The sequence below is a fragment of the Terasakiella sp. genome (genome assembly GCF_048267425.1).
Classification (GTDB): Bacteria; Pseudomonadota; Alphaproteobacteria; order Rhodospirillales; family Terasakiellaceae; genus Terasakiella.
Genome location: NZ_JBLWXN010000003.1, coordinates 115,343 through 229,109, shown reverse-complemented (window position 1 = coordinate 229,109; position 113,767 = coordinate 115,343). Strand labels below are relative to the sequence as shown.

118 protein-coding genes, 4 tRNA genes and 1 other RNA gene (2 of these 123 cut by a window edge) are annotated in these 113,767 nt (G+C 46.5%); 61 read left to right on the top strand and 62 right to left on the bottom strand.

The features are described 5' to 3' along the window. Nucleotides 1-946 carry the 5' portion of an ABC transporter substrate-binding protein gene (locus tag ACN0VA_RS07270; RefSeq protein ID WP_417820511.1) on the bottom strand. The gene continues 188 nt to the left of window position 1, outside the view, so the window shows 946 of its 1,134 coding nt (coding positions 1-946); its start codon is at nt 944-946; the stop codon falls past the left edge of the window. A 134-nt stretch (nt 947-1,080) separates the two neighbouring features. After that, a complete protein-coding gene (locus ACN0VA_RS07265) occupies nt 1,081-2,865 on the bottom strand; it encodes an acyl-CoA dehydrogenase (protein WP_417820510.1) in 1,785 nt (594 codons plus the stop codon). 188 nt (nt 2,866-3,053) lie between these two features. On the opposite strand from ACN0VA_RS07265, the gene ACN0VA_RS07260 reads away from it, so the two are divergent. Beyond that, on the top strand, nt 3,054-3,476 hold the full coding sequence (locus ACN0VA_RS07260) for an HIT family protein (protein ID WP_417820509.1): 423 nt from the start codon (nt 3,054-3,056) through the stop codon (nt 3,474-3,476). A gap of 13 nt (nt 3,477-3,489) precedes the next feature. Further along, nucleotides 3,490-4,287: a hypothetical protein gene (locus ACN0VA_RS07255; protein ID WP_417820508.1), complete on the top strand. Its 798-nt coding sequence runs from the start codon at nt 3,490-3,492 to the stop codon at nt 4,285-4,287. A gap of 156 nt (nt 4,288-4,443) precedes the next feature. Here the strand turns inward: ACN0VA_RS07255 and hemN are convergent, their stop codons facing one another. After that, nucleotides 4,444-5,802 carry an oxygen-independent coproporphyrinogen III oxidase gene (gene hemN, locus ACN0VA_RS07250; RefSeq protein WP_417820507.1) on the bottom strand — a complete coding sequence of 453 codons (1,359 nt, stop codon included), beginning with the start codon at nt 5,800-5,802 and terminating at the stop codon, nt 4,444-4,446. Nucleotides 5,803-5,937: 135 nt separating this feature from the next. On the opposite strand from hemN, the gene ACN0VA_RS07245 reads away from it, so the two are divergent. Then, nucleotides 5,938-6,741, top strand: coding sequence for a substrate-binding periplasmic protein (locus ACN0VA_RS07245; RefSeq protein ID WP_417820506.1), 804 nt, complete (start codon nt 5,938-5,940; stop codon nt 6,739-6,741). 44 nt (nt 6,742-6,785) lie between these two features. Here ACN0VA_RS07245 and ACN0VA_RS07240 read toward each other — a convergent pair whose 3' ends face one another. From ACN0VA_RS07240 to ACN0VA_RS07215, 6 genes are all read right to left on the bottom strand, one after another. After that, entirely contained in the window at nt 6,786-7,337 is a 552-nt protein-coding gene (locus ACN0VA_RS07240; RefSeq protein WP_417820505.1) for a peptidylprolyl isomerase, read from the bottom strand. A gap of 17 nt (nt 7,338-7,354) precedes the next feature. Beyond that, nucleotides 7,355-7,843: a peptidylprolyl isomerase gene (locus tag ACN0VA_RS07235; RefSeq protein WP_417820504.1), complete on the bottom strand. Its 489-nt coding sequence runs from the start codon at nt 7,841-7,843 to the stop codon at nt 7,355-7,357. Nucleotides 7,844-7,923: 80 nt separating this feature from the next. Then, a complete protein-coding gene (locus ACN0VA_RS07230) occupies nt 7,924-8,379 on the bottom strand; it encodes a 2TM domain-containing protein (protein ID WP_417820503.1) in 456 nt (151 codons plus the stop codon). Between the two features lie 106 nt (nt 8,380-8,485). Beyond that, entirely contained in the window at nt 8,486-9,001 is a 516-nt protein-coding gene (locus ACN0VA_RS07225) for an HPP family protein (protein WP_417820502.1), read from the bottom strand. Nucleotides 9,002-9,142: 141 nt separating this feature from the next. Next, nucleotides 9,143-9,709 (bottom strand): hypothetical protein, encoded by a 567-nt coding sequence (locus ACN0VA_RS07220; protein WP_417820501.1) that lies wholly within the window; start codon nt 9,707-9,709, stop codon nt 9,143-9,145. A 42-nt stretch (nt 9,710-9,751) separates the two neighbouring features. After that, nucleotides 9,752-10,444 carry a GGDEF domain-containing protein gene (locus ACN0VA_RS07215; protein ID WP_417820500.1) on the bottom strand — a complete coding sequence of 231 codons (693 nt, stop codon included), beginning with the start codon at nt 10,442-10,444 and terminating at the stop codon, nt 9,752-9,754. A gap of 243 nt (nt 10,445-10,687) precedes the next feature. Here ACN0VA_RS07215 and ACN0VA_RS07210 point away from each other — a divergent pair, with 243 nt between their 5' ends. Next, nucleotides 10,688-11,491: an EipB family protein gene (locus ACN0VA_RS07210; RefSeq protein ID WP_417820499.1), complete on the top strand. Its 804-nt coding sequence runs from the start codon at nt 10,688-10,690 to the stop codon at nt 11,489-11,491. Nucleotides 11,492-11,500: 9 nt separating this feature from the next. On the opposite strand, the gene ACN0VA_RS07205 is transcribed toward ACN0VA_RS07210, so the two are convergent. Together ACN0VA_RS07205 and ACN0VA_RS07200 are read right to left on the bottom strand one after the other, a co-directional pair. Then, complete coding sequence (locus tag ACN0VA_RS07205) at nt 11,501-12,529, bottom strand: MBL fold metallo-hydrolase (protein WP_417820498.1); 1,029 nt, start codon at nt 12,527-12,529, stop codon at nt 11,501-11,503. Between the two features lie 79 nt (nt 12,530-12,608). Beyond that, a complete protein-coding gene (locus ACN0VA_RS07200) occupies nt 12,609-13,373 on the bottom strand; it encodes a hypothetical protein (RefSeq protein ID WP_417820497.1) in 765 nt (254 codons plus the stop codon). A 189-nt stretch (nt 13,374-13,562) separates the two neighbouring features. On the opposite strand from ACN0VA_RS07200, the gene ACN0VA_RS07195 reads away from it, so the two are divergent. The 3 genes from ACN0VA_RS07195 (at nt 13,563) to ACN0VA_RS07185 (ending at nt 16,286) form a co-directional block, all read left to right on the top strand. After that, on the top strand, nt 13,563-14,462 hold the full coding sequence (locus ACN0VA_RS07195) for an ROK family protein (RefSeq protein ID WP_417820496.1): 900 nt from the start codon (nt 13,563-13,565) through the stop codon (nt 14,460-14,462). A 61-nt stretch (nt 14,463-14,523) separates the two neighbouring features. Continuing rightward, the gene (locus ACN0VA_RS07190; protein WP_417820495.1) at nt 14,524-14,949 is read left to right on the top strand and encodes a rhodanese-like domain-containing protein; all 426 of its coding nucleotides are present in this window, start codon (nt 14,524-14,526) and stop codon (nt 14,947-14,949) included. A 59-nt stretch (nt 14,950-15,008) separates the two neighbouring features. Then, a complete protein-coding gene (locus tag ACN0VA_RS07185; protein ID WP_417820494.1) occupies nt 15,009-16,286 on the top strand; it encodes a DNA polymerase IV in 1,278 nt (425 codons plus the stop codon). A gap of 4 nt (nt 16,287-16,290) precedes the next feature. Here the strand turns inward: ACN0VA_RS07185 and ACN0VA_RS07180 are convergent, their stop codons facing one another. Together ACN0VA_RS07180 and ACN0VA_RS07175 are read right to left on the bottom strand one after the other, a co-directional pair. Next, a complete protein-coding gene (locus ACN0VA_RS07180; RefSeq protein WP_417820493.1) occupies nt 16,291-17,157 on the bottom strand; it encodes an SAM-dependent methyltransferase in 867 nt (288 codons plus the stop codon). Nucleotides 17,158-17,241: 84 nt separating this feature from the next. Beyond that, a complete protein-coding gene (locus ACN0VA_RS07175; protein WP_417820492.1) occupies nt 17,242-17,565 on the bottom strand; it encodes an ArsR/SmtB family transcription factor in 324 nt (107 codons plus the stop codon). Nucleotides 17,566-17,770: 205 nt separating this feature from the next. Here ACN0VA_RS07175 and ACN0VA_RS07170 point away from each other — a divergent pair, with 205 nt between their 5' ends. The 6 genes from ACN0VA_RS07170 (at nt 17,771) to ACN0VA_RS07145 (ending at nt 22,977) form a co-directional block, all read left to right on the top strand. Then, nucleotides 17,771-18,028: a sulfurtransferase TusA family protein gene (locus tag ACN0VA_RS07170; RefSeq protein WP_417820491.1), complete on the top strand. Its 258-nt coding sequence runs from the start codon at nt 17,771-17,773 to the stop codon at nt 18,026-18,028. Between the two features lie 86 nt (nt 18,029-18,114). Continuing rightward, complete coding sequence (locus ACN0VA_RS07165) at nt 18,115-19,053, top strand: histone deacetylase family protein (protein ID WP_417820490.1); 939 nt, start codon at nt 18,115-18,117, stop codon at nt 19,051-19,053. Between the two features lie 77 nt (nt 19,054-19,130). Then, complete coding sequence (locus ACN0VA_RS07160; RefSeq protein ID WP_188662913.1) at nt 19,131-19,370, top strand: exodeoxyribonuclease VII small subunit; 240 nt, start codon at nt 19,131-19,133, stop codon at nt 19,368-19,370. Nucleotides 19,371-19,382: 12 nt separating this feature from the next. Beyond that, nucleotides 19,383-20,273 carry a polyprenyl synthetase family protein gene (locus ACN0VA_RS07155; RefSeq protein ID WP_417820602.1) on the top strand — a complete coding sequence of 297 codons (891 nt, stop codon included), beginning with the start codon at nt 19,383-19,385 and terminating at the stop codon, nt 20,271-20,273. Nucleotides 20,274-20,291: 18 nt separating this feature from the next. Beyond that, nucleotides 20,292-22,214, top strand: coding sequence for a 1-deoxy-D-xylulose-5-phosphate synthase (gene dxs / locus ACN0VA_RS07150; protein WP_417820489.1), 1,923 nt, complete (start codon nt 20,292-20,294; stop codon nt 22,212-22,214). Further along, on the top strand, nt 22,207-22,977 hold the full coding sequence (locus ACN0VA_RS07145) for a TlyA family RNA methyltransferase (RefSeq protein WP_417820488.1): 771 nt from the start codon (nt 22,207-22,209) through the stop codon (nt 22,975-22,977). Before dxs ends, ACN0VA_RS07145 begins: the two co-directional genes overlap by 8 nt. Here the strand turns inward: ACN0VA_RS07145 and ACN0VA_RS07140 are convergent. Then, nucleotides 22,974-23,846: a LysR family transcriptional regulator gene (locus ACN0VA_RS07140; protein ID WP_417820487.1), complete on the bottom strand. Its 873-nt coding sequence runs from the start codon at nt 23,844-23,846 to the stop codon at nt 22,974-22,976. The two genes, ACN0VA_RS07145 and ACN0VA_RS07140, sit on opposite strands and share 4 nt — an antisense overlap. A gap of 95 nt (nt 23,847-23,941) precedes the next feature. Between ACN0VA_RS07140 and ACN0VA_RS07135 the strand changes: the two genes are divergently transcribed. Both ACN0VA_RS07135 and ACN0VA_RS07130 read left to right on the top strand, forming a co-directional pair. After that, a complete protein-coding gene (locus tag ACN0VA_RS07135; RefSeq protein WP_417820486.1) occupies nt 23,942-24,529 on the top strand; it encodes a LysE family translocator in 588 nt (195 codons plus the stop codon). 111 nt (nt 24,530-24,640) lie between these two features. Beyond that, entirely contained in the window at nt 24,641-25,660 is a 1,020-nt protein-coding gene (locus tag ACN0VA_RS07130) for a hypothetical protein (RefSeq protein ID WP_417820485.1), read from the top strand. On the opposite strand, the gene ACN0VA_RS07125 is transcribed toward ACN0VA_RS07130, so the two are convergent. From ACN0VA_RS07125 to fabI, 6 genes are all read right to left on the bottom strand, one after another. Next, nucleotides 25,657-26,595 (bottom strand): nucleoside recognition domain-containing protein, encoded by a 939-nt coding sequence (locus tag ACN0VA_RS07125; RefSeq protein ID WP_417820484.1) that lies wholly within the window; start codon nt 26,593-26,595, stop codon nt 25,657-25,659. The two genes, ACN0VA_RS07130 and ACN0VA_RS07125, sit on opposite strands and share 4 nt — an antisense overlap. A gap of 259 nt (nt 26,596-26,854) precedes the next feature. Beyond that, the gene (locus tag ACN0VA_RS07120) at nt 26,855-27,427 is read right to left on the bottom strand and encodes a peroxidase-related enzyme (RefSeq protein WP_417820483.1); all 573 of its coding nucleotides are present in this window, start codon (nt 27,425-27,427) and stop codon (nt 26,855-26,857) included. Between the two features lie 127 nt (nt 27,428-27,554). Continuing rightward, nucleotides 27,555-29,297 carry a hypothetical protein gene (locus ACN0VA_RS07115; RefSeq protein WP_417820482.1) on the bottom strand — a complete coding sequence of 581 codons (1,743 nt, stop codon included), beginning with the start codon at nt 29,295-29,297 and terminating at the stop codon, nt 27,555-27,557. Nucleotides 29,298-29,344: 47 nt separating this feature from the next. Further along, a complete protein-coding gene (locus ACN0VA_RS07110; RefSeq protein WP_417820481.1) occupies nt 29,345-30,469 on the bottom strand; it encodes an NnrS family protein in 1,125 nt (374 codons plus the stop codon). Between the two features lie 5 nt (nt 30,470-30,474). Beyond that, on the bottom strand, nt 30,475-31,548 hold the full coding sequence (gene aroC, locus ACN0VA_RS07105) for a chorismate synthase (RefSeq protein ID WP_417820480.1): 1,074 nt from the start codon (nt 31,546-31,548) through the stop codon (nt 30,475-30,477). A 20-nt stretch (nt 31,549-31,568) separates the two neighbouring features. Then, nucleotides 31,569-32,378: an enoyl-ACP reductase FabI gene (gene fabI / locus ACN0VA_RS07100; RefSeq protein ID WP_417820479.1), complete on the bottom strand. Its 810-nt coding sequence runs from the start codon at nt 32,376-32,378 to the stop codon at nt 31,569-31,571. Nucleotides 32,379-32,546: 168 nt separating this feature from the next. On the opposite strand from fabI, the gene ACN0VA_RS07095 reads away from it, so the two are divergent. Together ACN0VA_RS07095 and ACN0VA_RS07090 are read left to right on the top strand one after the other, a co-directional pair. After that, nucleotides 32,547-33,764: a YihY family inner membrane protein gene (locus tag ACN0VA_RS07095; protein ID WP_417820478.1), complete on the top strand. Its 1,218-nt coding sequence runs from the start codon at nt 32,547-32,549 to the stop codon at nt 33,762-33,764. A gap of 85 nt (nt 33,765-33,849) precedes the next feature. Then, the gene (locus ACN0VA_RS07090) at nt 33,850-34,800 is read left to right on the top strand and encodes an ABC transporter substrate-binding protein (RefSeq protein ID WP_417820477.1); all 951 of its coding nucleotides are present in this window, start codon (nt 33,850-33,852) and stop codon (nt 34,798-34,800) included. A 7-nt stretch (nt 34,801-34,807) separates the two neighbouring features. On the opposite strand, the gene ACN0VA_RS07085 is transcribed toward ACN0VA_RS07090, so the two are convergent. From ACN0VA_RS07085 to ACN0VA_RS07070, 4 genes are all read right to left on the bottom strand, one after another. Beyond that, a complete protein-coding gene (locus tag ACN0VA_RS07085) occupies nt 34,808-35,254 on the bottom strand; it encodes a YaiI/YqxD family protein (RefSeq protein ID WP_417820476.1) in 447 nt (148 codons plus the stop codon). Then, the gene (locus tag ACN0VA_RS07080) at nt 35,254-36,072 is read right to left on the bottom strand and encodes a PDZ domain-containing protein (RefSeq protein ID WP_417820475.1); all 819 of its coding nucleotides are present in this window, start codon (nt 36,070-36,072) and stop codon (nt 35,254-35,256) included. Before ACN0VA_RS07080 ends, ACN0VA_RS07085 begins: the two co-directional genes overlap by 1 nt. A 71-nt stretch (nt 36,073-36,143) precedes the next feature. Beyond that, on the bottom strand, nt 36,144-37,109 hold the full coding sequence (locus ACN0VA_RS07075) for a DnaJ C-terminal domain-containing protein (protein WP_417820474.1): 966 nt from the start codon (nt 37,107-37,109) through the stop codon (nt 36,144-36,146). Between the two features lie 61 nt (nt 37,110-37,170). After that, nucleotides 37,171-37,653 carry an RT0821/Lpp0805 family surface protein gene (locus tag ACN0VA_RS07070; protein WP_417820473.1) on the bottom strand — a complete coding sequence of 161 codons (483 nt, stop codon included), beginning with the start codon at nt 37,651-37,653 and terminating at the stop codon, nt 37,171-37,173. A 98-nt stretch (nt 37,654-37,751) separates the two neighbouring features. Here ACN0VA_RS07070 and pdxH point away from each other — a divergent pair, with 98 nt between their 5' ends. Together pdxH and ACN0VA_RS07060 are read left to right on the top strand one after the other, a co-directional pair. Further along, complete coding sequence (pdxH, locus tag ACN0VA_RS07065; RefSeq protein WP_417820472.1) at nt 37,752-38,336, top strand: pyridoxamine 5'-phosphate oxidase; 585 nt, start codon at nt 37,752-37,754, stop codon at nt 38,334-38,336. Nucleotides 38,337-38,362: 26 nt separating this feature from the next. After that, nucleotides 38,363-39,277 (top strand): cation diffusion facilitator family transporter, encoded by a 915-nt coding sequence (locus ACN0VA_RS07060; protein WP_417820471.1) that lies wholly within the window; start codon nt 38,363-38,365, stop codon nt 39,275-39,277. 11 nt (nt 39,278-39,288) lie between these two features. On the opposite strand, the gene ACN0VA_RS07055 is transcribed toward ACN0VA_RS07060, so the two are convergent. Both ACN0VA_RS07055 and ACN0VA_RS07050 read right to left on the bottom strand, forming a co-directional pair. Next, nucleotides 39,289-39,492, bottom strand: a complete 204-nt coding sequence (locus ACN0VA_RS07055; RefSeq protein ID WP_188662952.1) for a YgaP family membrane protein — start codon at nt 39,490-39,492, stop codon at nt 39,289-39,291. Next, nucleotides 39,482-39,808, bottom strand: coding sequence for an ArsR/SmtB family transcription factor (locus ACN0VA_RS07050; protein WP_417820470.1), 327 nt, complete (start codon nt 39,806-39,808; stop codon nt 39,482-39,484). Before ACN0VA_RS07050 ends, ACN0VA_RS07055 begins: the two co-directional genes overlap by 11 nt. Nucleotides 39,809-39,870: 62 nt before the next feature. Here ACN0VA_RS07050 and ACN0VA_RS07045 point away from each other — a divergent pair, with 62 nt between their 5' ends. Then, the gene (locus ACN0VA_RS07045) at nt 39,871-40,836 is read left to right on the top strand and encodes an efflux RND transporter periplasmic adaptor subunit (protein WP_417820469.1); all 966 of its coding nucleotides are present in this window, start codon (nt 39,871-39,873) and stop codon (nt 40,834-40,836) included. Continuing rightward, nucleotides 40,833-44,027, top strand: coding sequence for an efflux RND transporter permease subunit (locus ACN0VA_RS07040; protein ID WP_417820468.1), 3,195 nt, complete (start codon nt 40,833-40,835; stop codon nt 44,025-44,027). The genes ACN0VA_RS07045 and ACN0VA_RS07040 overlap by 4 nt, the downstream gene beginning before the upstream one ends. Here ACN0VA_RS07040 and ACN0VA_RS07035 read toward each other — a convergent pair. Both ACN0VA_RS07035 and ACN0VA_RS07030 read right to left on the bottom strand, forming a co-directional pair. Beyond that, nucleotides 44,024-45,877 (bottom strand): putative bifunctional diguanylate cyclase/phosphodiesterase, encoded by a 1,854-nt coding sequence (locus ACN0VA_RS07035; protein WP_417820467.1) that lies wholly within the window; start codon nt 45,875-45,877, stop codon nt 44,024-44,026. The two genes, ACN0VA_RS07040 and ACN0VA_RS07035, sit on opposite strands and share 4 nt — an antisense overlap. A 138-nt stretch (nt 45,878-46,015) precedes the next feature. Beyond that, a complete protein-coding gene (locus ACN0VA_RS07030) occupies nt 46,016-47,752 on the bottom strand; it encodes a PHA/PHB synthase family protein (RefSeq protein ID WP_417820466.1) in 1,737 nt (578 codons plus the stop codon). A 100-nt stretch (nt 47,753-47,852) separates the two neighbouring features. Between ACN0VA_RS07030 and ACN0VA_RS07025 the strand changes: the two genes are divergently transcribed. After that, nucleotides 47,853-49,013 carry a M20 aminoacylase family protein gene (locus ACN0VA_RS07025; protein WP_417820465.1) on the top strand — a complete coding sequence of 387 codons (1,161 nt, stop codon included), beginning with the start codon at nt 47,853-47,855 and terminating at the stop codon, nt 49,011-49,013. A gap of 3 nt (nt 49,014-49,016) precedes the next feature. On the opposite strand, the gene ACN0VA_RS07020 is transcribed toward ACN0VA_RS07025, so the two are convergent. The 6 genes from ACN0VA_RS07020 to ACN0VA_RS06995 form a co-directional block, all read right to left on the bottom strand. After that, entirely contained in the window at nt 49,017-49,418 is a 402-nt protein-coding gene (locus tag ACN0VA_RS07020) for a DUF1465 family protein (RefSeq protein ID WP_417820464.1), read from the bottom strand. A 47-nt stretch (nt 49,419-49,465) separates the two neighbouring features. Further along, nucleotides 49,466-49,831, bottom strand: coding sequence for a hypothetical protein (locus ACN0VA_RS07015; RefSeq protein WP_417820463.1), 366 nt, complete (start codon nt 49,829-49,831; stop codon nt 49,466-49,468). A gap of 176 nt (nt 49,832-50,007) precedes the next feature. Continuing rightward, nucleotides 50,008-50,628, bottom strand: coding sequence for a hypothetical protein (locus ACN0VA_RS07010; RefSeq protein WP_417820462.1), 621 nt, complete (start codon nt 50,626-50,628; stop codon nt 50,008-50,010). Between the two features lie 130 nt (nt 50,629-50,758). Further along, nucleotides 50,759-53,905 carry an efflux RND transporter permease subunit gene (locus tag ACN0VA_RS07005; protein ID WP_417820461.1) on the bottom strand — a complete coding sequence of 1,049 codons (3,147 nt, stop codon included), beginning with the start codon at nt 53,903-53,905 and terminating at the stop codon, nt 50,759-50,761. A 3-nt stretch (nt 53,906-53,908) separates the two neighbouring features. Beyond that, on the bottom strand, nt 53,909-55,051 hold the full coding sequence (locus ACN0VA_RS07000) for an efflux RND transporter periplasmic adaptor subunit (protein ID WP_417820460.1): 1,143 nt from the start codon (nt 55,049-55,051) through the stop codon (nt 53,909-53,911). Between the two features lie 127 nt (nt 55,052-55,178). Further along, a complete protein-coding gene (locus tag ACN0VA_RS06995; RefSeq protein ID WP_417820459.1) occupies nt 55,179-56,372 on the bottom strand; it encodes an adenylate/guanylate cyclase domain-containing protein in 1,194 nt (397 codons plus the stop codon). Nucleotides 56,373-56,501: 129 nt separating this feature from the next. Here ACN0VA_RS06995 and ACN0VA_RS06990 point away from each other — a divergent pair, with 129 nt between their 5' ends. The 10 genes from ACN0VA_RS06990 (at nt 56,502) to ACN0VA_RS06945 (ending at nt 62,115) form a co-directional block, all read left to right on the top strand. Next, nucleotides 56,502-56,978 carry a GNAT family N-acetyltransferase gene (locus ACN0VA_RS06990; RefSeq protein WP_188662976.1) on the top strand — a complete coding sequence of 159 codons (477 nt, stop codon included), beginning with the start codon at nt 56,502-56,504 and terminating at the stop codon, nt 56,976-56,978. A gap of 12 nt (nt 56,979-56,990) precedes the next feature. After that, complete coding sequence (locus ACN0VA_RS06985) at nt 56,991-57,428, top strand: Rrf2 family transcriptional regulator (protein ID WP_188662979.1); 438 nt, start codon at nt 56,991-56,993, stop codon at nt 57,426-57,428. A 42-nt stretch (nt 57,429-57,470) separates the two neighbouring features. Beyond that, entirely contained in the window at nt 57,471-57,986 is a 516-nt protein-coding gene (locus ACN0VA_RS06980) for a KdsC family phosphatase (protein WP_417820458.1), read from the top strand. A gap of 165 nt (nt 57,987-58,151) precedes the next feature. Then, a complete protein-coding gene (locus ACN0VA_RS06975; protein WP_417820457.1) occupies nt 58,152-58,604 on the top strand; it encodes a hypothetical protein in 453 nt (150 codons plus the stop codon). Nucleotides 58,605-58,771: 167 nt separating this feature from the next. Continuing rightward, nucleotides 58,772-59,995, top strand: a complete 1,224-nt coding sequence (locus tag ACN0VA_RS06970) for a hypothetical protein (RefSeq protein WP_417820456.1) — start codon at nt 58,772-58,774, stop codon at nt 59,993-59,995. 87 nt (nt 59,996-60,082) lie between these two features. Continuing rightward, nucleotides 60,083-61,243 (top strand): aminotransferase, encoded by a 1,161-nt coding sequence (locus tag ACN0VA_RS06965; protein WP_417820601.1) that lies wholly within the window; start codon nt 60,083-60,085, stop codon nt 61,241-61,243. Between the two features lie 77 nt (nt 61,244-61,320). Next, nucleotides 61,321-61,397: transfer RNA gene (locus ACN0VA_RS06960), tRNA-His, on the top strand. 403 nt (nt 61,398-61,800) lie between these two features. Then, nucleotides 61,801-61,885: transfer RNA gene (locus ACN0VA_RS06955), tRNA-Tyr, on the top strand. A 31-nt stretch (nt 61,886-61,916) separates the two neighbouring features. Beyond that, nucleotides 61,917-61,993: transfer RNA gene (locus ACN0VA_RS06950), tRNA-Asp, on the top strand. 45 nt (nt 61,994-62,038) lie between these two features. Beyond that, nucleotides 62,039-62,115 (top strand) — tRNA-Asp (locus ACN0VA_RS06945). A 50-nt stretch (nt 62,116-62,165) separates the two neighbouring features. Here ACN0VA_RS06945 and ACN0VA_RS06940 read toward each other — a convergent pair. After that, the gene (locus tag ACN0VA_RS06940) at nt 62,166-63,305 is read right to left on the bottom strand and encodes a hypothetical protein (protein WP_417820455.1); all 1,140 of its coding nucleotides are present in this window, start codon (nt 63,303-63,305) and stop codon (nt 62,166-62,168) included. Between the two features lie 31 nt (nt 63,306-63,336). Between ACN0VA_RS06940 and ssrA the strand changes: the two genes are divergently transcribed. After that, nucleotides 63,337-63,705: a transfer-messenger RNA gene (gene ssrA, locus ACN0VA_RS06935) on the top strand. 25 nt (nt 63,706-63,730) lie between these two features. Here the strand turns inward: ssrA and ACN0VA_RS06930 are convergent. Then, a complete protein-coding gene (locus tag ACN0VA_RS06930; protein ID WP_417820454.1) occupies nt 63,731-64,408 on the bottom strand; it encodes a DUF2270 domain-containing protein in 678 nt (225 codons plus the stop codon). Between the two features lie 273 nt (nt 64,409-64,681). On the opposite strand from ACN0VA_RS06930, the gene ACN0VA_RS06925 reads away from it, so the two are divergent. Beyond that, nucleotides 64,682-64,867, top strand: a complete 186-nt coding sequence (locus ACN0VA_RS06925; RefSeq protein ID WP_417820453.1) for a hypothetical protein — start codon at nt 64,682-64,684, stop codon at nt 64,865-64,867. Between the two features lie 66 nt (nt 64,868-64,933). Here the strand turns inward: ACN0VA_RS06925 and ACN0VA_RS06920 are convergent, their stop codons facing one another. Continuing rightward, nucleotides 64,934-65,347: an acyl-CoA thioesterase gene (locus ACN0VA_RS06920; protein ID WP_417820452.1), complete on the bottom strand. Its 414-nt coding sequence runs from the start codon at nt 65,345-65,347 to the stop codon at nt 64,934-64,936. Between the two features lie 129 nt (nt 65,348-65,476). Here ACN0VA_RS06920 and parE point away from each other — a divergent pair, with 129 nt between their 5' ends. Continuing rightward, nucleotides 65,477-67,462 carry a DNA topoisomerase IV subunit B gene (gene parE, locus ACN0VA_RS06915; RefSeq protein WP_417820600.1) on the top strand — a complete coding sequence of 662 codons (1,986 nt, stop codon included), beginning with the start codon at nt 65,477-65,479 and terminating at the stop codon, nt 67,460-67,462. Between the two features lie 78 nt (nt 67,463-67,540). On the opposite strand, the gene argC is transcribed toward parE, so the two are convergent. Together argC and ACN0VA_RS06905 are read right to left on the bottom strand one after the other, a co-directional pair. Beyond that, entirely contained in the window at nt 67,541-68,581 is a 1,041-nt protein-coding gene (gene argC, locus ACN0VA_RS06910; protein ID WP_417820451.1) for an N-acetyl-gamma-glutamyl-phosphate reductase, read from the bottom strand. 185 nt (nt 68,582-68,766) lie between these two features. Continuing rightward, nucleotides 68,767-69,513 carry a substrate-binding periplasmic protein gene (locus ACN0VA_RS06905; protein ID WP_417820450.1) on the bottom strand — a complete coding sequence of 249 codons (747 nt, stop codon included), beginning with the start codon at nt 69,511-69,513 and terminating at the stop codon, nt 68,767-68,769. Nucleotides 69,514-69,826: 313 nt separating this feature from the next. Between ACN0VA_RS06905 and ACN0VA_RS06900 the strand changes: the two genes are divergently transcribed. After that, the gene (locus tag ACN0VA_RS06900) at nt 69,827-71,173 is read left to right on the top strand and encodes a methyl-accepting chemotaxis protein (RefSeq protein WP_417820449.1); all 1,347 of its coding nucleotides are present in this window, start codon (nt 69,827-69,829) and stop codon (nt 71,171-71,173) included. Nucleotides 71,174-71,258: 85 nt separating this feature from the next. Continuing rightward, nucleotides 71,259-71,438: a hypothetical protein gene (locus ACN0VA_RS06895; RefSeq protein ID WP_417820448.1), complete on the top strand. Its 180-nt coding sequence runs from the start codon at nt 71,259-71,261 to the stop codon at nt 71,436-71,438. A gap of 4 nt (nt 71,439-71,442) precedes the next feature. Here ACN0VA_RS06895 and ACN0VA_RS06890 read toward each other — a convergent pair whose 3' ends face one another. The 5 genes from ACN0VA_RS06890 to ACN0VA_RS06870 form a co-directional block, all read right to left on the bottom strand. Further along, the gene (locus ACN0VA_RS06890; protein ID WP_417820447.1) at nt 71,443-72,066 is read right to left on the bottom strand and encodes a LysE family translocator; all 624 of its coding nucleotides are present in this window, start codon (nt 72,064-72,066) and stop codon (nt 71,443-71,445) included. A 77-nt stretch (nt 72,067-72,143) separates the two neighbouring features. After that, nucleotides 72,144-72,686, bottom strand: a complete 543-nt coding sequence (locus ACN0VA_RS06885; RefSeq protein ID WP_417820446.1) for a YaeQ family protein — start codon at nt 72,684-72,686, stop codon at nt 72,144-72,146. A gap of 114 nt (nt 72,687-72,800) precedes the next feature. Then, nucleotides 72,801-73,421 carry a LysE family translocator gene (locus ACN0VA_RS06880; protein ID WP_417820445.1) on the bottom strand — a complete coding sequence of 207 codons (621 nt, stop codon included), beginning with the start codon at nt 73,419-73,421 and terminating at the stop codon, nt 72,801-72,803. Between the two features lie 127 nt (nt 73,422-73,548). Further along, nucleotides 73,549-74,490, bottom strand: coding sequence for an NAD-dependent epimerase/dehydratase family protein (locus ACN0VA_RS06875; RefSeq protein ID WP_417820444.1), 942 nt, complete (start codon nt 74,488-74,490; stop codon nt 73,549-73,551). 15 nt (nt 74,491-74,505) lie between these two features. Beyond that, nucleotides 74,506-75,444 (bottom strand): NAD-dependent epimerase/dehydratase family protein, encoded by a 939-nt coding sequence (locus ACN0VA_RS06870; protein ID WP_417820443.1) that lies wholly within the window; start codon nt 75,442-75,444, stop codon nt 74,506-74,508. A gap of 250 nt (nt 75,445-75,694) precedes the next feature. On the opposite strand from ACN0VA_RS06870, the gene ACN0VA_RS06865 reads away from it, so the two are divergent. From ACN0VA_RS06865 to ACN0VA_RS06855, 3 genes are read left to right on the top strand one after another with little or no spacing between them, the layout of a single operon-like run. Next, nucleotides 75,695-76,654 (top strand): Gfo/Idh/MocA family oxidoreductase, encoded by a 960-nt coding sequence (locus ACN0VA_RS06865; RefSeq protein WP_417820442.1) that lies wholly within the window; start codon nt 75,695-75,697, stop codon nt 76,652-76,654. After that, the gene (locus ACN0VA_RS06860; protein WP_417820441.1) at nt 76,654-77,235 is read left to right on the top strand and encodes an acyltransferase; all 582 of its coding nucleotides are present in this window, start codon (nt 76,654-76,656) and stop codon (nt 77,233-77,235) included. Before ACN0VA_RS06865 ends, ACN0VA_RS06860 begins: the two co-directional genes overlap by 1 nt. Before the next feature lie 2 nt (nt 77,236-77,237). Continuing rightward, on the top strand, nt 77,238-78,362 hold the full coding sequence (locus tag ACN0VA_RS06855) for a DegT/DnrJ/EryC1/StrS family aminotransferase (RefSeq protein ID WP_417820440.1): 1,125 nt from the start codon (nt 77,238-77,240) through the stop codon (nt 78,360-78,362). Between the two features lie 17 nt (nt 78,363-78,379). Here the strand turns inward: ACN0VA_RS06855 and ACN0VA_RS06850 are convergent, their stop codons facing one another. The 4 genes from ACN0VA_RS06850 to ACN0VA_RS06835 all read right to left on the bottom strand — a co-directional run bounded on the left by ACN0VA_RS06850 (nt 78,380) and on the right by ACN0VA_RS06835 (nt 82,417). Further along, nucleotides 78,380-79,594, bottom strand: a complete 1,215-nt coding sequence (locus ACN0VA_RS06850; protein ID WP_417820439.1) for a glycosyltransferase — start codon at nt 79,592-79,594, stop codon at nt 78,380-78,382. Between the two features lie 4 nt (nt 79,595-79,598). Further along, nucleotides 79,599-80,645 carry a non-hydrolyzing UDP-N-acetylglucosamine 2-epimerase gene (gene wecB / locus ACN0VA_RS06845; RefSeq protein WP_417820438.1) on the bottom strand — a complete coding sequence of 349 codons (1,047 nt, stop codon included), beginning with the start codon at nt 80,643-80,645 and terminating at the stop codon, nt 79,599-79,601. 14 nt (nt 80,646-80,659) lie between these two features. Next, nucleotides 80,660-81,742, bottom strand: coding sequence for an NAD-dependent epimerase/dehydratase family protein (locus ACN0VA_RS06840; protein WP_417820437.1), 1,083 nt, complete (start codon nt 81,740-81,742; stop codon nt 80,660-80,662). Nucleotides 81,743-81,877: 135 nt separating this feature from the next. Then, entirely contained in the window at nt 81,878-82,417 is a 540-nt protein-coding gene (locus ACN0VA_RS06835; protein ID WP_417820436.1) for a GNAT family N-acetyltransferase, read from the bottom strand. A 259-nt stretch (nt 82,418-82,676) separates the two neighbouring features. On the opposite strand from ACN0VA_RS06835, the gene ACN0VA_RS06830 reads away from it, so the two are divergent. From ACN0VA_RS06830 to ACN0VA_RS06780, 11 genes are read left to right on the top strand one after another with little or no spacing between them, the layout of a single operon-like run. Beyond that, the gene (locus ACN0VA_RS06830) at nt 82,677-83,675 is read left to right on the top strand and encodes an NAD-dependent epimerase/dehydratase family protein (RefSeq protein ID WP_417820435.1); all 999 of its coding nucleotides are present in this window, start codon (nt 82,677-82,679) and stop codon (nt 83,673-83,675) included. Continuing rightward, nucleotides 83,676-84,860 (top strand): DegT/DnrJ/EryC1/StrS family aminotransferase, encoded by a 1,185-nt coding sequence (locus ACN0VA_RS06825; protein ID WP_417820434.1) that lies wholly within the window; start codon nt 83,676-83,678, stop codon nt 84,858-84,860. Beyond that, nucleotides 84,860-86,737 carry an asparagine synthase (glutamine-hydrolyzing) gene (gene asnB, locus ACN0VA_RS06820; RefSeq protein ID WP_417820433.1) on the top strand — a complete coding sequence of 626 codons (1,878 nt, stop codon included), beginning with the start codon at nt 84,860-84,862 and terminating at the stop codon, nt 86,735-86,737. The genes ACN0VA_RS06825 and asnB (ACN0VA_RS06820) overlap by 1 nt, the downstream gene beginning before the upstream one ends. A gap of 29 nt (nt 86,738-86,766) precedes the next feature. Next, entirely contained in the window at nt 86,767-87,720 is a 954-nt protein-coding gene (locus tag ACN0VA_RS06815; protein WP_417820432.1) for a methionyl-tRNA formyltransferase, read from the top strand. Beyond that, the gene (locus ACN0VA_RS06810; RefSeq protein WP_417820431.1) at nt 87,717-88,469 is read left to right on the top strand and encodes a hypothetical protein; all 753 of its coding nucleotides are present in this window, start codon (nt 87,717-87,719) and stop codon (nt 88,467-88,469) included. Before ACN0VA_RS06815 ends, ACN0VA_RS06810 begins: the two co-directional genes overlap by 4 nt. Continuing rightward, nucleotides 88,466-89,386, top strand: coding sequence for a methionyl-tRNA formyltransferase (locus tag ACN0VA_RS06805; RefSeq protein ID WP_417820430.1), 921 nt, complete (start codon nt 88,466-88,468; stop codon nt 89,384-89,386). The genes ACN0VA_RS06810 and ACN0VA_RS06805 overlap by 4 nt, the downstream gene beginning before the upstream one ends. Nucleotides 89,387-89,397: 11 nt before the next feature. Next, on the top strand, nt 89,398-90,696 hold the full coding sequence (locus ACN0VA_RS06800; RefSeq protein WP_417820429.1) for a glycosyltransferase: 1,299 nt from the start codon (nt 89,398-89,400) through the stop codon (nt 90,694-90,696). Further along, entirely contained in the window at nt 90,696-92,135 is a 1,440-nt protein-coding gene (locus tag ACN0VA_RS06795) for a flippase (protein WP_417820428.1), read from the top strand. Before ACN0VA_RS06800 ends, ACN0VA_RS06795 begins: the two co-directional genes overlap by 1 nt. Further along, nucleotides 92,135-93,007: an NAD-dependent epimerase/dehydratase family protein gene (locus ACN0VA_RS06790; protein WP_417820427.1), complete on the top strand. Its 873-nt coding sequence runs from the start codon at nt 92,135-92,137 to the stop codon at nt 93,005-93,007. Before ACN0VA_RS06795 ends, ACN0VA_RS06790 begins: the two co-directional genes overlap by 1 nt. Next, nucleotides 92,997-93,773, top strand: coding sequence for a hypothetical protein (locus ACN0VA_RS06785; RefSeq protein WP_417820426.1), 777 nt, complete (start codon nt 92,997-92,999; stop codon nt 93,771-93,773). The genes ACN0VA_RS06790 and ACN0VA_RS06785 overlap by 11 nt, the downstream gene beginning before the upstream one ends. 11 nt (nt 93,774-93,784) lie before the next feature. Continuing rightward, a complete protein-coding gene (locus tag ACN0VA_RS06780) occupies nt 93,785-94,492 on the top strand; it encodes a WbqC family protein (RefSeq protein WP_417820425.1) in 708 nt (235 codons plus the stop codon). Here the strand turns inward: ACN0VA_RS06780 and ACN0VA_RS06775 are convergent. Genes ACN0VA_RS06775 through asnB (ACN0VA_RS06765) form a run of 3 tightly spaced genes read right to left on the bottom strand, consistent with a single transcriptional unit; the run spans nt 94,489 to nt 98,474 of the window. Continuing rightward, nucleotides 94,489-95,679: a glycosyltransferase gene (locus ACN0VA_RS06775; protein WP_417820424.1), complete on the bottom strand. Its 1,191-nt coding sequence runs from the start codon at nt 95,677-95,679 to the stop codon at nt 94,489-94,491. The two genes, ACN0VA_RS06780 and ACN0VA_RS06775, sit on opposite strands and share 4 nt — an antisense overlap. A 52-nt stretch (nt 95,680-95,731) precedes the next feature. Further along, a complete protein-coding gene (locus ACN0VA_RS06770) occupies nt 95,732-96,553 on the bottom strand; it encodes a class I SAM-dependent methyltransferase (RefSeq protein ID WP_417820423.1) in 822 nt (273 codons plus the stop codon). Nucleotides 96,554-96,557: 4 nt separating this feature from the next. Next, the gene (asnB, locus tag ACN0VA_RS06765; protein ID WP_417820422.1) at nt 96,558-98,474 is read right to left on the bottom strand and encodes an asparagine synthase (glutamine-hydrolyzing); all 1,917 of its coding nucleotides are present in this window, start codon (nt 98,472-98,474) and stop codon (nt 96,558-96,560) included. 225 nt (nt 98,475-98,699) lie between these two features. Between asnB (ACN0VA_RS06765) and ACN0VA_RS06760 the strand changes: the two genes are divergently transcribed. Both ACN0VA_RS06760 and ACN0VA_RS06755 read left to right on the top strand, forming a co-directional pair. Beyond that, on the top strand, nt 98,700-98,924 hold the full coding sequence (locus tag ACN0VA_RS06760; protein ID WP_417820421.1) for a hypothetical protein: 225 nt from the start codon (nt 98,700-98,702) through the stop codon (nt 98,922-98,924). 71 nt (nt 98,925-98,995) lie between these two features. Next, a complete protein-coding gene (locus ACN0VA_RS06755; RefSeq protein WP_417820420.1) occupies nt 98,996-99,505 on the top strand; it encodes a GDP-mannose 4,6-dehydratase in 510 nt (169 codons plus the stop codon). A 39-nt stretch (nt 99,506-99,544) separates the two neighbouring features. Here the strand turns inward: ACN0VA_RS06755 and ACN0VA_RS06750 are convergent, their stop codons facing one another. Then, on the bottom strand, nt 99,545-100,102 hold the full coding sequence (locus tag ACN0VA_RS06750; protein WP_417820419.1) for a DinB family protein: 558 nt from the start codon (nt 100,100-100,102) through the stop codon (nt 99,545-99,547). Nucleotides 100,103-100,391: 289 nt separating this feature from the next. Here ACN0VA_RS06750 and ACN0VA_RS06745 point away from each other — a divergent pair, with 289 nt between their 5' ends. Beyond that, on the top strand, nt 100,392-100,901 hold the full coding sequence (locus tag ACN0VA_RS06745; RefSeq protein ID WP_417820418.1) for an adenylate kinase: 510 nt from the start codon (nt 100,392-100,394) through the stop codon (nt 100,899-100,901). Here the strand turns inward: ACN0VA_RS06745 and ACN0VA_RS06740 are convergent. The 6 genes from ACN0VA_RS06740 to ACN0VA_RS06715 form a co-directional block, all read right to left on the bottom strand. Next, nucleotides 100,896-101,096 (bottom strand): hypothetical protein, encoded by a 201-nt coding sequence (locus ACN0VA_RS06740; RefSeq protein ID WP_188664700.1) that lies wholly within the window; start codon nt 101,094-101,096, stop codon nt 100,896-100,898. The two genes, ACN0VA_RS06745 and ACN0VA_RS06740, sit on opposite strands and share 6 nt — an antisense overlap. Nucleotides 101,097-101,414: 318 nt before the next feature. Further along, nucleotides 101,415-102,680 (bottom strand): tetratricopeptide repeat-containing protein, encoded by a 1,266-nt coding sequence (locus ACN0VA_RS06735; protein WP_417820417.1) that lies wholly within the window; start codon nt 102,678-102,680, stop codon nt 101,415-101,417. A 14-nt stretch (nt 102,681-102,694) separates the two neighbouring features. Beyond that, nucleotides 102,695-103,129 (bottom strand): TIR domain-containing protein, encoded by a 435-nt coding sequence (locus tag ACN0VA_RS06730; RefSeq protein WP_417820416.1) that lies wholly within the window; start codon nt 103,127-103,129, stop codon nt 102,695-102,697. A 216-nt stretch (nt 103,130-103,345) separates the two neighbouring features. Further along, entirely contained in the window at nt 103,346-103,837 is a 492-nt protein-coding gene (rpsI, locus tag ACN0VA_RS06725; RefSeq protein ID WP_417820415.1) for a 30S ribosomal protein S9, read from the bottom strand. Between the two features lie 2 nt (nt 103,838-103,839). Beyond that, the gene (gene rplM, locus ACN0VA_RS06720) at nt 103,840-104,304 is read right to left on the bottom strand and encodes a 50S ribosomal protein L13 (protein WP_417820414.1); all 465 of its coding nucleotides are present in this window, start codon (nt 104,302-104,304) and stop codon (nt 103,840-103,842) included. A 253-nt stretch (nt 104,305-104,557) separates the two neighbouring features. Further along, complete coding sequence (locus ACN0VA_RS06715; protein ID WP_417820413.1) at nt 104,558-105,493, bottom strand: AEC family transporter; 936 nt, start codon at nt 105,491-105,493, stop codon at nt 104,558-104,560. Nucleotides 105,494-105,609: 116 nt separating this feature from the next. Here ACN0VA_RS06715 and upp point away from each other — a divergent pair, with 116 nt between their 5' ends. From upp to ACN0VA_RS06700, 3 genes are all read left to right on the top strand, one after another. Next, nucleotides 105,610-106,263, top strand: coding sequence for a uracil phosphoribosyltransferase (gene upp, locus ACN0VA_RS06710; protein WP_188664764.1), 654 nt, complete (start codon nt 105,610-105,612; stop codon nt 106,261-106,263). Between the two features lie 106 nt (nt 106,264-106,369). Further along, nucleotides 106,370-106,705 (top strand): c-type cytochrome, encoded by a 336-nt coding sequence (locus tag ACN0VA_RS06705; RefSeq protein ID WP_417820412.1) that lies wholly within the window; start codon nt 106,370-106,372, stop codon nt 106,703-106,705. A 110-nt stretch (nt 106,706-106,815) separates the two neighbouring features. Continuing rightward, nucleotides 106,816-107,553, top strand: coding sequence for a substrate-binding periplasmic protein (locus ACN0VA_RS06700; protein WP_417820411.1), 738 nt, complete (start codon nt 106,816-106,818; stop codon nt 107,551-107,553). A gap of 69 nt (nt 107,554-107,622) precedes the next feature. On the opposite strand, the gene ACN0VA_RS06695 is transcribed toward ACN0VA_RS06700, so the two are convergent. The 3 genes from ACN0VA_RS06695 to ACN0VA_RS06685 form a co-directional block, all read right to left on the bottom strand. Beyond that, a complete protein-coding gene (locus tag ACN0VA_RS06695; protein ID WP_188664772.1) occupies nt 107,623-107,781 on the bottom strand; it encodes a hypothetical protein in 159 nt (52 codons plus the stop codon). 181 nt (nt 107,782-107,962) lie between these two features. Beyond that, a complete protein-coding gene (locus ACN0VA_RS06690; RefSeq protein ID WP_417820410.1) occupies nt 107,963-109,294 on the bottom strand; it encodes a solute carrier family 23 protein in 1,332 nt (443 codons plus the stop codon). A 124-nt stretch (nt 109,295-109,418) separates the two neighbouring features. Continuing rightward, nucleotides 109,419-109,841 (bottom strand): PaaI family thioesterase, encoded by a 423-nt coding sequence (locus tag ACN0VA_RS06685; protein WP_417820409.1) that lies wholly within the window; start codon nt 109,839-109,841, stop codon nt 109,419-109,421. A gap of 118 nt (nt 109,842-109,959) precedes the next feature. Between ACN0VA_RS06685 and ACN0VA_RS06680 the strand changes: the two genes are divergently transcribed. Further along, nucleotides 109,960-110,763: an enoyl-CoA hydratase gene (locus ACN0VA_RS06680; protein ID WP_417820408.1), complete on the top strand. Its 804-nt coding sequence runs from the start codon at nt 109,960-109,962 to the stop codon at nt 110,761-110,763. Nucleotides 110,764-110,837: 74 nt separating this feature from the next. Here ACN0VA_RS06680 and ACN0VA_RS06675 read toward each other — a convergent pair whose 3' ends face one another. Further along, nucleotides 110,838-111,038, bottom strand: coding sequence for a hypothetical protein (locus tag ACN0VA_RS06675; protein WP_417820407.1), 201 nt, complete (start codon nt 111,036-111,038; stop codon nt 110,838-110,840). Between the two features lie 112 nt (nt 111,039-111,150). Between ACN0VA_RS06675 and ACN0VA_RS06670 the strand changes: the two genes are divergently transcribed. The 3 genes in view from ACN0VA_RS06670 to ACN0VA_RS06660 are tightly spaced (at most 13 nt apart) and all read left to right on the top strand, a layout consistent with a single transcriptional unit that may run on beyond the window. Continuing rightward, nucleotides 111,151-111,639: a CoA-binding protein gene (locus ACN0VA_RS06670; protein ID WP_417820406.1), complete on the top strand. Its 489-nt coding sequence runs from the start codon at nt 111,151-111,153 to the stop codon at nt 111,637-111,639. Beyond that, a complete protein-coding gene (locus tag ACN0VA_RS06665; RefSeq protein WP_417820405.1) occupies nt 111,636-112,925 on the top strand; it encodes an O-acetylhomoserine aminocarboxypropyltransferase in 1,290 nt (429 codons plus the stop codon). The genes ACN0VA_RS06670 and ACN0VA_RS06665 overlap by 4 nt, the downstream gene beginning before the upstream one ends. Nucleotides 112,926-112,938: 13 nt before the next feature. Further along, nucleotides 112,939-113,767 carry the 5' portion of a hypothetical protein gene (locus ACN0VA_RS06660; RefSeq protein WP_417820404.1) on the top strand. It continues 155 nt past the right edge of the window, so only the first 829 of its 984 coding nucleotides appear in the window; its start codon is at nt 112,939-112,941; the stop codon falls past the right edge of the window.

The window sequence follows — 113,767 nt, the reverse complement described above, 5'->3', positions numbered from 1 at the left end:
GTTGATTGTTGTGATGGTCGAACAGGGCAACAATGGCCCATGCCCCGGCGAAAAAATGACCGCCATGTGTCATGGTGAATTGTTTGTTACGCACAGCATTCAGGCCGTCTTTGGACCAGTTTAATCCGGCAATGGCGTAATCCTGGCCTGCCTTCAGTTTATGGTTGGTCATTGCCGCGATGGCACCCAGGGCAATGTTGTCGTTGGCTGCCCAAATCAGTTTTGGGGCTGGCGCGTGGGCAAGGTATTTGTTTGTTTCGTCAAAGGCTTGATCTTTCGACCAATTGGTGTAAGCGCGATGGATTTCTCGTAAGCCGGTCTTTTCACTCAAAAGCCGTCCAAGGCCATCGTTGCGTTCCAATGAGGCGGGTGTGCGGTTGTCCCCGCCTAAAGTCAGGACGTTATAAGGTGCTTGCCAGTTGCGCGCGTGGGCAAAATCCAGCAGCGAGGCCGCCATTTCATATCCGGCTTTGTCGTTATCCGGTGTGATGCTGCCTAGCCAATATTTAAAAATCTGACCGGGGCGACCGATAAATTGCCGTTGCTGATCTGTGACGGAATTCAGCAAAAACAGAGTGGGAATACGCCGTTGTTCGGCTTTGCGCAGAAAACCGGAAAGTTGCTGATACTCGTTGACGATAATAATGTAATCAAAATCAATGGCGGAATCGAAAATTTCAGCAGCGTTTTCGCGGATCTTGCCGGGGGTTCGATCCCCGTACCAGATATGCAGGTCGGCCCCGAAATGATGGGCGGCGGCTTGCATGGTATCGCTGACATCTTTCCAGAACCCACGATCCGCAAAACCGGGGTTGTTAAAGGCGATTTTCAGTTGTTTGGAGGCACGCGCAGGCAGCTCGCCATATGCAGGGATGACAAGTATAACGCAGAATAAAAAAGATAGCGCCCAACGCATATAGGCTTCCCCGTTTCGTTTATAAAACATACCGCAATCAAAAGAGGTGTTCTATATGAAAACGGTAATTACTACATTTGTAGTATAAGGGCAAAGGTTAAAAATAAAAGAACAGCCCCTTTTTCAAGAGACTGTTCTTTTTCGTCAAGGCATTGGGCTGGATTTTACAGCCAATCGTCTTCGCATTCCAATACCGCGTTGTAGCCTTTGGTAAAGATGGCTTTTAACGCGCTGGAGGTCGGCATGATCTGTTCGGCAAAGAAACGGGCCGTGTTGATCTTAGCTTTCATAAAGGCCGGGTTACCTTCGTTTGCATCCAGTTTCGCCTGTGCGATCAAGGCGGATTTGGTCAGCAACCAACCGCCGCACAAGTTACCGAGCAAACGCAGGTAATGTACAGAACCTGTTGCGGCTTGTTTCGGGTCTTCCTTAAAGCTTTCCAACAACCATGCGGTTGCTTTTTCCGTATTGTTTAAACCCACTTCGATGGCCTCGGCCATTTCAGTAAAGACACCGCCTTTGGCGTTGGCGGCGGCTAGATCTTCTTTGATCATCGGCAGCAGAATATCCAGATAAGCGCCGCCGTTCATGCCGACTTTACGACCGATGAGGTCGTTGGCCTGAATGCCGTTGGTGCCTTCATAGATAGCGGTGATACGCACATCACGCAGCCATTGCGGGGCACCGCTTTCTTCGATAAAGCCCATGCCGCCATGAACCTGAATGCCGTCATTGGCAACTTCGATACCGATATCGGTGCTGTAGGCTTTAACCACCGGGGTCAGCAGTTGGATCAAGGCGTCCGCAGTTGCGCGCGCATCATTGTCGTCGGTTTTGGCAACGATATCCTGCTGGCGTGCGGTGAAATAGGAAATAGCACGTGCGGCTTCGGTTTTTGCCTTCATGGTCAGCAACATACGACGCACATCGGGGTGTTTGTCGATGGTGACGGATGTTTTGTCCTTGGACCCGATAACCGGGCTTTGAACGCGTTCGCGTGCGTAGTTCAACGCACATTGATAAGCACGCTCGGCTGCTGCAAAACCTTCGTTACCCACGTTCAGGCGGGCGTTGTTCATCATGGTGAACATGCAGGCGAGGCCTTTGTTTTCTTCTTTAACAAGATAACCTGTCGCGCCTTCAAACGACATGGTCGCGGTCGGGGAGCCATGAATGCCGAGCTTATGTTCAATTGAAATACAATAAGCCGGATTGCGTTCCCCAAGGCTGCCGTCCTCATTGACCAGATATTTCGGAACGATAAACAGGGAAATACCGCGTGATCCTGCCGGTGCGTCCGGTGTGCGCGCAAGAACAAGGTGAATGATGTTCTCGGTCATATCATGTTCACCAAAGGTGATGAAGATCTTTTGACCGGTGATTTTGTAAGTCCCATCGTCTTGTGGAACAGCCTTGGCGCTGACGGCGGCGAGGTCGGAACCAGCAGACGGTTCGGTCAGGTTCATGGTGCCTGTCCATTCGCCCGTGACCATTTTTTCTAGGAAAATTGCTTTTTGTTCATCAGATGCGTGATGGTGCATGGCTTCGATTGCGCCACCTGTCAACATCGGGCACAAACCAAACGCGATGGAAGAGGAATTCCAGATTTCGCTGACGGCGTTGGACAGGACGAAAGGCAGGCCCATGCCGCCATATTCCGGGTCAAAACCGATCCCGTTCCAGCCGCCTTCGACAAATTGGGCGTAGGCTTCTTTAAATCCCGGGGACGTGGTGACTTCGTTGTCTTTCCACGTTGCGCCTTGTTCGTCAGAAGCTTGAGCAAGCGGGGCAATGACATCACGGCCCAGTTTGCCGGCTTCTTCGAGAATTGCGTCAACCATGTCCGGTGTTGCTTCTTCGTAGCCGGGCAATGCGGTAATGGAGTTGAGATCAAAGACGTCTTTAATCAAAAATTCCATTTCGGTAATGGGGGCATTGTATTCAGTCATGGTGTTTCGCTCACTTCATCGTTGGTCTATGACAAGAGACTTAATTGTAATTCGGTAAGATTATACCGATTAATAGTTTCTATGCCATAAAAATGTTCGGTAAGCGAATTATTTTTTTATGACAAATGTAATGAAAAGAGCCATGATACACTGCTAAAATCGCATAGGTATAAGAAGGAGATACCCCCATGTCACTTGCAGACGATTGTATTTTTTGCAAAATCTTACGTAATGAAGTCCCGAGCCTGAAGGTTTATGAAGACGAACAAACCTATGCCTTTATGGATATCAATCCGGCAAACCCCGGTCATGTGCTGGTGATTCCCAAATATCACGCCCCGAATATTTTTGAAATTCCGCCGGAATGGTTAAGCGCTTGTATGGTGACAGTACAAAAAATTGCACTAGCCGTGGAAAAAACCGTTTCACCGGACGGGATCAATATTTTGCAAGCCAATGGGGAAGGGGCCGCGCAATCGGTCTTTCATTTGCATATTCACGTCATGCCACGGGCAAATGGCGATGATTTAAAAATGAACTGGGGGCATAATCCGGGGGATATGGAAGCGATTGCCGCCTTGGCAGAAGAAATTAAAGCTGAGTTGGCTTAGGTTTGCGCTTGGAATGCGTATTCGTCTCCCCTTAAGCATTGATCATCAGAAGAAAAAGGCAATGTCACTCTATTTGCCTTTTTCGCTTTATCTGCATTTTGTGAGCTGGGATTCTTTTGAAGCTATTTTGCCGGATGGTCTGCGGGAAAAAGCCGCAAGTTTGAAAGAGGTCTTTAACGACCAAAATCGTTTTTTCAGTGAAGACTATAAGAAAGAATATGAACGTTCCCCTTATATCCGGTTTTTGACAGGGCCAGACGTTCATAAATTTTTTGCGAAAATGTTATCGCTTAATTATCAAACCTATCAACATATCCTACAGGCACCTGTCGGTTCATTTCAGGAATATTTTGCGGATTTGAATTTATTCTGGAATGCAAAATATACCGACGACCTTGTCGGGGAGAACCTCGAAGATTTACGGACGGTTTTGTTTTGCCAAGCCTGTATTCAGTCACAATATCAACGGGTTATGGATAAGAAAAGCTTGCATGAACGACTTGATGAATTTGCGAAAGATCAACTGCGTGAAAAAGATCGGCAAATCAAGGCGCAAAAGCGTGAAATTCAAAAATTGAAGATGCAATATAACGATATAAAGGCCGAACTGTCGCAAATGCAGGAAAAGAATGTCGTTCTTGTCCCGTCCGATCCACATTATATGCTGGGTTTGCACCCCGATCAGTCGAACAGAGCGCCAGAGCGGGCGAAAGTATTGCTTAAGGTTTTGCATCCCGATAAAAGTGGCACAAATGAAAGCGGCTATTTATTCGATATGATCGTCAAGGCACGGGATATGATTATTAAGTAAGGGCAAAAAGGGGAGAGTACTCTTCCATCTTAGATCCCTTCTGTGCGGTGGAAATTGACAGATTATTGGACCACCGCTTCAGAAAAGAGACACGAGACATAAAATTCTTTGCATCGTCTCGTGCCCAGTCTTTCAACTGGGCACGGCATGTTAAATCTAGACGGCGCGGGAGTGTTTTTTCTGTCCCTGTTGTAAATAGGTATCGAAGGTTGCCGCGATTAACCGCATGAGGGGACGGCCTTCTTCCGGCAAGGTCAAAACACCGTTTTCCAATGTACAGATTTCGTCTTTGACCAAGGTTTGCAGCCTTTCTTCTTCAGCGGCAAAGAAATCTTCGGACACACCGTGTGCGCGACACAGGGCAGGCAGGTCAACTTTCATATTACACATGATTTGTTCGATGACGGCACGGCGCAGGATATCTTCGCTGGTTAAGGCGCGTGTACGTCCGATGGGGAGCATACCAGCATCAATCATGCGGCGATAATCGCGCAACGGCTGAACGTTTGCCATATAACCATCCGGTGTCTGTCCAATACTGGAGGCCCCAAGCGGTAACATCACCGGATTGTTATCAATCGTATAACCTTGGAAGTTACGGTGCAAACGGGTTTCGTTCATGGCGATTGTCATTTCGTCATCCGGTTTGGCGTAATGGTCCAGACCGATTTTGACAAAGCCGTGTTCTTCCAACCGTTTGGCGGCGGCTTCCATTTGTTCCCAGCGTTCACTGGCATTGGGCAGCGCTTCTTCGGGGATGAGCTTCATATGAGATTTCATCCACGGTACATGGGCATAACCAAAAACAGCAAATCGTTTGGGTTCGAGACTGACAGCCTTGTCCACCATATCAATGACGCGTTCGGTCGTCTGGAAGGGCAGGCCGTACAGCAGGTCGAAGTTAATCGAGGTAATGCCATATTTTTTCAGCCACTCCACAACCCGTTTGGTCACATCGAACGGCTGGACACGGTTGATGGCGATTTGCACTTCTTCATGGAAATCCTGAACACCAATGGAGGCACGGTTGATCCCGGCCTCGGCAATGGCTTGAACGTAGTCTTCCGTTGCGGTGCGCGGGTCCAGTTCGACGGCGAGTTCAGAATTTTCATCAATATCGAACAGGTCTTTCAACTTGTCGATGATGGATCGCCAGTCGTCGGCTTTTAACATGGTGGGGGAACCACCGCCCCAGTGGACGTGCTTGGCCGTCATGCGCGCAGGCAGGGCTGCCGCCAGCAGGTCGATTTCCTTATGGACATATTCCAGATAGTCGGAAACGGGGTCATAGCGTTTGACGATTTTTGTATAGCATCCGCAGAAGTTACACATGGACTCGCAAAACGGAACGTGGATGTATAATGATACGCCTGTTTTGGGATCCAGATTGGACAGCCATTGACGATATTCTTTATCGTTATCGGTTTCCAGAAAATGCGGGGATGTAGGGTAGCTGGTATAGCGCGGAACCCGAAGGTCGTATTTTTCAGCTTTTTCTGCGATGGTAACGCTCATGGCAAATCCGTATCAATGTGATTATTTGTTAAGGTGCTATATCGCGCTTAAATGTGGTCATTGTTAGGCAAATCCAATAGACCCATTGGGGAAAGTTCGTTAACATATGCGCTTAGAAGTTACGGAGTGTATGAAATGTTTTGCAAAAATCGGGCTGTTTTGTGCCTTTTGGCCCTGATTTTGATGACCTCACAGGCCTTTGCAAGCAGTTTGGCAGGTAAGACAATCCGTTTTTGCGGGGACGGGTCCGGTTGGCCGCCTTATACATACACTTTAGCGGACAATCCCGATCAAATTTTAGGCTATGATGTGGATGTTGTGCGCGCAATATTGGCGCCGCACGATATAAAAGCTGAATTTTTTATGCCGTCATGGAAACAATGTCTGGAACATAGCGAGGCAGGAAACGTCTTTCATGTGGCGTTAAGTGCGTCCTTCCATCCGGAACGCGAAAAGAAATTTCTCTACACCGATTCTTATTATGAAACCGAAATTCATTATTTTTATGCAAAATCACGTTTTCCCAAACCACCGAATGTTTTGATTGCAGCCGATTTATTCGGCTATGGACGTGTCTGCGGGCGTTATTCTTATAATTATGAAGGAACGGGCGTTCTTAAAAACGATAAACTTGCGTTGATCGGGAAATCATTTTCTGCCTTGGTATCACGTACATTGAGCGGTTATTGCACGTTTTTTATAGCGCGCCCCAGTGCGATTGTGGGATTTGGTTTGTTAGGGAAAAAGCTGTTTACAGAAGATGAAATTGAATATTTTCCCGTGCCGGGTGCGGATAAAGATCATTTTTATATGATGGTGTCACGGCAATTTCCACAAGCAGAGGAATTGCGACAAATCCTGAATGACGGTATTGCACGCCTTAAGAAGTCGGGCCGCTTACAGGCGATTTTGGATGGGTATTATAAACAGATAGAATAAAGAAAAACCCGGTTGTTTGAACCGGGTTTTTCTTATTGGTCAGCTTATTCCTTAACGTCTGCAGCGACTTGCATTCGAATGATTTTGTCAGGATTGGTGACTTTACCGTTTTCGTAGCTGCTGCCTTTTTTAATCTTGTTGACATATTCCATACCGTCAACCACTTGTCCGAAGACCGTATATTGACCATCAAGATGGGCGGCTTTCTTAAAGACGATGAAGAACTGGCTGTTGGCACTGTGCGGGCTACGTGAACGTGCCATTGAAAGTGTGCCGGTTTCATGCGGTGTGTTGGTAAATTCCGCAGGCAAATCCGGGTATTGGCTGCCGCCCATGCCGGTACCGGTCGGGTCCCCGGTTTGCGCCATAAAACCACGGATGACGCGGTGGAAGACCACACCATCATAGAAGCCTTCGCGCGTTAGTTTTTTGATGCGTTCAACATGTTTCGGGGCCAAATCAGGACGTAGTTTAATGACCACACGACCATCTTTCAGGTCCATGTAAATGGTGTTTTCCTTATCGAAATCGGCAGCATGTGCGCTGAAGCTCAGGCCGAGGACGACCAAAAGTGAAAGAACCAAACGTTTCAACATAATTGTATTTCCTTATTTTACTCTGCGTCGGCAGCAACTTGCATTTTGATGATGGCATCGGGGTCTTCGACGCTGCCATTATCAAACGGGCTGCCTTTTTTGATGGCGTGAACATGTTCCATACCGTCAATAATTTGACCCCAAAAAGTATATTGATTGTCCAAATGAGGGGCGCGGTCAAAACAAAGGAAGAATTGACTATCTGCACTATTGGGGTCCATAGAACGGGCCATGGAACAAGACCCTTCGATATGGGGTTCATCCGAAAATTCAGCATCAATATTCGTACCTGACCCACCGTATCCTGTGCCAGTTGGATCACCTGTTTGGGCCATGAAGCCGTCAATCACGCGGTGAAAAACGATGCCGTCGTAAAAGCCATCACGGGCAAGTTCTTTAATGCGGGCGCAATGCTTGGGGGCCAAATCGGGGCGCAGTTCAATTGTGACGCGCCCGTCTTTGAGGTCCAGATACAGTGTGTTTTCGGGATCTTTAATGTCGACCATTTCGAAGTGCCTTGCTTAATCAAATCCTAGAATGAGGCAGGCAGACTAACATAAAAATCGACAAACGGAAGGGGGCTTCGTTAATCCTTTTTGCGCAGGCGGGCTTCCAGTCGCTGTTCCCAGTCCGGCAGGAATGTTTTTATTGCGTGGAAAATCAAGCCGATACCCCAACCGAATAAGGGGTAATGAAACCAGATTGTTTCAGCGTTAAATGTCAAATTGATAAGGACCAAGCCCATATTGACGATCAGGTAAGTGATCAAATGACGATAAAATTTGAAACGACGACGTACTCGGCGTTCCCGTTCGACATCTGCTAATTTTTCAAGCTGCGACGTGCCCAGATCCGGTGCGTTGTTTAAAAAGACATCCGGTGGGGTATCAAAAACAGCGCTTAAGGCTTTGGCTGTTTCCAGTGAGGATGTACCACCGTTTTCAAGACGTTGAATGGTGCGAACACTCAGTCCTGCGATTTCAGCAAGCTGTTCTTGCGACCAGCCTTTTTCAAGGCGCAATGGTTTTACAATCTGTTCCATGATTTTTCCTTATGAGGGATTTGATGGAAAAAACATAGGAAAATTTAAAAGACAGCAACACGTCACCAAGGTGACAGCCCTGTGACAGGCAGGCGACATGGAGAGCTTACCAATATTGTGGATAACGAACACTGGGGCGTAGATTATTGAATATCAAGGCTGTTAATGCGACGACCAGTGCGCCGGGTAAAACGGGGGCAACGAGATAATCCCAAGTGGGTTGCAGGGCAAAAATAACAAGCGGTGTTGCCGCGGCCGGGGCATGGGAGGTCCGTGTTGCCAGCATTGCCATAACGGCCAGTGCGACTGCCAAGGCGATTTGCAAGGCACCGTAACCCAGAAATTGCAAAACGAACAAGGCGGCGCATGAAGAAATCATATGCCCCAAAACAATATTTCTCGGTTGGGCAAGTGGGCTATCGGGAATGGCGAAAGCTAGAAAGCAACTGGCACCAAGCGGGGCCATCAAAATGTTGAAATGCAGGGCTTCTTCCAGATAAACCCCGATTGCAATGGCAAGGCCGGCACCAACACCTGCCAATAAAATATGAAAAATAGAGGCATGCGCAGGCAGCGATGTGCCGCCGGACATTTTTTGTAGGTATATTCGAAGGGGGCGCATAATGGTCTTTCGTTTGTCGGCTCTTATTATTTATGAAAGAGGTCGGGGGGATGACAACGAAAGGGCATATATTATCTGTATTAAAAAATCAATTAACTTTTTAATATTGTAAAACCATTAAAATATTGGGGGAATATAGGGTCATGCGACAAAATCAAGTGTTTCTTCGAAGCCGTGCAGCACACCTAAAATTCGGTCGATCTGTTCCAGTTTTTTGGGGTCGCCCGACGGATAACGTTTTTCAAAATCAAAACGGTCCTGCCATTGTTGAATGTAATCACGCGGTCGGTCCGGGTCGGCCCGTTCCCCGGTTAACGCACCGATGGTATTTTCAAAACCGGGGTGCAGTTCCGGTTGAAAGGCCAGCATGGAATATTCTTCGAAAGAAAGCGAGCCCTCAATATATAGATCAAGGCTGAAATCCACCATTTCACGCGGGGTCATGGTGCGAATATCGAAAGTAACATCCTCGCCACTGTCACCCGTATTGTTGAGCTCGTCCAGTTGGTCTAGGTCAATTTCAATGCCTTGAAACTGGACAATATCTTGTGGCGCAATGCGTTTTTGTTGTTCTATTCTGGTTAAATCATCCGGTCCGGGCGGCGGGGTGATCAAGACATGGCTTGTGGGGCCCGTCGTTACCGAACGTTGCGACTGATTTTCCTGTTCGTGCAGCAGGACGTGTGACAATGTCGGGTCAATATGCATGATCCGCTCCTGTCATCACTTTTATTTGTGTCAGTTTGACACTTATTCTGCTGCGCTTAATGTGCATTTGTCCCGTTTCAGTTTTTTGGTGAGATACATGGCATTATCGGCGGCGGAAATTAAATTGGTTGTACTGCTGTTGTGGTCGTAAGTTTGAATGCCGAAGCTAGCCTTCAATGTTAATAAATGTTCTTGCCAGCGTAAGGTGGTGCTGTTGATTTCGTACGCGATTTTTTCAATACAGCGTTCGCCGTCCTGCCACGGGCTTCGAACCAGTAAAATGGCAAATTCATCGCCGCCTAGACGGGCAACGTAATCCATACCCCGTGTCATACGTTCCATGACGCGGGCGACATGACATAACACTTCATCGCCACAGGCATGTCCAAAAGTGTCGTTAATCTGTTTAAAATCGTCCAGATCGATATAAGCGAGAATACCGGTTTCCTTAAACCGTCGGGCTGAGGCGAGAACACGTTGCAATTCGGCCTGAAAGCCGCGTCGGTTCAATAAGCCTGTCAGGCTGTCGGTCATCGCAAGCCGATCCAGATATGCAATGCGTTCGTTGCGCTGGTTAAGGGTTTCTTCCAGTTTGTAAGTCAGGCGTAGCGTTTCGTGCAGCGTTTCTTCGCGCTGCGCGGTGTTGCCACGCCCTTCCATGCAACTTGCCAATCGGCAAATGCTGGCGACAAGTTCACTGACCTGAGTATCATTGTTTTTTATGTTATCAAACATGTTGCGGTACTCCGCCCTTGTTATCGTTTCATTCCCTCAAGGCTTCCCCCCGGTTGCCAATCTTTCTTTCAAAACACATATTTACCCTGCATCGTGCATGATGCCGGATTTTTGGATAACCACGCAAAACATGTGCCAGAAAAACAATCTGAAATCGGCGGAAATTGGTCCGCCGAAACTTGTCGTCGCTAGGCAAAAAATGCCGCCTAGGCAAAAATGATCTGTTCAAGGTATAGTCAAAATATGAAAATGATATTGACCATAATCGGGGCCTTCAGCATTGCAAGTGTTACAGCGGCGCAGGCTGGGCCATTTAAACTGCGTTCCCATGAAGCGACGTATGCCATGAAGCAGGTTCATCAGGCCGGACGAAACTGGTCTGCGGTCGAACAGGCACAAGGGATGTTACGCTATCGTTTTAAGAACGTGTGTGACGGGTGGACGGTTGAACATCAAAGTAATGTGATGATGAATTTTGAAAATGCCCAACAATCCCAAATGAAGTGGAATTACACCAGTTGGGAAGCCCGTGATGGCAAGCGGATCCGGTTTCACAGTCGCATGAAACAAAACGGTGTTCAGGTAGAAAATTTCAGCGGTGAAGCCCGTTTTGAAGAAGGTAAAGGTGTTGTTGTTTATACCAACCCGGATGGGCGACGCGAAGATATCCCGCAAGGGACACGTTTTCCAACAACGCATTTGATTGAATCGATTGAACGTGCGCAAAAAGGCGACCTTGTCTTTTCTTCCCCTTATTTTGATGGCAGCGGGGAAGATGCGTTTTTCAATGTGGATGTGGCTATGCCACCTTATACGGGCAAAGCATTGCATGCAGTGAAGGGAACAACATTGGACCCGTCACCGGCGTGGGATATGCAATTGTCTTTTCACCAACCGGGCAGTCAGGATAGCATTGCGTCGACCCAAATCGGCGCACGTTATCGCAAAGACGGGATTGCGACACGACTGGTGCAGGATTTTGGCGACTTGGTTTTAGTCGGTGATTTGGTTGAGCTGACTTATCTGGATGAGCCTATCTGCCAATAAGGTTGTACTTTATTTTATTTGCACAAAGCGAGAAATGCCGTCCATACCGTCGTCACGTTGCAAACGTCCTTTTGCTTCCAGATGATGCAGGTGGGCAAGGCTTTCGCCAATGGCAAAAAAGATTTGATGGCTGTCCAGTTCCCGGCTGAATAACCCCTTGAGGACCTGCAAGGCCGTTACCGGTTTTGCACAGAGGTTATAGGTTTCCTCCAACCGGTCATCATGGTGATGGGCCAGATCGGCAAGACGGGCATGCAGGCCCCGAAACGGCCAGTCATGGGAAGGTAGAACCAAGACATCGTTCGGTAGAGGGGCAAAGCGGTTTAAGCTGTTTAAAAATTGGCTGAGGGGATCCGCATCCGGTTCTTGCGGCCAAATGCTGATATTTGGGCTGATACGAGGCAGAACCTGATCACCGGAAATCAAGACATTCAAATCTTTACAGTATAAACAGGCATGTTCGGGACTGTGGCCTGTACCGACAATCACTTGCCAGTCATGCGCGCCAATGCGGATCAACTCACCGTCCTGAATACGGTGAATACCGGCGGGCGGCATACTGATGCGCGACGGATAAGAAACACTGCGTTCCGGGATCAGGGCCATGAGTTTGTCATCAAATCCTGCCCGACGATAAAATTGCGCAAGGTAGGTGCCGGATCGATCCGTTGTTTCCAGTTTTAAATTACGCGCCATTCCCCATTCGCCCAAAGTCATCCACAGGGGGAGATCATATTTTTCTTCAAACCAGCCCGCTAAGCCGACATGATCGGGATGAAAATGTGTGACGATCATGCGTTTCAGCGGTTTGGCCCCCAGTGGGCCGGAAAAAAGTTTTTCCCAACGTTCGCGTACATTGGGCAGGTCAATGCCTGTATCGACGATTGTTAATCCCTCGCCATCATCCAAGACCCATAAATTGATATGATTCAGTTTAAAGGGCAGGGGCATACGCACCCAATGAACACCGGGGGCAACTTCGACAGATGTACCGCCATCGGGAATGGCATCAAAGGGATAATGAATGGTCTCAGACATGTTTTTTTATCCTCAAATTAAAACGGCCCATCCTTTTTATATAAGGATAGGCCGTTTAAAAATCTTGTGCCCAAATACCTTAGTGATATTTGAATGATCCGCCTTTTTCGTTATTAACGATCCAGGCCAGTTCTTCTTTGATGACTTCGGTATGGTGGTTTTCCGGTGCGGTCAATACGTCGCGGATGATTGTCATACGGACGGCTTCGGGCAGGCGGTCGAAGTTTTCAAGGAAAAGAAACTTGATAGACGGGCGGATCGTTGTGGATAACAGCATGGAGGTGACCAGACGTTTCCGAATGTCGTGGCGCAGGTTGCCGTTTTCCGTCAATTGGAAGAATTCTTTTACAAACAGGCGTGGTGCCATTTCGCCATCCAGCAGGGCATGCAGATTTTGGCGCAAGGCAGACGAAAACTGTTTGCGGGTTTGCACAATGGCGCGGTTGGTCTGGCGCACGACTTCACCAATCGCCTTTGGGTGGAAATCATTTTCATGCAGCATGTTAATGGCATGCGTGACATTTTCATGTTTGGAGGCATCGGCAACAATGCGCATGACCTCACCGACAAATTTGTTCTTTCCGGCCTTGGGGCTGAGGCGGGCGGCGGCGGCCATAGACATCGGGGATTCTGGATCGCGTGTCGCCATCAGGGAAAGCGGCATCGGGTCTTCCAATGATTCCAGATCCAGATTGATGTTTAAGAGGTTTTCCGGCATGAGGATTTTTGTCTTCTCGCCGGGGACGCAAATCGGTTGATGGGTCTTGTATTTTTCTTTTAGATCCAACGCACACGAAATGCCTTTTTTAGAAATGCCCAGTTTTGATTCCAACTGATCAGCCATTCTTGGTTTCCCTGATTCAAAATTCTGTGCCCGTACATACGGACAACATGCCATTCTAACTATAAACACCTTGACCTGCAAAGGAGTTTCCGCCCCAACCGCATGGGCAAATAATGCCCATTGACAGATCCGATCTTGTGATACAATGCCGACAATTGATTAACACTTCGTAACTTATTGGAATTTCTTATGCGAATCGGAATCGACCTTGGGGGAACGAAAACGGAAATTCTATGTTTAAGTCCGTCTGGACAAGAACTCTTGAGAAAACGGATCCCCACGAAACAGGGAAATTATCAAGGTACCATTCAATCGATTCGCGATTTGGTGTGGTGTGCAGAACAGGAAATCGGTCAAACAGGCAGTGTCGGGATCGGTATTCCCGGTTCGATTTCTAAAAAAACAGGCTTGGTTAAAAATGCGAACTCGGTCTGGTTAATCGGGCAGTCGTTTCAAAAAGATTTATCCGATGCATTGGAACGCGATGTGCGTGTCTCAAATGATGCAAATTGTTTTGCCTTATCCGAAGCTGTTGATGGGGCGGGGAAAGACGCACAAACGGTCTTTGGTGTCATCCTCGGCACTGGCGCAGGCGGTGGGCTGGTTATTGACAAGCAGGTTGTTGCAGGTGTGAACGGTGTGGCGGGTGAATGGGGGCATAACCCTATGCCCTGGGCACGAGGGGACGAACAACCCGGGCCGTTGTGTTATTGTGGTCTTCGCGGATGTATTGAAACCTTTTTATGTGGTCCGGCTCTGGCGCAAATGTTTGAAACGGCAACGAGGGCGCAAATGAGCGCCAAAGAAATTGCCGGTTTGCCCTCTGATATCACGGATCCGTTTTTTACGGTTTATGAAGATCGCTTGGCGCGGGCATTGGCGAGTGTGATTAACATCTTTGATCCTGATGTAATTGTTCTGGGCGGTGGCTTGTCCAATATGGATCGATGGTATCAAACCGTACCGGAACTTTGGTCAAAGTGGGTGTTTGGCAATGAATGCGATACGGAACTGCGCAAGGCCGTTCATGGTGATTCGAGCGGTGTGCGTGGGGCAGCGTGGTTGTGGCCTTTAAAATCAAAGCTATAGACAGATAAGTCTGTTATACCTACAGTTATTAAAATAATTTCCTTCATATGGGGAGGGTAGGATGTTCAGGTTATTGCCAATATCCATCTTTGCCGTCGTTCTGCTTTGCCTTGGTAGCGCGGTTCAAGCACAAATGATTTCGCCGGAACATGTAGAAGGGGCCGAGACAATTAATGCTGCACAGGCAAAGGCTTTGTTTGATCAAGGGGCTGTATTTATCGATTTGCGACCTCAAGAAGATTTTGCCAAAGGGCATATTGCAGCGGCCATCAATATAAATATTGCCGGTGCGTTCAATCGCAACATGATTGAAAAGAAAATTCCAAAAGACCAAACCGTCATTTTTTATTGTTATGGTGTACATTGTTTGCGTTCTTATACTGCATGTGTTCGAGCTGTTAGTTGGGGATATCAGAAGGTTAAATATTTTCGCGATGGGCTTCCGGCATGGATTGCTGCTGATTATCCAGTTAGAAGCGGAATATAATTGTTCATAGGCGGAATATTCTCTTTTTGTTCTTGTCTGTTCTGCGCTAAAATAGCGCCATGACAAAACGCTTACCTACATTATGTCGCGATTGCGCCCACAGTTTTGAAGATCGGCCGGACAGCCAACGGTGTCCGAAATGCGGGTCCGTGCGTCTTTTGTCTCATCCTGAATTAAACAACCTGCATATCGCCCATATTGATTGTGATTCGTTTTTCGCAACGGTTGAAAAACGTGATAATCCGGCCTTGAAAGATAAGCCGGTCGTTGTCGGTGGGCGACATCGCGGTGTTGTGGCAGCCGCCTGTTATATCGCCCGCATTTATGGTGTGCGTTCGGCCATGCCGATGATGCGTGCCTTAAAACTTTGTCCTGATTTGGTTGTCGTGCCGCCATCCAAGGGGAAATACGGTCAAGTGGGGCGTGAAGTTCGAAACCTGATGTTTGATGTGACGCCGATGGTCGAACCTTTATCCATTGACGAAGCCTTTTTGGATTTAAGCGGGACGGAGGCTTTGCACGGTGGTAGTCCGGCACGTACTTTGGTGCGTCTTATCAAGCGTATTGAAACAGAGATCGGCATTACCGCATCGGTGGGATTAAGCTATAATAAATCGCTGGCAAAGTTGGCGTCCGACTTGGATAAGCCGCGTGGATTTGCGATTTTAGGCCACTCAGAAGCGATGGATTATCTGACAGATAAACCTGTCAAAATGATCTTTGGTGTCGGGGCGGCTATGGAAAAAAAACTGGCCTCGGACGGGATTGCAACGATTGGACAATTGCGTGCTTTTGAAAAAATTGATTTGATGCGCCAGTACGGGGCAATCGGCGCAAGGCTTTATCATTTTTGCCGCGCCGAAGATGACCGTAAGGTAACGCCGGAATCAGAGACCAAAAGTGTTTCCAACGAGGTGACGCTGGATGAAAACCTGCATAGTTTCTCCGATTTGAAGCAGGAGCTTTATCCGCTTTGTCAAAAAATATCAGAACGTATGAAAAAGGCGGAACTGGCAGGGCGCACGGTGACGTTAAAACTTAAAACAACGGGCTTTCGCAACATTACCCGTTCGCGCCAACTTCCCCATCCCACACAATCGGCAGAGGAACTGTTTAACTGTTCCGTTGACTTGCTGGAACCCTTGTGTGATGGCCGAAGTTATCGTCTGATCGGAACGGGATTTTCCATGTTACAAGACAGCAACCAAGTTGATCCGGTTGCCCCGGACCTTTTTGATATGGCAGAAAGCCAGAAAGATCAACGATCTGAAAAAGCGATAGAAGAAATCAGGCGCAAGTACGGCGGTAATTCAATTGTCAAAGGGCGCTTGTTATAAGGCTCTAATCCCGTGTCGTTGCAGCCGCAATAACGTGGATCCAGCCTAAATATCCGTCTTCTGCAGCCCGTTTCCAGACGGCCATGCCTTCACAGGCATGTTCGAAGGCTTCTTTGCCGATGCGCGGGATGATTTCGCCTTGTTTGCGCTCCATCTGCTTGAGGGTCCAGCCATAGGTCAGGGCAACATTTTCGGACCAGTCTTCCCATTTTTCAACTTGGAAACCGCAGGCGGCAAGGTTGACTTCATATTCATGTTTGGACCACATGGTTGGTGTCTTGACCCGCTTGAGGATGGCTTCGCGCAAGGCAGGCGGGGTGGAACGGCGTAAGGTGACTTCGGAAAAAGCCAGCAGGCCAAACGGTTCCAATACGCGATGGGCTTCATCGAGAACGACATTGCGGTCACCTGCATGTAGAAAGCTTTCCTGACTCCAGTAAACTTCAAAACTGTTTGCCGCATAGGGGAGGTGGTGATAATCGCACTTTTCAAATTTTACTTTATCGGACAGACCTTCTGCCTTAGTTAATTCCGCAGCATAATCCAGTTGTCTTTGTGAAATATTTGTGGCGAGGACGGAACAATCGAAACTGCGTGCCAGTTGGCGCGCCAGACTGCCGTATCCACAGCCGACTTCCAGAACTTTGCTTTCTTTATGCAGGGCAATGCCATCAATCATGGTGTCTTTGGCCCGTTGCATGGCAATCGGCAGGGCTTCTTCCTTGGATTGGAATTTCCCCAGATGAATGCTGTTACCCCAAATCGAACGATAGATGTCGTCTGCGGTGCCGTCATAATAATTTGCCGCTAATTCAGCAGCAGGGCTTAAAATGGTGGCGGATTTTGCCAAAGAAAGAGAAGTCGAAGTCATAGGAAGTCCTGTATCAGGTATCTTTAAAAGAAAAAAGCCGTCGCAAAGCACGACGGCTTTTTTCTTAACATAACCTGTTCTGCCTTAAGCGCAAGCAGTTGCGGCTTCGGGTGCACAATAGAGATTATAAAGAGTCTCTATTACCGTTGAGGCCTCTTCGCCTTTTAAGGAATAATAAATGGTTTGTGCATCACGTCGGGTCTGTACCAGACTATCGCGGCGCAAACGGGCGAGATGTTGCGACAGGGCCGATTGGCTCAGTCCGATAATCTCTTCAAGCTCGCCAACCGATTTTTCCTGATTGGAGATCTGACATAAAATCATTAAACGATGTTGGTTGCTCATCGCTTTCAGCAGGGTGCTGGCACGACGGGCGTTTTCTTCAAGTTTCTGAAGTTCTATATCCATGGCTCTGTTCGCATACTGTTAATGGTTTTGATTACATATTATTTTTCGTATATAAGAAAATCTCATAAAGTGAATATAAGCAGTTGTACAGGTATATTCCATATAAAAAAACATATATTACGAAAAAAAATAGTATATGCTGCGAATGTAATTTTCGCTAAAGCTGTATCGTGTTTTGGTTTTATATAAATAAAGTGATTATCAATTGGAAAAACAAGATAAAATTATCGCACAAATTGAAATAGACAAATATCTGGATGCGACGGGTATGCGCTGTCCGATCCCGGTTTTGCGTGCCAGCAAAGAAATAAAGGCAATGGAATCCGGTGAGATTTTGAAAATAACGGCGTCAGATTCTCAGGCGCCACGTGATTTTCGTGATTTCTGCAACGCTTCGGGCCATGAGCTTTTATTGAATGAAGAACGGGACGGAAAATACGTTATCATCCTTAAGAAAGGCTGATGAAAAGAGTAGCTTTTCCCCGAATATAACCTATGATGCATATGCAACCTGATACATAAAGATAATGCAAAGCAGGGGGGAAGGCTATGTCCACATTGTTATTGACGCATCCGGTCTGTATGAAACATGACACGGGTGAACATCATCCAGAACGCGCGGCTAGATTGCGCAAAATCCTCAGTTATTTAAACAGGGAAGAGTTTTTCCTGCTTCACCGTGACGAAGCACCGATGGCGAGCCATGCGCAGCTGGAATTGGCTCATCCGACCAACTATATCGAGGCAGTTGAACGTGCCGTGCCCAAGGTTGGCGAACATCTCAATGCGATTGACGGTGACACGATCGTTTCTGCCGATACGTGGGAAGCGGCTTTGCGCTCGGTAGGCGGGGCCTGTTATGGGGTGGATGAAGTTATGGCGAAAAAAGCGCGCAATGTTTTTTGTGCGACACGTCCACCGGGCCATCATGCAGAAACGACCAAGGCAATGGGGTTTTGTTTTTTCAATAATGCCGCCATTGCCGCCATCCATGCCGTTGCAAAATATCCCGAAGTGAAAAAAGCGGCTGTGATTGATTTCGATGTGCATCATGGCAATGGTACGCAGGATATTTTTTATAACAGTCCAAATTTATTTTATGGATCGTCCCATCAATCGCCGGGGTACCCGGAAACGGGCAAGGAAAGTGACACGGGCGTTGCCAACAATATCTGCAATGTGGAATTGGCACCGGGGTCACGACCAGAAGAATTTCGCACCGCTTATGAAGAAAAAATCCTTCCAGCCTTGCGTGCATTCAATCCAGATTTTCTGGTTATTTCTGCCGGATTCGACGCGCATGCCCGCGATCCGCTGGCCCACCTTCGCTTAACGGTTCAAGATTTTATCTGGGTGACGGAGGAACTTCTCAAAGTCGCCAATGAATGTTGTCAGGGGCGTGTGGTCTCGGTTTTAGAAGGGGGCTACGATGTTGATGCCTTGGCCGCCAGCGTTGCGGCGCATGTGAAAACCTTGATGCATGCTTAAAATCAGTCCTAAAAACTTGCCCTGAGCAGGCGGCGGGCGTACATTGGCCCGCCCGTCAATCTATAGAGTTTTTAAAGATGTCCCAGACTGAAATCGAAAATTTAAGCTTCGAAGAGGCCCTTTCCCAATTGGAAGAAATTGTACGCCAGTTGGAGAGCGGTTCCGGTAAATTGGATGATGCAATCACCGCCTATGAAAAGGGCGCGTTATTGAAACGCCATTGCGAAGCCAAGCTGGCAGAGGCCAAAGCCAAAGTCGATAAGATTTCGCTGGCGCCTGATGGCAGTGTCAGTGCACAACCGACCGAGATTTCCTGATAGAAGGCCGCAATCGTGACTGATTTAAAATTGGCTTTACAAGAACAGGCCGAAGACGTTGATAAAGTTTTAGATGACTTGTTACTTGAACCGGAAGGCCCGGAAGCACAAGTCGTGAAGGCCATGCGTTACAGTGCCTTGGGCGGTGGTAAACGGGTACGTCCGTTTCTGGTGATGGCGTCTTCTCGTTTATTCGGTGTATCTGAAACCAGTGCGCTACGTGTCGCAGCCGCTTTGGAAATGGTGCATTGTTATTCCTTGATCCATGACGATTTACCGGCAATGGATGATGACGATTTGCGCCGTGGGCGTCCCACGTGCCATATTGAATATGACGAAGCCACGGCGATTTTGGCGGGTGATGCGTTGTTAACACTGGCATTTGAAGTTTTAGCCGATGAAGAAACGCATCCATCGCCAAGTGTGCGGTGTGCGTTGGTGCGCGAACTGGCCAAGGCATCCGGGATGAACGGGATGGTTGGCGGTCAAATGATTGATTTAATGGCGGAAACCCGCGAGCTCGGTATTCCCGAAATTACCCGTTTACAGCGTTTGAAAACGGGCGCCTTGATCGTCTTTGCCTGTAAGGCCGGGGCCATTCTGGGCAAGGCGGAAGAGATTAAAATGCAAGCCTTGCGTAATTATGGACATGATCTGGGGCTGGCTTTCCAAATTGCGGATGATCTGTTGGATGTGGAAGCATCCGAAGAAGAAACCGGCAAGAAAGTCGGCAAGGATGCAGAACGCGGCAAGGCAACGTTTGTATCGCTTTTGGGGGTGGAACGCGCACGCGAACAGGCCCATATGCTTTCAGAACAGGCTAATCGCCATCTGGATGTTTTTGATCGTGATACAGAATTATTGCGCGCAATGGCGCAATATGTGGTAAACCGCCGCAACTAAAATAATTAAGACTTAAGGATGAAAGACGTGTCTGACACACCTTTACTCGATACCGTTCATTCCCCGGCCGATTTGAAAGGCATGAACCTTGACCAATTGCGCCAGTTAACGGATGAGTTGCGTAACGATGTGGTGCGCCATGTTTCGCGCACAGGTGGGCATTTGGGGGCCAGCCTGGGGGTTATGGAACTGACCGTTGGCTTGCATCATGTGTTTAACGCACCCGATGATAAAATTATCTGGGATGTCGGGCATCAATGTTACCCCCATAAAGTTCTGACCGGGCGACGCGATCAGATGGACACGCTGCGTCAGGATGGCGGTATTTCCGGTTTTACCAAACGTACGGAAAGTGATTATGACCCTTTCGGTGCGGGGCACAGTTCCACCTCTATCTCTGCCGGTTTGGGCATGGCGGTTGCGCGCGATTTGAAAGGTGGCAACAATCATGTGATTGCGGTAATCGGGGACGGGTCCATCACGGCGGGCATGGCTTATGAAGCCATGAACAACGCTGGCGCGCTGGACAGTCGCTTGATTGTTATTCTGAATGACAATGATATGTCAATTGCACCGCCTGTTGGGGCTATGAGCTATTATCTGTCAGAACTTTTGACCAGCACAACATTGAAATCTTTCCGTCACAGCGCGAAAGATCTGGTCAAAAAACTGCCGGGTAGTCTGGCGCGAACTGTGAAAGATGCAGAAAGTGCAGCGCGTAAAATGGTGACGGGCGGCAGTAATATTTTTTCCGATCTTGGCTTTTATTATGTTGGGCCAATTGATGGGCACAATCTGGATCATGTGGTCTCTGTGCTGGAAAATCTGCGTGATGATAAAGACCCGGGGCCCGTTTTACTGCATATCAAAACCAAAAAAGGACATGGCTATGCGCCTGCGGAAAATTCCGCTGATAAATATCACGGTGTTTCCAAGTTTGATGTGGTGACGGGCAAACAGCAGAAAACAAAATCCAATGCACCAAGCTATACCGGTACATTCGCCAAAGCCTTGATTAAAGAAGCTGAAACCGATGAAAAGATTGTCGGCATCACGGCTGCCATGCCGTCCGGTACCGGGTTGGACAAGTTTAGTGAACGGTTCCCGAACCGGATGTTTGATGTGGGGATTGCCGAACAACATGCGGTGACCTTTGCGGCTGGATTAGCGGCAGAAGGGTTCAAGCCGTTTTGCGCCATTTATTCGACCTTCCTGCAACGTGGGTACGACCAGTTGATCCATGATGCCGTTTTACAGCATTTGCCGGTTCGTTTTGCGATTGACCGGGCGGGCTTGGTCGGTGCAGATGGGCCGACCCATGCGGGGTCGTTTGATATTGCCTATCTCTGTACCTTGCCTGATATTGTCGTCATGGCCCCGAGTGATGAGGCCGAATTGATGCATATGGTGGCAACGTCTGCGCAAATTGATGACCGCGCCAGTGCGCTGCGTTATCCACGTGGCGAAGGTGTCGGTGTCGATCTGCCAGAAAAAGGGACGGTTCTTGAAATCGGCAAAGGCCGCATCATCAAAGAAGGGGGAAGCGTTGCCATCCTGTCTTATGGGACACGTTTGGCCGAAGCTTTATTGGCCGCTGAAAAGCTGGAGGCATTAGGTTTGGCGACAACCGTTGCTGATGCGCGTTTTGCAAAACCGATTGACCGGGATTTAGTGCGCAATCTTGCCAATAACCATGAAGTTCTGATCACGGTTGAAGAAGGCAGTGCCGGTGGGTTCGGTGCCCATGTCGTACAGTATATGTTAAGCGAAGGCCTGATGGACGGGGCGTTGAAAGTGCGTTGTTTGACAATGGAAGATAAATTTGTCGATCATGGTAATGTTCATCAACAGTATGAGGCTGCTGGCATTAATGCCTCCGGTATGGTCGGTGCAGTTTTAAAAGCTTTGGGACGATCAGCAGAAGATGCCCAACGTGCCTGAACATAAGAAACAGAAAGTCACCAAAACCCGGTTGGATCAATTGTTGGTCGATCGGGGGCTGGTGGAATCACGCACACGCGCCCAAGCCATGATTATGGCGGGCAATGTTTATTCTGAGACCAAACGTCTGGATAAGGCGGGGCAGAAAGTTGCCGAAGATATTGCGATTGAACTGAAAGGTCAGGACCATCCGTGGGTATCACGTGGTGGTTTGAAACTGGTCAAGGGACTGGATGAATTTGATATCGCGGTTGATGGGTTTATTGGCATTGATGTTGGATCATCTACAGGTGGGTTTACAGACGTTTTACTGACACGTGGTGCAACAAAAGTTTACAGTGTTGATGTCGGTCATGGTCAGCTTGCCTGGAAATTGCGATCCGATGAACGCGTTGTCGTGATGGAACGCACAAACGCTCGTCATTTGACGGCGGACGATATCCCGGATGCGGTTGATATCGTGGTGTGTGATGCCAGCTTTATCGGTTTACAAACGGTTTTGCCTGCTGCCATGGATTTGGTGCGTAGCGGTGGTTATTTGGTCGCCTTGATCAAGCCACAGTTTGAAGTGGGCAAAGGGCGTGTCGGCAAAGGTGGTGTTGTGCGTGAACCGGAATTACATCAAGAAGTCTGCGATAAAATCGAAAACTGGCTGAATGAATTGGATGACTGGTCCGTTGTCGGTTTGACACAAAGTCCGATCAAGGGGCCGGAAGGCAATATCGAATTTTTGATCTGTGGGCAGAAGGTAAAAACGACTTAAGCGGTCAATATATCCAGCATAAGACTGGTTAGACGGCGGCGCAGTCCATTTTGCGGCCAGACGACATACACCGGCATTGATGAAACGCCCCAATCCGGTAAAACTTCAATTAAATCCCCGGTTTTAAGGGTGTGGCCCAGTAAATCGACAGGCGGTGTTGAGAGGCCAAGTCCATGACAGGTGAGCTCATACATCGCCTGCACATTATCAACTTCGATTTGCGACTGTGAATAAATTTTATGAGAGGTCCCATCAGGGGCAATCAACTGCCGGTAAGGGGGCATCATTTTCATTTTGATCCAGTCCCAGTTTGATAGATCATCGGCATGGGCTGGCGTGGGATGTCTGTGGTAATAGGTTTTACTGCAAACCAGTTTGCGTTCGATCTGTCCGATTTTGCGTGACTTTAGGGTGCTATCGCCCATTTTTCCAACTCGTAAGGCCAGATCAATGCCGTGTTCGATCAAATCGACACGTTCATCTGTGAACCGGATATCCAGTGCGACCTGTGGGTAAATGCTACAAAAATGTGCAATACGTTTCATGCTCGAATTTTGAATTAATCCCGCGGGCATCGTTAAAACCAAATGCCCGGATGGGATTTCTGAACCGTCGCTTAGATGGTCCAAGGCATGATGGGCTGCTTCCACCATAATTTGTGCTTGATCAAAAACGTTTTGGCCTTCTTTTGTCAGGGACAGCTTACGGGTTGTCCGATAGAGAAGGGGAACACCGTGGCGGCGTTCAAGATCGCTGATTTGATGACTGACAACGGATGGGGAGAGATGAAAATGACGGGCGCATTCACGAAACGACCCAAGTTCAACCGTTTTGACAAAAAGCGCCAAGGCGCGAAGGTCATCAATCATTATATCATTTTCCAGAACAGTATAATTTTATAATTCTGTATAATAATATATTTATGGCGTGATTACATTCCTTTCAACAGAGAAAGGAGATTTATATGACGCTTTTTTTGGCGATGGCCAGTTTTGCAATGGCGCTTTCCATATCGCCGGGCCCTGTCAATATGGTGACGTTGGTGTCTGGGGTGAACAATGGTGTCATTCGGACGTTACCCTTCGTTACGGGCGCCTGCGTAGGGTTTACGGCATTGCTTTATATGACGGGGTTGGGGATTGGTGCCCTGTTGCAAAACTATCCGCACGTCATGGATATTTTGCATTTTGGGGGGACGGCCTTTATTTTTTATATTGGCATGCGTCTGGCCTTTGCCAAAGGAGGTCTGGAAAAATCGCAAGCAAGGTTACCAAAATTCCATGAAGGTTTTTTGCTGCAATGGCTAAATCCGAAAGCATGGATTGCGTGCTTGTCCGGTGTCGGGGCTTTTGCAAGTGGTGAAAATGAAGCAAATTTAATGATCTTTTGCTTTCTCTATTTCCTTATATGCAGCGTCGGCGTGGGATTTTGGGCTGTGCTGGGGGCTGGGGCACAACATTTTCTGGATGATGAAAAGCGATTGAAAATTTTCAATCGCACGATGGGGGCAATCTTATGCGGGGTGGCAATCTATTTACTTTTTGAAATGTAAACTCATGCGCTCAAATTGTTTTGAGTTGTTCTATTTTGATCGGGAGAAAGCTTTGTAGTAAACTACCTATCGGTGAGAGAATTCATCGAGGGCTCCAGAAAGGAGAAAATTATGAATACGGTAGCGACAAATGCGCTCTCTACATTGGCTGGGGAGGCGCGAACAAAGACTCATCTTTCTAACAAGGGAGGCGACAGTTTCGCCACGACCCTTGCGTCAATTTCCAATCATATATCCAAGCGCCAGTTCGACAAGGCATCAAGCCTGATTGCTCGTCTGGATAAAGATGAGGCAATCGTAAAAAAATTAAAACAGGCATTGGAAGATGCGAAGTTAGCGCAAAAACTTGAAGAACAACGCCGTAATGAAAGCGAAGCACTGAGGAAAATGCGCACGGCTGTTGACAGGGCCCGTGATGCCGAAAAAGATCGTGCACGGCAGAAGATCGAAGAAATCAAGCAAGAAATTGCCATGTTGATGATGATGGCACGTATCAACCCCAAAGCGGTTGCCCGACGTCTTGCCCAGTTATCAAAGGAGTTGGCGGCTGCTGTCAAAGCATATGGTGGTGCGAGTACGTCGAGTTCTGCATTGACCGGAGCCGCGGCTGCAGGCGGAGGAACTGCTGCAGCCTCAGGCGGGGATGCAGCGGGTGCAAATGCGCAAGCGGCTGCATCAACGGGCGGGCAGGCGCAAGCGGCTGCATCAACGGCAGATACAGCAACCGTATCTGGTGCAAACTCTGTTCCGACAACATCACAGGGTGAGGAAGGCAAAAACAATCCTTCACAAGATAGCGCGCAGGGACAAAAAGAGCAGACACAAACAGAAGAGAAAGAAAAACTAAAAGCCGAGTTGATGGGCATTGCTGAAAAACAGGCTGAACAACTTTCTCGCACAAAAGAGGATCGAGAGTTTATGGATGCTGTCCGGAATGTGAAACAGCAGTTAAAATCCCTTATTGAGATTGTAAAACGCCAGCTTGAATTAGAGAATAAGGGTAAAGGTCGCAATGAAGATAATGATGATATCAAATCTGCGGAAGAATCGTTGGGTGATGTCGATACGGAACTCGCAAATATACAAAGCAATGTTTTAACGGTTCAGCTTTCTGTCAATATTTCCGTTTAAAAGAGAAACCCGTGAATGAGGCTGCGCAATATAATGGCGATTGCAGCACCAAGCAAAGCGGGTTTTAAAACTTCTGCGACCCGTTGACCGGCAGAAATGAGAACAGCAATCCCGGCGACATCGTAGGGGTGAATGAGAAAGCCTGCCAATCGGTTGACTTCCTGAATGGTGATTTGGCCTTGATCTAAAAAATCTTTTACAACGCCCATCATTGCGGTTCCGCCCGCGATATATTTACTGATGGTTGCCATGATGACGCTGCCGGGTAAGTTAAGGGTATTGAGAAGCGGGGTAAGTGCCTCCTCAAGAAAGGTCATAACACCGGCTTCGCGCATGATGGATACAAAGACGAGGGCAAGGACCAGCATCGGAATCGCACCGACCGTGATTTTTAAGGCTTCGGCGCCGGCCTTATTGATGACATCAAGGACGCCTTTTGGGCCATCGGCATCTTTATGTTTGACGATCATGGGGTTGTCATCGTCGCGGTCTGGTAGATTTCGCGCAAATACGTGATAGGTCAAGGCAGCGCCGATCAGGCCACATATAGCAGAAACGCCCATTGTGATCGGTGCATTCAGACCAAGGGCCGCCATTGGAAAGACTACATTGGCCTGTGCCATTCCCAATACCATAGCGAGTGTCGCAGCAATATGACGTCGTGGCGAGCCACCCTTATCCATCATGGCGAGGGTGGCCATAGGGGCGGCAAAACTGACGAACAGAACCTGTATCATGGCAAAGACGCCAAGGCCGGGCAACCCAAAGGGACGTAATATAGGGGCAACAATGTTAACGAGACGGTCCAACAGACCTTTGGCTTCCAAAAGACGCATTATGCTAAGCATAACGATCATAACAGGCAATAAAACAAAAAGCGCGAGTTCGACACCGGCGCGTCCTGCATGAAGAATGATGGAAGCAAATTCGCTCATAGTAATATAGCCCTTATTGGTCAGGGCTTCTATGTATCAGAAAATGGGAAAAAGAAAAACCGTCCCGGGCGTGGGGGTAGGAACAGGGGGGGAAGTCGCCCGAGACGGTAGGAAACGTGGCTGTCTCAATCTTCATTCATGACGAAATCAGATATCATCAACTTAGTGAGACCATTATTAATCCGACTCTTCTACTCTGTCAATATAAATTGTAATAATTATAAGTTACGATCTTATGACAGAGACGCGTCGGGGTTTTCTAACGGGACAGGCCATGGTATTCAGGATTTGGGATCATATCTAAACCGTGTGCCATCCTATTGGTATAATTGAAAAATGCGGTAACATCCGTAATGTCGCAAATGGCATCATCTCCCCATCCGACTTGTTTAAGGGCCGCACGGTCCTCGTCACAAATATCATGGGGGGTGGCTGTCAATTTCCATGCATAGTCGAGCATTGTACGCTGTTTTTTATCAAGCTCCGCGATTCTATAATTCATCACCAGCATTTCACCCAGTTGCGGATCACCTGAGAGTTCGCGCACGGTTTGACCGTGGGCAACAAGGCAATAATAACAACGATTGCAGCTGGATACGACAACGGCAATCATCTCGCGTTCCAATTTGGTTAAAACAGAATCGCCAAGCATCAATTGGTTGTAGAATTTACTGAAGGTGCGAAATTTATCAGCGTTAAATGTAAAGGCCCGCAGGACGTTGGGCACCATTCCTAGCTTTTCTTCGCATTTTGCGAAATACGTCTGAATGTCGTCATCCAGTTTGGTTTGATCGGGCAGGGCCACTTTTACGATATGATCGGGTTGCGGCATGTTTTCCTCCTGTTACTTATGTTCGGTTTACATATTGTTTGTTATATGAACAAAGTATTATCATATTTGTCAGACAAAAGAAAAGAAAAAATAATACCCGGCATAATCAATCTATGCCGGGTAAAAATTATTTAGTTTTTACAATGAGTTGAAAAGCGGCGCTGTGGCCTTTATCGCTGACCAACACAAAGGCTAGGGTTGTTTGGTCTGGATATTGATTAAGGTTGTTGATTGTAAATGTTTGTTTATGGGTGTTGATTTCCACCTTTGATTGACCGGTTGCCAATGTTGGTGCTGGTGTTATTGTTCCTTGATAATGCAGCTTGTATTCGGTGTTTGGTTCACCGTTGATGGAGAGAGTGAAGCTATTATTGGCAGGTGTCAGGCTTTCGGGCGTTACACTCATACTAATCCCGGCAACAAGTTTCACGTTTAGGGTATCGTTCGCGCCGCGATCATCAAAGATATGCACGGGGTATGTGCCATAATCGTTTCGATTGCCCTTCCATGTAACGGCAAACTCTGTATCGCCATCACGATTGATGCTGCGTTGGAAAGTGAGCCCGCTTGGGCGTTTGGTCATGGTGGTGCGAACAGGTGATTTACCGCCAAATACGGAAACATGGCGTGTCTCACCAACCACAAGACTGATTTCTTTTTCTGACAAGGTTAAGGCCTTTGGCCCGCCAAGGTTTTCACAATCCGCAAAGTTAAAGGGGGCTGATTTCTTAAGAGCATTTGCGAGTCCGTCTTGAATATTGGCAATGCGATTTTTCAGTAAATTATGAGTTTCTACCAAGGTTGTGATGTCATGGTGAGCTTGGGCAAGCTTTTGCTTTGCTTCTTGGGCTTCGTTGTACTTCTCTCTAGTAGGAGGTTCGTCCTGATCAACGTCAGAATTAAGGGGTACAGGCGTCGAAACTTCTGTCGTATCTATCTGCTGACTGACGAAGCCATAAAGCGATGTGGCATCGCTAAGATATCGCATTGAACTTTGTTGAACTGTGTCGAAAACGGTGCTTGGGTTGGGCAAAGTCTCATCAAGCAATTCGCGTATATTGTCGTCCAATTCAATCAACTTCTGGGTAATCTCGGCAGCGGCTTTAGAGAGTTTGTCTTTATGCTGATCAATAATGTTTTTACTATTGTTTAAGACCGGTTTGAGCTTTAGCAGTTCAAGCTCAATGTTGCGTGCCGTTATAATAAGGGAGGGATAATCAGGGTTTTTCGTTTTGAAACCAGTGATCTCGTTATTTAGTTTGTCATATTCAGTAGATAGCGCATCGATTTTTATATAATAAGGTACAACAGGGTCCGTGAGTAATCCATTTGCCCGACGCATGATGCAGGCGGCAGCCTTGGCCCCCGTTCGATAAATTTTTCGGCGTTGTTCCGGGGCGAGAATGCGAGAGCCTGAATAAAGAACGGCTGAACCGATGCCAAAACGGGCGATATTGTCCGTTGATGTTTCTGTGACTGCAGCCCAAATTGTTGCGGCAGCTAAGCCCAAAACCCCGACATTCAACATAGATTGTGCATTTGTCAAATCATCAGCCGCATTGCGATAGCTTTTCCAGGCAATCAGTGTATCGGCAAAAGCGAGACAGCTATCCGTGTGGTAAAAATCATTTAAGGAGAGTTGATCGGTGGATAATGATGTGTTCGTGCAAATGAGGTGTGCAGGACTTGGTGTATTTGACAACAGGTCTAAATTTTTTGAAATAGGTGTGTCGACAGGCTCAAACAGAGCACAACCAGATAGATAAAATGCAACAGTACAAATAGCACTATTGCGAAGTAATGCTTTTCGCAACATTTTTCGCTCCCTAACCTTTATTTCCAAATGATGTTTTTTATAATTATTATACAATTATACATCATTGTTATTCTATTTATAAGTGTTTTAGTAGGGCTGGTTTACTTGGGAGAGTTTAGGGAAAATTGCCGCATGATCCAGATAAAGAATAAGATGAACCCAATGCTATAGGATGCAGCAGAGATCAAGGCCCAAGGGGCTATATCAACAATTTCCATCAGTAAGCGGGTGACAACGGAAAGATTTAAGAATGCGAGCATCCATAGCAAAGCAGGCGGAATATGGATTTTTATGCGCAGACGTTGTTGAGTGGTGCGGCACATAATGGTCAGGGTCAAGGTGCCAAGGGCAGCAATGGTAATTGTGTGGATACCAAGGATGGAATAGGGAGCATTTAAAACCTGCCCCATTGTGCGCAAGACAATTCCAATCAACAACCACGCAAATCCGATATGAAGCCAAAGACATTGCGGGTTACGACAAAGGCGGAAGACCTGCCAGTGGTAAAGACGCATGATGAGACAAAAGCTTAAGGCGAGGCCACCCGCGACAGAGAGAAAATTCAGACCGCTTAAGTCGCCAACCACAAGGATGAGGAGAACAAAAAATCCCTTTTCTTCCCAATAGGATTGCGCACCGGGTTTTAAATGATCGTCAAAAGCTTGCATCGCCCCATTGGTGACAGCGGTGACCACACGTCCGCCCATCATATAAACCATCGCACAAATCAGGTTGAGCCCAAAGATCAGGCCGCGTTCTTCGCCTAAGTCCCAGATACCTATTTGCCCGAGTTGGAAAAGTGTTTCACCGATGGTGAAGGCGGTCAAAATCGGGGCAAAAGCCAGATTGCGCCAGCTTTTCGCATTCTTGAATAACGGAACAGCGGCCAGTATAGCGAGTAAAACCGGGAAGGAAATATAAAGGGCTGCCGTGAGTAAAGCGGGGAGGTCTGGAAAAAATAAAGCGATCCGCCCCGCCATCCACAGGACAGTTAAAAAGACCAGATTAATCTTTTTGACACCGTTCAGCAAAAATCCGGTCATAACGGCAAGTGCAAAACCGAAAATCATCTCATGGGCATGATCCTGTGCACTTAGGCTCAAGTCCACAAGCCCCAGATAACTGATGATCCAGAGGGGAATGGAAAGCGCAGCGTGGAGTGCCGCCAACGGGTAGAACAGGCGATAGGCCTGTCGCGTTTTTTGAAAAAGGCCCGCCCCAGCCACAGGACTTAACCCTGCTGGGCGCGGTGCAACATCATATGATCGGCCAGAACGCAGGCCATCATGGCTTCGGCCACAGGCACACCGCGAATACCGACGCAAGGATCATGGCGCCCTTTGGTGATCAGGTTACATTCGTTACCGTGAATGTCGATGGTTTTACGTTCCACCAGAATGGAGCTGGTGGGTTTAATGGCCACACGTACAACAATGTCCTGTCCGCTGGAAATACCGCCCAAGATCCCACCTGCATGGTTGGATAGAAAAACAGGTTTGCCATCTTTCCCCATGCGGATTTCGTCGGCATTTTCTACACCATTCAGGCTAGCGGCATCAAAACCGTCACCAATTTCGACACCTTTGACCGCATTGATCGACATCATAGCCTTGGCGAGATCTGCATCCAGTTTGTCATAAACCGGTTGCCCCCAACCAACGGGAACGCCTTTGGCAACGATTTCAAGAACCGCCCCGATGGAGGAACCGTCCTTGCGGATGCCATCCAGATAGGTTTCCCAATCTTTTGCCATAACCGGGTCAGGGCAGAAGAAGGGGTTGTTGTCAATTTCTGCCCAATCAAAACGGCTGCGATCAATTTTATGCGGGCCGATTTGAACCAGATAGCCTTTAATGTCAATCGCGTCGCCTAAGACTTTGCGCGCAATGGCACCGGCAGCAACCCGCATGGCGGTTTCGCGTGCGCTGGATCGTCCACCACCACGGTAATCGCGGATACCGTATTTTTCCCAATAGGTATAATCGGCGTGACCGGGACGGAATTTATCTTTGATCTCGCCGTAGTCTTTGGATCGTTGATCCGTATTGATGATTTCCAGACCAATGGATGTGCCGGTTGTTTTCCCTTCAAACACACCGGAGAGGATGCGAACCTCGTCCGGTTCTTTGCGCTGTGTGGTAAAACGGCTGGTACCGGGTTTACGTTTTTCCAACCAGACTTGAATGTCTTCTTCCTTAAGCTCAATTTGCGAAGGCACGCCATCGACAACGCAGCCAATGGCGGGACCGTGGCTTTCGCCGAAAGTGGTGAAGCTGAAAACGTGACCGAAACGGTTACCGGACATTTATTTGGCCTTTTGATCGTTTAAGAAGTCGCAATATCGGGGGCGTCCACCGCCTTCATCCCGACGATGTGATACCCGCAATCAACGTGATGGGTTTCCCCTGTGACACCGGAAGACAGATTGGACAGCAGGTAAAGGCCGGCACCGCCGACGTCTTCCAAGGTGACGTTGCGACGAAGTGGGGAGTTTAATTCGTTCCATTTCAGGATATAACGGAAATCGCCGATCCCGCTGGCCGCCAGTGTTTTCATCGGACCTGCAGACAAGGCATTGACACGGATTTTATCTTTGCCAAGGTCTTCTGCTAGATAACGAACAGAGGCTTCCAACGCGGCCTTGGCAACGCCCATGACGTTGTAATGTGGTGTCACACGTTCGGATCCGTAATAGGTCAGAGTGACGAGGGAGCCGCCTTCGTTCATCATCGCTGCGGCACGTTTGGCAACAGCTGTGAAAGAGAAACACGAGATATCCATCGTTTGCAGGAAGTTGTCGCGGCTTGTATCCACGTAACGACCTTTGAGTTCTGATTTATCGGAATAGGCGATTCCGTGAAGAACAAAGTCCAGTTTGCCCCATTTTTCTTCAAGTGTGTCGAAAACGGCATCAATACTGTCTTGATCGGTGACATCGCACGGCAGCATAATGTTGGAACCAACAGACTCGGCCAAGGGCGCAACGCGTTTGAGTAACGCATCGCCTTGATAGGTGAAAGCCAGTTCAGCACCTTGTTCTCTCAGTGCTTTTGTAATGCCCCAAGCGATTGAACGCTCGTTGGCGACTCCCATAATCAGGCCTTTTTTACCAGCCATAAGCGCAGGCACAGTCATGACATCCTCACTTCAAACTTCTGTAACTATGATAATTGAAGCTCTTTTTGCCTTTTTTCAAAGAAAGCTTCAATAATTCTTTGAACTTTGTATAGGATATTATCAGCAAAGGGGAAAGAATTCTCTCGTCACAATTTTAAAGTTTTTAGTAACAGTCGGTAACAAAAAATGGACGCATCTCAAAAAACGTCGTTCGATATGACAAATCTCGCCCAAATCTGGTCGTTAATCCTGCGTCGCTTCGGGGAAGACCAATGTCTGCGTATTGCAGCGTCTCTCAGTTATACTTCTTTGTTATCACTGGTGCCGTTGATGGCGATCAGTTTTGCAATTTTTGCGGCATTCCCGGCTTTTGACGGGGTGCAACATCAATTACAAGCCTATGTGTTTGAAAACTTCGTCCCTGCAGCCGGCGATGCGGTTGCAAAATATCTGCAAACCTTTACTGAAAAAACCGGCGGTATGACAACGGTAGGGATCGTTGGTTTGGGGGTGACGGCGATTATGTTGCTGTCCACAATCGAAGATGCCATGAACCGAATTTTCAGGGTCCGCGAAAAACGCCCCTTTGTCTCACGTTTGCTGATGTTTTGGGCCTTGATGACATTGGGACCGCTGTTAATGGGGGCAAGCTTGTCCTTATCGACATACTTCTATGCCTTGACCAACTGGGTGGACGTCAGCGGTGTCGGCGGGATCAATGTATCGTCATTTGCCAGTGTGATCCTGCCCAACCTAATGATGATGGCGGCGTTGACGTTTTTTTATGTCTTTGTGCCCAATCGGACAATTTCTTTTCGAAACGGCATTATCGGTGGGGTGACAGCGGGTTTCTTTTTTGCGGTTTTAAAGAAATTATTTGGGCTTTACGTTTCTCATTTTCCGTCCTATCAGGCGATCTATGGCGTCTTGGCAACGATCCCCATTTTTCTCATCTGGATGTATCTCACATGGGCGGTGGTCTTGATTGGGGCGTTATTGACGGCGACGTTGGAAGACTGGGGGAGAAATGCTTTTCGTAATGGAAAGATTATTTCACCGTCGGACAAAATGGCGGCGGCGTTGCATGCGTTGCGTCTTTTAAAAGAACAGCACGTCAAAGGCGGCGCATTATCGGACAAAATTTTAAATCGGGAATTAGGGACGCATGTGGCCTCTGTTGTGATGAAAGCCTTGGAAAAGGCTGGTTTTGTGGCTTTAAGTCAGGATGATAAATGGGTGCTGGCTCGTGATTTGCAAAATGCGCAATTGAATGAGCTCTACACTGTTTTAGGATTGGATCTTCACAGCCCGTCCATTGGCGCACGGGCGTCTCAAGCCCTTCAAGAGGCAGAAATGGCTCGTACGAAAGCGATGGAAAAGGTATTGTACGATATTCTGGATTGATTTACTTATTTGCATGTGTTGATTTTTGGTTGAATATCATGCATTTTAAGGAAATAAAAATTAACATTACGTCGAAGAAAATTAAATGCGTTTTAAATGGGCCTTTTTGCTGCTGTTTGTCTGTATTTTGCAAAGTACAACAGGGCATGCATATGAAAAAGTAAGCTTGAAACTTCAGTGGTTGGATCAGTTCCAGTTTGCCGGATATTATATGGCGAAGGAAAAAGGGTTTTATCGTGAGCGTGGCCTTGATGTTTCCATACAGCCTTTTACCTTTGAAACCCATGATGTTGTCGCACAGGTTTTGACGGGAAAGGCAACCTACGGAACGGGGCGTTCGTCGCTTTTGGCAACACGTGTTCAAGGGAAGCCCGTTGTCGTGTTGGCTGCGATCTTTCAGGATACGCCTTCTATCCTTTTAACAAGGAAAGACACGGGGATCGAAAATATATCCGATTTGATCGGACGAAAGATTATGATTACCCCTGATGAATTGGGGGCAGCAGCCACAATGGGTATGTTGCAGCAAGAAGGGGTGCGTGCCTTTGATGTTATCCGGCAAAAACACAGCTATAATCTGGATGATTTAATTACCGGTAAAACGGATGCTATGGCATCCTATGTGTCAAATGAACCCTTTATTCTGAAGGAAAAGGGAGTTGCTTTTAACAGTTTTGCCCCGAAAGATTATGGGCAGGCTTATTATGGTGATTTGCTGTTTACGTCTGAGCGTGAAATTCGCGAAAACCCTAAACGTGTAAAGGCCTTTCGCGAGGCTTCATTGATGGGCTGGGCTTATGCGTTTAATCATATTGAGGAAACGGTTCAGGTCATAAAAGAAAGTTACAACGGGCAGAATAAATCGGTTGAAAGCTTAATTTTCGAAGGACACGAATTACGCAAGCTGGCGTATAAAGACGGGATTGAGCTGGGCAATGTGACGGCGGATAAATTTCGCCAAATTGCGCAGTTGTATTATGAAATCGGCATTTTCCCTGAAATCTATACATTTGATGGATTTATCTGGCAGGAATAATCCCACGTTAAAGCCGTTTTTGAACCAACGTATCCAGTGTGCTGGAAAAACGCGAGCGATCATTCTTTGAAAAGGGGCGATTGCCGCCCCCGTCAATTTCACCGATGTCGCGCAGATGGGTCATTAAATCCCGTGTGGCAAGTGCCATCCCGATACTGTCTGGTGTAAAGGTCTTGCCGTTATGTCCAAGGACATCGGCCCCTTTTTTGATGCAACGATCAGCCAGCGGGATATCCCCTGTGATGCAGATATCGTTCTCTTGAATATGTTCTGCGATCCAGTTGTCGGCTTCGTCAGGGCCTTGTGGGGCGACCACAATGTTGATCAGTGTGCTTTGTGGCAAACGAAGCCATTGGTTGGAGACGAAATGAACTTTGACATTTCGTCTCGCGACCACTTTAAGAACCTCATCCTTCACCGGACAGGCATCTGCATCGACATAAATTTCAACCATCAGGATTGAGGTTTTAAATCAGAAAAGTCGTAGTCGTCAATATCGACGTAGAGTGTGTAGATTTCCCCGTCCCGCCAAAATGTAATCGGAACTTTCTTTTGCCCGATTTCCTTTCGGGCAAGTTCGACATAATGTTGGGCATCTTTGATGGGAACGTCACGAATACCCAGCAGGATATCGTCTTGCATGATATTGGCGCGAAAGGCAGAAGAATCTTTAACAACAACCGTTACAAAAGCCCCCATATTGCTGTTGACCTGCTTACGCTGTTCTTTGGTCAGGTCGCGCACATATAACCCAAGGCCGCCGGGGCGTTTCTTGGCAAAAAACATGGCCTCTTGGTCATAGTTGGTGACAGTATAGGGGATGTAGGTTGTTTTGGACGAATATGTTGTGCTGGTCCCGGAATAATATGTGGGGGAGTAACCGCTTGAATAATCGTTAAAGCTGCCGGAATGATAAGTTGTTTGCGTGTCCGGTGTCGATAATGCGAAGGTTTTGGATTCTTTATCCGTCATGGCTGTTGCATAAACGACCAGTTCGGCCCCGACTTTCTTCGCAACTGCCTTTAATTGGGTCTCGTCACCGAGTTCTCCATTAAAACTGGAGTTTCCAATATAGCTGTATCCATTTTCCAGCATTTTATAGAGTGTCTCTTTCCCTTTTTTTTGAGAGACCGAGATAATCTTAATATCACCGGAGGGCGGGAGAGTGTTATACGGTGTTGGGGTTGTGCCGTTTGCAGAATAATATTTGTCAAAATTATTAACGCAAGCGGACAAAGCTAAAAGCAAAAACATTGAAAGAAGTGCGCGCATCAAACCGATCCATAGCTTTATAAGATAACTTATGGAAGCATATAGATTAGGATCTAAAATCTAAAGGAAAATCAGGATTTTTTTGCACGCACACTGTACGGTTTGCGTTCTGACCAGCTTTTGACGAATTCAATGAATTCCTTGTCGGATTTTTCCGGCAGCATGACACGCAATTTGACATATTGATCGCCGCGTGTGCCATCCTTTGCTTTGATACCTTTGCCACGCAGGCGCAGGGTTGTACCGGAATTGGCGTGTTCCGGGACTTTGACATGTACAGGACCATCAATAGTCGGGGCTTCAATTTTTGCGCCCATAACCGCTTCGGGGACGGTAATGGGTAAATCAAGATGAATATCGTTGCCTTTGCGCGAAAACATCGGGTCCGGCTTGATATGGATTTCGACCATCGCATCGCCACTGGGGGCGCCGTTTAAGCCCGGCATGCCTTGGCCTTTGAGACGCAAGGATTGACCGTCTTCAAAACCGGCAGGGACATTGACACTCAGTTCTTTGCCAGTGGGCAAGCGAACTGTTTTTTTACACCCGCGTGCGGCCTCTGCAAAATCCAGCTCCAGCCAGCAGTTAACCGTTGCGCCTTTTCTTTGTGGATGGGTTTCATCACCAAAGCCGTCACTAAAATCAAATCCGCCGCCGAACCCGCGTCCTAAATCAGCGAAGGGATCTCCCTTGGCTTTTTGTCCACGAGCCTGATTGGCAAAGTCCTTGAAAATATCGTGAAAGCCACCTGCGCCAAAACCACCGGCATTGCCGCCACGGCGTTGACCGCCAAAACCACCGGAACGAAAGGTCGGATTGCCTTCTGCGTCGATCTGCCCACGATCATATTGATTGCGCTTATCATCATCGGACAGCAATTGATAGGCCGCCTGAATTTCCTTGAAACGTTCTTCGGCCTTGGTGTCGCCCTGATGCAAATCAGGATGGTTCTGGCGTGCGAGTTTACGATAGGCTGCTTTGATATCTATTTTTGTTGAATCTTTGGGGATACCAAGAACTCTATATGGGTCTTTCATCGTCGGACTCTATCCTGTAATGCCGCTTATTTTTCGCGCATAAATAATCTGCTCTGCGACTTTAGTCAACGGTTCGCCATGTTCCGTCCGGTCTGCGGCAGGCTGTCCCGGTTATGGTTTCAAGCTGACCGTCAATGGTGACTGTGTTGCTGTATTCGCGGCACGGTTCTTTTGCGCCCGGTTCGTAATAGGTTTTTGTCGGGGTAATGCGACCGGAATTGCCCGTGTCGGGGTTGGACCACGTGGATGTTTGTCCAACGGATTTATGTTCCAGCGCATCCTGTGTGGCGTTTGCCATTTTCATGCGGTCCAGCTCGTCCATGGATTGACCGATGGAACTACCAAGCCATGCGCCCGCTAATGTGCCCAGTGCGACACCGACAAGACTGCCTTTTCCCTTACCAAGGTTGGACCCGATTACGGCACCGCCGACCGCACCGATGATGGTGCCGACGGTTTGTTTCGGATTGTCTTCCATTGTTGTTTGACAGGCACCAAGCATGGAAACGGCGGCAATTGCACAAGCAAATTTGGAAACAGACATGATCTTTAACCTTTCATGCGGGTTGACAAACGCCTATCTAAGACGTTCATTAGGGGCGAACCCTTTAATCGTTTCTTATAATTTAGGACAGTAAAGCCGTGACGCAAAGCCCTAATCCCATTTCTTTGTTCCATGAGTGGCTGGCAGAGGCCGAAAAAACTGAAATCAATGACCCGACTGCGATGTCTTTGGCAACGGCAACCAAGGATGCCATTCCTTCTGTCCGTATGGTTTTGTTAAAAGGGGCTGATGATAAAGGGTTTGTCTTTTATACCAACCTTGGCAGTCGTAAAGCGGGTGAATTACATGAAAACCCGAATGCAGCCTTGTGTTTGCATTGGAAATCCTTGCGCAAACAGGTCCGCGTCGAAGGTTCTATCGAACCTGTCAGTGCAGAAGAGGCCGATGCTTATTTTCAAAGCCGTGCGCGTGTCAGCCGTATCGGGGCGTGGGCGTCTAAACAATCACAAGAAATGGAAGGGCGCTGGGAACTGGAAAAACGCGTTGCTGAATATACAGCGAAATTCGGTATCGGTGAAATTCCACGCCCGGATTTTTGGTCCGGTTTCCGCCTTAAACCACGCCAAATTGAATTTTGGGCGGATCAAAAATTTCGACTCCATGACCGTATTGTTTATAAAATGAAAGATGACGGCTGGGACGTGGTGCGCTTATTCCCTTAATTAAAATCAGATAAGGCCATTGAATTGTGAATATCAGCCCGGAAGAACTGAATAAACCGCGCTTGATGCGTCTGGCGACCTATGCGTCCGTGGCTGTGGCCTCAATCCTGATTGTGGTGAAGTTTTACGCATGGCTGGCAACGGATTCTGTCAGTCTGTTGTCGACTTTGATTGATTCTGTTCTGGATGTCGGGGCGTCATTGGTCAACTTGATTGCCGTTCATTATGCCTTGCAACCTGCGGACCGCGAACATCGTTTTGGTCACGGCAAGGCAGAACCTTTGGCCGGGTTGATGCAGTCGGGCTTTATTTTTGCCTCTGCCTTGTTTTTGATTGTGGAAACCGGACGTCGATTTATCCAGCCGCGCGCCATTGAAAATAGCGATATGGGCATTGTGGTTATGGTGCTGTCGATCGTGTTGACCATCGGGCTGGTCAGTTTTCAGCGTTATGTGGTGCGCAAAACCCGTTCCGTGGCGGTTTCTGCAGACTCTTTGCACTATATGACCGATATTCTGGTGAATGCGGGTGTTATTCTGGCATTGCTCGTTTCCGCCTATACCGGATGGCTGTGGTTTGATCCGCTGATTGCCGGGGTGATTGCCGCTTACATTCTGTGGAGTGTACGCGAAATTGCAATGGATGCTTTTGATCTGTTGATGGATCGGGAATTTCCGGATGAAGAACGCAAGGAAATTGCAAAATGCGTTCGCGCCCATGCCAGGGTCAGCGGCATGCATGATTTAAGAACGCGTTCCAGCGGTCCGCAACAGTTTATTCAACTGCATCTGGAACTGGATGGGGACATGGCCTTGCGTGATTGCCATGAAATTGCCGATGAAGTGGCGGCGTCTTTACGGATATTGTACCCGGACGCGGAAATCCTGATCCATCAGGACCCCCACGATATCGAAGAAGATACGCCTAATTTTGCTCCGTAAGTGTCGACTGATTAGTTGAAAGCCGCACCGGGTTGTGCGCCGATCTTTTTCAGCATTTTTGCCAAGGGACAAAAACCTGTAAAGGCGGCTTGAAACATATTGGCCCCGACGAAGGCCGTCAGCCACCAGAAATTGGGATGGACAAAGAAAGTCAAAGCAAGCGACAGCAGAATAACGCCGCCGGCAAAGGCCATTACAAGGCGATCAATCGTCATTGGATATATCCTCATTTTGATCCGTTGGGCAATAAAGCCCGTACAAGGTCAAGATAATCTGTTCGACTTCACGAGAAGCCAACGAATAGAAAATGGTTTGAGACTCTCGTCTGGTTTTGACCAGTTTCTGTGCTCTGAGTTTTGCAAGATGTTGTGATAGGGCAGATTGTTTCAAACCAATCAGGCTTTCTAATTCCCCGACCGATTTTTCGCCTCTGCCCAATTGACACAGGATCATCAAGCGTCGTTCACTGCCCATCATTTTGAGCAGATCGGATGCGGCAATCGCTTTATCTTTAAAAACATCAATATTCATAGTTGCTAATTTAGCTGTGCGTGATATATTTGTCAATACGATTTGTATCAAGGAGTTTTTCGATGAAATGGTTTGGCGCTATCGGTTGGGTTGTTGTGGTTACCATGCAGATCTCTTCCGTTTTTGCACAAGAAAGCTATACGGTTGAGCGTGAAGAAATCGCCGATAGGAAAGCCGTGTTGGCAACGGTGCAAACGGTTGATATGACACCAGCCCGTGCGCGTATCGGCGGAACCATTGTTGAGTTGCTGGTCGATGAAGGCAGTGCAGTTCGTGCCGGTGAAGTCATTGCCCGCGTGGTAGATGAAAAAATCAATCTTGAAAAACAGGCATTGGAAGCGCGCAGGGCATCCTTGCAGGCGGAACGTAAATTGGCGGAAATTGCGCTGGATCGTGCCCAAAGATTGCGCAAAACAGGGGCCGGTTCACAAGCCAAACTGGATGAGGCACGCACCAATTTGGACGTGGTGGTGAAAAATCTGAAAGCGATGGAAAGTGATCGGGAATTGATCTTGCAGCGTGAACGCGAAGGATCCGTCTTGTCGCCGTCCAATGGGCGGGTTATCCGTGTGAATGTGACAACGGGCGTGGTTGTTATGCCGGGTGAAGCGATTGCCAATATTGCCGATGAAACCTATATTTTGCGCATTGAAGTCCCGGAACGTCATGCCCGTTTTATCCGAAAAGGCGATTTGGTTTCCATAACGCAGGCTGGCGTACTGGAAACGCAGGGTGTTGTGCGTCAAGTTTACCCGGAAATGCGCAATGGGCGTGTGGTCGCAGATGTGGAAGTCGCCGGATTGGGGGATTATTTTATCGGAGAACGCATCCGCGTTTATGTATCGACAGGGAAACGTGCAACGTATCTGGTCCCACAACGTTTTGTCTTTACCCGATATGGCTTGCATTTTGTCGTGTTGGAAGGTAATCGCGAAATTGTCGTACAGCCGGGCCGTCGCATCGGGGATAAAATCGAAATTTTATCCGGCTTGCAAGACGGTGATATGTTGATCGGGGGGCAGTTATGAAGCTCGGCATTTCCGGTTATATTACCAAGACGTTCATTACATCACCCTTGACCCCGTTGTTATTATTGGCCTCGCTGGTTGTGGGGACGGTGGCCTTGGTCATGTTACCGCGCGAAGAAGAACCGCAAATCTCTGTCCCAATGGTGGACATTCTGGTGTCCGCAAATGGATTGAAGGCAACCGATGCGGTCGAACTGGTCAGTGAACCGTTGGAAGATATTATCAAAGGGATTGATGGCGTTGAACATGTCTATTCCCAAACGCAAGATGATCAGGTTGTTGTCACCGCCCGTTTTTTAGTCGGCACCAGTGAAGATGACGCCATTTTGCGTGTTCACGAAAATATTCGGGCCAATCTGGATCGCTTGCCCTTGGGGATACCGGAACCCTTGATTGTTGGGCGTGGTATTAATGATGTGGCGATTGTCACCCTGACCCTTTCCCCGCAAGATGCAGTTGCAGAACGTTGGACCGATAATGGTTTACATGCCTTGGCGGACGAGTTGCAGCATGAACTGGTCAAGGTTGATAATGTGGGGCTTAGCTATATCGTCGGGGGACGTGCGGATCAAATCAGGGTAGAACCGGACCCGGAAGAACTGGCGCTATATGGTATTTCACTGAACCAGTTGATCGAAAAAATTCAACATGCCAACCGTTCTTTTATGATTGGTCGCCTGCGCGAAGCCAATCAGTCTGTGCCTGTCGTTGCCGGACAAACCTTGCAAGGGATGCCGGATGTCGGTTTGTTGCTGCTGACCAGTCACGATGGTCGCCCGGTCTATGTGAAAGATGTGGCGTCAGTTGTTATTGGGGCACGCGAAGAAGAAAAACGTGTCTGGCAGATGGAAAAACGCGAAGATGGCACACTGGTGCGCAAACCCGCTGTCACACTGGCACTGGCAAAACGTCAAGGGGCTAATGCGGTTTTTGTGGCAGAGGATATCCTAAAACGTCTTGAAACAGTGCAAGGGAAACTTGTTCCCGCAGATATCAATGTGGATGTCACCCGAAATTATGGTGAGACGGCAACGGAAAAAGCGGATGAATTGCTGTTCCATTTGGGGCTGGCAACCGTTTCTATTGTGATCCTGATCTTCTTTACGGTCGGCTGGCGTGAGGCGGTCGTGGTTGCGGTTGTTATCCCGACAACGATCTTGTTAACCTTATTTGCCTCTTACCTGATGGGCTATACGATTAACCGGGTCAGCCTGTTTGCCCTGATTTTTTCCATCGGGATTTTGGTCGATGATGCCATTGTCGTCGTGGAAAACATCGTACGTCACTGGAATATGAAAGATGGGCGCCCCCCGTTACAAGCCGCGATTGAAGGGGTGGCAGAAGTCGGTAACCCGACGATTATCGCAACCTTGACCATTGTTGCCGCCTTGTTGCCGATGATGTTTGTCTCCGGTCTGATGGGGCCGTATATGAGCCCCATCCCGGCCAATGCTTCAGCCGCGATGTTGTTTTCTTTCTTTGTTGCCGTGATCATAACACCGTGGTTGTTGATGTTATTGCGTGGTCGTATGCTGGAAGAAGGCAGTCACGCTCATGATCTGGATGGTGGCAAGATGGGGCGTTTTTATGAACGTTTTGCCCGTCCCATCATTCAGGATCGCAGCAAATCGAAGAAGCTGCTGACGATTGTCGGTGTGGCAACGATTGCGGCGTGCGGGTTGTTTTATACCAAAAGCGTGACGGTTAAACTGCTGCCGTTCGATAATAAATCCGAAATTCAGGTGGTGATTGACCTGCCCGAAGGGTCCAGTCTGGAAATGACCGACCGTGTCGCAAAGGATGTTGCAGACCAGTTAAAAGATATCCCGGAACTGTTGAATATGCAGGCTTATGTCGGGACATCCATGCCTTTTAACTTCAATGGGTTGGTGCGCCATTATTATCTGCGTGATAAACCCGAACTGGGTGATGTTCAGCTTAATTTACAGCCCAAACATGATCGTGATCGGGAAAGTCACGAAATTGCACTGGAAGTCCGGGAACGTCTGAAAAATGTGAACACACCGGATGGTACATCGTTGAAAGTGGTCGAAGTTCCACCGGGACCGCCCGTCATGGCGACTTTACTGACTGAGGTTTACGGACCAGACGCAGAAACCCGACGCAAGGCCGCAAACAAGCTGAAAACATTGTTTAAAGACATTGATTTTATCGTGGATGTGGATGACAGCTTCGGGGTACCCAGTGACCGCCTACGTCTGGAAATCGATCAACAACGCCTCGAGTATCATGGGGTTGAACAAGAAGCCGTTTATGACACACTCGCCGCGTTGTTAGGTGGCGTGCGTGTGGGATATTCCCATCGTGGGGAAGGCACCGATCCGATGGAAATCATGGTGCGACTGCCCAAAGAAGACCTTCATATGTCGCAACGTTTGTTATCAACGCCGATCCCGTCGGCGTCCGGCAATGTAGAACTGGGCGAAGTTGTACAGGTCGTGCGGGAAAAAGCGTCCTATCCCATCTTTCGACGCGATGGTTATGCCTTGGAAATGGTCACAGCCGAATTGGCAGGGCGGTATGAAGCCCCGATTTACGGGATGTTTGCGGTCGAAGAGGCTATTGAACAGGCAGATTGGGGGGAACTTGGTCCGGTTGCGATTAAATATCACGGGCAACCGGCCAATGAAAACGGCGTGACTTTCCTGTGGGATGGGGAATGGGAAATCACTTATGTGACGTTTCGCGATATGGGCGCGGCCTTTGGGGTGGCTATTCTGGCAATTTATTTGCTGGTTGTCGGTCAGTTTGGCAGTTTCAAGTTGCCATTGGTGATCCTTGTCCCTGTACCGTTGACCTTGATCGGGATTGTCCTGGGACATTGGTTGTTTTCTGCCCCGTTTACGGCGACATCCATGATTGGTTTTATCGCATTGGCCGGGATTATTGTGCGAAATTCCATCTTGTTGGTTGATTTTATCCGACATCGGATCAGTGATGGACGCCCGTTGCGCGATATTTTACTGGAAGCGGGTATGATCCGGTTTAAGCCGATTTTTCTGACGGCTGCAGCCGCTATGATTGGGGCGGCCTTTATTCTGGCAGACCCGATTTTTCAGGGCTTGGCGATCTCTCTGGTCTTCGGTCTGTTTTCCTCAACAGCTTTGACGTTGTTGGTTATCCCTGCGATTTATGTGGTGTTGCGTGATGATGGACGGGAGATGAGCTAAATTTCATAGACAAAAGGTGTCGGGTGTTGAGGGGAGCAATCAAGATATTGGGTATAGCGATTAATCCCCATCGGCTTGGCATAGAGGAACCCTTGGGCAAAGTCGCAATCAAGATCGCGTAACACATGGGCTTCGGCAATATCTTCGACACCTTCGGCGACCACTTTGCAGCCCATCGTATGAAAAAGCTTGATCAGCGATGTCGTGATCTCGCGGTTCTTGCGGCATTGATGGATGTTTTGAACGAAACTCCGGTCAATTTTGATTGTATCAAACTGTATTTGTTTAAGGTAAGACAGGGACGAATATCCTGTTCCAAAATCATCAAGCGCTAGCGAGAACCCCTGTTTTTGCAGGCGTTTTAAATTGTTGTGAGTGATGTAATCTTCATCCAGAAACGTGCTTTCGGTTACCTCGATTTCAAACTGATTTGGTGGGAGGCCGCAGGCTTGTGTGCAGTCCAGTAAATGATCGACATAATTGGGGTCGCGCAATTCGTGCACGCTGGCGTTAATTGCAAGGACATGGTTACAGCGATTGAAATCACGGATTAAATTCAGATCGTTGCATATATTGTCGTGAACAAGATGTCCTACGTCGTTGATCATGCCGGTTCGTTCTGCGATGGGGATAAAGTCGGCAGGGGAGACAAATTTACCATGTTTGTCACGCCAACGGATCAGGACTTCACCTGACGTAACCGCGCGTGTTGCCAGATTGATTTTCGGTTGATAGTAATTGACGAAAGTTTTGTCTTGAATGGCTGTTTTAAGACGTTTTTTGAGATGAATATGCTGAACGTAGTCATGTCCCAATTGCGTGTTATAGGCGATAAATCCGGCACGCGAGGTTTCTTTTGCCTTAAATAAGGCGATGTCGCATTTGCGGATCAGGCTTTTAATGCGGGTTGCATTATTTGGGTAAAGTGCTGTCCCAATTGAAGATTCAAGCGTTATATGTTCGTTTCGAATTTGTAAATCGCTGTGGAGTAATCTGGTAAGTTCGTGATTGGTTTGGGCAAGGACTTCAATATCATCAATATGGCGCGCGATAATGAATTCGTTGCTGGCAGTTCGACCGATCAAGGCATCGGGTAAGCGTCGTGTCAGTTCTATCGCCATTTTTTTTAGAATTTCATCACCAAAATCGTGACCATGAATGTCGTTGATGTGACGAAACCCGCGAATGTCCAGCAAGGCGAGCAGAAGGGGTGTCTCTCCACGTTGTTGAATTTTGCTTTTTAATGTCTGGATGAAATGAGAGGCATTCGCCAAACCGGTCAGGCGATCATTACACATGGCGTCAAATAATTTCATTTCTGCGCGCCGCCGGTTGTAATCACTGAGAAAGAGTGAGGTGAAATTGGCGATAGATTCCGTAAAATACATTTCATCAATGGACCATCGATGGGCGGTATGTTCAAACTCACAACAGACGATCCCTTTGGTTTGTGCATCAATTTGAATCCCGGCACAGAGTTGTGCGCAAATGGGGCGTTCGAAAAAAGGCAAGGGGGCGAGACTGCGTTTGGGGAGGGTGACAGTATTATCCACAGTATAAATAAATTCTCGATCCAATATATTGATCAGGTCTTGCAGTTCAGTACTTTTAAAAAAAGGTTGTGCAGGCTCGTTTGATGCAAGGCATTGCCAACGTTCTGTTTGTGTGTCGTCTATGGTCCAGATGCCGACCCGTGCATGGGGAAGGGCCTGTGTCAGGGTATGAACGATATCTTCCATTGCGTGATATAAATCCCCGCACAATACGGCGGGGCTACGTGATAAAGCTCGAAAGGCCTGCATATGATTGAAGAGGGTCGCTTTATCGCGTTCTTCTGGATGGTGTTGCATGGCGTTTCTTCCCCATTTTTTTATCTATTTAGTTTATATTGTCCTTTGTTTTTTTAACTTCAAGTAAATAAAAAAGCCCTTCGCGACAAGTTCGCAGAAGGGCTTTTTCTATAGAGACAGGAAGAGACGTTTACCTGTTTATTCCTCAAATACATAAGTGCCGGGGGCATCACAAATAGGGTCGTAATCACCCTCTTTTGTACCGACTTGAGGTGGGGTTACTTTACCGGATGAATGTTCTGTCAACCATGCTTCCCACGGTTCCCACCAGGACCCTTCAATGACAGGGTGTCGTTCTGCCCATTCCGCAGGCGGGACGAATTTGTCGTTATCCAGTTTGGTGCCGATCTGATAGTGGCGACGCGGGTGACCCGGTTCATTTACGATCCCGGCATTGTGTCCCCCATTGGTAAGGACGAAGGTGACATCGGTATCGACCAATTGATGGATTTTATAAACAGATTTCCACGGGGCTACATGGTCTTTCCCTGTGGCAACCGCAAACATGGGGGTGCGGATATCGGAGACGGCAACCGGTTTGCCGCCAACTTCAAAACGTCCGGCCGCCAAGTCGTTATCAAGGAACAGACGGCGCAGGTATTGCGTGTGCATCTTGTAAGGCATACGGGTTGCATCTGCGTTCCAGCTCATCAAATCGTTGACGCGCGGTTGTTCGCCGAGCAGATATTCCGATACCATTTTTGACCAGACGAGATCAAATGAACGTAACAACTGGAAAGCACCGGACATTTGCTTGGTGTCCAGATAGCCTTGATCCCACATCATGTCTTCCATGTAGGAAATCTGGCTTTCGTCGATGAACAACATCAATTCACCGGCTTCACTGAAATCGGTTTGTGTGGTGAACAGCGTAATCGTTTTGAAACGGTCATCTTCGTCACGCGCCATTGCGGCTGCCGCGATGGTTAGAAGTGTACCGCCCAAACAATATCCGACACCGTGAACTTTCTGATCCGGTACAATAGTTGTGACGGCTTTTAAAGATTCCATCACACCTTGTGTGACGTAATCTTCCATATCGAGATCACGATCTTGGGCTGTCGGGTTATGCCAGGATACCATAAAGACGGTATGGCCCTTATCGACCAGATATTTCACCAATGAATTATATTGGGACAGATCGAGAATATAATATTTCATAATCCATGCCGGTACGATCAGTACGGGTTCGGCATCCACTTTTTTGGTGGTTGGTTCGTACTGAAGCAGTTCGACCAGACGGTTGCGATAAACAACTTTACCTTTGGTTACAGCCAGATTTTTACCGACTTTATATTCGCTGTCGGCGGCATTGTGTTCTTCCACAATGTTGCGCATGACTTCATTCCAGAAGTTTTCAGCACCCTTCATAAGGTTTTGCCCGCCTTGTTCTACTGTGGTTTTTAAAACATGGGGGTTGGTCGCAAAAAAGTTTGTCGGTGAAATAATGTCCAGCCATTGACGGGCGCCAAAATGCACCATGCTTTCATGGTGTTTGGACACACCGGGAATGCCCATCGTCGCGTAATGCCACCATTGTTCTTTCAATAAGAACCCTTGGGCAATGACATTAAAGGGGAATTTTTTCCATTCTTCGGAACGAAAACGACGATCTTCCGGCAAGGGCTGAATAAAATCAGGCAGATCGGGATCCATCGTGGCACGGGCTGCCCAGATATTGAAATCAACCGTTTTGCGGGCAAAATTTTCAGACATTTCACTGACTTTACCCGGCGAATGGGCCATATGGACCAACCAGTCGAAATAAGCCACCATGATGGAGGCGGGCGACAGGCCGTTGGTCATGCGTCCCTCAACGGCATGAATGGCGCGATCGATACTGTTCTTAACGTTTGGAACGGACATGCGTGTCATGGTAAATACTCTTAAAGCTGAAAGGCCGACATATAATGTTTTGCATTGCAACATAATATAGGCTGAAACACATACAACTTCAATCCATTAGGACTGTTTAATGAAAATTTCACAAGATCATCCATTGGTTTCTAAAATGGTTCAATGGCGTCATCATTTGCATGCGCATCCCGAAACCGCTTTTGAAGAGGTACAAACGGCAAATTATGTGAAAACACAATTGGAGAGTTTGGGGTTGAAGGTTCATAGTGGACTGGCAAAAACAGGTCTTGTAGCCAGTTTGACAAATGGAGACGGCCCAGCAATTGCGTTGCGTGCAGATATGGATGCGCTGGACATGACGGAATGTTCCAATGTGCCGCATACCTCCCGCCATGAAGGGAAGATGCATGGCTGTGGGCATGATGGACATATGTCCATGTTGTTGGGAGCGGCGGCCTATTTATGTGAGAATCGTAATTTTAAAGGCACGGTCCATTTTGTTTTTCAACCTGCTGAGGAAAACGAAGGCGGCGGGCGCGTAATGGTTGAAGATGGCCTGTTTGACCTGTTTCCGGCAGAAGCCGTTTTTGGCATGCATAACTGGCCGGAAATGGAAGCCGGCACAATGGCGGTGAAAGCCGGACCATTGATGGCGGCATGCGATACAATGGATATTCGGGTGATCGGTAAAGGTTGTCATGGGGCGATGCCGCATTTGGGGTTGGACCCGGTTGTTGTTGCCAGTGAAATTGTCCTTGCGTTGCAAAACCTGACATCACGCGTGTTAAACCCGCAGGATGCAGGCGTTGTGTCCGTGACACAAATTCATGCAGGGCATACATGGAATGTGATCCCCAATGATGTGCAATTACGTGGAACCATCCGTTCCTTTACGCCCGAAGTTCGTCAAACTCTGGAAGACGGTATTCGCCGGATTGTAAAAGGGGTTTGCGAAGCACATGGGGCAACCTTTGAATTGATCTATGCCAAAGGTTATCCGGCAACGGTTAACGATGTGCAGCAAAGTGAAATTTGTGCCGGTGTTGCGGCCAAAACGGTTGGTGAAGAAAATGTTGATTTAAATCCGGTACCCAGCATGGGGGCTGAAGATTTCTCTTATATGTTGGAAGCAAAACCAGGGTGTTATGTCTGGCTGGGCACAGGCGGGGAACCGGGGGGCTGCTTACTGCATAATCCGGGGTTTGATTTTAATGACCGCATGCTGCATATCGGCGCCAGCTATTGGATTAATTTGGTTGAAGAGATCTTGAAAGCGTAAAACTTAATTACGCAGCATCTTTTCCAAACGAGAGGCCCGGATAAAAAGGGAGAGGCTGCGGTCCATCAGGCTTTGTAGGCGTTTGGGGCAGTCTTCCAAAACCTCTTCGCAGGTGCTGGTACAGATACTTTCCTCTGCCAGTGGGATATTGCCTTCCAGATATTCACGTCGGGTAATCTCGTCGTTGAGAATGGCTTTTTCATGCATTAACCACGAAATCATGTGAGAAAGTCGGGAGGTTATACGTAAAGATTCCCGTGTCAATTCCAGACGTTGACACGGGTTCAAGTGATCGACCTGCTTGGGGAAGCGGTAGGCGTGGTAATATTTCGCCTCCTCCAGCAAGCTCATGGTTTCGTCAAAAGTCTGGTCTAGCCAGAACGTAGAACTGCCAAGTTTTCCCATAGGTTTCCTTCGCGTGTCTATGACAGGCCCGCAAAGGTTGGCAATCGTTAATGAACGGAGCAACCTTCCGGCACTGTTTCGTCAAAAATATTCGCTGTAAATTCATATGTGTCTTCATGAATGCGAATTCCAGAAATTTCTGGATAATGTGACGCCATCCATAAAACATACTTGGCAATGAGGATGCCATTTTCTTCCTTCATGGCATCGCGAATAAGTTGGGCGACAATGCCAAGACGGTTTTGGTGATCGAGATAAAAGGTCGGGCCGAATTGTTCATCGGCAAATTGACGCAGTTGCAGGTCCATACTGGCGACATGGTCGCGTTGAAATTCATCCAGCACTTCTGCTTCGAATTGAACGGGATAAGGGGCGCCGTCGAGGGCAATCACAAAAGACAGGTCGGAATTCATGGAGGGGGCCTCCCTTTAACTGATATTGCATCTAAGTTCTAAGGTAGCGGTTCTTTTGAACTTATCAAATGTGCATAAGAGTTAGAGAAAACAGGCCTTTTTTATCGTTGGTATTAGAGGTGGTTTTGAATATTGACCAAGACAGCGTCAAATTTCTACTGACAGTTATTTGGCGGTTACTGTGTGGGGAGAACGGATTTTACAGCGTCAAAATACTTTGATGTCAAATACGTGTCTGTTGAAATTGCACTTAGTTCAACCTGATCATTTCTTAAGAAACGGCTGTAAAGGTCCAACGTCACATTTTTGCGGATCCACCATTTGTAATGACATTTATTTTCGGCATAGGCCGTTTTTCCGCTGCATGTACTATCGACGGGGCGGCTGTAAAGTTTGGCGAAATCCTGTGCGATTTCGGATTCACTCAGATGCGGATATGTTTTTTGCGCTTGTAAGCGGAATGCCTTGTATTCATTGATATCTTTGACAAACCAGATGGTGTATTGAGCCCCGCGCATCACGTGCTTTCCGGTTAAAACACCCCGCCTGTTGGTACGCAACAGCAAATCCGGATATTTGGCTTTTAAGGCTTCCGGGGTTTGTCCAAGGTCTTCTGCAAAAATGGGGGCATATTTGGAATTTTCCGGTATGTCGGCTTCATGCGGTTGTTCTTTTATCAGGATTGTATAGACGAACCCGCCAAGGACCAATGCAATAATAGCCAGAAAGAAAAACATACGTACGATATGTTTCAACTGGTTTCCTGAGCGGTATTTTCTGCGTTGGGAACGGCGCATTTGACTTATCTTTTCGTTTAAATTTCACCTTATAGTTAATAGTCTAAAGGAGTTAATACGAAAGAAGTATGATTGTGCGCACACTCTGTATCATTTTTAAGGATACAGAGTGTGCGAGATGTCTTGAATATTAACTGTCCGCTTGTTCGCGGGCTTGACGACGATTTTCGCGCCAGTCCTGAAAGTTGGAACGCAACATCAAGGCGCAAGGTGTAACAACCAAGGTCAGAACGGTTGCAAAGCCAAGGCCAAACACGATTGCGGTTGCCAATTGCGACCACCATTGCGTTGAAGGCGCCCCTTGTGTGATGTCTCGATTAATAAAATCGATATTGAGCTGCATGACCATAGGTAACAGCCCCAACATGGTGGTAACCGTTGTGAGCAGAACAGGCCGCATGCGTTGTGCCCCGGTCAGGACAATGGCGTCAAAAGTGCTGCCCATTTCGTGTTTGAGACGATCAAAGGTATCAATAAGTACGATATTGTTGTTCACAACAATACCAGCCAAGGCAATAACACCGATCCCCCCCATAACGATTCCAAACGGCTGACCTGTTACCAAAAGGCCGATAAAGACACCGATGGTGGACATGATAACGGCCGACAGGATTAAAAAGGCACTGTAAAAACTGTTGAACTGGGTCACTAGGATGATCGCCATGATAAACAAGGCGACACCGAAGGCGTTGCCCAAGAATTCCTGTGCTTTGCGTTGTTCTTCGTCTTCGCCTTTATAATCGATCTTAATGGCGGGATCGAAGTTCTGTTGGGCAATCCAGGCTTTGACCTCTTTTAATTTTGCATCGACGTTGACTCCTGGCAGCACATCAGCCTTGACGGCCATGACACGGAAGCCATCGACACGATTGACGTTCCCTGTGCGTTGTTCTGCGGTGCGGGTGACAAAGTTTGAAATCGGGACGGTACCTAGTGATGAATTAATCCGAATATCGTTCAGGCGGTCAATTGTGCGGTCTTCTTTGGGGAAGCGTGCACGAATTTCGACCTCGTCATCGGTATCATCAGGGCGATATTCCCCCAATTTCAGACCCGCGGTTGTCATTTGGATGAAGTTACCGACAAGTCCGATATCCGCACCGAATTTGGCGGCTTGGGATCGATCGACTTTGAGTTCCCAATCGATACCCGGCAGGGGGCGTGAATCTTCATAGTTCATCATGCCGTCCATATTTTCCAGACCATTTCGAATACGGTCAATGGCATCGGGTAATAAATCGGTTTTGCGCGATGAAAGTTGAATATTGATGGGTTTGCCTGTTGGCGGGCCTTCTTCCTGTTTACGGAAATCAATTTCGATACCGGCAATATCTTTAGTCCGTTCGGCAATTTCCGACAAAATCTCATTTGCCGGGCGGCGTTCCTGCCAGTCTTTAAATTCAAGGGAAACAGACCCGATAATATCTTCGGCTTCCTCACTGTTTTGTTGTTTGCCGATGCGTGTGTAAACGGTCTTGAATTCCGTCATGGGTAAGATACGGGCTTCGACTTTTTCCAGAATGTCTTTTTGTTCCCAAACAGACAGGTTACCGCGTGCACGCACGTTGACTTTGGCGTTTTCCGGTTCGACTTCGGGGAAAAACTCAACCCCTTTCCCAAAGGCGCCATAGACGACCTGAACCAGTACAAGAACGGCAACGGCCCCCACAAGAACTTTGATCGGATGACGCAGTGATGCTTGCAGAGTTTTGACATAAGTTCCCGTAATACCGTGGAGTTTGGTAAGATCCACGTCATGTTCGGGAGTAATCTCGCTTAGTTCCGGTACGGCCTGGGACGGTTTGCCAAACAGGGCCCCCAGTGTCGGTACGAAAATCAATGCCATCAACAGGGATGCGGCCAAGGTTGCAATCAAGGTAATGGGAAGGAATTTCATAAATTCCCCAACCACACCCGGCCAAAACAACAGCGGTAAGAAGGCGGCCAATGTCGTTGCCGTTGATGCCGTAATCGGCCAAGCCATGCGTTGTGCCGCCAAGCCATAGGCTTTACGCCGATGATAGCCTTCGATCATCTTACGATCAGCATATTCCGTGACCACAACGGCACCATCAACCAGCATGCCGACCGCCAAAATAAGGCTGAACAGGACAACGATGTTCATGGTCATATCCAACCCGCTGATAACAAGAATACCTGCAAGGAACGAGCCGGGGATTGCCATGCCGACAAGTCCGGCAGTGCGCAGACCAAGGGCTGCAACAACAACGACCATCACCAAGACAATGGCGCTGAGAACGTTATTTTGCAGGTCTGCCAACATGGTCCGAATTTGGTTGGATCGGTCTTGTGAATAAGACACATCAATATTGTCGCGCAAGGACTGTGGCCATCTGGCCTGTTCCGAGGCGACAATTTCGCGGACTTTCTCAATGGTCTCGATGATATTCTCACCGGTCCGTTTGGAGATTTCCAAGGCAATGGCGGGCTTGCCATTCACACGGGCAAAACTGCTTGGGTCTTTAAATGTGCGACGAATATCGGCAATGTCACCCAGTGTGACCACGCTATCCCCATCAACCAACAAGGGTTGTGATTGAATATCGTGGACGGTTTCATAAAGGCCGGGAACCTTAATGGAAAAACGCCCAAGACCTGTGTCCTGAGACCCGGCCGCGACCAATTGGTTTGAAGATGAAACCATATTCATGGCGGCTGATGGGGTCAGGCCGTACATTTCAACTTTTGCCGGGTCGATAATGATTTCGACCATTTCGTCACGGTCCCCTGCAATTTCAGCTTCCAAAACACTGGGGATGGATTCAATTTCATCTTGCAGGTCACGGGCCAGTTTTACCAGTGATCGTTCCGGGACCTCACCGGCAATGGTGACCACCAAAACCGGGAAAAGGCTGAAGTTGACTTCATGTACGGTCGGTTCCTCGGTTTCATCGGGCAATTCAGGTTTCGCCAGATCGACCTTGTCGCGCACGTCATCCAATGCCTTATCTGCATCGAAACCGGCTTCAAATTCCAAGGTGACGTTGCCGCCGCCTTCATAACCGGTGGATCGCATTTCCTTAACGCCTTCAATGGTGCGCAGTTCCTGTTCCAATGGGCGCAGGATTAACCGTTCAGCATCTTCCGGGGAAATACCGTCGTGCGTGGCGACAACATAGATGATCGGAATATTGATGTCCGGATCAGATTCCTTGGGAATATTGACATAGGCAATGGACCCGGTAATCAGAACAAGGGCCAGAATCATTAAAACTGTGCGCGAATGGCCCAGTGCGGCTTCGATCGCATTTTTCATGTCTTATTGTTCCTGTGCCTTGGCGATTGCAGGTGCGGACGGGTGTTCGTCAACATTTGCCTTTTGTTCGTCATCGGCTTGCGTCGTGATGACTTCTTGTCCGACACTGACATATTCCTGGCCGCGTGTGATGATGCGGGCGGTTTGGGGCAGGCCGGTAATCCAGATGCCTTCGGGGGTATCTTCCAACAATTTCACCGGATGGAAAACAACTTTGTTGGTATCATCGACCGTTTTAATGCCAATGACCCCTTCGTCTGACAGGGTTAAAATCGCCGGGCTGACCTGATAGGCATGTTGGCGCCCGATGCTTAATAGTAATTTGGCTGTAATACCGACATTGATCAGTTCTTGTGCGTCGTTGGGGGCTTCCATTTCCACGCGGTAGGTGCGTGTGGAATTGTCACTGGTTGCAGCAATAAATCGCACGATGCCTTCCAGTATGCGACCGTCATTTAAGACAGCGCGTGCGGCTTGGCCGTCTTTGATTCTTGAAATGGAATATTCCGGGATGGCTGCGCTGACAACAATTGGGGAAAGATCGACAATTTTTGCAATTGGGTCCCCGCTATCAACAAAATCACCGACTTCGATGCTGGTATTTTCAAGGTATCCGTCAAACGGGGCTTTGATTTCCGTATGTTCAATATCAAGGCGAATGTTTTCTAGGTCGGCACGCGCGCTGTTTAGCAGCGACTTGGACTCAGCCAGTTTTGTTTGTGAACGAAAGCTTTTCTGGGATAGCTTTTTAGAGGCATCATATTCCAGTTCACGAAAACGAACGGCAGCACGCGCGCCTTCAAGCTGATATTTACGATCATCCATCGCGATCCGGGCAATGACATCACCCTTGCTAACCACAGTCCCCTTTTCGATTAGAAGCTCGGAAATACGGCCTTTTGTCTGGGCTTTCAGCTCGACGTCGCGGTTGGCTTCGGTTTGTCCATAAAGCGAGATGATATCGGCGTGATCGTGGGCTTCCTGTGTTGAAACCAGAACGCTGACCTTGTTTTTTGTATGTGTTTCGACAACACTTTTGGCAACGACGTCTTCTTTTTCGGTGAATAGGCCAGATAACAGCCAGATAGAAACCACAGCAGCAATGCCAATGGCAATCATCACGGATTTATTCAACAGAAATTTCATAGTCGTGCCCCAGAAAAGATCAGCAATTAAATATAAAAATAAGAATATTTTGAATTATAGAAAAGTTTCGTCCAGTATCGAGTACGCTTATTTCCTCAATATTTCTGTGAACTCTCTCACATAAATACTATTTAAGGGTAAATAAGTTTACAGGGCGCCCGACACCGCGCAATGGGCGAGGGCCAATGGCGCACCATTGATCAGGCTGATGACTGGCAAAGGATTGAGAGGCCAAAACGCTTTCACCGATTTCTTTTGTCATATTTTCAATGCGCGCGACTTCGTTTGCCGCAGGCCCGGTTACAGAAAAATCAAGGCGCTCGGGAATGCCGATATTCCCAAACATCACTTCCCCGATATGCAGTCCCAGTCCAAAGGAAAGCTGCTGATCTGGGGCTCGTTGTGCGTTAACATATTCCAGTCGTGCAAGGGAATCTTTGGCGGCGGCTGTCGCCTTGGCACAGGCTTCTTTTATATCCTCGTTATGAATGGGGAAAATTGCCAGCACAGCATCCCCGACAAACCGGAGCACTTCGCCGCCATGATCACTTACAGCCCCGGCAGTGCAGGCAAAATAGCTGTTTAACGTGGCAAGCAGGTCAGGACCGGATAATTGATCGCCCAAAATTGTTGAATTGCGCAGATCGCTATACCAGATCACAGCATTGATGTTATTGCCATCCCCCAGTTTAATGGAACCACTGAGAACTTGAGAGGCTGCATTCTCACCCAAATAGGCACTGAGGGTGTTTAACGTAATGCGTTCGCGCACAGCAATTTTGAGAACGAATGCCATATAATCGCTAATGTCGCGCAGTACGTCCATTTCTTCGCTGTTAAACCCGTTTGGGGCATCGCTGAGAAAGGATAGGATCATCCCATCCAGATCGAAGGCGAGTGGGGACGGTTCGGAAAAACGGATGAGACGTAAAAAATAATGGGTGCCGCCGGCTTTTTTGAATTCGTCAAAGACAGGGAAAACGGGGTGTGCGGTCTCGTCGTTTATAAAAACGTCAAATTCAGGAATTTGATTGTGAACGGCATAATACCCGGGGCTGCTGAGCCATTCTTCACTCTCCCCATCTTGATGCATATAACGTGTGATATCATCAAATTCCCGACCTTTCCACCAGCGCAGCGATAAGGCACCGATGGTAGGGTGCAATGTTCCCCATGACATGTTGATACGTAAGACAGGTAAACCAGCCTCATGCAAGCGTTGACAACCGATGCGAAAGACTTCCGGGGTAACGGGGCTGAGAAGTGCCCGTTCTATGAGATATGTCTTGATACCGTCTATGGCTGTTTTGTCTATTGTCATAAAAGGAAAAATACGCCTTCATGAAAGTTTTTGCGAGGTTTTTTTAACGTAGTCTTTACAAAGTGGTACCGAAATGCGTATTTTATTTCCTGTATATAAATTTATAGCTGGCAAAGGCGTAGGCGGAACATGGTTAGACAAGAGTTCCATAAAAAAATGAACGTCGATGGCGTGACCTTTATTATTCGGGATGCGGATGAGAAGGATTTACCTGCCGTGACAGATTTGCATGCCTATAATACAGGCCAGCATAAACCCGATTATTGGGAAGAGACCTATCATCGCTATGGTGATTCCAACGAGGGTTTTTTCTATGTCTGTGAAATCGACGGTGTTTTTGCAGGCTTTATCATCGGTGAAGTGCGCGCGTGGGAATTTGGGTCCGAACCCTGTGGCTGGGTTTATACGATCGGGGTGAACCCGGAAATGCGCCTGAAACAGGTGGGGACGCGATTGTTTGAAACGGTTTGCGAACAGTTTCGCAAGGCGGGTGTCGGACAGGCGCGTACAATGTTGCACCGTAAGGACAATTTGAATCTTAGCTTCTTTAGAAGTCAGGGCATGATGGGTGGTCCTTATATCGAATTGGAAATGCCGCTGGACTGAAGGTAAGCAGAAATGAAACTCCAAAAAGCAACTTATTGCGCGCTATATGCGGTTCTGGAATTGGCACGTGATCCAGATGTCCAGCTTTCGGCTACGGATATTGCGGACAAGTATAATATTTCCGCAAATCACTTGGCCAAGGTTTTGCGTGATTTGGGCCGCGCGGGTTTGGTCGAATCTGTACGTGGTGCCGGGGGCGGTTACCGTTTTGCAGGGAACTTGAAACGCACAACCTTGTTTGACGTTATTCACCTGTTTGAAGATGTCAGCGAGAATGAACGTGCCCGTGATTCACAAGCCGATACGGATATTGGCAATGCGCTAAATCTGGTGTTGCGCGAAATTGATGAAATTGCCATTGCGACATTGGGGTCTATTACAATCGGCACCCTGTTAAAAACCATGCGTTGGCGCACGGAACGTGTGGAACGTGATCAGGAAAACGCCTAAACCTATATTCAGATATCTTATTTTTAAAGACAGGATCAGGCCATGACCGCACGTGACAAACTTCCCTTCGCGGATTTCAAACAACAACTTAAATCGGTGAAGCTCCTCAGTCTGGACGTGGACGGTATTTTGACCGATGGTGGGCTTTATTATACGGAAACCGGTGACGAGTTACGCAAGTTCAATGTCAAAGACGGCATGGGCATGAAAAAAGCGCGTGAGGCCGGGGTTGAGCTTTGTATCATCAGTGCAAGTACGACAAATGCCATTCAGGAACGCGGGAAGCGCCTTGGGCTAAGTCATGTTTATACCGGGGCAAAAAACAAGATCGAAATTTTGCAAAAGATATGTGACGAGCTGTCCATCAGTTTGGATAATGTGGCACATATGGGGGATGATTTGAACGATATTCCGATTATGGAAAAAATCGGCACCCCAATTACGGTTGCCGATGCGGTTGAGGCTGTTAAAGAAAAGACGCTGTATATTACACAGAAAAAAGGCGGGCAGGGTGCTGTTCGTGAAATTTGCGATTTGTTGATTGAATTGAATAGCTGAAAAATCGGCTCAAGATTCTAAATTTAAACCGTATTCTGAAAGGGATGCGGTTTTTTTTATCTTTTTATATCGGTGTGTTTACCACCAAAGTATTATTAGATTTTACAAATTTAATTTTTAGGGGTAGTCTTAAATTCAGATAGACAACGAATAATAGGATGCCCCATGTTTGCATATGTTGAAGATGGCAGACTGATCCGTATTCAGGAAACGCCGTCAGATTTGGATTTGGGTGATAGTCTGGAAAATGCGTCGGTTCAGACCTTACGTTCCTTTGGTTGGTATCCGGTTTTAATTACGAAGGCGGAAGTCGGCCCTGATCAGACACGAAGCGATGATATTATCGTGGTGGATGGTGATGTTGTGCGTGTGGTTCAGACGGTGCGTAATCTGACAGATGAAGAAGCGTTTTACAAAAGCAAGAACAGTATTCTGGCTATGATTGAAAGCATCGAGGCTGCACAAACAGATCGCGCCGAACGGGAGCTTTTGTTAGAGCTTGCGGAACATTTAGGCCTGACGCAAAGCGTCTCATATTCCAAGTTACGCAGTGTAGAAGACAGTATTTCCGACAAGCGCCGTTTGTTGGCGCAAATGGACGCTCAACGAGACCAATAGAAGTACAGACTTACGCCTTTGCAGACTGCTGGCAAAGTCTTTTGGCTGACTCATCAATCTAAGATTTCTTAGTTGTAAAATTAATATCTTTGTGATTTCGGTTGACTTCCTAGGTTTACTCCTTAAGTACTACTTTAAGATCAAAAAAAGACTGGCGGGAGATTTTTTTGCGGCGGATTGTCCCAATTTTGGCGGTTATTGTGGTGTTCGTAACGATGGTGCATGCCAATGAACCGACACCTGTTATGTTGCAAACACATTTACAACCGCCTTATCAGGTGATGGATTCATCTGTATTGCGTGGGCGTACGCCGCAAATGGTACAATGTGTTTTTGATCGGCTAAAACGGCCCTATGTCATTGCCATTGCTCCGCGCAAACGTAATCGCGAACTGATAAAACAAAATCGCATTGACGGTTTTTTTCTGAGTATACCGGATGCAGACCTTGATGAAACGTCAATCCCGACAGAACCTTTGGCGCTGGAACGTTGGAAAGTTTTTCGCTTAAAGGCATCGCAGGCCTCAGACTTGTTGCCACTTGATCAAATTGGGGCTGTTTTGGGTGCAAACGAAGAAGTCTGGCTTAAACGGCATGGGTTGCACTTGCAGGCGACGATCCCAAACGTGAAATCTTTGGCAAAACTGTTGGCAAAGGGGCGCGTTTCTGCGGCGTTGTCGGATGAGGAAGTTTTTTTGAACGCCAGCCGTGCCACCGGACTTGAAGAGGATGATCTAGAGTCGACCTTTGTTCGCTATGTGCCTTTGGTTGCTTATTTTTCCAAGACTTTTATCAAAAATAATCCAGATTTTATTTCACAGTTTAACAAAGCTTTGGCGATGTGTGCACGCGATACACGCGCTGCAACACAGTCGGAGCGTCAAAAGCTTTTGGAGATGGCGCAGTCCATTTTGATGCAATATCAAAATGGCATCGGATCTGTTGAGAAAACACTGCAGGCGCGTCGTCTCCCCAAGAAAACACTTCGTCAGGCAGATGCAGACTGGAAGGAGGCGATGGCGCACGACAGGCAAACGGAACTTATGAGCGATATTCTTGCTAATAAAGGGTCTGAGTTTCTGCGCAAAATCCTTGAGAGCCATCAAGGGATCAATGAGATTTTTTTGACGGATAAAGAAGGTTACAATATTGCCATGAATGCGCCCACCAGCGATTACTGGCAAGGGGATGAACATGCCTTTATGGCCTTATCCAGTGGGCAGGCGTCATATATGTCTCAGATTTTATTTGATCATTCTGCACACGCTTTTCAGGTGCAGGTATCCTTACCGATTACAAATGAAAAAACATCGCAATTGGATGGGATGCTGACCATTGGTTTTGATGTCGATAAGGTTTTTTCAAAAATTGATTTCCTGTCAAATCCATAAAGGGTGACAATGTCCCGTGTCTCAGGTTACAGTCAGTCCAATTATATTTAGGCGTTTAAGGAAGTATAAAAAGTGGCTGACGATACGATGAAAAAACCGGTCAACGAAATTCTCTCCGGTTATGGGACGACAATTTTTGAAGTGACTTCAGCATTGGCGTTAGAACATAACAGTATCAATCTGGGGCAGGGCTTTCCGGATGTGGATGGGCCTGAAGAAATTTGTCGTATTGCAGCCGATGCGTTGATAGCAGGGCCAAACCAGTATCCTCCCCTGATGGGATTGCCGGAACTGCGTCAGGCTGTTGCACGTCATAACAAACGGTTTTACGATCTGGATGTCGATTGGCAAACGGAAGTAATGGTCACGTCCGGGGCGACAGAAGCCTTATGTGATTGCTTTATGGGGCTGTTGAACCCCGGTGACGAAGTGGTTTTAATCGAACCGCTTTATGATTCTTATTTGCCGATCATCCGCCATATCGGCGCCATCCCGAAACTGGTACGAGTTGAGCCGCCTCATTGGGAATTGCCACGTGAGGAATTGGAAAAAGCATTTAGCGATAAAACCAAATTGTTGGTTTTAAATTCCCCTATGAATCCGTCCGGCAAGGTGTTTACCAAAGACGAGTTGTCGTTCTTAGCCGCGCTTGTGCAAAAGCATGATGCTTATGTTGTTTGTGATGAGGTTTATGAACATCTGGTTTTTGATGACCACCAACATCACCCTTTAATGACGTTGCCGGGGATGCGCGATAGATGTGCGCGTATTGGCTCTGCGGGCAAAACCTTTTCTCTGACAGGCTGGAAAATCGGTTATATCACAGCATCCCCGCATCTGATGAAAGCCATTGCCAAAGCGCACCAGTTTGTTACGTTTACGGTTGTGCCGAACCTGCAAAAGGCAATTGCTGCAGGGCTGGATTTTCCCGATGACTATTACCGCGATTTTACCGCCGGTATGCAGGCACAACGCGATTTGTTGGCGACGGGATTACGCGATGTCGGCTTTAACGTGTTGGATAGTCAGGGAACTTATTTTTTAACGGTTGATTTCTCGCCCTTTGGCTTTGATGGGGATGATGCTGAGTTTTGCCGATATATTACCCTGAAGGCCGGGGTTACGGCGGTGCCGACAGGGGCCTTCTATCAGGAAGGTGGGCCACGCAATTTTGTTCGTTTCTGTTTTTGTAAACAACCCTCACTCCTGAACGAAGCAATCGATCGTCTGCGTAAATTTTTCGTGTGACAGTTTTTTTTACTTTTTGGGTCGAAAAGTTATTGACGATCAGAGCGTGCTGGCGTACATAAGCGCCCACCTCAATGGCGATTGTAGCTCAGTTGGTTAGAGCACCGGTTTGTGGTACCGGGGGTCGTGGGTTCAAGTCCCATCAGTCGCCCCATACACGAAAAACCCCCACTGTGACGGTTACGTCCGGTGGGGGTTTTTATTTGCCTGAGTTTCGTGTTTTTGCAAGTGGTCAATCGGTCTCAAAAAAACGCATGTGGGGCAAAGAATGCGGATTGTCCTGTTTTTGCGATTCTGCAGTTTTATGAACATCTTCTTGCTTTCTGCAATGTTTCCATAAGACCGTCCTATGAATCGTGACGAGTTGTGTAGATGTCTAAGGAGAAAGTTCAGTTGTATTCGCCAAGATAATGAGGTTTGTACCGAGGCAAAAGCGAGGAAAAGAGTCGAAAAATCAAGAATGTGTAAAAAAAATGAAAAATCCTGTTGCATGCCTGTGGGGGCACTGTTATAACCCCGCCCACACCACAGCAAAGCGTGTGTGACAAAGGGTCCCTGGAGGGATGCCTGAGCGGCTAAAAGGGGCGGACTGTAAATCCGCTGGCTACGCCTACGTTGGTTCGAATCCAACTCCCTCCACCACTCTTCTACGCTTTGTTATAAGTGAACGTGAGGGGGTGTAGCTCAGTTGGTTAGAGCGTCGGCCTGTCACGCCGAAGGCCGCGGGTTCGAGTCCCGTCACTCTCGCCACTTTCGCGTTTCACTTGGTGTCTATTGAGAGAGTATCCCTTTTGTGGGGGTGTAGCTCAGTTGGTTAGAGCGTCGGCCTGTCACGCCGAAGGCCGCGGGTTCGAGTCCCGTCACTCTCGCCATTAAAAAGCCCGTCCTTTTGGACGGGCTTTTTTGTTGTTTCTTCTTAAGCTTAATAGGGCGGAAGTTTTTCCTTGTAAGGGAAGTTGGGCAAGGCATTCATCAATGCACTGCGCCATTTATGCCACCATGTCGCAAGCGCGGTAATAATCAGGCCAAGGACAAAGAGGCTGATATAGTCTGCATCCATGCCCAGGTTTTTCGTCGCCCAACTGACAACGAAGCTCATATAAATAATACCTGCCGAGATAAAAGAACGGCGATCAATAATCAGGGCGATGATCACGAACAGACAGAGCAATAACGTTGTCAAAATATAAGAAGTCGTGTCCCCCTCGTAATAGATGTTCAGGGCAATAACATTCAACAAGGACGGACCAGAGAGAAGATGCAGCCAAAAGGCGGATTTGGATGGGTTACCGACCCGATAAGGGTCGCGGCAATCGAAATAAAGGCCAAAGCCCAAGGCGATTAAGCCAAAGAGGAGCCAGCTTCCGGCAACGATGGGATTGACGGATAGGTCCATCAGGCTGTCAAAATCAAGGACGGCTTGTTGCGAAGAGCTTAATATCCCGGCAATAGATAGTATCATTCCCAAACCTGTGACACCGATCAAAAAAGTGAGGTAGGGAAGTTTGTATTTACGATACATCCAGACGAGCAAGCACAAGGTCGGGGCGAGGGGAAGTATCAGGGTGGCCAGATAGGGGTCGTCCCCTTCGGCTTGTGAAAAAAGGTCAATGGCGACCGGGACAAGGCATAAGATACTGGAAAGGGTCAGTGCGCTGCTGCTGACAATGCTGGGCAGGACCATACGCCGTATTTTAATAAAGTAGTGGGATAATCCCAGACTAAGGACGGCAACGATGGCACCGGCAGCGACTAAGCTATCCAGTAAGGTAAGGATACCGACGAGCCCGGCAAACAGAATGCACAGACCAATGGAAATAAAAATTTCCGAAAATCCGAGAAAAATTGCAAAAGGTTCATCCTCCCCATGAAGGGTGTGATGGGCCTGTTGCCGTTTTTGTGCGATATGGAGGATGGAGGCGAATTGTTGCTCGTTGATGACGTTTCCGGTCAGGGCCGTTTTCAGGTCATCCTGCGAGATTTGATCCATAATATTTTCTTTTAATTGTGAAGACGGATTATTTTCGAGATTGAGGATATAGGGGTTAATCAGTGGGGGCAACCACGTTCCTTTTTTGATTGTTCGCCAGACGCCCCTTGACGTTTGGCTTTTTCCCGCTTACATCTAGGGCGTCCGCTTAGCGGCGGACTACGGCGCTAGAGGCGTGTATGGAATAAGCTGACTGGACCCGGGGGCGGTACCCGGCGCCTCCACCATAAGCCGATCGAACAGGTCGGTTTGTGAGGGGGGCGAAATAGGATCGACAGCGGTAGTAAAGATACAGTGTTGCGCTCGGTGAGCTACCACCGATATCGGTGCAAAACTTGATAAATGCCAACGACAATCGTATGGCTCCGGTTGCAGCTGCTGCGTAACGCAGTCGCTTGACCAAATTCAATTCCTGCATGGGTGAGTCTATGTAGGTGGGGTTCGGGGGTACCTAGCAACAGAGACCCCCACTTTTATCTCCCAGACAATTTAATGACTTATCCCATGCCAACGCCTTTATAACGGCGATTGAGGCGTGAGATTTTGTCGTGATAAAGTGTTCCTATTGCAACGGCAATCCAGCTGATATGGAAGACGGCATGCATGAAGACGACAATTTCGCCGTGAATTGGTCCAATGGCGGCGCGTTCAAACAGTTGTCCGATATGGTCTAGCGGGGCAGGGTGGATCGTAAGCTTCCCATAGTAGGCAATGGCCTGAATGGCCAGCAACCATGCATAACTGCGTCGCAAACGTCGTCCGATGGCGCGTAACATGCTGATGTGGTGTTTGGGATGCATATAATCTTTGGCAAGGATGAGATTCCAATCCCCATTTCGTTGATAATCTTCGCCTCTTAACATCGGGGCGAAAAGCTCTGTCTCGATATGGCGGGCACGGGCACGCCAGACGTTGAAATAGCGATAACGCCGCGCCTCGAAAATCAAAAAGACGATGACAAGCAAACCAACAAGCACCAGCGGTAAAGGAGAAGAATTCACACCGCTGAAGGTGATGGAGAAGGCAATTCCCGTTGTGACGACAGCCCAGTTCGTTGTGTTGTCCAATCGTGTGCGCCAAGTGGTCGAACGATAAATTTCACCACGGTAAAGGTGTGATAAAGCGCCCATTTCGGCGCTGGTCAATTTTGGCTTTTCTTGGCTTTCTTGTTCCATTTTGAAAGCAATCCCTGTTGTTTTCTTTCCAGAGTGCGCTATTGAAACGCAATATTCAACCCCGTTGTTGTGGGAACATTATAAGAACATGGTTGACAATCCTTCAATGTTCTTATAATGTTCTTTTAACGAGTCGCCATTAAGGGAGTGAAGAAAATGTATGTTCCAACTTTTGCTAAAGAATTTTTGGCCTTGGGCAGTATTTTTGTCGCAGGTTACATGTGGTCTTTTATTCTGTGAAGTTTTACAGAGAACAAAACAGGAATAAATAAAATGTCATATCAGGAATTGGGCGAGGCCAGAATCCTCAAACGTTATGCGAAGCCGGATTTTTTGGAACCTGCCCATAAGTCGGTGACCCAACCGGATCGTAAGGAAGCGGCGGCGTGGATGTCTTTAGAGGACGCCACGGTGCGCTTTTTGCAAAACGTAAAACCCCATCGTTTGAATGCAGGTTAAAGTCTTAAACGGTTGATCCCCCAAACCTGATGATCAGAACAGGTTATGAGGGATCAAAATACCGGGCTAATTTAACGCCAACGTATTATCGGGCATGGGGGGGAGGACGCGTTTCTTGCCATTGTCATCAATGGCGACGAATGTGAAAATACCTTCCGTCACTTTTTCACGTGCCATACCGTCGCGACGCAACACCCACAGCTCGATCTGAATGGCCATCGATGTATTGCCTTCGCGCACAATATCGGTGTAGACACAGACAACATCGCCGACACTGACGGGTTTCAAGAAAGACATGGCTTCGACGCCAACGGTTGCAACGCGTCCTTGTGCGCGCCATGCGGCTGTTACGCCGCCGGCAATATCCATTTGCGACATGACCCAACCGCCGAAGATATCGCCGTTGGGGTTGGCATCTCCCGGCATGGCAAGGGTACGAATGGCCGGTTTTCCTTTGGGTCCGTAGTCTGGTGTCGTCATGGTTTGATCCAAAATTGTTGTTTGAAAATATAAAGTGTTGATCAAGACAATATCATGCTTGCTCGAAAGGTCCATCCTTCCTATCATCGGGCCAACAAATTATGAATAAGGTGGGCAACTAAATTGGCTATGGATTTATTTGAAGACGACGCGCCGAAAACCGGCGGTGACTATACGGCGCAGGATATCGAGGTTCTAGAAGGTTTGGAACCGGTTCGTAAACGTCCCGGTATGTATATCGGCGGGACGGATGAACGTGCCTATCACCACTTGGTGGCCGAGATTCTCGATAACTCTATGGACGAAGCGGTTGCCGGGCATGCCAGCCGGATCGAACTGGAACTGGACGCCGAAGGCAATGTCACAGTGCGCGATAATGGCCGTGGGATCCCGGTTGATCCGCACCCCAAGTTCAAAGACAAGTCTGCCCTTGAAGTTATTATGACAACCTTGCACTCCGGCGGGAAGTTTTCCGGTAAAGCCTATCAGACATCCGGTGGTTTGCACGGGGTGGGGATGTCGGTTGTGAATGCCTTGTCTGATACATTGTGTGTTGAAGTGGCCCGTGATCGCACTTTATGGCGTCAGGAATTTTCGCGTGGTATCCCGCAAGGGCCGTTGAAAAATGAAGGACAGGTGAATAACCGTCGCGGGACAACCATTACCTTCCACCCTGATCCTGAAATTTTTGGGAATCGTCTTCAGTTCAAGCCAAGCCAGCTTTATAAAATGGCGCGTTCCAAGGCGTATTTGTTTAAAGGGGTGGAAATCCGCTGGAAATGCGATGAAAGCCTGATTAAAGACGGGGATAAAACACCGACGCAAGGGGTCTTGCATTTCCCCGGTGGTCTGTCTGATTTTTTAAGCAATATTCTGGAAGGCCGCGAGGTCAAAACGGATGAACCGTTTGCCGGGGATGTGAAATTCCCGGACGAACAGGGCAAGGTTGAATGGGCGATTGCCTGGCCGGAAGATGAAGAAGCCTTTTTCAATTCTTACTGTAATACGGTGCCGACTCCGTTAGGTGGGACACACGAACAAGGGTTTCGCAATGCCATTACCAAAGGTATTCGTGCCTATGGCGAATTGGTGAGTAACAAGGCAGCGTCTAAAATCACCGCGGATGATGTGATTAACGGGGCGTGTATTATGTTGTCCGCCTTTATCCGTGATCCACAATTTCAGGGGCAAACCAAAGAAAAATTGGGCACACAGGAAGCCGCTAAACTGGTGGAAACCGCTATTCGGGATAATTTTGATCACTGGTTGGCGGGTAATCCGGAAATCGGATCGCAATTGCTTGAATATCTGATTGAACGCGCCGAAATCCGTTTGCGTAAAAAAAGCGCCAAGCAGATGAAACGCCAGTCAGCGACCAAACGTTTGCGCCTGCCGGGCAAATTGGCTGATTGCACACGATCGGTTTCTGACGGAACTGAAATTTTCCTCGTGGAAGGGGATTCCGCGGGCGGTTCAGCCAAGCAGGCGCGAAACCGTGAAACACAGGCGATTTTGCCCTTACGTGGTAAGGTGTTGAACGTCGCCTCTGCCAGTGTCGATCAAATCCACGCCAACAAAGAACTTAGCGATATGGGCGAAGCTTTGGGCTGTGGCACCCGCGAAGCCTTTGAACTGGATGACCTGCGTTATGAGAAAGTCATTATTATGACCGATGCGGACGTGGATGGTGCGCATATTGCCTCGTTGCTGATGACGTTCTTCTATCAGGAAATGCCCGGTCTTGTCGAAGCAGGTCGTCTGTATCTGGCTCAGCCGCCGCTCTATCGTTTGGCGACAGGGGCAAAAAGCATTTATGCAATGGATGATCTGGAAAAAGACCAGTTGATGGAGAAAGAATTCAAAGGCAAGAAAGTGGATATCAGCCGATTTAAAGGTCTGGGTGAAATGCCGCCCTCGCAATTGAAAGAAACGACTATGGACCCGAAACGACGCACACTCCTGCGCGTTACCGTCCCGCATGGCCCGACGGAAGAAGATCGTGAAGATGCGGAAGATACAAGGGACCTGGTGACGCGTCTGATGGGCAAAAAGCCGGAATACCGTTTCCAGTTTATTCAGGAACGCGCCAAGTTTGTTGAAGGTTTGGACGTATAATCCGTTTGAAAACCGCAAACGAAAGCCCCCGTACAAACCATCTGTACGGGGGCTTTTTCTTGAAGAGTTTTACGAGTGTTAAGGGAACATGGGTTGCTGGGTTAAACCGGCTGTTTCCTCAAAACCGAACATGACATTCATGTTCTGGACCGCTTGACCAGAGGCGCCTTTGACAACGTTGTCTTCCACACAAACGATGATGGCACGTCCCGGTGTCCGGTCGGCAAAAACACCGATCAGGCAATAGTTGGACCCACGGACATGGCGTGTTGCCGGGCTGTTGCCTTCTTCAACCACACGGACGAACGGCTCATCGGCATAGGTGTTTTGCAGGCTGGTTCTGATATCGTTTACACTGACGTTATCAGCCAATGTGACATAAATAGTCGACAGAATACCCCGGTTCATTGGCATCAGGTGTGGTGTAAAGCTGACGAAAATATTCTCGCCTGCTGCTTCGCTTAAACCTTGTTCAATTTCCGGCCCATGACGGTGTGTCCCCACACCATAGGCATGGATAGCATCGGAAACTTCGCAGAATAAAGTCCCTTCCTTGGGGGCGCGTCCCGCACCGGTGGCACCGGATTTTGAATCGATGATAATACCCTGTGTGCCGATTTTCTTTTCTTTCAGCAACGGGATCAGGGGCAATTGGGCGGATGTGGGATAACAGCCCGGGTTGGCGACCAAACGTGCTTTTGCAATTTCATCACGTTTCATTTCGGTCAGGCCATAAACAGCTTCTTTTTGCAGTTCAGGCGCGCGATGTTTATCGCCGTACCATTTGCTGTATTCTTCAATATCTTTAAGACGGAAATCGGCAGACAAGTCGACGATCCGTACATTTTGCGGCAGGCTTGCGATAAATTCCTGTGTGGTGCCGTGGGGTAGACAGCAGAAACAAACGTCGATATTTGACCAATCGACATCATCCATCTTGACCAGATCGGGTAAATTCAATCCACCCAAATGCGGGAACACATCAGCCATTCGCATCCCGGCTTTACGGTCGGCGGTCATCGCTGTGATAGTGACGTTGGGATGGTTGATCAACAGCCGGACCAGTTCTGCACCTGTGTAACCGCTGGCTCCGACAATAGCTGCATTGATAGTGTTCATGTTATTTCTCGAAATTTAGATATAAAAAAAGGACCCGAACGGGCCCTCTCATAAAGAGTCCATATGCACCCGTTCAGAAAATCAAAAGACTGTCAGGTGGTATCGTCGCATGGCTCTTTATCCTCTTGTGCACGTTTTACTCAGGTTTCCTTGTATCAGTTTTATACAGGAAATCCAGTCTTTTGTTATTTGTATTTTGCCTGAAGGGTGCGCAAGGTTCCGTTTGCGCGAAGCTCGTGTAATTTTTTTTCAAATGAATCCATGATTTGCTCAATTTGCGGATATTTTTTATTAAAACAGAAAAAGACATCTTCGGATGAAACGGGGGAAAATAGGATACGTTCTGCCAACCCATTCTTTTGCAAGTAAGCCATCGTGATTTCGCGATTGAGGTAAAGATAGTCAAAGCGCCCGGCTTCCAACATGAGAAGAGCGCTTTTGGTATCGTTTGCCGTCAATGGTTCCAACCCGGCATTGCGAAGTTGTGCCAAGTTTGCGTGTCCCTCAATCGAAGCCACGTCATAGGTGTTTACATCCTCAAGCGTCTGCGGGTGGGGGAGATTGCGATCTGCAAGGTAGAAAAAACCATTGGTGAAATGGCTGGTTGGTGTACGGAAATACATATATTTCGCGCGTTCCTGTGTTTGGGAACAAGAAAGGATGCCCGCCGCACGGCCTTCTTTGATTTCACGCAATGCTCGTTTCCAGGGCAAAAAAGCAATTTTTGTGTTAAAGCCGATTTCCTTAAAAATCTGACGGACGAGATTTTGATCACGGGCATAGGCCCCTTCAACCCGGTGTCCGGTTGAAAAAGGGGGTAAATCTTCGGCGACGATGTAAATGTTTTGTTTCTCTGTTGCTGCGTCAACTGTGCACGTCAATCCGATTATGCAAAAAACAGCAATCAAAACCCGGACTGATAAAAGAAACATTTGGCGCACCTTTGGGCAAAGTATGAAAAATAAAGCGATCTTATTTTTGCGAGCGTATCATACGGATATGCAGCTAAATATCAACGAAGAATATCAATTAAATGGAGCATGCTATTGCAGGTTTATTTCTTTTAGATGTCTTTATCTTATTTTGTCGAAAATGATCCGATAGGTATATTTCTTGTAAGTATATCGGGCGTAAGGGTTGAATACCTGTTTATGCTAGAAAGTGTTTATGATTGCTCTTGCGCTTTGAGTGTTATTATTCTTTTATGCAGGCAATAAGGTTTCGTTTTTTAGGGGAGGCACCGTGATGGATGACTTAAGAAAGAAAGGTTGGCTGCCGCCCGAGCGTGTCGAGGAAATACTTACACTTTTGGACCTTATTGGTCAGGGGGCCTTTCTGGATATCCCAAAGGGGGAAGATCGTATCGGTCAGGCGATCCGAAAATTATCCGTTGATGTCGGGCGGTTATCGGCAACACAAATGCGAAAGACTGTGTCAGTTTCAATGGAATTGAATGAAGCCGTTATTGCAGCTGCCAACCTGAGCCGTGCGACATCGGTAACGGATCGAAATGCACAAGGTATGGCTTCGGCGACCGAGGAAATGTCGGTTTCCGTCGATACCATTGCCCGTCAAGCGTCTGAAACCTTTACATTGGCGCAAGAGGTAAAGGAACTGGCGTTGAACGGTGAAAAACAAGCCGGACAAGCCGATGATGCAATGAGCAAGGTGGAAGGTGCCATGCGCGATGTTGCAGAACGCAGCAGTTCTTTAAGTGAGTCGTCCCATGATATTGGTCAGGTGGTCGATTTGATTTCGGAAATTGCGTTTCAAACCAATCTGTTGGCCTTGAATGCAGCCACTGAAGCTGCGCGTGCAGGGGAAGCGGGAACCGGGTTTGGGGTTGTGGCGTCTGAAATTCGCAATTTGGCAGAACGCACACGTCTGGCAACGAAAGACATCCGCCTCAATATCAATCGTTTTCAGGAAGAGATTGATGCGATTGTTGAGGCACTGAGCGAGAGTGATCAAACCGTTAAACTCGGCCATGAGATTATGAATGCCTCTCAAGAGTCCATGCTGGATATTGCACGTGCGATTTCTGAACTTACCCAACGCAGCCGGGAAATATCGGAAACTGTGGGGCAGCAAAAATTGGCGGCACATGAGATTGCTTACGGTATTTCCGAAGTGGCCCGCATGACGGAACATGTCCAAAATGCAACATACACGGTTTTGGATGCAATGGATGGTGCGGAAAAAGATATTGCCTCTCAGATTTCAGATATCTCCAAATTAAAGTTACCGAAAAAAGCGCTGCATCTTGCAAAGTCGGACCATATTATCTGGAAAAAACGGTTGGCCGCCATGATGGTCGGGCGCGATAGTCTGGACCCTAATGAATTATCCGATCATACCTGTTGTCGGTTGGGGCGGTGGTATTACGCTTGTGAGGATGAACGTATAAAACATCATCCCTCCTTTGCAGAAATGGAAACGCCGCATATGGAGGTTCATGCCCGCGGTATCGAAGCGGCCCGTAAATATGCTCAAGGTGATTTGGAGGGGGCGTTAGAGGAAATCGCGGCGGTCCAACAGGCGTCTGAAAAAGTGCTGTTTCATTTGAATGAGCTGACGAAACAGCGAAAATGACATTAAACTTTCATTTTTTGTTAGAACTTCGCTAACAATTGCGCGCTACTCTTTTTCGTGAACAAGTGAGAAAGAGATGAGAAAGATGAGCATAGAACAGACGTTTTTAATGAAATACGGTATCCACAATTTTGTATCTTATGTGGAAAACGGCGGAAAATTTACATTTTTTATTCGAAAGAACCAACGTGAAGCCATGATCCGCCATGCTATGATGCTTATTCAGGGCGGATATGGTGAAACAGCTGAAATCCGTGTCGTTTAAAAGATTATCCCAAAGCCAGCCAAAAGCCGACACCGATCATCAAGGTGCCGGCAATGCGGTTCATCATGCGGACATTTCCACTTTTTTCCAGAAAATGCCGCATGGAACGTCCACCGCTTGCATATAAAATCAAGCACAGAAACTCCACAGATAGCAGAATAACAACAAGGCTAGCAATTTGCGGCTCCATTGCCTTTTCTGCATCCAGAAAAGGGGGAAGAAGCGTTGCAAAAAATGCCCAGCCTTTCGGGTTGGAAATCGCCGTGACAAAACCTTGCAGAGCAAGGGCGCGACGAGAGACTTCCTGTGTGCCTGCATCATCCAGACGGATGGCCATTTTGCCACGTGAGCGCCACATCTGTATGCCAAGCCAGCCAAGATAAAGTCCGCCAACCCATTTAAAAGCGGTGAATATTTGTGGAAATTCCAGCATAAGGGCGGCAATGCCGACAGCGGCGGAAATTGCGACAATGGCAACGCCGACCAATTCCCCCCACATCATCCAGAACGTGCGGCGCAGCCCAATCGTCAATCCCATCGTTAAAGACAAGGTCATACACATCCCCGGTGTGATGGAGATAAAAAAGGCTGTTGGCAAAAACAAAAGGATGAGTGTGAAATCAAGCACGTTTATAGGGCCTTTAAAAAAGAAATGGGATTACATTTGTGTCGTGTTTTTTAGAAAAGGTCAAATGTGTTTTTGACCTATCGGTCAAGTAAGTTTTCCAGACGGATGGTGAAGGTCTGTTCGTGGTCCCCAAATCCGATCTCGCCATCCTGAATGTTGGCGTGGATGGTCATTGTGCGATGGGCCATTTTTTCAAGGGCTGCACTGTCTTCTGGTCGGATATTAAGTATTTGAAGGTTATCGAAACGTCGGACTTGATGTTTCATCTTTTCCCACCAGGGATCAACGGTGCGTCCGCCATAACACAGCAAAGTGACGCGGTTCGATTTGTTGCAGGCTTGGCGGACGCGTTTTTCGCTGGGCAGGCCAAGTTCGATCCAGTGTTCTATGGTGCCGTCCATGCCAATTTGCCATAACTCAGGCTCGTTATCTGTGGACAGACCTTTGGTGAAAGTTAACCTTTCATCGGCAAATAAGGCAAAAGCAAGCAGGCGTAACATCATACGTTCATCGTTTTCAGACGGATGACGTGCAATTGTCAGATTGTGCGTTTCGTAATAATGCCGGTCCATATCTGCAATAGCGAGACTGGCTTTAAAAATGGTGGCTTTGAGTGCCATGAGACGACCTTTTTTGTTGAGGCAGGCATATTACGCATGACCGTACGATTTGTGCAAAAGATCTTTTGCACGATTAACAAAGGCAGAAATAGAAACGAGAAGAAATTATAAGCTTTAATTGCTGCGGCTTAATAGAAAAGCTCCGGCCCCCACCATGAGGGAACCCGCACTACGGTTTAGGCGTTTAATGGCTTTTTGTGATGTCAAAAGGCGTCGTGCCCGCGATGCAAATCCGGCAATCAACATCAGCCCCAGCATTAATCCGATTAAGGTTAGCCCAGATGCCAACAAAATATCATTGCCCTGAAGTGTGTTTAAATCCATGAAGGTGGGGAGAAAGGCAATGTAAAATAAAATAACTTTCGGGTTTGAAGCTGAAATCAAAAAACCCTGAAGAAAGCTTAGCCCGTGGCCTTTTTTATCGAGTTTGGTTGGAACGGTATCCACATCGACGGGGGCGGTCCACATTTTCCAACCAAGATAAAACAGGTAAATTGCACCGACAATACGAATGACGCTGAAAAGCTCCCCCCAATGGGTTGCAATTGTTGCAAGGCCGAGGCAGGCGGCAATCAAGTAGAGTATATCGCTAATGGCCATGCCAAGGCTGAGCATAAAGCACGCACGGCTCCCATCCATCATGGCACGGGCGAGAATGGCAAAGACACCCGGTCCCGGTGTGATGCCAAAAATAAAAATGGCAAGAAAGAAGGTAAGGGCGCTTTCCGGTGTCATTGTAATTTTCCACTGCCTGTGTAAAGGAAAAATATAGTTGAAAATAGACGCAAGAGGAAAGGGTAAAAAAGGATGCGTCCTTTTGGATTAGACGCATCCTTTATGGGATAGATTATAAACGAACCAATTAGTCTTTATTTTTTTGCCCGATTTTTAAATGGGAGTAGGTTTGTTCAACGCCGTGTTCCTTGAACCACTTGATTTGTTTGACCATTCCTTCTTTCAAAGTTGTGGTTGCTTTCCAGCCAAAGGCTTTTTCTGTTTCACTTGGGTCCAGTAGAATACGCGCAACATCGTCGTCTTCGGGTGGGCGGACTTCAACCGGTTCATCCAGTTCAATGCCGAGGTTTTCGACAATTGAATCAAAAATTTCTTTGATTGTGACATCCGAACCGCTGGAGACATTGTAGGTGCCGGTCGGTGCATCGTCTTGCATGATCCGGTCAAACAAGTCGAGGAAGTCTTCCATTTCGATAAAATCGCGCTGGGTATCGACGACAAAACATTTTTTGCCTTCACACAGGCGCTGGTAAAATGTCGGAATAGGCCCGTTGAAATGTCGCGGTCCATAAACGCTGGACAGGCGCAAGGAAACGTAAGGTAGCTCGCTCATTTCAATATATTGTTCGCCGGCTGTTTTGCTGATGGCATAGCTGGTAAACGGGGCAACCGGATGATTGATCGGCACCGGGCGAACGTCGGTCCGACCATAACAGAGAACCGTTTGGAAATTGATGAAACGTTTGACGTTATGACGCTTGGCAGCTTTGGCAACATAAATCGTGCCCAACACATTTGTTGCCGCATCCTCGGCCCAGTTATCAAGGTCTTTATAGGCGGCGGCAGAATGCACAATATGCGTCGGTTTAAAGTTGTCGAAGCAATTGTCAACCAAGGTTTGATCGGCAATGGTGCCTTCAACTTCCTGCAGATTGTCATGCGGGGCAAGGGCACCGCGTTGACCGGTTGCGAAATTGTCGATGGATAAAACGCTATGACCCGCAGCCAAAAGACGTTCTGCGATATTGGCCCCGAGACAACCGGAACCGCCTGTAATTAAAACACGCATTTTTAGGGGCTCCCCTTAGTCTTCTTTGTTGATCTTCAGGTGCGTATAACCACCATGCACACCGTGCTTGTCATAATATGCAACAATATCGTGGATCGCTTGTTCCATCGGGGTAAATTCAATTTCACCGAAATCGGCAAAGGTACGGCTGGGGTCCAGCAAGATGGAGGCAGCATCATCTGCGCCCAATTCTTTAATTTCAGGTGCTGGGATCGGGTCCAGTTTCATAGCACCAGCAACAAGGTCGTAGAAATCTTTAATCGCCCAGTCGGAACCGGAAGAGAAATGATAAATACCGTTGCCTTCCCCATCAACAGCGCGCACGACCAATTTGGCAAGGTCAGGCGTGTAGATGAAATCGCGACGGGCTTTTGTGGCAAAACATTGTTTACCATCTTTGAGGCGCTGATAGAAAATGGGCAACGGACCACTGACCGTACGCGGGCCAATGACGTTTGCCAGACGGAAAGTTACGTAATCAATACCGCTGAGGCGTAAGACTTCTTCAACCGATGTCTTGGTAATGGCGTAAGAACTGTTATCCGGGTTAATTGGATGGTTCAATGTAATGGGGCGTTCTGTTGGGTGAATGCCATAACACAGGGCGGTTTGGAAGTAGATCGTGCGTTTCACGTTATGCTTTTGGCAAGCTTGGATGACATTGACGCCACCGACGGAATTAACCATCGTATCGGTGACCCAATCGTCCGGGTCTTTATAAGATGCTGCACAATGGACAACGGCTTCGGGTTGGAAATCTGTCATGAGTTTGTTGAGCAGTTCCGCATCAACGATAGAGCCTTCCACAAAAGTCAGGTTTTCGTGATCTTGGATATGGTGCTTTTTACCCGTTGAAAAATCGTCCAAAACCAAAACCTGATCACTGCGTGCTAGCAGTAAGTCTGCGATTGTCGAACCGATGTTACCTGCGCCGCCTGTAATGAAAACTTTCACGTCATTGCCTCTTGAAATTAGTCGATTGGGGATTTTCCATTAAAATAGAAGAATATCCTTAAATGTCCACCGGAACTTTATGCATTGGGTCGTATTTAGTCGTATTTCATTGTACCCAAATAGCAAGGCCTACTGATGAATGAAAAAGCTTGTCATGCTTGTTGTATTTCGCTACTTCTCTTATCTGGGTGGGCTGTTGTTCTGGTTCACTTTTTAAGATTTCTGCAAACTCGAAAACACGCTGGTTCACATGACATCTGCACAAAAAATACCTCGCTTTGCCCTGATTGGGGCCGCCGGATATATCGCACCACGCCATATGCGCGCCATTAATGAAATTGGTGGTGATCTTGTGACTGCTTATGATGTTAACGATTCTGTGGGAATTATCGACAGTCATTTCCCGGATGCCCGTTTCTTTGTTGAGTTCGAGCGTTTTGATCGCCATATTGATAAATTGCATCGCCGTGGGGACCAAATTGATTATGTTGGTGTGTGTTCTCCTAATTATCTGCACGATGCACACAGCCGCTTTGCCATGCGTTGCGGGGCCGACGCGATATGTGAGAAACCTTTGGTGCTGAACCCGTGGAACATCGACGGTTTGGCCGAAATGGAACGTGAAACCGGCAAGCGCGTATATTCCATTTTGCAATTGCGTTTGCACCCTGCAATCATTGCGCTGAAGCAAAAAGTCGATGCGGAACCCGATAAGATACATGATGTGGATCTCAGCTACATCACATCCCGCGGACAGTGGTATCATACCTCTTGGAAAGGGGATGTCAGCAAATCTGGCGGTATTGCGACCAATATTGGAGTGCATTTCTTTGATATGCTGGGGCATTTGTTCGGTAAAAATACTCAAAGTGTGGTGCATTTGCGCGATGACAACCGGGCGGCGGGCTATTTGGAATTTGAACGTGCACGTGTGCGCTGGTTCTTATCCGTTGATCGCAACGATTTACCGGAGCAAGTTAAAGGGAAACAGCCGACTTATCGTTCTATTACCATTGATGGTGATGAAATTGAATTTTCAGGCGGTTTTACTGATTTGCATACGCAAAGCTATCAACAAATTCTGGCGGGTAACGGATTTGGTTTGGATGATGCCCGTCCATCGATTGAAATGGTTTCGGCAATTCGTAACGCCGATATCAAGCCAAGCAATGGTGAACAACATAGCTTCACGCAGGATTATTTAAAATAATGACTGAGCAAGCCCGTTTCCCGGGGGTTTTTATCCATGAAAGTTCCTATGTCGATGATCCATGTGAAATTGGCGAAGGGACGAAAATTTGGCATTTCAGCCATATCCTAGGCCGTGTGAAAATCGGTACAGGCTGTAATTTTGGTCAGAATGTCGTTGTTGGCCCGGACGTCACCATCGGCAATAAATGTAAAGTTCAAAATAACGTCAGTATTTATGCGGGTGTCACATTGGAAGACGGTGTGTTTTGTGGTCCGTCCTGTGTCTTTACCAATGTAAACAATCCCCGGGCTGAGATTGAACGCAAATCGGAATATCGCAAAACAGTTGTTAAACGTGGTGCGACGATTGGTGCAAATGCAACGATCGTTTGCGGTCATGATCTTGGGGAATATTGCTTTATTGCAGCCGGAGCTGTTGTGTCCAAAGATGTGGCCCCTTATGCCTTGATGGCGGGTGTTCCGGCAAAACGGATCGGTTGGATGAGTAAGGCGGGCGCACGTTTGGGGGAAGATTTAGTCTGCCCAATAGAAGGAACGCAATATCGCGAAATAGCCCCCGGTGTCCTTGAGGAAGTATAACGATGAGCCAGCCGTCTATTCCCTTTATTGACCTAAAGGCGCAGCGTGATCGTATTCGCGATAAAATTGATGCGGCAATTGCCAAGGTTATTGATCACGGAGCCTTTATTATGGGGCCGGAGGTTGGCGAATTTGAAAGCAAGTTGGCGGATTTTACCGGAGCGGACCATGTCTTGTCTTGTGCCAATGGAACAGATGCGTTGCAACTTGTTTTAATGGCGGAAGGGATTGGCCCGGGGGATGCGGTTTTCGTTCCCGCAATGACGTTTGTCGCAACGGCAGAAGTTGTTCCCTTGTTGGGGGCGACGCCGTTTTTTGTGGATGTTCTGCCGGATACTTTCAATATGGATCCAAACAGCCTGAAACAGGCGGTTTTGGATGCTCGCGCACAAGGTTTAACACCGAAAATCGTGATCCCGGTCGATTTGTTTGGGCAACCGGCGGATTATGACCAAATCAATCCCATTGCAGCCGAAAATGATATGATTGTTGTGGCTGATTCTGCACAAGGGTTGGGGGGCTCCCTTAATGGTGTGCGCGCCGGGAAACTTGCGACATGGACCACGACCAGCTTTTTCCCTGCTAAGCCGTTGGGATGCTACGGTGATGGTGGCGCGGTGATGACAGATGATCCTGAACGGGCAGAGTTGATTAAAAGTCTGCGCGTTCATGGTAAAGGCGGGGATAAATACGACAACGTACGTGTGGGCGTAAATAGTCGACTGGATACCTTACAAGCCGCTATATTGATTGAAAAACTTGCGATTTTTGAAGATGAGCTTAAAGCGCGCGATCGGATTGCCCAGCGTTATAGTGAAAGGCTGGGCGCCTATATTCAAACGCCGCGTGTGATGCAAAAAGCAACCTCGTCATGGGCGCAGTATACATTGGTGCATGATGGGCGTGATCAATTACAAGCCTCATTGAAGGAACAAGGTGTTCCGTCGGTTTTCTATTACCCGATTGCATTGAACCAGCAGACGGGTTATGCCACATACCCTTGTTGTCAACAAGGGGTTGATGTCTCAGAAAGACTGGCAAAATCGGTGATCAGTCTTCCGATGCATCCTTATCTGGAAGAAGATGCACAAGACATGATTATCGAGGCTGTGATCAAATCACTGTAACGCATAAACAACACCGTTTAAGATATTGCCTTATAAATATAATCCATGCGTTTGGTATAAGTGTGCTCTGCCATTGTGAAGTCGTATGTGCGCTCAGCCAGTTGTGTGCGAAACGTTACGTCTGCAAGCTTATCAACGGCTTCTTGTGCGTTAGACAAATCTTCCTTTAAAGGGATGTAATGCTCATCAGCGATGAAGATATCGTTATAGCGACCTTCCATCATAATTTGGCAAGTCTGCGTGCCCACGGCATCGAAATGACGTGAAGAAACACATTTCCCGCTGATTTTCGGGGGGAAGGGTTTGTCTTTAAAAAAACGTTCATAGACTTCGACAAAATCTTCATCCTGTCCGATCAAAGCTTCGTGGCGAATGATGCCTTTACTGAGGATTTTGATCAGCCATTGGCGGACACCCCACGGCAATTTATGGACGAGGCGACGCAAAGGGGATTCCGATGCAATTGTCATGCTTGCCCCGCCGTTTTTTGCTTTGATCCAGTCTTTAATCGCGTTCATTGTGGCATCGTCTTTATCGATCCAATGTCCACCGGCCTCATTGCTGACTGTGGCTTTACAGCTGTTTAAAAAGGCAGCCCATCCTTCACGATCCAATCGGCTGGAGGTGCTGATGTCTGTGACTAAAGGCGGGGAAAAAGCATTGGCTTCGAACAGGTCGATCAGGCGGTTACGGTCTTCATCCCCGATAAATGTTGCGGGATATCGAAAGGATCGCATACCAACGTCGATAGCACGATCTTTTTGCGCAATAACAGGTTTAAAGGCATCGGGGTTTAAGGCATGGGGGACGGCCAATACTTTGGCCCCGGTATCACTGTACAGATATTCGCCAGTTTCCAGTAACAATTGTGTGGCGATAAAATCGGCACCGGCATCTTTTAAATATTGAATTTTGGGCACCATTGGGGCGCCGGGTAAACTGATTTCATTGCCGACAAAAGACAAAAGCTTGCCTTTGCGTTTTTGTAACGCGGGCAATATTTCACGTGCATAAATTAAATTATCGGCATTTACGGAATGCAGAAGGACAATCAGGTCATATTCTGCAATTGTTTGAATAAAGTCCTTTTTCGGCTCATTGACGGCGATATTAAAGGATCTGGTTTTAAAATACGGGGCATTGCCGAAGGCATCAAGCCAATCGTCGTAATAGGACGCGCGACTGCCATAGGCAGAATAGACAATTGCAGTGTTTAGATCCGATGAACGCATGTTCTTATCCCAAGTAATCTTCTATTGCCTTCAAGATGATATGGGAGGCACGACCATCACCATATTCGTCTATATCTTTGCGTTCTTTATAATCACAAACTTTCCATAAGCGGTTCCAACCACATTCGATTGTTTCCACCCATTCGGTTTCATCGCGCAAGGTGACACATGGTTTTTTGTGGAAATAGGCTTCTTTTTGTAAGCCACCTGAATCCGTATAAACCGCTTTGGAGGCACTGAGTAATTTCGCCATATCCAAATAACCGACCGGATCACACAGGGTTAGCCCATCGAAGTTCAGACCAAACCTTTCTGCCGCCCCCCGTGTTCTGGGGTGAAGGGGCAGGACGACAGGGCATTCCTTTGCCTTATCCTTTAACCAATCCAGAACGTGTGTCAGGTTTTCGCATGTGTCTGTGTTTTCTGCACGGTGTAGCGTGGAAACTGCATATTCACCTTCGTGTAGAGCCAGCTTTTCCAATATAGAAGAAGCGCCCTGCGCTTTCTCTGTTGCAAAGTTGGTGGCATCGAACATGACATCACCCACCTTGAAGACGCCTTGGGTAATCCCTTCGGCGTTCAGATTGTCTACAGCAGATTGGGTTGGGCAGAACAGCAAGGTGCTGACATGGTCCGCCATAACGCGGTTGATTTCTTCGGGCATGGCACGATTGAAAGAACGTAAGCCTGCTTCGATATGAGCCACCGGGATGAGCAATTTGACCGCAGCCAAGGCGCCTGCCAGCGTGGAGTTGGTATCTCCGTAGATCAAAACCATATCGGGTTTTTCATCCAGCATGACGCGTTCGAGTTTTTCCAACATACGGCCCGTCATTTCACCGTGCCCACCGCCATTGACGTTCAGGCTGTGCACCGGTTTTGGGATGTCCAGTTCGTCAAAAAAGATATCGGACATATCCGCATCGAAATGTTGCCCGGTATGAACCATGACTTCTGTCATATCCGGGAAATCCAGAAAAGCGCGACTGATGGCGGCGGCCTTAATGAATTGAGGACGCGCCCCAACGATGGTGAGGATTTTTTTGCTCATATTTATTCGTATCCTTAGCGCGGGCCGTCGTTGTTCAAACGTTCCATGAAATAATCGTGTTGTGACATGCAACGTTCAATATTGGCACGGTTTTCTTTTGTCCAGGCAATGGTTTTTTCCAAACCTTCGCGCAGAGAAACTTGGGCGATAAAGCCGATGGTGTTCTTGGATTTTTCAGTAGACCCAAAACGGCAGCCGGAACGATCCCACGGGCGCGGCGGTTGAATGATCATTTCTGTTGTGTTGCCGGTAATGTCGTTAATGGTTTCTGCCAGTTCTTTGATCGTGGTTTCTACACCGGATGCCAGATTGTAAATCTCGCCCGCATCCCCGTTTTTGGCACAACACATTAAGCCGCGTGCCATATCTTCTACGAAAATAAAATCGCGGCTGACCTGACCGCCATTATCTAAGCCCAAGGCTTCGTTATTTAGAGATTTCCAGACAAACGTCGGGGTCACATTGCGCCAAACAGTATGGCGTGTGCCACGCCAACGTCCTGCACCCAGCATTTCGCGCGGGCCGAAAACATTTTGGAAACGGGCTTTTACAAAAGGCAGACCGTGTTGCAGGTGGTAATAGTTGCCATACAATTCTCCAACCAGTTTGGAGATAGAATAGGGGCTGTCATGGACCAAGGAAACAGGGGCATCTTCGGCTGTTGCGCGCGCTTCGTCGTATGTTTTTTCAGCAACGGCGCATCCGGCAGCAGCGTAAACGACTTTCTTAATAGATTTGATGTCCTTCAAACGGTCAAAAAGCTTCAAGGTTGTCAGCGTGTTATTTTCGTGATCCGCCAGTGGATCGTGAATGGAGGATTGGTTGCCATGATAACAGGACAGATGCCAGACATAATCCAGATCATGCGGCAAGCCTTCCAAAATAGCATCGTCGGTAATGGAACCGTAAACGAAGGTCACGCGCGCATTCGTTGGAACATTTGAAATATCGGATGACAGCAGATTGTCAACGATAATGACTTCTTTTGGATCTTGTTCCAACAATTTCAAAACAAGGTTGGAACCAACAAACCCGGCCCCACCAACAACTAATAATTTTTTACCGGAAAATGCAGAAAAATCGCTTTCGATAGTCATAATGTAATCCAATGATTGGCAAGATATTAATTCGGCTGCGAAACTACAGCTATTTTAGGGAGCTTTCAATGATGTACGGAGATTTCTGTTATTTTATTCTTTTAAATAGTTTTTGAACGATTTTGTATGAAGGGCTTATTTTTTTGCGTAGTCGTTTTTTAGAATGGCCATGAAGCAAACGTCTTTATATTCGCCGTTGATAAAAACTGCTTGTTTTTTAATTCCTTCTTGATGAAAACCATTTTTTTCATAGGTGCGTACCGCCCGTTTATTATCTGTGAAAACATCAAGATAAATCCGGTTCAAGTTTAAATCATTAAATCCGAATTCCAGAAGTTTGCCAACGGCTTGGGACCCCCAGCCTTTGTTTTGGGCAGACTGTTCGCCAATCCGTATTTGTAATTCAGCGGTGCGAGAAAGGTGATCTATGTTTCTTAACGAACAGCTTCCGATTAAGGTTTCTGGTTTATTCTCTTCGGATAAGACTATGCTAAAGATCACAAGGTTCGAATGTTTTGTAATGGATGAGAACCAGTCCTCGTGGGCTTGTGAAGATATTGGTTGATAGGTGGCATTTAAGTGGACTAAATCTCGATTGTTAATCCAATCAAAATATTTTGGACTATCGTGTGCTCGTACTTCTCGCAAACGTAGAATAGTTGTTGTCCTTGTCATTTTACTATGTCCTGAATGTTTGTTGAGTACCTCAATTTAAATGAAGTCTATGATAGGATCAGGCTTTTCAGCAAGATGAAATAAAACATTGCCACCAGTTTTCTTGCGACCAACTCTTGATTTGCTTGATGCTTCCTTTGACTTTTGTTAAACAGTCGTCGACTATAAAATCAAATTTATATTATGGTCGGAGTATATCAGCTTTTTGATTTTACTAATCGCTGCATAACCGATCGTTTAACCTAGAAAGAGATTGATTATGGACATTCGAGGTAAGAAATTAGTCGTCGTCGGTGGTGCCGGTCTTATCGGTTCTCATACGGTTGACCAATTGGTCAAAGAAGATGTTAGTGAAATTATTGTATATGATAATTTCGTTCGTGGGCGTCAGGAAAATTTGACAAATGCTTTGAAGGACCCGCGCGTTAAAATTTATGACATTGGCGGTGATATTCTACAATCCGATATTTTGGAATCTGCGTTCCACGGTGCGGATGGCGTTTTCCATTTTGCGGCACTTTGGTTGTTGCAGTGCCACGAATTTCCACGTAGCGCCTTTGATGTGAATGTTGGTGGGACATTTAATGTTATCGAAGCGTGCGTTCATAAAGGTGTTAAACGACTTGTTTCTTCTTCGTCGGCATCCGTGTATGGGGACGCTGTGCGTGAACCAATGGATGAAGATCACCCCTATAATAATCAAAACTTCTATGGGGCGACTAAGATTTGTATGGAAGCTATGCTACGTGCGTTTCATTATCGGTATGGTTTGGACTACGTCGCGTTGCGTTATATGAACGTTTATGGGCCACGTCAGGATTATCATGGGGCATATATTGCGGTTATTATGAAGATGCTGGATGCCATTGATCGTGGTGATAGTCCGACTATTTTTGGCGATGGGTCCGAAGCTTTTGATTTTATTGCTGTAGAAGATTGTGCCGCTGCTAACGTTTGTGCAATGAAAGCTGATGCAACAGATGAGTATTACAATGTGGGGACAGGTACGCGTACATCACTTAAGACACTTGCTGAAATGTTGATCGAATTGACAGGTTGTGAAAAACCGATCACTTATGCTGAACGCAGTCAGGCTACGCTGGTACGCAATCGCATCGGTGACCCGAAAAAGGCGAGTGAACAAATTAAATTCACAGCTTCTATTGATCTCAAAGAAGGGTTGAAACGCTTAATCAATTGGCGTCGTGATCATATTGCAGAAGTCGAATCTCGTCGTAACTCCAGTAGAGCGCAGTAGATGACATCTGACATCGCATTGAATGTACCGATTGCGCGGACGAACTTGCTTGATTCTGAAATTGAGCAAGTTTTGGAACCCTTGAAATCTGGATGGTTGGTCCAAGGGCCAAAAGTTCGTGAATTTGAAGAAAAATGGTCTCATTTTACAGGGGTAAAGCATTCCATTGCTGTTACATCTTGTACAACAGGACTGTATTTAGGGTTGGCCGGTTTGGGATTGCAGCCGGGTGATGAGGTTATCGTACCTGCTTTCACTTGGATAGCAACGGCTAACGTGGTGGAGCATCTCGGCGCAAAAGTCGTTTTTTGCGATGTCGATTTAAATACGTTTAATCTGGATGTGGATCAGCTCGACGATAAAATAACGTCACGAACTCGTGCTATTATCCCCGTACATTTGTTTGGCCTCTCTGCCAATATGGCCCCAATTTTGGCTTTGGCTGAAAAGCATGAAATACATGTTGTTGAAGATGCCGCATGTGGTTTTGGTGCGTATTATAAAGGACAGCATGTTGGTGCAATTGGTCGTTTAGCCAGTTTTAGTTTTCATCCTCGTAAAGCGATTACAACAGGTGAAGGCGGCATGGTGACAACAAATGACGATAAGCTTGCGCAAAAATTGCGGTGCCTACGTGATCATGGCGCGGCGATGAGCGATTTACAACGTCATTTGGGGCCAAAACCATATTTATTAGCAGATCATCCGGAGGCTGGTTTTAATCTGCGTATGACAGATATTCAAGCTGCATTGGGTGCTGCCCAGATGGATCGTGCTAATGATATTGTTGTGGAGCGTCGAAGGCTTGCTTGCCGTTTTGATAAGGCGTTTTCTTCACTATCGTGGTTGCGAACACCCCAGGTGCTGGAAGGTTATGAAAATGGATACCAAAGCTACCCTTGTCTATTTCAACCAAAAGAATTGAATCTCGTAAATGTGAAGAACATTAACGAGATGCGTAATGCGTGGATGGAAAATTTACAACAAATAGGCATTTCGACGCGGCCAGCGACGCATGCTGTGCATATGTTGGAGTTTTATCGAAATAAATATAATCTGAAGCCAGAAGATTTTCCTAATGCCTACCTTGCAAATGATTGCAGTGTTTCGCTTCCTCTCTTTCACGGTATGACTGAGAAAGAGCAAAACTATGTTATTGATAGGGTTCTGGAGAGCCGCTTTTAATGTGTGGAATAACTGGTTTTATTAATCTTAATCAATCTGCCGCATCGCCTGTTACGTTGAAAAAAATGACAGATGCGATTGCACATCGTGGACCGGATGGTGAAGGTCAGTGGATTGAGGGGAATGTTGCGTTAGGTCATCGTCGTCTTGCGATTATTGACCTGAGTCCGGCTGGCCATCAGCCGATGATCAGTGAAGATCACCGATATATCCTGACATACAACGGTGAGGTTTATAACTTCCGTGAATTACGCACTGAACTTGAAGCAAAAGGTTATTGGTTTAGAAGTCAAAGCGATAGTGAAGTTGTACTTAATGCCTTTGCTTGTTGGGGGTATGAGGCGCTTGGTAAATTTAACGGTATGTTTAGCTTTGCTGTCTGGGATCGCAAAGAGCAGAAGTTGACTTTAGCGCGTGATCGTTATGGGATTAAGCCGCTTTATTATAGCTCTCAAGGAAATATCTTCAGCTTTGGTTCTGAACAGAAAGCTATTTTTGCACATACAGCTTTTAAGAAAGATATTAACAAGCAGGCTTTGCTCGAATATTTTACTTTTCAGAATATTTTTACGGACCAGACTCTGCTCAATGATGTGAGCTTATTGCCCGCAGGTAGTTATTTGACGCTTGACCTTCATGAAAGCGAACCAAAGGCAAAAGTGGTAAAGTATTGGGATTACAATTTTACTCAGCCGAGAGAAAAAGCGGATCGTCAAGAATATATTGAAGAATTGGATCGTTTGTTTAATCAAGCGGTTAACCGTCAATTGGTTAGTGATGTAGAACTGGGAGCTTACCTTAGCGGAGGCATGGACTCTGGTTCCATTACCGCAATTGCCGCCCAATCGGTTCCGAACTTGAAGAGTTTTACTTGTGGTTTTGATTTGAGTTCTGCATCTGGGATTGAACTGACATTTGATGAACGTACAAAAGCTGAAGCAATGTCAGCATTGTTTAAAACAGAACATTATGAAATTGTACTCAAAGCTGGCGATATGGAAAGATGCCTTTCCGATCTGGCGTGGCATTTGGAAGAACCGCGTGTTGGGCAAAGTTATCCAAATTATTATGCCGCTAAGCTTGCTGGGCGCTTTGTAAAAGTCGTTTTGTCTGGTGGGGGTGGAGATGAATTGTTCGGAGGATATCCCTGGCGATATTATCGTGCAGTAAGCAATCAGGACTTTGAACATTATGTCGATCAATATTATGTTTTCTGGCAACGTTTGATGAGTAATACGCATCAAAAAAAGGTTTTTAAGCCAATTTGGGGGGATGTAAAACATGTTTGGACACGTGATATTTTTCGAGATGTTTTTGCCTCACACGAAAATGAATTGAAGACGCCGGAAGATTACATCAATCATTCTTTGTATTTTGAAGCCAAAACCTTTTTACACGGTTTATTTGTTGTTGAAGATAAGTTGTCCATGGCGCATAGCCTAGAAAATCGTGTTCCTTTTATGGATAATGACCTCGTCGATTTTGCAATGAAATGCCCCATTGATCTAAAGCTTAACAATCTTGCAGATGTGATCCGTTTGAACGAGAATGAGTCAGGCCGTAAGGCCAATCGTTATTTCCAGAAAACGAATGACGGTAAACAGATTTTACGCGATATGATGGCAAAATATATACCCGAGTCAGTTACGGGGGCACAAAAGCAAGGTTTTTCTTCTCCTGACGCAAGTTGGTTCAAAGGGGAAAGTATTAATTTTGTCAAGAAGGTGCTCTTGAACAAAGGGGCTAATATTTATACTTACCTTGATTATGACGCTGTAACAGAGCTGGTCGACCAGCATTTGCAAGGTATTGAAAATAGAAGATTGCTAATCTGGTCTTTATTGAATTTTGAACAGTGGATGAAAACAACTCTCTAAGCGAATAATCTTTGGAAGGGAGGGGAAGTGTGCGGATTGTATTTATTGGAGCAAGTAAGTTTGGCTTACGAAGTTTGGAGCGCCTTGTTGCTTTGAATGATGTTGAGCTCATTGGTGTTGTTACTGCACCTGAAAGCTTTCCGATTTCTTATAACCTCAAAGGGGTAAAGAATGTTTTATATGCAGATGTTCCAAGTTATTGTACCCAAAATGATATCGCGTATGAAGTGATTTCAAACGGTATGAAAGATATTAATCTTTATGACAGAGTAGTATCTTGGAAACCGGATGTTTTTATTGTTGTAGGCTGGTATCATATGTTACCACAATCATGGCTGGATATTGCGCCGACTTATGGTATGCACGCTTCTTTACTACCTGATTATAGTGGTGGAGCTCCGCTTGTTTGGGCCATGATTAATGGCGAGGAAAAAACAGGTATTTCATTCTTTCAATTCGCTGACGGTGTGGATAACGGCCCCATTGTTGCGCAGGTTGAAACCAAAATTTTGCCTAAGGATACAATTGCTACCCTGTATGATCGCATTGAAGAACTTGGTCTTGATTTGTTGACAACTTACGTCCCATTGTTGCGAACTGGTGAGGTAAGATTGATTATCCAAAATGAGGCTAATCGACGTATTATGCCTCAGCGTACACCATCTGATGGCTTAATAGATTGGGCGCAAGAAGCACTTGTTATTGATAGGTTTATTCGTGCGCAAACACGCCCCTATCCGGGAGCTTTTACATATTATGATGGGAAGAAAGTTCATATTTGGTCGGCTAAGCCTGTTATTACGGAAGTTACAGAACGGTCAGGTTTTTTATCACATCAAAAGGATGGCAACGTTTGGGTGTTTTGTAAAGACGGCCCAATTGAATTAGAGGTGATATCGTTTGAAGGAACCAATTATACAGGTAAGGAAATTTCTAGACTGTTCGATCATGGTGGGTTTTTAATAAGTGAGGAGGCAGTATGAGTATGCAGAGCAATCCAATTCGCTTTGCTACCATTTCCGAAATCCAAATTGATGATTGTGCATCATGGACGGACCAAGTGTTTATTACGCTGGATATCGACTGGGCCCACGATCAGGTTATATCACATGCTATAGATGTGTTGGAAAAAAGAGATATTGCTGCGACATGGTTTGTAACACATCAGACGTTTATGCTCGACCGTTTGAGAGAGAACCCAAAGTTTGAATTGGGAATTCATCCAAATTTCAACTTTTTATTGCAAGGTGACACGCGAAATGGAGTGGATGCACGTGATGTTATTCAGCGTTTAATGGATATTGTTCCGGACGCTAAAGCGGTACGCAGTCATTCTATGACCAGAAGTTCTGTGTTGACGGACTTATTTGCTCAGTTTGGTTTGACGCATGATGTGAATCAATTTATTCCTCATAGTAGTGGCATGTCGCTGAAACCTTGGAAAATGTGGCATAATCTTGTGTCAATCCCTTATTTCTGGGAAGATGATATTGCCTGTCTATATGGAGACCAAACGTGCATATCTGAAGTTATGGATTGTTCAGGATTGCGTGTTTTTGATTTTCATCCAATTCATTTGTATCTTAATACGGAAGACCTGAAGCGTTACGAACAGACACGTAGCATACATCAACAGCCAAAAGAACTTTGGGGGGAAAGGTTTGTTGGTTATGGGACGTGTGATATTTTGACCCGTTTGATAAACATGTCTCTGGGGCACGGAATACAATGAAAATTGCGATAATTGGGCGCACAGAGACGCTTTATAAAACTATTTCTATTTTATTGAAGGCAGGACATGAGATATGTGCACTCATAACTGCAAAAGAAGCACCTGAATATAAAAAAACAGCAAGAGATTTTGAAGAAATAGCCCAAGATCTCAATATCCCTTATGCTTCTACCGCGCGTATTCATACCGTTGCAGATATACTAGAAGGATGTGGGGCAGAAATTGGCATCAGTATGAATTATACAGGTATAATTCCTCAAAATATCATTGACCTCTTTCCGCAAGGGATACTCAATGCGCATGGTGGAGATTTACCGCGTTATAGGGGAAATGCTTGCCAAGCTTGGGCGATTATAAATGGGGAAGACAAAATTGGCTTGTGTATTCATAAGATGATTGGAAGCGAATTGGATAGTGGTGATATCATTATGCGTGAATATTTACCACTCGATCTTCAAACAACGATTACCCAAGTTTATGAATGGTTTGATGGTAGAATTCCAGAATTGTTTGTGAGTGCTGTATCCAAGTTGGCAGCAGACCCAAATTTTATTTTGGAACGACAATCTACAGCCTCTAAAGATATATTGCGTTGCTATCCTCGTAAACCTGAAGATGGTCGCATTAACTGGTCGATAACTGCTGAAGAGATTATTCGGCTTATAAATGCATCCAACAAACCATATGCAGGAGCATTTGCAAAATATAGCGGTCAAAAATTAATTGTTTGGGCTGCAGAATTAGTGAATGATCACGAATGTTTTTGCGCAATTCCAGGTCAAGTAACACTGGTTGGAAAAGAATATGTCGAGGTTGCTTGTGGTAAAGGTAAAATAAAATTATTGCAAGTTCAAATTGATGATGTTGTCGGGCCACCGAGCAATTGGATTACGTCTATTCGTGATAGATTAAGCTAAGAAGATAGGCAATGATGAGAAAACGAACTTTTATGTATATTATTTTGCTGGTTCTTTTGTGGCTCGTGACTATTTGCTTTGTACCAATTGCCGTTGTAGCAGCGTTATTGGCTCGCTGTACTAAATCGCCCTCTATTCGCCGTCTGGTTTGGGGAAGTACACCGATTATCAATAACAGTTATTGGGCACAAAGTATGAAAGAGGTCAGTGCAGTCTCTGAAACTTATACGACGGGGTTTTATCGGGCGAATGATCGCGAGGATTGGGATAAAATTCTTGAAGAACAGTATGGATTTTTACCGCTGAAACTCAAACCTTTTGTTGCGTTTCTTCATTCACTTTTTCTTTATGATATTTTTTTTATATCGTTTGATGGATATTTTATTGGGCGCACCCCCGCAGGGCGTTTGCAAGCTCAACTTTTTAAGTTGGCGGGGAAGAAAACTGTTCTTCTTCCATATGGAAGTGATTCTTATATATATCGCCGTATTCGGTCTGTTGATACGACGCATGGTTTGATGATGTCTTATCCTAGGGCTGCATGTGACCAAAAGAGAATTAGCCAAAATGTTGATTATTGGTGTGCTCAAGCAGATGTGGTTTTACCAGGTGTTATGGGACCTGACGGTTATGGTCGCTGGGATGCGTTATTACCCAGCATTTTATTTATTGACCAACAGAAATGGGAAATATCAACACGAAAAAGTAATGCAGATGGATATAATGGCACCGTATACATCACTCATGCTCCCAATCATCGAGGGTTTAAAGGCAGCGAATTTGTTGTTGAGGCTGTAAACCAATTACAACAAGAAGGTTTGGATGTAGAGCTTTTACTCTTAGAAAACTTAAAAAATACGGAAGTGCGCAAAATCCTGAGAGAAGACACAGATGTTTTGGTTGAGCAGCTTATTTTTACTGGGCATGGATTAAACGGGCTTGAAGGAATGGCTTCTGGCTTGCCTGTTATTGCCAATTTGGAACATGAGGATTATGTACGACCATTTCGCCGTTGGTCTTATTTTAGTGAATGTCCATTGGTTTCGGCGACTCCAGAAACTTTGGCTAATACATTGAGGAAATTGATTACCAGACCGCAGTTACGCCACAAATTGGGAGATGTGGGCCGTCAGTATATTGAAAAATATCATGGCTTGGATTCTTCAGTGTTCCTGTTTACAAATGTTATCGATTATTTAGAAGGTCGGAGATCTGACTTAATTGATTTGTATCATCCATTAAAAGGCGGCTATCGAAGTGGTGAACCTAAAATTGATGTTCCACTAAAACTTAACCGGATTGAAGATTGATGGTTTTACGTCGTCTTGCCGGAGATGCAATAATTTATGGTGGTGCCGATTTTCTAACCAAATGCATTGCTTTTATGGCTTTTCCCATTTTGGCTGCAGCTTTGACGCCGGGTGATTATGGGGTCTTCGAACTCATTTTGACGCTTGCAACGCTTATTGGTTTGTTCATGAATTGCGGACTAAACAATGCGACACATAGATATTATTGGGATGCTGAAGAAGGTGGGGAGACGTATCATAGTGCCATTGTAACGTCTGGTCTTATATCAATGTTTTTATTTGGTTTTGTCGTCTTGATTATCGGAGCCGGATTAATTCCTTGGTTATTGAAAGAGATGAATGCTCACAACTGGCCTGTCAACTGGTATGGTTTGGTTGCAGCGCTGGTCTTATTGGTTTTAACGCAGTGGATACAATATTGTTTGGATGTTATTCGCTTACATCTTTTACCGTGGCGTTTTTTTTATTTATCGGCAATTACTCGAATTAGTGGTTTGTTACTTGCACTTTACGCAGTTGTCGAATTAGGTCAGGGAGTTGATGGCGTTTTTCTGGCTCAAGCTATAATGATGCTATTTGCTTTACCATTGGCACTTTTTTTTATCCGTCGTGACTTGGCCTTTTCTTGTTTTTCTTTGTCATGGGCGAAAAATTTGATTCATTATGGGTATCCTTATATTTTCACAGGGATTGCTTTTTGGCTTTTTGGATCAATTGATCGATGGATGCTGGCTTCAATGAGTTCTGTTGAAGAAGTCGGCATTTATTCGGTTTCCTTTCGCTTAGCCAGTGTTGTTCTTTTCTTTTCGACAGCATTTGGTCAGGCATGGAGTCCAATTGCAATCAAAATGCGATCTCAGTATCCTGAAGTATACCGTGAAATTTATGGGGCCGTTTTTTTAGTTGTACTTTATTTGATGTTAGTGATTGGGGGAGGTATTGCTCTTTTTTCTGGTGAACTGATTTCTGTGTTTATGCCAGAAAACTATGCCGAAAGTGCATTGCCGTTAGCCATTTTAGCGTTTGGAATTGCAATTCAAGGCACGAACCAAGTCAGTGCAATAGGAATTTCGATTGAGAAGAAAACCAAGATATTTACAATATTATCATGGGTTACAGCCTTTATTAATTTGATTTTAAATGCCATATTGATCCCGCAATACGGGGGAATTGGTGCAGCGTGGGCAACGCTTATTTCTTATTTAGTGCTCTCTTTTGGATATCTATATTTTACGCAAAAGCTACATCCTATGAGATTTAAAGTGAATAGCTTTCTTATATTCCTTTTTTTAGGGGCAGTATTGTGTATTTTGTCGATCTTTTTCGTCTCCAATATTCTTGTATGGGAAATAATTGCCTTTAAAATGATTTTTGCGATTTTCTGTTTATTTATTGGTTGGTATCTCTTACCAATTAAGTTTATTAAGAGTTTTTTATAATGAAGAAGATTTTAATTACAGGAGCTAACGGCCTCCTGGGGCAAAGTTTGATCAAATATTTTTCCGGTTACTATAAGGTTTATGCGACGAGTTATGCTGAACCACAGACGAAGTTGGCTGGTGTTGAATATTTAAATATTGATCTGGCCCGTGAATGGAATGCATGTAAGTTTTTGCCTGCGGTTGATGTTATTGTTCATGCAGCACAATCTTCTAAATATCGAGACTTTCCAGACAAGGCAATGGATATATTTTCGGTGAATACAGATTCAACAGCACGGTTATTGGACTTTGCTAGTAAGGTCGGCGCTGCGCATTTTATTTATTTCTCGACAGGTGGGCTATACAAGACTAGCGAGCAGGCTTTGAACGAACAATCGGAATTACTTCCAATCAATGAACTGAATTATCATTTCGCCAGTAAGTTGTGCGGTGAGGTCTTGGCAAATACATATAAGGATGAAATGATAATCTCTATTGTCAGGCCATTCTTTATCTATGGAGAAGGTCAACGTGCATCAATGCTAATTCCAAGGTTGATTAACCAGATTAAAATGGAACAGGAAATATTTATAGATGGTGAAAATGGCTTACGTATTAATCCGGTACATGCTTTAGACGGATGCCGTTTTGTTGAGAAACTTGTAAATGCTGCCTTGCCGGGTGTTTTCAATTTGGCAGGCCCTGAAATTTTAACACTGAAAGATATCTGTTTAAAAATCGGGACTTTATGTAATAAGAAACCTGTTTTTTCTTATAAGAAAAATCCAATTAATGATTTGTTTTCTTCTACGGAGAAAATGACAAGTATTGATGCTGCACCACAAATTGGATTTAGTGAGGGAATAAAGGGCATGATCCATGACAATTGATTTTTCCTTGAACGGCTATCGCCAGCTATTGGAAACATTGTTGCAGGATGGATTTGAGTTTATTGCGTTTGATAAAACTGCAATTAAACAATCACGAAAAAGAGTAGACAAAAAATATTGTTTATTGCGTCATGATATAGATGCGGATTTAAGTGCAGCTTTGAAATTAGCTGAAGTCGAAGAAGATCTTGGAGTGCAAGCAACTTATTTTTTAATGCTTCGCTCTCCGGTTTATAATCTTTTAGGACGTCATAATTCTCAGTGTGTAGAGGATATCTTAAAAAAAGGTCACTGGATTGGCTTGCATTATGATCAGGGCTTTGATGATTTACGCCAATGGGATCAAGAAAAAACAATTCATGCAATTGATATTGAAAGTCGTTTTATCGAAAAACAGTTTAATATTGATGTAACGGCTGTTTCTTTTCATCAACCTACCATAGCTGTGTTGCAGGGAGGTGTTCAAACTGGTCTGCGTATAAACACTTATGACAAAAATGCATTAAGTGGATTTGAGTATTTTAGCGATTCAAACCGTCAGTTCGGATTACTGGAAGAAGGCAAGCTGTCTGATGGTTCTTTACTGTCTCATATACAGTTGTTAACACATCCGATGTGGTGGGTTTATTCAGACAAAAATACTTTTGATGTGTGGGATCGTGTATTGGAGGAAAACTTTTATTCCAGTCAACTGCAATTATTGAAAACAGAACGGGCGTTTGGTTTGAAACGATTTATTTCAATTCACTCGCAGCATGATGGATAAAGAGAGAAGCAATGAATAAAGTTGTTGCCATACATCAACCGAATTTTTTCCCGTGGCTAGGATATTTCGATAAGATTTGTCGTAGTGATGCTTTTATTTTTTTAGATCATGTGCAATTTCCTAAAAAACAAGGCTGTTGGGTCAATCGAGTCAAACTTTCAATTGCAGGAGATGCTCGGTGGATTACAGCGAATGTTGATCGGAATTATCATGGAACACGCTCAATCAACGAGATGAGTTATCGTGCCGATCAACCGTGGCGGCGTAAATTTTCAGCCTCTTTAAAGAGCGCATATGCCCGCCACACATATTTTTCTGAGATTTACCCTCTAGTTGAGGAATTAATCTTGAGTGATATTGATAATGTAGCGGAATATAACATTAAGGCGATTACGACATTGCTTGATCAAATGAGTATTTCGCGGGATCACATTTATCGTTCTTCTGAATTGAATATCAAAGGTTCATCCAATGAACTTTTATGTAACTTGACGCAATCTGTAGGTGGAAACGTTTATATGTGTGGTGGCGGGGCTGAAGAATATCAGGATGAAGATGTCTTTATCTCCCATCAACTTGAGCTACGTGAACAAGGTTTTGTACCTCGCGCTTACCCTCAATTTGGAAATGATGGATTTATAGCAGGCCTCTCAATTATTGATGCTTTGATGAATATGGGTTGGCAGGGGACAGCGGCTTTTTTACAAGATTCTCCTTAAGCATTTTTCTTATCTGCAATATCGTCTAATAACTGAGCAAGATTTTTTGCATTTTCTTCTGGGTTAAAATGGTTTTCTGCAAATTTGCGGCAGGCTTGGCCTGATGATTTGCGAAGTTCAGGGTTTTCCACCAATTTTTTAAGGGTTTCGTATATTTCATCTGTTGTTGCACTGATTACAGGAATATCTTTGTATTCTGGAAATGTTTTTAAGAAGAACTCTTTCCAGGATGGTCGGATGTAACAGATAACAGGTTTGCCCAAGGCACAGCCCTCAACAACCGTAGAGCCCCACCAACCATAGATTAATTGGTCTACGATGATGTCTGCCTGTGCTTGGTAAAAACGCATGACGTTTGATTGTTTATCTTGAACGTAAAAATATTCGACAGGATAACCTTCTTCTTTTAGTCGTTCAATCGCATGAACGACATATGGAGACCCTTTAATGTTACGTCCTTCCCAGGTACGACCGCTTTTTTCCAGCCATGCACTATGCATGATGCGGATTTTATCTGTAGGCGGAAGTTTATGTTCGCTCGGGATTGCAATGTCCGGGGACCACAGATTTAGGTCGATGGATTTATACTTGAAGTGGGTCATTTTAAATTGCGTAGAATCAATCGATCCTATTCCGACATTTAAATCAAAGTAACGCCGGATAATGGCGAAAGTTCTATGATTGTCCTTGTCGTTGCACTTATTTCTATAACCGCAGTTATTGCAGACATTGCCATTATCCAGTTTAGAGAAGTTTTCCTGACTCTCATCGTAAAAACAACCAGCTGGTAAGTATATGAGAGTGATTTTGAATAATTTTGCAAGCCAGAGTTCTAGGAGAAAGTCTTCGCCAAATAATTTGGTCAAACCTATTTTTTCTTCCAGAATAGGGAACTCAGGTGGGCGTCCATAATAAAAATGATATTCATATCGCCAAAATTTAGTAAGCCACCAGAAAAGCAAAATTAGATGATTTACATAAATCAGAAATTTGAACTTGCTTTCACCTGGAAATTGAGGGGCACTGATCAAGTCGTCTTTTGAATAGAGAAGTTGTTCAGGATATCTCGGGCATAGATATATGTCAGCTTTCCATCCCAATTTACGTAGCTGATTGCGATAGAAAAAAGAACAATGATAATCGGGTCTAATGAATAAAATCGATTTTCTTTTGCGAAATTTAATCAATTGAGATTCCAAGCAAAGTCATATAAGAAAGTTCTTTTGAGTATTAAACAGTTTAACGTTGTTTGCGTGCATCAATATAAAGATTCCACCCCATGAGGCGGGCAAAAATACTGTTGTTGCAGCTTGGCAATATGGGCGTCAGGATTTTCGCCAGTGGCGGGATCAACAGTAATTGTTTCCACGAGAGTTGATTGAGACGAAATTTATGATTTTCAAAAGCGGATAAAAGCTCTTGCGCTTCCTTTTTAGAATAAACCAGTGCCAGCGGGCAATCATCCCCATCATTCATGTTCAAGGCTTCTTGTTGGGTTTTTCCACGATAATTGGGATGGAAGAGACGTTTTAGCCTCATAATGACAACTGTTTTCCAGCTGTAGCGATAATAAAGCATCAAGATGATTTGGCCGCCGGGTTTTAAGACGCGGTAGATTTCCTTGATCATTGGCCGGGGGTCTTCGATATGGTGTAAAACACCCATCGAACACACAATATCAAAGTGATTATCGGGAAAGGGTAATGTGTCGCCGTCCGTTGTTTGAAAATGCCCTTTAAGTCCGGCTAATTCAAAGCGTTTGCGTGACAAATTGACAGCAGTATCTGTGATATCCACACCTTCAACCGTTGCGCCTTGCATGGCATAACGTGACAATACATAACCATTACCGCAACCGATGTCTAAAACAGTTTTGCCGGACGAACGCGTGTATCCGTGAATTAAATCCGAATAGGTATAGGGCTCACAGTCATCCGCTTCACGAATAGTGTCGAAACGGGCATAAAATTCCGGTGAACCCGGTTCAAATTCAATACCTTCGGCGGCAACGGGGTTCTCGTTCCAGAATTCACTGACTTTTTTATTGGAAACTTTTGACATATCGTTATTCACTTAACAGTTTTCGGTAGCTATCCGCTTTGTCGTGGAATTGTTGATACCACAGTTCCAAGCTAAACAGGCCCCACGTTTTACGGGAAAATTGTCCCACATTATCAAAATTTTTCAGAACCGCATCGTAGTTAATGAAGTCACGATTTGTTGCTTTGTGACTTCTGAAAATATCTTGAACCATATCATGCAAATCACCGGCAAACCATTCCCGTAAAGGGACGGGGAAGCCCATTTTATCACGGCGTTCCAGCAAGCTGGTAGGCAGGACGTCTTTATAAGTTTGTTTCAGCATATGTTTCATATTGCCCTTTTCAAACTTAACGTCTGCCGGGACCGTGGCTGCAAATTCGATCAGGGGGTGATCCAGAAAGGGAACCCGGCTTTCCAACCCATGCGCCATGCTCATTCGGTCTTCAACATGTAAAAGGGCCGGCAGGAGGCACTTAAAATCGAAATGCGTCATGCTATCAAAATAGGCTTCTTTGCGCACGTTGCGTGTGTTGTTGAAAATGGATTGGAAGCTTTCGAATACTTTTGCGATATTCAGGTTTTCCCATTCCACTTCATTTTCCATATCGTTGGATCGGTTCACCAAACGGAAATAACGCTCATCAATATTATCGAACAAACCTTCACGGAAGAATTCTTTGATCAGGGGTTTGTATTCGCGCAAGACACCCAGATTGGGAATGATGGATTCCGGTGTCACAACAAAATTACCGTTTTTGTATGTGCCGTCAATCGCCGCCTTGATGCATTGTTCGAAATAGGCAACGACATAGCGGGCATAACCGCCAAAAATCTCATCGCCGCCTTGTCCGCCAAGAACGACCTTCACATGCTCGCTCGCCAGTTTTGAGACCATATACTGTGGAAAGGCACCGGGTCCTGCAATGGGGACATCAAGATGATAAATAACCTTTTCAACGTTATCGCGAAAATCATTGGCTGTGATGTCAATTTGATGCAATGTGTTGTGACATTTATCGGCAACATCCTGTGCAAAATGGCTTTCATCATATCCGGGGAATTCTGTGAATTTACCATGAAAGGCGAGATTGTTTGCCGGGTCAAAGTCTTTTGCAAGCAGTGAAATCAAACTTGAGTCAATACCGCCGGATAGATAGCTGCCAATAGGAACATCCGCGCGTAAATGTACATTGATTGAATCAGATACAAGTTCGCGTAATTTGTTGTTGAAGTAGGTCGGGTTATGTTCATAGTCGATTTCATAGTAAACGTCCCAATAGCGCCATGTGCGAACACCACCGTTTTCAACAATCAATGCATGACCGGGCATGAGTTGTTTAACGCCTTCAAAAAGCGTTTGTTCGCTGATGGTATATTGGAAAGTTAGATATTCTGAAAATGCATCTGCATTTGTTTTGACTTCGGGCAGGAAGGGGATGAGTGCTTTAATTTCAGACGCAAAATATAAAGTTCCGTCAACCTCAGCATAATAAAAGGGTTTTATCCCGAAGCGGTCACGCGCACAAAAGAGGCGATTTTCTTTTTGATCCCACAGGGCAAACGAAAACATACCGCGTAACTGATTGACGCTATCTATGCCAAACTTGTCATAAGCGGCGAGAATGCTCTCAGTATCGGAATGGCTGGTGAACGTCCAATTATCGCTTAAGCTTTTTTGTAGCTCGCGATAATTATAAATTTCGCCATTGAAAGTCAGAGCAGTTCCATTTTGCGCCAACATCGGCTGTGCACCGTGATTGGTAAGGTCGATAATGGAGAGACGGCGATGGGCCAACCCGACAGATTGAGCCTCGTTTCCCCAACTGCCTTTTCCGTCCGGGCCGCGATGATGGATCAGTTGGCTCATAACGTCCAGTCGACGATTTAAGTTTTGGACCGGTTCGTTATTTAGGTTGATGGCTCCAGCAATGCCGCACACAATATCATTCCTTGCTGCTAGGTTTGTCATTGTTTGATGGTATTCGCCGCCTGCAGGGATCGGCATTGCGAAAACAATACATAATTGACTGTGTTATAGTTACATTTAAGTGAACATGCAATTCATTCTATAAGAGGGTAGAAGAAATCAAAAGCTGAACGGATTGTAACGGTTTTGGTCTTGGATCAGCTCTAAAATCACTTTTTATTTTTTATCGGTTTGTTTATGGTCGCACCGTTTTGCGATATAGAGAATTACCTCAAGATAACGACAAGTGCATCGTTATGGATGTTCGCGGCAAAAAAATGTTTCTATATCTATGATAATTTTTCTCGCGGTTCGCATGAAAACTTAGAAAATGTTTTAAAAGATGCCCAGGTCAATATTTATGAGGCAGGAGGAGATATTACCCATCCTGATTTATTATCTGCGGCCTTTGCAATGTCATGAATTTCCGCGCTCTGCCTTTCGTGTGAATGTTGAAGGTATGTTTAATATACTGGAAGCCTGTTGCCAGAATAATGTGGATCGTTTGGTCTTCGTCAGCATCGGTATATGGCGATGCTGTAAAAGACCCGATGACCGAGGACCATCCCTTTCATAACAAGAATTTTTACGGTGCGACCAAGATTTGCGGGGAAGCAATGGCGACGGCATTTTCTAATCGTTATGGTTTGAAACAAGTCGGCTTGCGTTACATGAATGTCTATGGGCCGCGCCAGGATTATCATGGCGCCTATATTGTAGTTATTATGAAAATGTTGGTCGGTACTGGTGTGCGGACATCCTTGAAAGAATTGGCGGAAAAACTGGTTGAGCTGACAGGGTTCAAGCAACCTATTCAATATCAGGAACGGTCGCAGGCAACATTGGTAACAAACCGTGTCGGTTGCCCGAAAAGAGCAGCTGAAGAAATTGGCTTTGAAGCGCAGACAGGTTTGGATGAGGGGCTTGCAAAATTAATTGAATGGCGCACGAAGCATAAAGCAGCTGTTGCTGCACGGCGTAAGGCCGTTGGGTATGTGTCGTGAATGGTAAATGATCTTTAAGTCAGATCATTACCGTTTTTTCTATTGGTTTATAATGGCCTGATAACGCTGATGCGGGGTGTCGATGGTCTTAACTATCGGCCAAATGTCGCGCAGGAATACGCTTAAATCACTCGCCGCGCTATTAATGTGGTGAGGATACATCAGGGTGCTGATAAATCCACGGTGATAGGTGGAATGATTTGCCAAATGTAAGAGGATGTCTTCCCGGCTCATGGCACCTGTTCCACCATCGACAAACTCAAAGGGGATGATTTCTTCTAGGTCATCTTGGCTCCAATGGGCTGCCAGTTCAATATAATGTTGATCCAGCTCTCTTAATCGGTGTGCAACATCGTTAAATGGCAACGGTGTTGTGCGGCTTCTGCCTGTGAAATTGTGTTTTGTGCCTTGTAAGTGGGCGAGGAAAATTTCCTGAATAACGAGGATATGATCAAATGTCCCGGCGATTGTTTTAAAAAGGGTGTCTCGCGAGGCATGTAACTCTTCTTCTGAAAGCTGAGCTGCATTTTGCAATGTCACATGATTGGCCCAAGCCATATAATGAACCATGCGATAAGCTGCTGAATATGTGACCATAAAAACCTCTTTTTAGAACAAACAAACAGTAATCTAACAAATTGAAATGAGGAAGTTTTTTATTGTCTAACTCGTTTGTTTGGTAACAACGAGGACCGATGTTGACATTTATCCTGATGTCGCACACAATCGTCTTATGAAAACATATATGACACAGCAATTTTTCGAAATTATTCGCATCATTCCATAGGAATGGTGGGTTTTCGTTGTGTCAACATTACAAGATCCGCCCTAGAGGCGGTTTTTTATTGTCTGCTTCTGGGGAAAAAATTATGCCTTAGGAGAGAAAATGAAAAAAGTCGCCATATTCGGTAATGCAGGGGGCGGAAAGTCCACATTGGCAAAGCATTTGGCCGCAGCCACCGGATTGCCGTTACACTCGCTTGATAAAATAAAATATCGCCCCGGGGGTGCAGAAGTCCCGCATGAAGATTATCTGGATATTCATCGTGAGATATTGAAACAGGATGAATGGATCATTGATGGTTTTGGCTGCGTCCCGTCTGCATGGGAACGTTTTGCAGCGGCAGATACATTGATCTATCTTGACTTGCCTCTTTTCATGCATGGTATGTGGGTGACAAAACGTCTGTTGAAGGGGGCGTTTATGAACCCCGAAGGTTGGCCCGAAAATAGCCCGATCTGGAAAAGCTCATTGAACAGTTATCGCGTGTTATGGCTGTGTCATCAAAAATTGACACCTCGTTACAGGCAGTTGATTGATGAGACACAAGCCACGAAAAAAATCTTCCATTTGCGAAGCGCCAAAATGATTAGGGCGTTCCTTCAGGCGTTATAGGGGATTGTTGTCGGAGTGTTTCGAAAGGGACGCTTCTTCCTCAGCTTCACTTGCCTTGAGGTCTTGCCATTCTTTCAAGCGTTTTTCGCGCTCCGCGCGTTGTTGTTGAATGAAACGAATGGGGGATAAGGCGTTCCACGTGATCAACAGGAACATTCCAATAACGAAAACAGGGACGATTGCAAGCCAATCCATATAGAAAATTCCTTTAAAGGTGAAGGGACGTTAGTGATACCCCCAACGGGAACGCAAGGAAAGCCGTTTCCAAATGGAAATGGCTTTTTGAATCCATATGCTCTCGATAAGCGTCGGTAATCTTTGAAAGATTAAAGCTTGGAATAATGGAAGCTTAAAGGATAAGGTTTTATTTCAATACCTTGCGAAATTCAAAATATAGTCTGCTACCAATTTGCTACATATAAGATCGGTAAAATCGGTAGCTGTCACCGATTATTCAACACCGATTATTTCCAAACTATTCTTCTACTTGTCCGGAATTCTCGAAACAGCGCATTATCTCATTGATGCAGAAAAAGGAGCATTTGCATTATTGATAGTTTCTATTTCACTCCAACCTTTTTCAAAGGTTTCAATTTCCCAATTTGCTGGGACTTGGTTGTAAAATTGACGTTTAACTGTTTCAGCTTCACTGAAGCGTCCAAGTGCGAGTAAACAGTTTGATAATGTAGCATAAACCCATTTGCGATCACTTCGGTCTTCTATAGTCTGTTGAAAAAGTTGATCATTTAGATTTGCAACGATTTCTTCCCGAATATCGTATGAAGAAATTTTATGATATGCAACTCTATCATTATCAGTCGTATTATGACGTTTGTAATCATGGCATAGAGCTAAATTTTCACCGTTGTAATAATTTTTAGTAAGTGTGTAGCCGCGGCCATAAAACATAATAGCCTGATCAAGGTGTTCCATTTTCTTTTCTAAAAACCACAGCCGCTTTTGAATGGCTCCCGCAATCCCAAGAGTTTCAGGGTCATTTGTGTCATTTGGATCGAGGGGGGCTAAAATTTCAAATGCTTCATTTAAAGCTGTGATTTCATCAGGTTTTTTATTTTTATATGTTGAAAGTGCGTATTGTTGAATGAGAAATGGGTCATTCGGTTTCAATCTAACCGCATTCTTGAAACATCTTACAGCTTCACGGAAGTTACTGTCTTCTCGAGCCTGCTTTCCCTTTTTAATCAGATCAACTATAGTATCATTTGCTTCTTCTACATCATCTAATACTTTTTGGAATTTTTTTGCAGATACATGTGGTTGTTGAAGGTTAGGAAGAAAAGTATAAACGGGGCTATCTGGTTTTTTAGCTGCAAGAGAGCTTTTAATTAAGCTTTCTAGGACACGCCGGGCTCTATGAGCCTCTCTATGACCTATATCTTTACCTAGGTGTTCATACTGAAAAGTATTTACATGATTTAAATCAAAATAAAAACGCCCTTCACTTTCTTTCATGATAATTGTTGAGTTTGGTCTTAGAGCGTGTCGAACTCCAAGCTCGTAAATGGCGTTGGCGTTGCTTGTAGAAATATCCGCAATAACAATATCTGCTCTAAGTAGCATTTCGTACATTGGCGCGTCTATATAACCGCTATGCTTTATCTCATCAGCTCGATAGCATTGTATTCCCATCTTGGTAACAGTAGGTTCAATTATTGCTTCGTAGGTCGCATCAAGATCTAAAACTCTACCAGATTCAAAGTCAGGTTTTTCGCCAAACCCCATAACAACAAAGCAAATTAGATTAGCTGAAGAATGCATATTTTATCTTGCCCTTAAGAATTGTAGTAGAGATTCCAAATTTTGGTGACAACGCTCTTTGCATTCCAGCCAGCCTCGTCATCAGCATTATCTAAAACAATGGATGATTTTCTTTTTTGCCCCCATGGGTTTACGGCTAATATTGGTTTCTTATAACTTTTTGATCCATCAATTTCTTTTTGAATCCACTTTCTATAGCTCGCATACATTCCTGTTGGAATGACAATGACATGAGACCTAGATATTTTTCTGAAAATAGCTTCTTCAAGTTCCTTATCGGATTCTGCGTCATGGATAGGATCATTTTTAGGAACAGAGAAGTTTTTAAAAACTATGGAAGCTTGACCTATGCTCCAATTTTGCTCGAATACCCAATCGGCTATTGTATCATAGTGTTCAGATCGGCTCCATGCATGACTAATAAAGACATGAATTATATGTGTGCTCATAGTTAATATGGCCTTAATAGATGAGAAGTTGAAAAGAAGTGAAATTAAGTATGTTATCAATATTTAGGAAATCAACTTAAGGCAATATTTTTTTGGTTTTCTTACAAACGTTAAACTTATTAGTGTTTTTGTTGTGTGGATGTTTCTTCAACAAAAAACCCGCGACACCGAAGTGCGCGGGTTTTCCGTATCCGTATGTCTCGGAGGCGTATTTGATTAACGCTTGGAGAACTGGAAGGAACGACGGGCTTTTGCCTTACCGTATTTCTTACGTTCAACAACGCGAGAGTCACGAGTAAGGAAGCCTGCTTTCTTCAGAGCCGGGCGCAGGGCCGGTTCGAAGTTTTGCAGGGCACGGGAAAGACCGTGACGAACCGCACCGGCTTGGCCAGACAGACCGCCGCCAGTTACCGTTGCGATTACGTCAAATTGACCTTCGCGTTCGGTTACTTCGAAAACCTGGTTCAGGATCATGCGCAGAACCGGGCGAGCGAAGTATTGTTCAACATCGCGACCGTTGATGGTGACTTTACCGGAACCCGGTTTCACCCAAACACGTGCGATGGCGTTTTTACGACGACCTGTACCGTAAGAACGACCTTGTGCGTCGATTTTCGGTTCAGCCGGAGCAGCGGCTTCAGCAGCCGGAGCTTCAGAAGTTGTTGCAACGCTGGCAAGGTCTTCCAAAGTCTTTTTCTCTTCAGCCATGATTATGCGCTCCGTTTGTTTTTGTCGTTCATGGAAGCAACGTCGAGTACTTCCGGCTGTTGTGCTTCATGCGGGTGAGCAGCACCAGCATAGATGTGCAGCTTTTTCATTTGCTGACGACCCAGCGGGCTGCGTGTGATCATGCGCTGAACAGCTTTTTCGATAACGCGTTCCGGATGATCGCCATCCAGAATTTGTTCCGCTGTACGCTGCTTGATGCCGCCCGGGTGACCGGTGTGCCAGTAGTAAATTTTGTCAGAGCGTTTTTTGCCTGTCAGTTTTACTTTATCAGCATTGATGATGATGATGTTGTCACCAGTATCGATGTTCGGTGTATAAGTCGGCTTGTGTTTGCCGCGCAGGTATTGCGAGACGATTGCCGCCAAACGACCCAGAACGACGTCTTCAGCGTCGATCACGAACCATTTGCGTTCAATTTCGCTCGGCTTTGCAGTGTAAGTTTTCATGTCAGTCCACTTGCATACGGATTAAAACTGGTCTTCTTCGAACAAGGCAAAATGCCACGCCGGAAAAGGAGCGCGCATTATGTTTAATTCTGAACAGAAGTCAACAGGAAAAAAACGTTTAAAAACAGTATATTAAAAACGCGGTATTATAATACCGTTTCTGTCTCCCGCAGAAAATGGGGGATAGAGAAAGGCTTCATGTATCTTTTATAAACAAGGTGTTAGGCGCGTTGTATATCGCATGTTTTGCCTTTTAGGGATGGGGGAAGAAGGCGATAAACGCACTGATGGTGATAAGGGCAAGCGCCGTGGTTAAGAGAATCGTATTCCCGGCGATCCTGTCACCGACACCGTATCGGGTGGCAAAGACAAAAGGGTTGGCCCCTGTCGGCATGGCTGCGGCCAATGTGGCGATCATTACCCATAACGGGGAAGCTTCGATCACATATTTGGTCACAAGCCACACGGCCAAGGGCATGAAGATGAGTTTGGCAAAGGCAGCCACAAGGACGGGCAGGGTGGTTTCTTCCAGTCGCAGGGAATAACGCGCCATACCACCGCCCACAGCAAACAGGGCACAAGGGGCGGCGGCCTTGCCGAGCATATCGGTGGTACGATCAACGATAATCGGCAGATCCAAACCGGAATGGGCAAAGGCCCAACCGCTGACCAATCCGATGACCAGTGGGTTGGTGATGACGCTTTTAATCGCACCCAGAAGAATACCAAGGATATTGGCGTTCGGGTTGCGTGCGGTTTCAATCAAAACACAGGATAAGGTAAACAGGATCATTGCGTTGAAGGTGATGATGGTCATTAAGGGAACGAGGGCCTCGTTTCCATAAGCCGTTTGGACGATGGGCAAACCGGTGAGCGCGAGATTTGAAAAAGAGGCGGAAATTGCCGTTACCACAGCGCGCTCATACCCAATACGTTTTAGAAAGAAGGTAACCGCGAGCAAAATGACGATTCCCACACCGTAATAGCCAAGCAGGACAGAAAGTTCGAGATCACGTTCCATCACACCGCTGGCAGAGGTGCGAAACAACAAGGCAGGGACAGCAAGGTAAAAGATGAAGCGGGTGAGATCATCAACGCCGGCTTGGCTGAAAAGTCCACGTTTTGCCAGCAGGTATCCTAATCCAATAATGGCAAAAACGGGGATGACGGTTGTGAGGACTTGGGTCATTTGGGGCGCGTACTTTCAAAAGCGAAGGAAGCAAGGGGGATCAGCGTTTGCAATGCTGTTGCGGGGGTGTTATGAGTCCGCCCGTATCAGATTTGACCATATAGACAGGTTTCGCCATGTTCAAGCATCCGGATTTTAAAAATCTTCATGTTGTCGATCACCCGTTGATCCAACACAAACTCACCCATATGCGCAACAAGAAAACATCCACGAAAACGTTTCGTGCTTTGTTGAAAGAGATTTCTTTGCTGATGGGGTACGAAATCACACAAGACCTGCCGTTGACGACGGAAGTTATCGACACCCCTATGGTCACGATGGATGATGCACCGATTTTGGAAGGGCGTAAAATTGCCGTGGTGCCGATTTTGCGTGCCGGGCAAGGCATGAGTGACGGTTTGTTGGAATTGATGCCGTCAGCACGTGTTGGTCATGTTGGCCTATACCGCGACCCGGAAACCAAATTGCCAGTGGAATATCTGGTGAAATTGCCACAGGTAGAGGGTCGTACCTTTATTATGTGCGATCCTATGTTGGCAACGGGACATTCTGCGGCCTATGCAGCGGACGTTTTGAACCGGGCAGGTATTAAGGATGAAGATATCCGTCTGTTGGTTCTGGTTGCGGCTCCGGAAGGGATGAAAGTGTTTGAAGAACAACATCCCGATATTAAGGTTTATACGGCTTCTTTAGATTCTCATTTAAACGAGAAAGCTTATATTATTCCGGGCCTTGGCGATGCCGGGGATCGTTTGTTCGGGACGTTTTAAGGGATCTTTTTTTTTGATCCCGCCCCTTTATTATTAGATATTCATTTTTTCAAATTCGTTTTATTCTGAAATGGATATTATTTCCGATTTTAGAGGGGAAGAAAAAATGAAGAAAATGGGGGTTGCCGCCTTTGTTCTACTTGGCGGCTTGATCTTGAATATGCCGGCATTTGCCAGTGGGCAGGAGACGTTCGACAATGTCTGTGTCGCCTGTCATGGGGAAGATGGCAAAGGGGCAGAGGGAATGGAAGGTGTTCCAGACTTTACCAATGCCCCGGCCGTTTGGTCAAAAAGCGATGCAGAGCTTGCGCAGTCGGTCATCAACGGAATTGAAAAACCGGGCGCGGAAGTCACAATGCCCCCGCGTGCTGGCGATGATGAATTAAGCGACGCCGATATTAACGCGGCTGTTGCCTATATGCGCAAAACGTTTGGGAGTTGATGTTTAAAGGTGCCTCTTTTTAATAAAGAGGTGCCCTTTTTTCTGAAAGGGCGTATCCTTTACCTATGATAATCAGACGATCTTTGTACATGTTGGGGTGCTTGATCTGCTTGATTTCTTCGTTTGTGAGCGAAGGCAAGGCAGAAGAAGATGTCTGCGCATCTATTAAGGCATCTGCACATCCCGAGGCCCCACCGGCAATGTGGTATGACGGGAAAACAATGGCAGGGGTGGGGGCTGATGCGATTGTCGAAATTGGTAAACGGATCGGCGTTCCGATTGTTTTGTCGTATGAAGGCCCGTGGAAGCGGACGTTGCGTGCGTTGGAAATCGGGGAAATCGACCTGATATATGCGCTGTATAAAACAGAACAACGGCGCGAGATTTATGATTTTACCATCCCTTATTTTACCGACCCGGTTGTGATCGTCCGTAACCCGCAATATCAATCCCGGATAAAATCACGCAAGGACTTACCTTACTTTAAGGGGGCTGCGACGATGGGGGACAGTTTCGGTAATGATATCGACAACTTGATTGACACAAAGCTGGACGTTCAACGGGTGCGCAATTATGCCATTTTATTGAAGCTCATTGCCAGTGATCGGGTAAATTATGGCATTGCCCCGCTCTGGACGATCAAAGGCCATATCAGGCGTAATGCCTATCACGGTGAAGTCGTTATTGTTGAGAATGCACTTGTGGCGGAAGATATGTATATGGCATTTTCTAAAAATTCCCCGTGTAGGAAATATCTCTCTAAAATCAATGAGGAACTGTCAAAAATGATGGCAGCGGGGGATATTGACCGATTGCTGGATGAAAACATTGCACGCTGGAGCAAATAGCAGGAAGCATATAAAAAGAGCTGCCGTTTGACCGGGCAGCTCTTTTTGCAATTGAAGTGATTATCTTTTTTAGGAAATCTTATTGAGGATACCGAGCCAATGGTTTTCCCGACAGAATTGTTTGGCTTCGTCCGGGCCTAATGTGTTGAGCAAGCGTAGGACAAATTCTTGAGGTCCAACCGGTTTTGTTTGCGTTTCACCACTATAAGCCATTGGCTTGTTCATCATTGTCTCCTGAGGAATTGGTTATGGTATTTGCCTGTGTGGTAATACCACTTATAACCAATCTCTCATGGGCGTTTGGCCTTATTTTATTTTCACAGCAGGTGTTTTGACTTTTTGTGATGTTGTTTTTAGTCAATTCCCGCAGCGGTGTGTGTGAATTACACCGCTGCTGTCGTGAATTGTGTTATTCAGCCGCTTCCGTTTCGATGTCGTCAGGTTGACTGAAAATCGAACCACCAGCTTCGGCTTTTTCACGACCGGGCAGGATGGCGTTCAGGATCAAGCCGACCAGTGTTGCCAAGGCCATACCTGCAATTTTGAAATCGCCGGAGAACTGTATAAAGGCACCGCCGATGCCGATCACCAGAATAACGGACGCAATAATCAGGTTGCGTTTCATACCAAAATCAACACGACGATCAATCATCATGCGCATACCGGAAGAGGCGATAATACCAAACAGCAAAATGGCAACACCGCCCATAACCGGAACGGGGATTGTCTGAATTAACGCACTGACGGTCCCCATAAAACCAAACAAAATTGCGATACAAGCTGCACCACCGACCACAAAAACACTCATGACACGGGTAATGGCAATAACGCCGATGTTTTCCCCGTAGGTGGTGTTGGGTGGGCCACCGATGAAGGCAGCAAGGGCAGTGGCAAGTCCGTCACCGAGAAGGGAGCGATGCAGGCCCGGTTCTTCCAGGAAGTTACGCCCCGTGACTTTGGATAAGACCATTTGGTCGCCGATATGTTCGGCGATGGTGACAAAAGCGACAGGTGCAATCAGGGCAACCGCAGTTAATGTCAGGACAGACCCTTCGGAAATAAAAGCAAAGGTAAAGTCGGGTATTGCAAAAACAGGGGCTTCAGCAACTTTGGAAAAATCGATTAAGCCGAGGGATAAGCTGATCAGATAACCGCCAACCACGCCAAACAGGATCGGGATGAGCGCAAAAACGCCGCGCATAAAGACGGAACAGATGATTGTGATGAATAGACTTGCAAGGGCGACACCAAAATGCAGTGTGCTGTATTGTCCGGTTGCCGGGTCGTTCATCGCCATATTGATGGCAACAGAGGCCAACCCCAAACCGATGACCATAATGACAGGCCCAACCACGACCGGGGGCAGGAGACGCATCAGCCAACGCACACCGAAGAAATGGATGAGAATAGCGACAACGACATAGACCAGTCCGGCAGAAATACAGCCGACCAAGGCACCGGCGGCACCGATCCCTTCAATTTGGGAGGCTGCGATAATCGGGCCGATAAAGGCGAAACTGGATCCCAGATAAGCCGGGATCTTGCCACGGGTACAAACGATATAGAGCAAAGTGCCCAATCCGCTGCTGATTAAGGCGACTGAAGGATTTAAACCCGTCAGGTAAGGAACAAGGATGGTTGCGCCAAACATGGCAAACAGATGTTGGGTACTTAGGATAAGCCATAAAACGGGAGACGGGCGCTCATGGACATCCAGAACAATATGATGATCGTTGCTCATCTTCTCTCTCTATCTATAATTTAAGTGTCCGGACAGTAAATAAATTGACCGAAAGGTTAAATTTATCACGTGCGGATGTAAATAAAGAATCTGGATAGAGCAAGCTTTTCGCGTCTTTTTACACTTATTCTCTGTTTGGCGGGATGGAATACGTACCTGTAGCATGGGCAACGGGTTCGTCGTGCCCATCGGAATGCAAGGTGACTTCCATAACGGCAAGGCGTTTACCCAGTTTCAGAATACGTCCTTCTGCCATTAAATCACCGGGGGCAGGGCGGTGCATGAAGTTGATGTTGAAATTGGTGGTGACTGCTAGCTTTACCTTGCCAATTGCAGACAGAATAACCGCGTACATGCAGGCATCCGCCAAGGCCATCATGGTCGGACCCGATACGGTTCCACCGGGGCGCAGCATCGAGGCGTTGAATGGCAGTCGCAAAACGGCTTCACCATCACCGATTTGGTCCGTCTTCATGCCGATTTCCTGTGCCCAGGGAAGTTCGGTTTCGATGATATGGTCGAAATCTTCTACACTGATTTTTGCCATGTTGTGGCCTCCCGTTATGTTATAGTTTAGAAAAGATGTTATATTACGTTTACGTAAACGTCAATTTACGATATCTTGATTTCGAATATTAGATTTAAGACATGGGAGACATTTAAAAATGAGTGCGCAAGCCGAAACAATAAATGAAGAATTGGTCACACGTCGCGATGAAGACGGGGTTGCCATTGTAACCTTGAACCGCCCCAAAAAGTTTAACGCGTTATCTGTCGCCGTTTTGGAAACCTTGCTTGAGACCTTTGATCAGATTGGCAAGGACAGTTCTGTACGTTGCGTGGTTTTGGCGGGTGACGGCAAGGCTTTTTGTGCAGGCCATGACCTGAAAGAAATGCGCGAAGATACAACGCGCGAAGCGATGCAGGCACTCTTTGCGAAATGTTCAGAAGTGATGTTAAAAATCACATCCATCCCCCAGCCCGTGATTGCGCGTATCCACGGGATTGCGACGGCTGCCGGGTGCCAGCTTGTGGCAACGTGTGATTTGGCGGTTGCGGTTGAAGAAGCCCGCTTTGCCACATCCGGGATCAATGTCGGCTTGTTCTGTTCAACACCGATGGTCGCTGTGACCCGAAATATGCCAACGAAACAAGCTTTTGAAATGTTGGTAACCGGCGATTTCATCGATGCCGCGACAGCGTTGCAATATGGTTTGATCAATAAAGTTGTATCCGCAGACCAATTGGATGAAGCTGTGATGGAAATGGCAAATAAAATTGCGTCCAAACCTGCAGTTTCTATCGCCCTTGGCAAACAGTTGTTCTACAAGCAACTGGAAGCCGCCAAAGCGGTGGCTTATGATATGGCGGCAGAGACAATGACCTGTAATATCCTGACAGAAGACGCCCAAGCCGGTATTGATGCCTTTATTGCCAAGCAACCTATGCCGAAATGGAAAGGCTGTTAAGCCTGAATTGAAGATTAGCTTGAAAACGCTGTTTCATCTTGTATGGGGCAGCGTTTTTTAATGAGCGGTAAAGCTTAGTTTGTCTGGCTTTCTTGCGCTTGCAAAAAATCATCACCGGCGATATCCAGCAAGGCAATCCGATTGATGACGCGTAACCAGTATTCGGTTTCTTCTTCGCCAGTTGCCTGTTGCATTTTGTCGAACGCAATGAAGCTCGCCTTTTTTAGGCCGAACTGTTCGTAGAGTTCTTTTGCGGTTATAATTTCGTCAGACATTATACTGCCTCTATGTTTTATCTATTTGTAGTTTAGTCGCGCCTGTACATGCTGTACATCACCTATATGGGTAGTGTAGAACAGTTTTAAATACATTTTTAAGGAAGTGATAATGAGTAATCTTGTATATGACGACGATTGGTTGAAAATTATTCTTCGTGATGTGCGTACGATCGCAATGGTCGGAGCATCTGCAAAATGGAACCGTCCCAGCAATTTTGCAATGAAGTACCTGCAAGGTAAAGGTTATCGCGTTATTCCTGTAAACCCGGGGCTTGCAGGTGGCGAGATTTTAGGCGAAACGGTTTATGCGTCTTTAAATGATGTACCCGGTCCTTATCAAATGGTCGATATTTTCCGTAATTCCGAGGCAGCAGGGGCAATCTGTGATGAAGCCATTTCTTTAAAAGATGAAAAGCAGATTTCGGTAGTCTGGATGCAATTGGGCGTGCGCAATGATGAAGCGGCAACACGCGCAGAAACTGCTGGAATGAAAGTGGTGATGGATCGTTGCCCGAAAATTGAATATGGCCGTCTGTTTGGTGAATTAAGCTGGGCAGGGATCAATTCCGGTATTATTTCTTCCAAGAGGTTAAAATGACAAATCAACCTAAAGAGTACGGTTTGGAAACACGCGCAATTCATGCCGGAAGCCGACCAGATGCAACAACAGGGGCACGCAATACGCCCATTTATCAAACCACGTCTTATGTGTTTGATGATGTCGATCACGCGGCTGATTTGTTTAATCTGCAAACATTTGGTTTCATCTATTCCCGCCTGACAAATCCGACGGTATCGGCATTGGAAGAGCGTATCGCCAATCTCGAAGGCGGGCGCGCGGGTGTTTGTTGTGCATCCGGGCATTCCGCACAATTTTTGGCCTTTTTCTCTTTGCTGGAACCGGGCGATCGTTTCTTGGCGTCAAAAAATCTTTATGGCGGGTCCATGACCCAGTTCGGGGTCAGTTTTAAACGTTTGGGATGGGACGTTGATTTTGTGGACTGTACGGATTTGGAGGCTGTGAAGGCAGCCATCAAGCCGGAACACAAGGCCCTGTTTATTGAACCGTTGGCCAATCCGGGTGGTGTTATCCTGGATACGCAGGCCCTGGCGGATCTTGCCCATGAAAATCAGATGGTGTTGATTGCCGATAATACAATGGCGACACCTTATTTGTTCCGCCCCTTCGAACACGGCGCTGATATTATTACTCATTCCGCCACCAAGTTTTTAGGCGGACATGGAACGTCGATGGGCGGTGCGGTGATTGAATCTGGCAAATTTGACTGGGTGAGGTCGGGGAAATATCCGGCTTTGGTTGAAGCTGATCCTGCCTATCACGGTTTGTCGTTTATTGAAACGTTCGGGGATTTTGGTTTTTCCATGAAAACCCGTTGTGTGGGTTTGCGTGATTTTGGTCCGGCGATGAGCCCGACAAACGCCTTTAATCTTTTAACCGGAATTGAGACCTTGCATTTACGTATGGAACGACATGTCGAAAATGCGCATAAGGTCGCAACATATCTGAGCCAACATCCGGCGGTGAGCTGGGTTTCTTATGCGGGTCTTGCGGATAACCCGTATTTTGATTTAGCCCAGAAATATTTCCCCAAGGGACCGGGGGCTGTCTTTACGTTTGGGGTTAAGGGCGGTTTTGAAGCTGGTGTGAAAGTGGTTGAAAACGTCAATCTGATATCGCATCTGGCCAATATCGGGGATACGCGCAGTTTGATTATTCATCCGGCAAGTACAACGCATCGCCAATTAAGTGAAGAACAGCAAATTGCAAGTGGGGCCGGTCCCGAAGTTTTACGCTTGTCAATCGGGCTGGAAACGGCAGATGATATTATTCGTGACCTCGATGAAGCTTTATCACTGACTTAGCAGGAAATATGACATGTCGCGCCTGATTATTACAAACGGAGATAGCGCCGCACAGCGTATTGCCGAGCTGGGGATTGCGGATATTGTTTTACCGTGGCGCGACGTTTTGCATGAAGGCCCTGTGCTGCCGTGTGATAATCTGTGCGAACAATCTGTTGGCCGCGTTGCCTTTATTGCGGGTTTTGCTGATATGTCGCAGGCTGATGTTGCACGTGATTTTGCCCAGCGTGATGACGTGTTTTTGCAGGCAGCGGGTGAGCAGGGGACACGCATTGAGTTATGGTTTGAACATGACTTGTATGATCAGCTTCAGCTTATGCAAATCCTTGATGTTATGTATCGCCAATTCCCGACCAAGGATGTCTATCTGGTTCAGGCCGATTTTTATTTGGCGGAAATGACGAATGAGGATTTTGAAGAGCTGCCGCAGCAAGCCGTAAAAATTGCTTTATCACAGAAAGAATATGGGGCGAAGGCTTGGCACGCGTTTTGTGCGCCTAATCCTAATATGATCGGTGATTTTTTAACGCAGGAAGCCATCTTGCCGTTTGTTTATAAGGCATTACAACGGCTGCTGCGTGAATATCCCGATGCCGAAACCGGATTGCCGTTATCTGTCTCTTATGCGTTATCGCTTTTGTGTGAAAAGGAAACTGCAAAAATCAAAGACATGTTTCTGCATATGCAGAAATGTGAAGAGGCAAAATTTATGGGGGATTTGAGTTTCGCCCATCTCGTGGATTCTTTGATTGCCACATCTGAACCTGTGCTATGCGGAACAGAGAAGCCGTTATCAAAGTTAGCAGACTGTGAATATATGTCCTTCTTCGAGCAAACCGTGA

Coding starts and splice junctions, on each gene's coding strand:
- ACN0VA_RS06665 (WP_417820405.1), top strand. CDS start 111,636: ATGACAAATCAACCTAAAGAGTACGGTTTGGAAACACGCGCAATTCAT.
- ACN0VA_RS06875 (WP_417820444.1), bottom strand. CDS start 74,490: ATGCGTGTTTTAATTACAGGCGGTTCCGGTTGTCTCGGGGCCAATATC.
- ACN0VA_RS07225 (WP_417820502.1), bottom strand. CDS start 9,001: ATGCGCCCCCTTCGAATATACCTACAAAAAATGTCCGGCGGCACATCG.
- ACN0VA_RS07260 (WP_417820509.1), top strand. CDS start 3,054: ATGTCACTTGCAGACGATTGTATTTTTTGCAAAATCTTACGTAATGAA.
- ACN0VA_RS06965 (WP_417820601.1), top strand. CDS start 60,083: ATGAAAAAACCGGTCAACGAAATTCTCTCCGGTTATGGGACGACAATT.
- ACN0VA_RS07265 (WP_417820510.1), bottom strand. CDS start 2,865: ATGACTGAATACAATGCCCCCATTACCGAAATGGAATTTTTGATTAAA.
- dxs (WP_417820489.1), top strand. CDS start 20,292: ATGAAAGACGTGTCTGACACACCTTTACTCGATACCGTTCATTCCCCG.
- ACN0VA_RS07160 (WP_188662913.1), top strand. CDS start 19,131: ATGTCCCAGACTGAAATCGAAAATTTAAGCTTCGAAGAGGCCCTTTCC.
- ACN0VA_RS07095 (WP_417820478.1), top strand. CDS start 32,547: ATGGACGCATCTCAAAAAACGTCGTTCGATATGACAAATCTCGCCCAA.
- ACN0VA_RS06760 (WP_417820421.1), top strand. CDS start 98,700: ATGGTCGCACCGTTTTGCGATATAGAGAATTACCTCAAGATAACGACA.
- ACN0VA_RS07140 (WP_417820487.1), bottom strand. CDS start 23,846: ATGATTGATGACCTTCGCGCCTTGGCGCTTTTTGTCAAAACGGTTGAA.
- ACN0VA_RS07195 (WP_417820496.1), top strand. CDS start 13,563: ATGCGAATCGGAATCGACCTTGGGGGAACGAAAACGGAAATTCTATGT.
- wecB (WP_417820438.1), bottom strand. CDS start 80,645: ATGAGCAAAAAAATCCTCACCATCGTTGGGGCGCGTCCTCAATTCATT.
- hemN (WP_417820507.1), bottom strand. CDS start 5,802: ATGAGCGTTACCATCGCAGAAAAAGCTGAAAAATACGACCTTCGGGTT.
- ACN0VA_RS06730 (WP_417820416.1), bottom strand. CDS start 103,129: ATGAGCACACATATAATTCATGTCTTTATTAGTCATGCATGGAGCCGA.
- ACN0VA_RS06885 (WP_417820446.1), bottom strand. CDS start 72,686: ATGGCACTCAAAGCCACCATTTTTAAAGCCAGTCTCGCTATTGCAGAT.
- ACN0VA_RS06810 (WP_417820431.1), top strand. CDS start 87,717: ATGAGTATGCAGAGCAATCCAATTCGCTTTGCTACCATTTCCGAAATC.
- ACN0VA_RS07185 (WP_417820494.1), top strand. CDS start 15,009: ATGACAAAACGCTTACCTACATTATGTCGCGATTGCGCCCACAGTTTT.
- ACN0VA_RS07245 (WP_417820506.1), top strand. CDS start 5,938: ATGTTTTGCAAAAATCGGGCTGTTTTGTGCCTTTTGGCCCTGATTTTG.
- ACN0VA_RS06990 (WP_188662976.1), top strand. CDS start 56,502: ATGGTTAGACAAGAGTTCCATAAAAAAATGAACGTCGATGGCGTGACC.
- ACN0VA_RS06825 (WP_417820434.1), top strand. CDS start 83,676: ATGACATCTGACATCGCATTGAATGTACCGATTGCGCGGACGAACTTG.
- ACN0VA_RS06770 (WP_417820423.1), bottom strand. CDS start 96,553: ATGTCAAAAGTTTCCAATAAAAAAGTCAGTGAATTCTGGAACGAGAAC.
- ACN0VA_RS06860 (WP_417820441.1), top strand. CDS start 76,654: ATGACTGAGCAAGCCCGTTTCCCGGGGGTTTTTATCCATGAAAGTTCC.
- ACN0VA_RS06975 (WP_417820457.1), top strand. CDS start 58,152: ATGTTTGCATATGTTGAAGATGGCAGACTGATCCGTATTCAGGAAACG.
- ACN0VA_RS06795 (WP_417820428.1), top strand. CDS start 90,696: ATGGTTTTACGTCGTCTTGCCGGAGATGCAATAATTTATGGTGGTGCC.
- ACN0VA_RS07000 (WP_417820460.1), bottom strand. CDS start 55,051: ATGAAATTTCTGTTGAATAAATCCGTGATGATTGCCATTGGCATTGCT.
- ACN0VA_RS07090 (WP_417820477.1), top strand. CDS start 33,850: ATGCGTTTTAAATGGGCCTTTTTGCTGCTGTTTGTCTGTATTTTGCAA.
- ACN0VA_RS07080 (WP_417820475.1), bottom strand. CDS start 36,072: ATGCGCGCACTTCTTTCAATGTTTTTGCTTTTAGCTTTGTCCGCTTGC.
- ACN0VA_RS06715 (WP_417820413.1), bottom strand. CDS start 105,493: ATGACCCAAGTCCTCACAACCGTCATCCCCGTTTTTGCCATTATTGGA.
- ACN0VA_RS07175 (WP_417820492.1), bottom strand. CDS start 17,565: ATGGATATAGAACTTCAGAAACTTGAAGAAAACGCCCGTCGTGCCAGC.
- ACN0VA_RS06930 (WP_417820454.1), bottom strand. CDS start 64,408: ATGGAACAAGAAAGCCAAGAAAAGCCAAAATTGACCAGCGCCGAAATG.
- ACN0VA_RS06830 (WP_417820435.1), top strand. CDS start 82,677: ATGGACATTCGAGGTAAGAAATTAGTCGTCGTCGGTGGTGCCGGTCTT.
- ACN0VA_RS07230 (WP_417820503.1), bottom strand. CDS start 8,379: ATGGAACAGATTGTAAAACCATTGCGCCTTGAAAAAGGCTGGTCGCAA.
- ACN0VA_RS06755 (WP_417820420.1), top strand. CDS start 98,996: ATGTGGATCGTTTGGTCTTCGTCAGCATCGGTATATGGCGATGCTGTA.
- ACN0VA_RS06865 (WP_417820442.1), top strand. CDS start 75,695: ATGACATCTGCACAAAAAATACCTCGCTTTGCCCTGATTGGGGCCGCC.
- ACN0VA_RS07070 (WP_417820473.1), bottom strand. CDS start 37,653: ATGTCTGTTTCCAAATTTGCTTGTGCAATTGCCGCCGTTTCCATGCTT.
- ACN0VA_RS07255 (WP_417820508.1), top strand. CDS start 3,490: ATGCGTATTCGTCTCCCCTTAAGCATTGATCATCAGAAGAAAAAGGCA.
- ACN0VA_RS07010 (WP_417820462.1), bottom strand. CDS start 50,628: ATGCGCCGTTCCCAACGCAGAAAATACCGCTCAGGAAACCAGTTGAAA.
- ACN0VA_RS06670 (WP_417820406.1), top strand. CDS start 111,151: ATGAGTAATCTTGTATATGACGACGATTGGTTGAAAATTATTCTTCGT.
- argC (WP_417820451.1), bottom strand. CDS start 68,581: ATGAACACTATCAATGCAGCTATTGTCGGAGCCAGCGGTTACACAGGT.
- parE (WP_417820600.1), top strand. CDS start 65,477: ATGGATTTATTTGAAGACGACGCGCCGAAAACCGGCGGTGACTATACG.
- ACN0VA_RS06780 (WP_417820425.1), top strand. CDS start 93,785: ATGAATAAAGTTGTTGCCATACATCAACCGAATTTTTTCCCGTGGCTA.
- ACN0VA_RS06790 (WP_417820427.1), top strand. CDS start 92,135: ATGAAGAAGATTTTAATTACAGGAGCTAACGGCCTCCTGGGGCAAAGT.
- ACN0VA_RS06985 (WP_188662979.1), top strand. CDS start 56,991: ATGAAACTCCAAAAAGCAACTTATTGCGCGCTATATGCGGTTCTGGAA.
- rpsI (WP_417820415.1), bottom strand. CDS start 103,837: ATGGCTGAAGAGAAAAAGACTTTGGAAGACCTTGCCAGCGTTGCAACA.
- ACN0VA_RS07055 (WP_188662952.1), bottom strand. CDS start 39,492: ATGACGATTGATCGCCTTGTAATGGCCTTTGCCGGCGGCGTTATTCTG.
- ACN0VA_RS07075 (WP_417820474.1), bottom strand. CDS start 37,109: ATGAAAGACCCATATAGAGTTCTTGGTATCCCCAAAGATTCAACAAAA.
- ACN0VA_RS06705 (WP_417820412.1), top strand. CDS start 106,370: ATGAAGAAAATGGGGGTTGCCGCCTTTGTTCTACTTGGCGGCTTGATC.
- ACN0VA_RS07205 (WP_417820498.1), bottom strand. CDS start 12,529: ATGTCTGAGACCATTCATTATCCCTTTGATGCCATTCCCGATGGCGGT.
- ACN0VA_RS06905 (WP_417820450.1), bottom strand. CDS start 69,513: ATGTTTCTTTTATCAGTCCGGGTTTTGATTGCTGTTTTTTGCATAATC.
- ACN0VA_RS06745 (WP_417820418.1), top strand. CDS start 100,392: ATGAAAAAAGTCGCCATATTCGGTAATGCAGGGGGCGGAAAGTCCACA.
- ACN0VA_RS06750 (WP_417820419.1), bottom strand. CDS start 100,102: ATGGTCACATATTCAGCAGCTTATCGCATGGTTCATTATATGGCTTGG.
- ACN0VA_RS07045 (WP_417820469.1), top strand. CDS start 39,871: ATGAAATGGTTTGGCGCTATCGGTTGGGTTGTTGTGGTTACCATGCAG.
- ACN0VA_RS07235 (WP_417820504.1), bottom strand. CDS start 7,843: ATGGTCGACATTAAAGATCCCGAAAACACACTGTATCTGGACCTCAAA.
- ACN0VA_RS06800 (WP_417820429.1), top strand. CDS start 89,398: ATGATGAGAAAACGAACTTTTATGTATATTATTTTGCTGGTTCTTTTG.
- ACN0VA_RS06850 (WP_417820439.1), bottom strand. CDS start 79,594: ATGCGTTCATCGGATCTAAACACTGCAATTGTCTATTCTGCCTATGGC.
- ACN0VA_RS07200 (WP_417820497.1), bottom strand. CDS start 13,373: ATGGCTGATCAGTTGGAATCAAAACTGGGCATTTCTAAAAAAGGCATT.
- ACN0VA_RS06685 (WP_417820409.1), bottom strand. CDS start 109,841: ATGGCAAAAATCAGTGTAGAAGATTTCGACCATATCATCGAAACCGAA.
- ACN0VA_RS07190 (WP_417820495.1), top strand. CDS start 14,524: ATGTTCAGGTTATTGCCAATATCCATCTTTGCCGTCGTTCTGCTTTGC.
- ACN0VA_RS06690 (WP_417820410.1), bottom strand. CDS start 109,294: ATGAGCAACGATCATCATATTGTTCTGGATGTCCATGAGCGCCCGTCT.
- ACN0VA_RS07210 (WP_417820499.1), top strand. CDS start 10,688: ATGAAAATGATATTGACCATAATCGGGGCCTTCAGCATTGCAAGTGTT.
- ACN0VA_RS06680 (WP_417820408.1), top strand. CDS start 109,960: ATGAGTGCGCAAGCCGAAACAATAAATGAAGAATTGGTCACACGTCGC.
- fabI (WP_417820479.1), bottom strand. CDS start 32,378: ATGACTGTGCCTGCGCTTATGGCTGGTAAAAAAGGCCTGATTATGGGA.
- ACN0VA_RS07040 (WP_417820468.1), top strand. CDS start 40,833: ATGAAGCTCGGCATTTCCGGTTATATTACCAAGACGTTCATTACATCA.
- ACN0VA_RS06995 (WP_417820459.1), bottom strand. CDS start 56,372: ATGACAATAGACAAAACAGCCATAGACGGTATCAAGACATATCTCATA.
- ACN0VA_RS07180 (WP_417820493.1), bottom strand. CDS start 17,157: ATGACTTCGACTTCTCTTTCTTTGGCAAAATCCGCCACCATTTTAAGC.
- ACN0VA_RS06675 (WP_417820407.1), bottom strand. CDS start 111,038: ATGTCTGACGAAATTATAACCGCAAAAGAACTCTACGAACAGTTCGGC.
- upp (WP_188664764.1), top strand. CDS start 105,610: ATGTTCAAGCATCCGGATTTTAAAAATCTTCATGTTGTCGATCACCCG.
- ACN0VA_RS06740 (WP_188664700.1), bottom strand. CDS start 101,096: ATGGATTGGCTTGCAATCGTCCCTGTTTTCGTTATTGGAATGTTCCTG.
- ACN0VA_RS06695 (WP_188664772.1), bottom strand. CDS start 107,781: ATGATGAACAAGCCAATGGCTTATAGTGGTGAAACGCAAACAAAACCG.
- ACN0VA_RS06840 (WP_417820437.1), bottom strand. CDS start 81,742: ATGACTATCGAAAGCGATTTTTCTGCATTTTCCGGTAAAAAATTATTA.
- ACN0VA_RS07240 (WP_417820505.1), bottom strand. CDS start 7,337: ATGTTGAAACGTTTGGTTCTTTCACTTTTGGTCGTCCTCGGCCTGAGC.
- ACN0VA_RS07135 (WP_417820486.1), top strand. CDS start 23,942: ATGACGCTTTTTTTGGCGATGGCCAGTTTTGCAATGGCGCTTTCCATA.
- ACN0VA_RS07035 (WP_417820467.1), bottom strand. CDS start 45,877: ATGCAACACCATCCAGAAGAACGCGATAAAGCGACCCTCTTCAATCAT.
- asnB (WP_417820433.1), top strand. CDS start 84,860: ATGTGTGGAATAACTGGTTTTATTAATCTTAATCAATCTGCCGCATCG.
- ACN0VA_RS07220 (WP_417820501.1), bottom strand. CDS start 9,709: ATGCATATTGACCCGACATTGTCACACGTCCTGCTGCACGAACAGGAA.
- ACN0VA_RS06785 (WP_417820426.1), top strand. CDS start 92,997: ATGACAATTGATTTTTCCTTGAACGGCTATCGCCAGCTATTGGAAACA.
- ACN0VA_RS07020 (WP_417820464.1), bottom strand. CDS start 49,418: ATGGGAAAACTTGGCAGTTCTACGTTCTGGCTAGACCAGACTTTTGAC.
- ACN0VA_RS06920 (WP_417820452.1), bottom strand. CDS start 65,347: ATGACGACACCAGACTACGGACCCAAAGGAAAACCGGCCATTCGTACC.
- aroC (WP_417820480.1), bottom strand. CDS start 31,548: ATGTCCGGTAACCGTTTCGGTCACGTTTTCAGCTTCACCACTTTCGGC.
- ACN0VA_RS07120 (WP_417820483.1), bottom strand. CDS start 27,427: ATGCCGCAACCCGATCATATCGTAAAAGTGGCCCTGCCCGATCAAACC.
- ACN0VA_RS07215 (WP_417820500.1), bottom strand. CDS start 10,444: ATGTTTGATAACATAAAAAACAATGATACTCAGGTCAGTGAACTTGTC.
- ACN0VA_RS06895 (WP_417820448.1), top strand. CDS start 71,259: ATGAGCATAGAACAGACGTTTTTAATGAAATACGGTATCCACAATTTT.
- ACN0VA_RS07025 (WP_417820465.1), top strand. CDS start 47,853: ATGAAAATTTCACAAGATCATCCATTGGTTTCTAAAATGGTTCAATGG.
- ACN0VA_RS06835 (WP_417820436.1), bottom strand. CDS start 82,417: ATGACAAGGACAACAACTATTCTACGTTTGCGAGAAGTACGAGCACAC.
- ACN0VA_RS07165 (WP_417820490.1), top strand. CDS start 18,115: ATGTCCACATTGTTATTGACGCATCCGGTCTGTATGAAACATGACACG.
- rplM (WP_417820414.1), bottom strand. CDS start 104,304: ATGAAAACTTACACTGCAAAGCCGAGCGAAATTGAACGCAAATGGTTC.
- ACN0VA_RS07005 (WP_417820461.1), bottom strand. CDS start 53,905: ATGAAAAATGCGATCGAAGCCGCACTGGGCCATTCGCGCACAGTTTTA.
- ACN0VA_RS06925 (WP_417820453.1), top strand. CDS start 64,682: ATGTCATATCAGGAATTGGGCGAGGCCAGAATCCTCAAACGTTATGCG.
- ACN0VA_RS07085 (WP_417820476.1), bottom strand. CDS start 35,254: ATGGTTGAAATTTATGTCGATGCAGATGCCTGTCCGGTGAAGGATGAG.
- ACN0VA_RS06900 (WP_417820449.1), top strand. CDS start 69,827: ATGGATGACTTAAGAAAGAAAGGTTGGCTGCCGCCCGAGCGTGTCGAG.
- ACN0VA_RS06735 (WP_417820417.1), bottom strand. CDS start 102,680: ATGCATTCTTCAGCTAATCTAATTTGCTTTGTTGTTATGGGGTTTGGC.
- ACN0VA_RS06805 (WP_417820430.1), top strand. CDS start 88,466: ATGAAAATTGCGATAATTGGGCGCACAGAGACGCTTTATAAAACTATT.
- ACN0VA_RS07125 (WP_417820484.1), bottom strand. CDS start 26,595: ATGAGCGAATTTGCTTCCATCATTCTTCATGCAGGACGCGCCGGTGTC.
- ACN0VA_RS06980 (WP_417820458.1), top strand. CDS start 57,471: ATGACCGCACGTGACAAACTTCCCTTCGCGGATTTCAAACAACAACTT.
- ACN0VA_RS07050 (WP_417820470.1), bottom strand. CDS start 39,808: ATGAATATTGATGTTTTTAAAGATAAAGCGATTGCCGCATCCGATCTG.
- ACN0VA_RS06855 (WP_417820440.1), top strand. CDS start 77,238: ATGAGCCAGCCGTCTATTCCCTTTATTGACCTAAAGGCGCAGCGTGAT.
- ACN0VA_RS07030 (WP_417820466.1), bottom strand. CDS start 47,752: ATGACACGCATGTCCGTTCCAAACGTTAAGAACAGTATCGATCGCGCC.
- ACN0VA_RS06880 (WP_417820445.1), bottom strand. CDS start 73,421: ATGACACCGGAAAGCGCCCTTACCTTCTTTCTTGCCATTTTTATTTTT.
- ACN0VA_RS07015 (WP_417820463.1), bottom strand. CDS start 49,831: ATGAATTCCGACCTGTCTTTTGTGATTGCCCTCGACGGCGCCCCTTAT.
- ACN0VA_RS07130 (WP_417820485.1), top strand. CDS start 24,641: ATGAATACGGTAGCGACAAATGCGCTCTCTACATTGGCTGGGGAGGCG.